General features: G+C 46.0%; 122 protein-coding genes, 4 pseudogenes, 2 riboswitches and 1 other annotated feature (2 of these 129 running past the window's edge). Of the genes and pseudogenes, 72 read left to right on the top strand and 54 right to left on the bottom strand.

Going from position 1 to position 112,107, the window contains the following annotated elements:
- From ACM6JA_RS27945 to ACM6JA_RS27990, 10 genes and pseudogenes are all read left to right on the top strand, one after another.
- Positions 1–362 (top strand): annotated as a pseudogene (locus ACM6JA_RS27945) (glucose-6-phosphate isomerase) (its annotated part extends 988 nt beyond the left edge of the window); the annotation flags it as partial.
- A 15-nt stretch (positions 363–377) separates the two neighbouring features.
- A complete protein-coding gene (locus tag ACM6JA_RS27950; RefSeq protein ID WP_328141112.1) occupies positions 378–602 on the top strand; it encodes an excisionase family DNA-binding protein in 225 nt (74 codons plus the stop codon).
- Between the two features lie 64 nt (positions 603–666).
- Positions 667–783, top strand: a riboswitch (TPP riboswitch).
- A 564-nt stretch (positions 784–1,347) separates the two neighbouring features.
- Positions 1,348–2,451: a glycine oxidase ThiO gene (thiO, locus tag ACM6JA_RS27955; protein WP_414855019.1), complete on the top strand. Its 1,104-nt coding sequence runs from the start codon at positions 1,348–1,350 to the stop codon at positions 2,449–2,451.
- Between the two features lie 88 nt (positions 2,452–2,539).
- Positions 2,540–3,349 carry a hypothetical protein gene (locus ACM6JA_RS27960; RefSeq protein ID WP_414855020.1) on the top strand — a complete coding sequence of 270 codons (810 nt, stop codon included), beginning with the start codon at positions 2,540–2,542 and terminating at the stop codon, positions 3,347–3,349.
- A 151-nt stretch (positions 3,350–3,500) separates the two neighbouring features.
- Entirely contained in the window at positions 3,501–3,899 is a 399-nt protein-coding gene (locus ACM6JA_RS27965) for a YugN-like family protein (RefSeq protein WP_414855021.1), read from the top strand.
- A gap of 96 nt (positions 3,900–3,995) precedes the next feature.
- Positions 3,996–4,445, top strand: coding sequence for an NUDIX domain-containing protein (locus ACM6JA_RS27970; protein ID WP_414855022.1), 450 nt, complete (start codon positions 3,996–3,998; stop codon positions 4,443–4,445).
- Positions 4,446–4,547: 102 nt separating this feature from the next.
- A complete protein-coding gene (locus ACM6JA_RS27975; protein ID WP_414855023.1) occupies positions 4,548–5,345 on the top strand; it encodes an NAD kinase in 798 nt (265 codons plus the stop codon).
- A gap of 26 nt (positions 5,346–5,371) precedes the next feature.
- Positions 5,372–6,109, top strand: a complete 738-nt coding sequence (locus tag ACM6JA_RS27980) for an MOSC domain-containing protein (RefSeq protein WP_414855024.1) — start codon at positions 5,372–5,374, stop codon at positions 6,107–6,109.
- The gene (locus ACM6JA_RS27985) at positions 6,106–6,594 is read left to right on the top strand and encodes a YbaK/EbsC family protein (protein WP_414855025.1); all 489 of its coding nucleotides are present in this window, start codon (positions 6,106–6,108) and stop codon (positions 6,592–6,594) included. The genes ACM6JA_RS27980 and ACM6JA_RS27985 overlap by 4 nt, the downstream gene beginning before the upstream one ends.
- Positions 6,591–7,148, top strand: coding sequence for a hypothetical protein (locus tag ACM6JA_RS27990; RefSeq protein WP_414855026.1), 558 nt, complete (start codon positions 6,591–6,593; stop codon positions 7,146–7,148). The genes ACM6JA_RS27985 and ACM6JA_RS27990 overlap by 4 nt, the downstream gene beginning before the upstream one ends.
- A 69-nt stretch (positions 7,149–7,217) precedes the next feature.
- Here ACM6JA_RS27990 and ACM6JA_RS27995 read toward each other — a convergent pair whose 3' ends face one another.
- Positions 7,218–8,471 carry an MDR family MFS transporter gene (locus tag ACM6JA_RS27995; protein WP_414855027.1) on the bottom strand — a complete coding sequence of 418 codons (1,254 nt, stop codon included), beginning with the start codon at positions 8,469–8,471 and terminating at the stop codon, positions 7,218–7,220.
- Positions 8,472–8,654: 183 nt separating this feature from the next.
- On the opposite strand from ACM6JA_RS27995, the gene ACM6JA_RS28000 reads away from it, so the two are divergent.
- The 4 genes from ACM6JA_RS28000 to ACM6JA_RS28015 all read left to right on the top strand — a co-directional run bounded on the left by ACM6JA_RS28000 (position 8,655) and on the right by ACM6JA_RS28015 (position 12,487).
- Entirely contained in the window at positions 8,655–8,870 is a 216-nt protein-coding gene (locus ACM6JA_RS28000; RefSeq protein WP_414855028.1) for a hypothetical protein, read from the top strand.
- Positions 8,871–8,882: 12 nt separating this feature from the next.
- Positions 8,883–9,305: a hypothetical protein gene (locus ACM6JA_RS28005; protein ID WP_414855029.1), complete on the top strand. Its 423-nt coding sequence runs from the start codon at positions 8,883–8,885 to the stop codon at positions 9,303–9,305.
- Between the two features lie 278 nt (positions 9,306–9,583).
- Complete coding sequence (locus ACM6JA_RS28010; RefSeq protein ID WP_414855030.1) at positions 9,584–9,736, top strand: hypothetical protein; 153 nt, start codon at positions 9,584–9,586, stop codon at positions 9,734–9,736.
- Positions 9,737–10,486: 750 nt separating this feature from the next.
- A complete protein-coding gene (locus tag ACM6JA_RS28015; RefSeq protein WP_414855031.1) occupies positions 10,487–12,487 on the top strand; it encodes a methyl-accepting chemotaxis protein in 2,001 nt (666 codons plus the stop codon).
- Between the two features lie 516 nt (positions 12,488–13,003).
- Here ACM6JA_RS28015 and ACM6JA_RS28020 read toward each other — a convergent pair.
- The 7 genes from ACM6JA_RS28020 to ACM6JA_RS28050 all read right to left on the bottom strand — a co-directional run bounded on the left by ACM6JA_RS28020 (position 13,004) and on the right by ACM6JA_RS28050 (position 18,836).
- Complete coding sequence (locus tag ACM6JA_RS28020) at positions 13,004–13,195, bottom strand: hypothetical protein (protein ID WP_414855033.1); 192 nt, start codon at positions 13,193–13,195, stop codon at positions 13,004–13,006.
- Between the two features lie 365 nt (positions 13,196–13,560).
- The gene (locus tag ACM6JA_RS28025; protein WP_012684636.1) at positions 13,561–14,052 is read right to left on the bottom strand and encodes a GNAT family N-acetyltransferase; all 492 of its coding nucleotides are present in this window, start codon (positions 14,050–14,052) and stop codon (positions 13,561–13,563) included.
- Positions 14,053–14,106: 54 nt separating this feature from the next.
- A complete protein-coding gene (locus tag ACM6JA_RS28030) occupies positions 14,107–14,814 on the bottom strand; it encodes a 3'-5' exonuclease (protein WP_414855034.1) in 708 nt (235 codons plus the stop codon).
- Between the two features lie 11 nt (positions 14,815–14,825).
- Positions 14,826–15,839 carry a DUF294 nucleotidyltransferase-like domain-containing protein gene (locus ACM6JA_RS28035; RefSeq protein ID WP_414855166.1) on the bottom strand — a complete coding sequence of 338 codons (1,014 nt, stop codon included), beginning with the start codon at positions 15,837–15,839 and terminating at the stop codon, positions 14,826–14,828.
- A gap of 49 nt (positions 15,840–15,888) precedes the next feature.
- Positions 15,889–17,223 carry an ammonium transporter gene (locus ACM6JA_RS28040; protein ID WP_414855035.1) on the bottom strand — a complete coding sequence of 445 codons (1,335 nt, stop codon included), beginning with the start codon at positions 17,221–17,223 and terminating at the stop codon, positions 15,889–15,891.
- 124 nt (positions 17,224–17,347) lie between these two features.
- A complete protein-coding gene (locus ACM6JA_RS28045; protein ID WP_414855036.1) occupies positions 17,348–18,586 on the bottom strand; it encodes an MFS transporter in 1,239 nt (412 codons plus the stop codon).
- 91 nt (positions 18,587–18,677) lie between these two features.
- Positions 18,678–18,836 carry a hypothetical protein gene (locus ACM6JA_RS28050; RefSeq protein ID WP_414855037.1) on the bottom strand — a complete coding sequence of 53 codons (159 nt, stop codon included), beginning with the start codon at positions 18,834–18,836 and terminating at the stop codon, positions 18,678–18,680.
- A 134-nt stretch (positions 18,837–18,970) separates the two neighbouring features.
- Between ACM6JA_RS28050 and ACM6JA_RS28055 the strand changes: the two genes are divergently transcribed.
- Together ACM6JA_RS28055 and ACM6JA_RS28060 are read left to right on the top strand one after the other, a co-directional pair.
- Positions 18,971–19,324 carry a toprim domain-containing protein gene (locus tag ACM6JA_RS28055; protein WP_414855038.1) on the top strand — a complete coding sequence of 118 codons (354 nt, stop codon included), beginning with the start codon at positions 18,971–18,973 and terminating at the stop codon, positions 19,322–19,324.
- 64 nt (positions 19,325–19,388) lie between these two features.
- A complete protein-coding gene (locus ACM6JA_RS28060; RefSeq protein ID WP_414855039.1) occupies positions 19,389–19,595 on the top strand; it encodes a hypothetical protein in 207 nt (68 codons plus the stop codon).
- 33 nt (positions 19,596–19,628) lie between these two features.
- On the opposite strand, the gene ACM6JA_RS28065 is transcribed toward ACM6JA_RS28060, so the two are convergent.
- Complete coding sequence (locus ACM6JA_RS28065; RefSeq protein WP_414855040.1) at positions 19,629–20,408, bottom strand: undecaprenyl-diphosphate phosphatase; 780 nt, start codon at positions 20,406–20,408, stop codon at positions 19,629–19,631.
- A 190-nt stretch (positions 20,409–20,598) separates the two neighbouring features.
- Between ACM6JA_RS28065 and ACM6JA_RS28070 the strand changes: the two genes are divergently transcribed.
- A complete protein-coding gene (locus ACM6JA_RS28070) occupies positions 20,599–21,519 on the top strand; it encodes a S1 RNA-binding domain-containing protein (RefSeq protein WP_414855041.1) in 921 nt (306 codons plus the stop codon).
- Between the two features lie 77 nt (positions 21,520–21,596).
- Here ACM6JA_RS28070 and ACM6JA_RS28075 read toward each other — a convergent pair whose 3' ends face one another.
- The 5 genes and pseudogenes from ACM6JA_RS28075 to ACM6JA_RS28095 form a co-directional block, all read right to left on the bottom strand.
- Positions 21,597–23,543, bottom strand: coding sequence for a TRAP transporter permease (locus tag ACM6JA_RS28075; protein ID WP_414855042.1), 1,947 nt, complete (start codon positions 23,541–23,543; stop codon positions 21,597–21,599).
- A gap of 162 nt (positions 23,544–23,705) precedes the next feature.
- The gene (locus ACM6JA_RS28080) at positions 23,706–24,818 is read right to left on the bottom strand and encodes an RNA-guided endonuclease InsQ/TnpB family protein (protein WP_414855043.1); all 1,113 of its coding nucleotides are present in this window, start codon (positions 24,816–24,818) and stop codon (positions 23,706–23,708) included.
- Positions 24,796–25,210: pseudogene (locus ACM6JA_RS28085) on the bottom strand (IS607 family transposase); the annotation flags it as partial. The gene ACM6JA_RS28080 and the pseudogene ACM6JA_RS28085, both read right to left, overlap by 23 nt.
- 6 nt (positions 25,211–25,216) lie before the next feature.
- Positions 25,217–25,750: a DUF1850 domain-containing protein gene (locus ACM6JA_RS28090; protein ID WP_414855044.1), complete on the bottom strand. Its 534-nt coding sequence runs from the start codon at positions 25,748–25,750 to the stop codon at positions 25,217–25,219.
- 6 nt (positions 25,751–25,756) lie between these two features.
- A complete protein-coding gene (locus ACM6JA_RS28095) occupies positions 25,757–26,761 on the bottom strand; it encodes a TAXI family TRAP transporter solute-binding subunit (protein WP_414855045.1) in 1,005 nt (334 codons plus the stop codon).
- Between the two features lie 166 nt (positions 26,762–26,927).
- On the opposite strand from ACM6JA_RS28095, the gene ACM6JA_RS28100 reads away from it, so the two are divergent.
- From ACM6JA_RS28100 to ACM6JA_RS28110, 3 genes are all read left to right on the top strand, one after another.
- The gene (locus tag ACM6JA_RS28100; RefSeq protein ID WP_414855046.1) at positions 26,928–28,211 is read left to right on the top strand and encodes an ATP-binding protein; all 1,284 of its coding nucleotides are present in this window, start codon (positions 26,928–26,930) and stop codon (positions 28,209–28,211) included.
- A 4-nt stretch (positions 28,212–28,215) separates the two neighbouring features.
- Positions 28,216–29,154, top strand: coding sequence for a response regulator (locus tag ACM6JA_RS28105; protein WP_414855047.1), 939 nt, complete (start codon positions 28,216–28,218; stop codon positions 29,152–29,154).
- Positions 29,155–29,277: 123 nt separating this feature from the next.
- Positions 29,278–30,333, top strand: a complete 1,056-nt coding sequence (locus ACM6JA_RS28110) for a tetraprenyl-beta-curcumene synthase family protein (RefSeq protein WP_414855048.1) — start codon at positions 29,278–29,280, stop codon at positions 30,331–30,333.
- An 11-nt stretch (positions 30,334–30,344) separates the two neighbouring features.
- Here ACM6JA_RS28110 and ACM6JA_RS28115 read toward each other — a convergent pair whose 3' ends face one another.
- A complete protein-coding gene (locus ACM6JA_RS28115; protein ID WP_007722723.1) occupies positions 30,345–30,518 on the bottom strand; it encodes a YlaF family protein in 174 nt (57 codons plus the stop codon).
- A gap of 119 nt (positions 30,519–30,637) precedes the next feature.
- Here ACM6JA_RS28115 and ACM6JA_RS28120 point away from each other — a divergent pair, with 119 nt between their 5' ends.
- The 3 genes from ACM6JA_RS28120 (at position 30,638) to ACM6JA_RS28130 (ending at position 32,788) form a co-directional block, all read left to right on the top strand.
- Positions 30,638–31,258, top strand: coding sequence for a PilZ domain-containing protein (locus ACM6JA_RS28120; RefSeq protein ID WP_007722725.1), 621 nt, complete (start codon positions 30,638–30,640; stop codon positions 31,256–31,258).
- Between the two features lie 142 nt (positions 31,259–31,400).
- Positions 31,401–31,577, top strand: coding sequence for a hypothetical protein (locus ACM6JA_RS28125; protein ID WP_414855049.1), 177 nt, complete (start codon positions 31,401–31,403; stop codon positions 31,575–31,577).
- Between the two features lie 92 nt (positions 31,578–31,669).
- The gene (locus ACM6JA_RS28130) at positions 31,670–32,788 is read left to right on the top strand and encodes a PQQ-dependent sugar dehydrogenase (RefSeq protein WP_414855050.1); all 1,119 of its coding nucleotides are present in this window, start codon (positions 31,670–31,672) and stop codon (positions 32,786–32,788) included.
- Here ACM6JA_RS28130 and ACM6JA_RS28135 read toward each other — a convergent pair.
- The 3 genes from ACM6JA_RS28135 to ACM6JA_RS28145 are packed head-to-tail and all read right to left on the bottom strand — an operon-like array spanning position 32,760 to position 36,937.
- On the bottom strand, positions 32,760–34,016 hold the full coding sequence (locus ACM6JA_RS28135) for an MFS transporter (RefSeq protein WP_414855051.1): 1,257 nt from the start codon (positions 34,014–34,016) through the stop codon (positions 32,760–32,762). The two genes, ACM6JA_RS28130 and ACM6JA_RS28135, sit on opposite strands and share 29 nt — an antisense overlap.
- Before the next feature lie 57 nt (positions 34,017–34,073).
- Positions 34,074–35,216 carry a winged helix-turn-helix domain-containing protein gene (locus tag ACM6JA_RS28140; RefSeq protein WP_414855052.1) on the bottom strand — a complete coding sequence of 381 codons (1,143 nt, stop codon included), beginning with the start codon at positions 35,214–35,216 and terminating at the stop codon, positions 34,074–34,076.
- Positions 35,207–36,937, bottom strand: coding sequence for a sigma-54 interaction domain-containing protein (locus ACM6JA_RS28145; protein WP_414855053.1), 1,731 nt, complete (start codon positions 36,935–36,937; stop codon positions 35,207–35,209). The genes ACM6JA_RS28140 and ACM6JA_RS28145 overlap by 10 nt, the downstream gene beginning before the upstream one ends.
- A 201-nt stretch (positions 36,938–37,138) precedes the next feature.
- Between ACM6JA_RS28145 and ACM6JA_RS28150 the strand changes: the two genes are divergently transcribed.
- The 7 genes from ACM6JA_RS28150 to ACM6JA_RS28180 all read left to right on the top strand — a co-directional run bounded on the left by ACM6JA_RS28150 (position 37,139) and on the right by ACM6JA_RS28180 (position 44,799).
- Positions 37,139–38,059 carry a proline dehydrogenase family protein gene (locus ACM6JA_RS28150; RefSeq protein WP_007722740.1) on the top strand — a complete coding sequence of 307 codons (921 nt, stop codon included), beginning with the start codon at positions 37,139–37,141 and terminating at the stop codon, positions 38,057–38,059.
- Positions 38,060–38,134: 75 nt separating this feature from the next.
- Complete coding sequence (locus ACM6JA_RS28155; protein ID WP_414855054.1) at positions 38,135–39,067, top strand: DNA-3-methyladenine glycosylase family protein; 933 nt, start codon at positions 38,135–38,137, stop codon at positions 39,065–39,067.
- A 119-nt stretch (positions 39,068–39,186) separates the two neighbouring features.
- Positions 39,187–40,521, top strand: a complete 1,335-nt coding sequence (brnQ, locus tag ACM6JA_RS28160; protein WP_414855055.1) for a branched-chain amino acid transport system II carrier protein — start codon at positions 39,187–39,189, stop codon at positions 40,519–40,521.
- Between the two features lie 194 nt (positions 40,522–40,715).
- Positions 40,716–41,414, top strand: a complete 699-nt coding sequence (locus ACM6JA_RS28165) for a response regulator transcription factor (protein WP_007722748.1) — start codon at positions 40,716–40,718, stop codon at positions 41,412–41,414.
- Positions 41,414–42,850 carry an ATP-binding protein gene (locus ACM6JA_RS28170; protein WP_414855056.1) on the top strand — a complete coding sequence of 479 codons (1,437 nt, stop codon included), beginning with the start codon at positions 41,414–41,416 and terminating at the stop codon, positions 42,848–42,850. Before ACM6JA_RS28165 ends, ACM6JA_RS28170 begins: the two co-directional genes overlap by 1 nt.
- A 155-nt stretch (positions 42,851–43,005) precedes the next feature.
- On the top strand, positions 43,006–43,377 hold the full coding sequence (locus tag ACM6JA_RS28175; protein WP_414855057.1) for a hypothetical protein: 372 nt from the start codon (positions 43,006–43,008) through the stop codon (positions 43,375–43,377).
- 402 nt (positions 43,378–43,779) lie between these two features.
- On the top strand, positions 43,780–44,799 hold the full coding sequence (locus ACM6JA_RS28180) for a S66 family peptidase (RefSeq protein ID WP_414855058.1): 1,020 nt from the start codon (positions 43,780–43,782) through the stop codon (positions 44,797–44,799).
- A gap of 65 nt (positions 44,800–44,864) precedes the next feature.
- Here the strand turns inward: ACM6JA_RS28180 and ACM6JA_RS28185 are convergent, their stop codons facing one another.
- The 3 genes from ACM6JA_RS28185 to ACM6JA_RS28195 form a co-directional block, all read right to left on the bottom strand.
- Positions 44,865–45,824, bottom strand: coding sequence for a DMT family transporter (locus ACM6JA_RS28185; RefSeq protein WP_414855059.1), 960 nt, complete (start codon positions 45,822–45,824; stop codon positions 44,865–44,867).
- 146 nt (positions 45,825–45,970) lie between these two features.
- A complete protein-coding gene (locus ACM6JA_RS28190) occupies positions 45,971–46,489 on the bottom strand; it encodes a GNAT family N-acetyltransferase (protein WP_414855060.1) in 519 nt (172 codons plus the stop codon).
- Complete coding sequence (locus tag ACM6JA_RS28195) at positions 46,486–46,941, bottom strand: DinB family protein (RefSeq protein WP_414855061.1); 456 nt, start codon at positions 46,939–46,941, stop codon at positions 46,486–46,488. The genes ACM6JA_RS28190 and ACM6JA_RS28195 overlap by 4 nt, the downstream gene beginning before the upstream one ends.
- Before the next feature lie 140 nt (positions 46,942–47,081).
- On the opposite strand from ACM6JA_RS28195, the gene ACM6JA_RS28200 reads away from it, so the two are divergent.
- On the top strand, positions 47,082–47,492 hold the full coding sequence (locus tag ACM6JA_RS28200) for an acyl-CoA thioesterase (protein WP_414855062.1): 411 nt from the start codon (positions 47,082–47,084) through the stop codon (positions 47,490–47,492).
- A gap of 5 nt (positions 47,493–47,497) precedes the next feature.
- Here the strand turns inward: ACM6JA_RS28200 and ACM6JA_RS28205 are convergent, their stop codons facing one another.
- Complete coding sequence (locus tag ACM6JA_RS28205; RefSeq protein ID WP_414855063.1) at positions 47,498–47,794, bottom strand: hypothetical protein; 297 nt, start codon at positions 47,792–47,794, stop codon at positions 47,498–47,500.
- Between the two features lie 100 nt (positions 47,795–47,894).
- On the opposite strand from ACM6JA_RS28205, the gene ACM6JA_RS28210 reads away from it, so the two are divergent.
- Positions 47,895–48,599 carry an HAD family hydrolase gene (locus ACM6JA_RS28210; protein WP_414855064.1) on the top strand — a complete coding sequence of 235 codons (705 nt, stop codon included), beginning with the start codon at positions 47,895–47,897 and terminating at the stop codon, positions 48,597–48,599.
- A gap of 79 nt (positions 48,600–48,678) precedes the next feature.
- Here ACM6JA_RS28210 and ACM6JA_RS28215 read toward each other — a convergent pair whose 3' ends face one another.
- Genes ACM6JA_RS28215 through ACM6JA_RS28230 form a run of 4 tightly spaced genes read right to left on the bottom strand, consistent with a single transcriptional unit; the run spans position 48,679 to position 50,715 of the window.
- Entirely contained in the window at positions 48,679–48,864 is a 186-nt protein-coding gene (locus ACM6JA_RS28215; RefSeq protein WP_414855065.1) for a hypothetical protein, read from the bottom strand.
- A 30-nt stretch (positions 48,865–48,894) separates the two neighbouring features.
- On the bottom strand, positions 48,895–49,092 hold the full coding sequence (locus ACM6JA_RS28220; protein WP_414855066.1) for a hypothetical protein: 198 nt from the start codon (positions 49,090–49,092) through the stop codon (positions 48,895–48,897).
- Complete coding sequence (locus ACM6JA_RS28225) at positions 49,082–50,002, bottom strand: ATP-binding cassette domain-containing protein (RefSeq protein ID WP_414855067.1); 921 nt, start codon at positions 50,000–50,002, stop codon at positions 49,082–49,084. The genes ACM6JA_RS28220 and ACM6JA_RS28225 overlap by 11 nt, the downstream gene beginning before the upstream one ends.
- On the bottom strand, positions 50,002–50,715 hold the full coding sequence (locus tag ACM6JA_RS28230; RefSeq protein WP_414855068.1) for an ABC transporter permease: 714 nt from the start codon (positions 50,713–50,715) through the stop codon (positions 50,002–50,004). Before ACM6JA_RS28230 ends, ACM6JA_RS28225 begins: the two co-directional genes overlap by 1 nt.
- 108 nt (positions 50,716–50,823) lie before the next feature.
- On the opposite strand from ACM6JA_RS28230, the gene ACM6JA_RS28235 reads away from it, so the two are divergent.
- Positions 50,824–51,540 (top strand): response regulator transcription factor, encoded by a 717-nt coding sequence (locus ACM6JA_RS28235; RefSeq protein WP_414855069.1) that lies wholly within the window; start codon positions 50,824–50,826, stop codon positions 51,538–51,540.
- Positions 51,537–53,276 (top strand): sensor histidine kinase, encoded by a 1,740-nt coding sequence (locus ACM6JA_RS28240; RefSeq protein WP_414855070.1) that lies wholly within the window; start codon positions 51,537–51,539, stop codon positions 53,274–53,276. Before ACM6JA_RS28235 ends, ACM6JA_RS28240 begins: the two co-directional genes overlap by 4 nt.
- A 54-nt stretch (positions 53,277–53,330) precedes the next feature.
- Here ACM6JA_RS28240 and ACM6JA_RS28245 read toward each other — a convergent pair whose 3' ends face one another.
- Positions 53,331–53,825 carry a GNAT family N-acetyltransferase gene (locus ACM6JA_RS28245; RefSeq protein WP_414855071.1) on the bottom strand — a complete coding sequence of 165 codons (495 nt, stop codon included), beginning with the start codon at positions 53,823–53,825 and terminating at the stop codon, positions 53,331–53,333.
- Positions 53,826–54,128: 303 nt separating this feature from the next.
- On the opposite strand from ACM6JA_RS28245, the gene ACM6JA_RS28250 reads away from it, so the two are divergent.
- The gene (locus ACM6JA_RS28250) at positions 54,129–54,527 is read left to right on the top strand and encodes a hypothetical protein (RefSeq protein WP_414855072.1); all 399 of its coding nucleotides are present in this window, start codon (positions 54,129–54,131) and stop codon (positions 54,525–54,527) included.
- A gap of 95 nt (positions 54,528–54,622) precedes the next feature.
- Complete coding sequence (locus tag ACM6JA_RS28255) at positions 54,623–55,102, top strand: hypothetical protein (protein ID WP_414855073.1); 480 nt, start codon at positions 54,623–54,625, stop codon at positions 55,100–55,102.
- A 61-nt stretch (positions 55,103–55,163) separates the two neighbouring features.
- Here the strand turns inward: ACM6JA_RS28255 and ACM6JA_RS28260 are convergent, their stop codons facing one another.
- Positions 55,164–56,045, bottom strand: coding sequence for a YitT family protein (locus tag ACM6JA_RS28260; protein ID WP_017250060.1), 882 nt, complete (start codon positions 56,043–56,045; stop codon positions 55,164–55,166).
- 241 nt (positions 56,046–56,286) lie between these two features.
- Between ACM6JA_RS28260 and ACM6JA_RS28265 the strand changes: the two genes are divergently transcribed.
- The 3 genes and pseudogenes from ACM6JA_RS28265 to ACM6JA_RS28275 all read left to right on the top strand — a co-directional run bounded on the left by ACM6JA_RS28265 (position 56,287) and on the right by ACM6JA_RS28275 (position 57,671).
- Positions 56,287–56,772 carry an SRPBCC family protein gene (locus tag ACM6JA_RS28265; protein WP_414855074.1) on the top strand — a complete coding sequence of 162 codons (486 nt, stop codon included), beginning with the start codon at positions 56,287–56,289 and terminating at the stop codon, positions 56,770–56,772.
- Between the two features lie 61 nt (positions 56,773–56,833).
- Positions 56,834–56,947, top strand: a pseudogene (locus ACM6JA_RS28270) (hypothetical protein); the annotation flags it as partial.
- 79 nt (positions 56,948–57,026) lie between these two features.
- Entirely contained in the window at positions 57,027–57,671 is a 645-nt protein-coding gene (locus ACM6JA_RS28275; protein WP_414855075.1) for a DUF2625 domain-containing protein, read from the top strand.
- A gap of 41 nt (positions 57,672–57,712) precedes the next feature.
- On the opposite strand, the gene eutH is transcribed toward ACM6JA_RS28275, so the two are convergent.
- From eutH to ACM6JA_RS28290, 3 genes are all read right to left on the bottom strand, one after another.
- Positions 57,713–58,984 carry an ethanolamine utilization protein EutH gene (eutH, locus tag ACM6JA_RS28280; protein ID WP_007725378.1) on the bottom strand — a complete coding sequence of 424 codons (1,272 nt, stop codon included), beginning with the start codon at positions 58,982–58,984 and terminating at the stop codon, positions 57,713–57,715.
- 375 nt (positions 58,985–59,359) lie between these two features.
- Positions 59,360–59,560 carry a cold-shock protein gene (locus ACM6JA_RS28285; protein ID WP_007725380.1) on the bottom strand — a complete coding sequence of 67 codons (201 nt, stop codon included), beginning with the start codon at positions 59,558–59,560 and terminating at the stop codon, positions 59,360–59,362.
- 248 nt (positions 59,561–59,808) lie between these two features.
- Complete coding sequence (locus ACM6JA_RS28290) at positions 59,809–60,408, bottom strand: nitroreductase family protein (protein WP_414855076.1); 600 nt, start codon at positions 60,406–60,408, stop codon at positions 59,809–59,811.
- 205 nt (positions 60,409–60,613) lie between these two features.
- Between ACM6JA_RS28290 and ACM6JA_RS28295 the strand changes: the two genes are divergently transcribed.
- Positions 60,614–60,976, top strand: coding sequence for a VOC family protein (locus ACM6JA_RS28295; RefSeq protein ID WP_088910840.1), 363 nt, complete (start codon positions 60,614–60,616; stop codon positions 60,974–60,976).
- A gap of 53 nt (positions 60,977–61,029) precedes the next feature.
- On the opposite strand, the gene ACM6JA_RS28300 is transcribed toward ACM6JA_RS28295, so the two are convergent.
- Positions 61,030–61,815 (bottom strand): class I SAM-dependent methyltransferase, encoded by a 786-nt coding sequence (locus ACM6JA_RS28300; protein WP_414855077.1) that lies wholly within the window; start codon positions 61,813–61,815, stop codon positions 61,030–61,032.
- A 149-nt stretch (positions 61,816–61,964) separates the two neighbouring features.
- Between ACM6JA_RS28300 and ACM6JA_RS28305 the strand changes: the two genes are divergently transcribed.
- Positions 61,965–62,627 carry a futalosine hydrolase gene (locus ACM6JA_RS28305; RefSeq protein WP_414855078.1) on the top strand — a complete coding sequence of 221 codons (663 nt, stop codon included), beginning with the start codon at positions 61,965–61,967 and terminating at the stop codon, positions 62,625–62,627.
- On the top strand, positions 62,624–63,469 hold the full coding sequence (locus ACM6JA_RS28310) for a 1,4-dihydroxy-6-naphthoate synthase (RefSeq protein ID WP_414855079.1): 846 nt from the start codon (positions 62,624–62,626) through the stop codon (positions 63,467–63,469). Before ACM6JA_RS28305 ends, ACM6JA_RS28310 begins: the two co-directional genes overlap by 4 nt.
- 63 nt (positions 63,470–63,532) lie before the next feature.
- On the opposite strand, the gene ACM6JA_RS28315 is transcribed toward ACM6JA_RS28310, so the two are convergent.
- On the bottom strand, positions 63,533–64,069 hold the full coding sequence (locus ACM6JA_RS28315) for a superoxide dismutase family protein (protein ID WP_414855080.1): 537 nt from the start codon (positions 64,067–64,069) through the stop codon (positions 63,533–63,535).
- Positions 64,070–64,224: 155 nt separating this feature from the next.
- Here ACM6JA_RS28315 and ACM6JA_RS28320 point away from each other — a divergent pair, with 155 nt between their 5' ends.
- From ACM6JA_RS28320 to ACM6JA_RS28345, 6 genes are all read left to right on the top strand, one after another.
- Positions 64,225–64,902, top strand: a complete 678-nt coding sequence (locus ACM6JA_RS28320) for a response regulator transcription factor (protein ID WP_414855081.1) — start codon at positions 64,225–64,227, stop codon at positions 64,900–64,902.
- Complete coding sequence (locus ACM6JA_RS28325; protein ID WP_414855082.1) at positions 64,899–66,302, top strand: sensor histidine kinase; 1,404 nt, start codon at positions 64,899–64,901, stop codon at positions 66,300–66,302. The genes ACM6JA_RS28320 and ACM6JA_RS28325 overlap by 4 nt, the downstream gene beginning before the upstream one ends.
- A gap of 150 nt (positions 66,303–66,452) precedes the next feature.
- Complete coding sequence (locus tag ACM6JA_RS28330) at positions 66,453–67,541, top strand: Fe(3+) ABC transporter substrate-binding protein (protein WP_007725396.1); 1,089 nt, start codon at positions 66,453–66,455, stop codon at positions 67,539–67,541.
- Positions 67,542–67,543: 2 nt separating this feature from the next.
- On the top strand, positions 67,544–69,199 hold the full coding sequence (locus ACM6JA_RS28335; protein ID WP_414855083.1) for an ABC transporter permease: 1,656 nt from the start codon (positions 67,544–67,546) through the stop codon (positions 69,197–69,199).
- On the top strand, positions 69,196–69,837 hold the full coding sequence (locus ACM6JA_RS28340) for an ABC transporter ATP-binding protein (protein ID WP_414855084.1): 642 nt from the start codon (positions 69,196–69,198) through the stop codon (positions 69,835–69,837). Before ACM6JA_RS28335 ends, ACM6JA_RS28340 begins: the two co-directional genes overlap by 4 nt.
- A 135-nt stretch (positions 69,838–69,972) precedes the next feature.
- The gene (locus ACM6JA_RS28345; RefSeq protein ID WP_414855085.1) at positions 69,973–70,698 is read left to right on the top strand and encodes a DsbA family oxidoreductase; all 726 of its coding nucleotides are present in this window, start codon (positions 69,973–69,975) and stop codon (positions 70,696–70,698) included.
- A gap of 118 nt (positions 70,699–70,816) precedes the next feature.
- Here ACM6JA_RS28345 and ACM6JA_RS28350 read toward each other — a convergent pair whose 3' ends face one another.
- Positions 70,817–71,755, bottom strand: a complete 939-nt coding sequence (locus ACM6JA_RS28350) for a Gfo/Idh/MocA family protein (protein WP_414855086.1) — start codon at positions 71,753–71,755, stop codon at positions 70,817–70,819.
- A 118-nt stretch (positions 71,756–71,873) separates the two neighbouring features.
- Here ACM6JA_RS28350 and ACM6JA_RS28355 point away from each other — a divergent pair, with 118 nt between their 5' ends.
- Entirely contained in the window at positions 71,874–72,830 is a 957-nt protein-coding gene (locus ACM6JA_RS28355) for a helix-turn-helix transcriptional regulator (protein ID WP_414855087.1), read from the top strand.
- 41 nt (positions 72,831–72,871) lie between these two features.
- Here ACM6JA_RS28355 and ACM6JA_RS28360 read toward each other — a convergent pair whose 3' ends face one another.
- The 4 genes from ACM6JA_RS28360 to ACM6JA_RS28375 form a co-directional block, all read right to left on the bottom strand.
- A complete protein-coding gene (locus tag ACM6JA_RS28360) occupies positions 72,872–73,444 on the bottom strand; it encodes a hypothetical protein (RefSeq protein ID WP_414855088.1) in 573 nt (190 codons plus the stop codon).
- 121 nt (positions 73,445–73,565) lie between these two features.
- Positions 73,566–74,534, bottom strand: coding sequence for a phosphotransferase family protein (locus ACM6JA_RS28365; RefSeq protein ID WP_414855089.1), 969 nt, complete (start codon positions 74,532–74,534; stop codon positions 73,566–73,568).
- 32 nt (positions 74,535–74,566) lie between these two features.
- Positions 74,567–75,358 carry an aminoglycoside adenylyltransferase domain-containing protein gene (locus tag ACM6JA_RS28370; protein WP_414855090.1) on the bottom strand — a complete coding sequence of 264 codons (792 nt, stop codon included), beginning with the start codon at positions 75,356–75,358 and terminating at the stop codon, positions 74,567–74,569.
- Positions 75,359–75,397: 39 nt separating this feature from the next.
- A complete protein-coding gene (locus tag ACM6JA_RS28375) occupies positions 75,398–75,769 on the bottom strand; it encodes a GNAT family N-acetyltransferase (RefSeq protein WP_414855091.1) in 372 nt (123 codons plus the stop codon).
- Between the two features lie 116 nt (positions 75,770–75,885).
- Here ACM6JA_RS28375 and ACM6JA_RS28380 point away from each other — a divergent pair, with 116 nt between their 5' ends.
- Both ACM6JA_RS28380 and ACM6JA_RS28385 read left to right on the top strand, forming a co-directional pair.
- Entirely contained in the window at positions 75,886–76,713 is an 828-nt protein-coding gene (locus ACM6JA_RS28380) for a MerR family transcriptional regulator (protein ID WP_414855167.1), read from the top strand.
- Positions 76,710–77,918, top strand: a complete 1,209-nt coding sequence (locus ACM6JA_RS28385) for an MFS transporter (protein ID WP_414855092.1) — start codon at positions 76,710–76,712, stop codon at positions 77,916–77,918. The genes ACM6JA_RS28380 and ACM6JA_RS28385 overlap by 4 nt, the downstream gene beginning before the upstream one ends.
- Before the next feature lie 62 nt (positions 77,919–77,980).
- Here the strand turns inward: ACM6JA_RS28385 and ACM6JA_RS28390 are convergent, their stop codons facing one another.
- Positions 77,981–78,424 (bottom strand): Lrp/AsnC family transcriptional regulator, encoded by a 444-nt coding sequence (locus ACM6JA_RS28390; protein WP_414855093.1) that lies wholly within the window; start codon positions 78,422–78,424, stop codon positions 77,981–77,983.
- Between the two features lie 164 nt (positions 78,425–78,588).
- Between ACM6JA_RS28390 and ACM6JA_RS28395 the strand changes: the two are divergent.
- From ACM6JA_RS28395 to ACM6JA_RS28405, 3 genes and pseudogenes are all read left to right on the top strand, one after another.
- Positions 78,589–79,635 (top strand): annotated as a pseudogene (locus tag ACM6JA_RS28395) (alkene reductase); the annotation flags it as partial.
- Positions 79,636–79,796: 161 nt separating this feature from the next.
- Positions 79,797–80,540, top strand: coding sequence for a suppressor of fused domain protein (locus tag ACM6JA_RS28400; RefSeq protein WP_414855094.1), 744 nt, complete (start codon positions 79,797–79,799; stop codon positions 80,538–80,540).
- Positions 80,541–80,631: 91 nt separating this feature from the next.
- Positions 80,632–81,093: a GNAT family N-acetyltransferase gene (locus ACM6JA_RS28405; protein WP_414855095.1), complete on the top strand. Its 462-nt coding sequence runs from the start codon at positions 80,632–80,634 to the stop codon at positions 81,091–81,093.
- A 99-nt stretch (positions 81,094–81,192) separates the two neighbouring features.
- On the opposite strand, the gene ACM6JA_RS28410 is transcribed toward ACM6JA_RS28405, so the two are convergent.
- The 10 genes from ACM6JA_RS28410 to ACM6JA_RS28455 form a co-directional block, all read right to left on the bottom strand.
- A complete protein-coding gene (locus ACM6JA_RS28410; RefSeq protein WP_414855096.1) occupies positions 81,193–82,269 on the bottom strand; it encodes a hypothetical protein in 1,077 nt (358 codons plus the stop codon).
- Positions 82,256–82,786 (bottom strand): RNA polymerase sigma factor, encoded by a 531-nt coding sequence (locus ACM6JA_RS28415; protein WP_414855097.1) that lies wholly within the window; start codon positions 82,784–82,786, stop codon positions 82,256–82,258. The genes ACM6JA_RS28410 and ACM6JA_RS28415 overlap by 14 nt, the downstream gene beginning before the upstream one ends.
- A 241-nt stretch (positions 82,787–83,027) precedes the next feature.
- Positions 83,028–83,441, bottom strand: a complete 414-nt coding sequence (locus ACM6JA_RS28420; RefSeq protein WP_414855098.1) for a hypothetical protein — start codon at positions 83,439–83,441, stop codon at positions 83,028–83,030.
- A gap of 386 nt (positions 83,442–83,827) precedes the next feature.
- Positions 83,828–84,229 carry a hypothetical protein gene (locus tag ACM6JA_RS28425; RefSeq protein WP_414855099.1) on the bottom strand — a complete coding sequence of 134 codons (402 nt, stop codon included), beginning with the start codon at positions 84,227–84,229 and terminating at the stop codon, positions 83,828–83,830.
- A gap of 213 nt (positions 84,230–84,442) precedes the next feature.
- A complete protein-coding gene (locus tag ACM6JA_RS28430; protein WP_414855100.1) occupies positions 84,443–85,243 on the bottom strand; it encodes a TatD family hydrolase in 801 nt (266 codons plus the stop codon).
- 148 nt (positions 85,244–85,391) lie between these two features.
- Positions 85,392–85,784 carry a DUF1259 domain-containing protein gene (locus tag ACM6JA_RS28435; RefSeq protein ID WP_414855101.1) on the bottom strand — a complete coding sequence of 131 codons (393 nt, stop codon included), beginning with the start codon at positions 85,782–85,784 and terminating at the stop codon, positions 85,392–85,394.
- A gap of 157 nt (positions 85,785–85,941) precedes the next feature.
- A complete protein-coding gene (locus tag ACM6JA_RS28440) occupies positions 85,942–86,133 on the bottom strand; it encodes a hypothetical protein (RefSeq protein WP_256973623.1) in 192 nt (63 codons plus the stop codon).
- Between the two features lie 246 nt (positions 86,134–86,379).
- Positions 86,380–88,704: an ABC transporter permease gene (locus tag ACM6JA_RS28445; protein ID WP_414855168.1), complete on the bottom strand. Its 2,325-nt coding sequence runs from the start codon at positions 88,702–88,704 to the stop codon at positions 86,380–86,382.
- Between the two features lie 2 nt (positions 88,705–88,706).
- On the bottom strand, positions 88,707–89,411 hold the full coding sequence (locus tag ACM6JA_RS28450) for an ABC transporter ATP-binding protein (RefSeq protein WP_414855102.1): 705 nt from the start codon (positions 89,409–89,411) through the stop codon (positions 88,707–88,709).
- A gap of 277 nt (positions 89,412–89,688) precedes the next feature.
- A complete protein-coding gene (locus ACM6JA_RS28455; protein WP_414855103.1) occupies positions 89,689–90,396 on the bottom strand; it encodes a DNA alkylation repair protein in 708 nt (235 codons plus the stop codon).
- 195 nt (positions 90,397–90,591) lie between these two features.
- On the opposite strand from ACM6JA_RS28455, the gene ACM6JA_RS28460 reads away from it, so the two are divergent.
- The 5 genes from ACM6JA_RS28460 (at position 90,592) to ACM6JA_RS28480 (ending at position 95,902) form a co-directional block, all read left to right on the top strand.
- On the top strand, positions 90,592–91,401 hold the full coding sequence (locus tag ACM6JA_RS28460; RefSeq protein ID WP_414855104.1) for a TrmB family transcriptional regulator: 810 nt from the start codon (positions 90,592–90,594) through the stop codon (positions 91,399–91,401).
- 82 nt (positions 91,402–91,483) lie between these two features.
- Complete coding sequence (locus ACM6JA_RS28465) at positions 91,484–92,218, top strand: AzlC family ABC transporter permease (protein ID WP_414855105.1); 735 nt, start codon at positions 91,484–91,486, stop codon at positions 92,216–92,218.
- Positions 92,209–92,541, top strand: a complete 333-nt coding sequence (locus ACM6JA_RS28470; protein WP_414855106.1) for an AzlD domain-containing protein — start codon at positions 92,209–92,211, stop codon at positions 92,539–92,541. The genes ACM6JA_RS28465 and ACM6JA_RS28470 overlap by 10 nt, the downstream gene beginning before the upstream one ends.
- 106 nt (positions 92,542–92,647) lie before the next feature.
- Entirely contained in the window at positions 92,648–93,229 is a 582-nt protein-coding gene (locus ACM6JA_RS28475) for a type 1 glutamine amidotransferase family protein (protein ID WP_414855107.1), read from the top strand.
- Between the two features lie 423 nt (positions 93,230–93,652).
- Complete coding sequence (locus ACM6JA_RS28480; RefSeq protein WP_414855108.1) at positions 93,653–95,902, top strand: ATP-binding protein; 2,250 nt, start codon at positions 93,653–93,655, stop codon at positions 95,900–95,902.
- Between the two features lie 414 nt (positions 95,903–96,316).
- Here ACM6JA_RS28480 and rlmD read toward each other — a convergent pair whose 3' ends face one another.
- On the bottom strand, positions 96,317–97,711 hold the full coding sequence (rlmD, locus tag ACM6JA_RS28485) for a 23S rRNA (uracil(1939)-C(5))-methyltransferase RlmD (RefSeq protein WP_414855109.1): 1,395 nt from the start codon (positions 97,709–97,711) through the stop codon (positions 96,317–96,319).
- A gap of 179 nt (positions 97,712–97,890) precedes the next feature.
- Here rlmD and ACM6JA_RS28490 point away from each other — a divergent pair, with 179 nt between their 5' ends.
- The 3 genes from ACM6JA_RS28490 to yhfH all read left to right on the top strand — a co-directional run bounded on the left by ACM6JA_RS28490 (position 97,891) and on the right by yhfH (position 100,334).
- Complete coding sequence (locus ACM6JA_RS28490; RefSeq protein ID WP_409177321.1) at positions 97,891–98,232, top strand: hypothetical protein; 342 nt, start codon at positions 97,891–97,893, stop codon at positions 98,230–98,232.
- A 152-nt stretch (positions 98,233–98,384) separates the two neighbouring features.
- Positions 98,385–98,644: a binding site (T-box leader), on the top strand.
- Positions 98,645–98,743: 99 nt separating this feature from the next.
- Entirely contained in the window at positions 98,744–99,991 is a 1,248-nt protein-coding gene (gene ilvA, locus ACM6JA_RS28495) for a threonine ammonia-lyase IlvA (RefSeq protein ID WP_414855110.1), read from the top strand.
- 181 nt (positions 99,992–100,172) lie between these two features.
- Positions 100,173–100,334, top strand: coding sequence for a protein YhfH (gene yhfH / locus ACM6JA_RS28500; RefSeq protein ID WP_082195876.1), 162 nt, complete (start codon positions 100,173–100,175; stop codon positions 100,332–100,334).
- 135 nt (positions 100,335–100,469) lie between these two features.
- Here the strand turns inward: yhfH and ACM6JA_RS28505 are convergent, their stop codons facing one another.
- On the bottom strand, positions 100,470–100,877 hold the full coding sequence (locus ACM6JA_RS28505; protein WP_414855111.1) for a hypothetical protein: 408 nt from the start codon (positions 100,875–100,877) through the stop codon (positions 100,470–100,472).
- Between the two features lie 54 nt (positions 100,878–100,931).
- On the opposite strand from ACM6JA_RS28505, the gene ACM6JA_RS28510 reads away from it, so the two are divergent.
- The 3 genes from ACM6JA_RS28510 (at position 100,932) to ACM6JA_RS28520 (ending at position 103,613) form a co-directional block, all read left to right on the top strand.
- Positions 100,932–101,504, top strand: a complete 573-nt coding sequence (locus tag ACM6JA_RS28510) for a hypothetical protein (protein WP_414855112.1) — start codon at positions 100,932–100,934, stop codon at positions 101,502–101,504.
- 94 nt (positions 101,505–101,598) lie between these two features.
- Positions 101,599–102,162: a biotin transporter BioY gene (locus ACM6JA_RS28515; protein ID WP_414855113.1), complete on the top strand. Its 564-nt coding sequence runs from the start codon at positions 101,599–101,601 to the stop codon at positions 102,160–102,162.
- 110 nt (positions 102,163–102,272) lie between these two features.
- A complete protein-coding gene (locus ACM6JA_RS28520) occupies positions 102,273–103,613 on the top strand; it encodes a cytochrome P450 (protein WP_414855114.1) in 1,341 nt (446 codons plus the stop codon).
- Between the two features lie 190 nt (positions 103,614–103,803).
- Here ACM6JA_RS28520 and ACM6JA_RS28525 read toward each other — a convergent pair whose 3' ends face one another.
- The 3 genes from ACM6JA_RS28525 to ACM6JA_RS28535 form a co-directional block, all read right to left on the bottom strand.
- Positions 103,804–105,189: a sensor histidine kinase gene (locus ACM6JA_RS28525; protein WP_414855115.1), complete on the bottom strand. Its 1,386-nt coding sequence runs from the start codon at positions 105,187–105,189 to the stop codon at positions 103,804–103,806.
- On the bottom strand, positions 105,190–105,909 hold the full coding sequence (locus tag ACM6JA_RS28530; protein ID WP_414855116.1) for a response regulator transcription factor: 720 nt from the start codon (positions 105,907–105,909) through the stop codon (positions 105,190–105,192). It abuts the gene before it with no gap.
- 214 nt (positions 105,910–106,123) lie between these two features.
- A complete protein-coding gene (locus tag ACM6JA_RS28535; protein WP_414855117.1) occupies positions 106,124–106,645 on the bottom strand; it encodes a C40 family peptidase in 522 nt (173 codons plus the stop codon).
- A gap of 4 nt (positions 106,646–106,649) precedes the next feature.
- Positions 106,650–106,789, bottom strand: a riboswitch (cyclic di-AMP (ydaO/yuaA leader).
- Positions 106,790–107,108: 319 nt separating this feature from the next.
- Between ACM6JA_RS28535 and ACM6JA_RS28540 the strand changes: the two genes are divergently transcribed.
- From ACM6JA_RS28540 to ACM6JA_RS28570, 7 genes are all read left to right on the top strand, one after another.
- Positions 107,109–107,510, top strand: a complete 402-nt coding sequence (locus ACM6JA_RS28540; RefSeq protein WP_007721562.1) for a LiaF transmembrane domain-containing protein — start codon at positions 107,109–107,111, stop codon at positions 107,508–107,510.
- 84 nt (positions 107,511–107,594) lie between these two features.
- The gene (locus tag ACM6JA_RS28545; RefSeq protein ID WP_414855118.1) at positions 107,595–108,290 is read left to right on the top strand and encodes a PspA/IM30 family protein; all 696 of its coding nucleotides are present in this window, start codon (positions 107,595–107,597) and stop codon (positions 108,288–108,290) included.
- 94 nt (positions 108,291–108,384) lie between these two features.
- Positions 108,385–108,963, top strand: coding sequence for a class I SAM-dependent methyltransferase (locus ACM6JA_RS28550; protein WP_414855119.1), 579 nt, complete (start codon positions 108,385–108,387; stop codon positions 108,961–108,963).
- Positions 108,964–108,977: 14 nt separating this feature from the next.
- Positions 108,978–109,868, top strand: coding sequence for a cell wall-active antibiotics response protein LiaF (gene liaF, locus ACM6JA_RS28555; protein ID WP_414855120.1), 891 nt, complete (start codon positions 108,978–108,980; stop codon positions 109,866–109,868).
- Between the two features lie 13 nt (positions 109,869–109,881).
- On the top strand, positions 109,882–111,030 hold the full coding sequence (locus ACM6JA_RS28560) for a HAMP domain-containing sensor histidine kinase (protein ID WP_414855121.1): 1,149 nt from the start codon (positions 109,882–109,884) through the stop codon (positions 111,028–111,030).
- Between the two features lie 7 nt (positions 111,031–111,037).
- Entirely contained in the window at positions 111,038–111,667 is a 630-nt protein-coding gene (locus ACM6JA_RS28565; protein ID WP_414855122.1) for a response regulator, read from the top strand.
- A 175-nt stretch (positions 111,668–111,842) separates the two neighbouring features.
- A protein-coding gene (locus tag ACM6JA_RS28570) for a metallophosphoesterase (protein ID WP_414855123.1) crosses the window boundary here: on the top strand, positions 111,843–112,107 show its 5' portion. The gene runs 560 nt beyond the window's last position; only the first 265 of its 825 coding nucleotides appear in the window; its start codon is at positions 111,843–111,845; its stop codon lies off the right edge, out of view.

Genomic DNA, 112,107 nt, shown 5'->3' on the forward strand with positions numbered 1-112,107 from the left:
TGTCTGTGACGAAGGCCGCTGTGGATTTGACTGTCCAGGAGGACCCCGCTGACGTCGATGGATTAAATTTTTTGACTGGCAAACGAATGGGGTATGTCAATAAAAAAGCTTTCGAGGGAACGGTGTTGGCCCATGTGGACGGCGGCGTACCGAATCTGCTTGTGGAAATACCGGAGGCAACAGCTTACTATCTCGGTGGACTGATTTACTTTTTTGAAAAGGCATGCGGAATCAGCGGCTATTTGCTAGGCGTCAATCCGTTTGATCAGCCAGGGGTGGAGGCGTACAAGACCAATATGTTTGCCTTGCTGGGCAAGCCGGGCTACGAGCGGCAGAAAGCGGAACTGGAGGCTAGATTGCGCGAGAATAAGACGTATTTGACCGTCGAGGAGACAGCTGCCTATTTGGAACTCCCCGAGACGTTTATTATGGAAAAAATCAAGCAGGGGCGCATCCGTGCTGTCCATGATGGCAATGAGTACATCATCAACAAAGAGCAATTCAATCATCATCTGGAGGAAATTCGCAAGCTCCGGGAGTTCGAGGATGCCGCGCGTCATGACCCGATTCCGGAGAGCTACGATGTGAAGGATGAGGATTAACCAGCGGACGTGCTTGTCAGATCGTTGCAAACAGGACTATACTTACAAAGGAATATCATAATGAACAAGCAACTTGGGGAGTCCTTCATGCGGGGCTGAGAGGATGGAAGCAATCGACCATCGACCCATTGCACCTGATCCGGATCATGCCGGCGCAGGGATACGGTTGCCGGCAGACAGCGCTTTTTCACTTGATTGTTACCTATGCGTATGTAGCCCACCTTTTCCTGCTATAGGAACGGGTGGGCTTTTTGTTATGAAGTGGACATGTGGCTGTAGGGGAGAGAAGAATATTTCCAGTCTAGGCTCCAGGCTCCGTCCTGCTGGGGGTCAAGACTGCCCGCGAATCCCTTCTCCGCTCGGTAGAATTCCACAAGTCGCTACGTCTGGAAATATTCTTCTCTGGCGTAACTGATGGCATTCTTCATAATTTTTAAAGCTTTAAAATATCGGATAACAAGGAAAGCTCGTAGAGGAAACAGGAGAAAAAAGCGAAGATCTTAGGGACACCGACCGAGACGCAATGCAAAAAGAGAAACACGTACTTAAGCGTCCACCTCTGAAACACATCCTGAAGAGACCACTTTGGACGCGGTTTCGCTTTTTGCATGGAGTCGTGCAGTCAATCCCACAGGGGGTGGCCCTAGAAGCTGAGCGTTTTCTCCTGTTTCCTCCACACCACAGCAGCAACGTTCAAGAAGTTTTTAATCTACATAAAGAACATCATGGTGAGGAGAGAAAAAAGATGAGTGATTGTCTGGTAGTGGGTGGAGGAATTATCGGATTGAGCTTGGCATATGAGCTGTCACGGCGCGGTGTGAGCGTTACTTTGGTCGAGCAGGGCGAATGGGGAGGTCAGGCATCTTCTGCTGCGGCCGGAATGCTTGCTCCTTTGAAGGAATTCACGGCACCTGGACCGATGCTCGATCTGGCCATGGAGTCACTTGCGCTATACCCGGAATGGGCAGCAGAGCTGGAGGAATTGACTGGGGGAGACGTACAGCTAAGCTTGGATGGTTTGCTGACCGTCGCGTTAAATGAGGAGGAAGTCCAACAGCTCGCGGACAAGTACCGTTGGCAAAAAGAAGCGGGACATGCTGTACACTGGCTCTCGAATACAGCGCAAGTGAAAGAGGTAGAGCCGCTTCTGACCGATCAAGTGCAAGCGGCCATCTATTCGCCGTACGAGGGACACATCAACAATCGAATGCTTCTTCGCGCCTTGGCTACTGCTTGCCAATTGCAAGGAGTCAAGATGTTATCTGGCTGCGTGGTGAGCGGTATTGCGGTAAAAGGCGGAAAAGTGATCGGGATCGAGACCTCTGCAGGGTCACTGCGTGCCGCACAGACGGTAATTTCCTCAGGAGCGTGGGTTGGGATGATGCTGGAGATGCTTGGTGTTACCGTGCCGATTCGCCCTGTACGCGGACAGATTGCGGCCGTCTCGTCCGTGGGCATTCCATTGCGAACAGTGATTTTCGGAACGACAGGCTACATCACTCCGAAAAAGGATGGAAAAATTGTCATTGGCGCGACTGAGGATGAGAGTGGCTTCCAGCGGGACGTCACAATGGCGGGGTTAGCCAGTATCCTGCAAGGGACCATGCCGTATGTTCCTGCGCTACACTCCGCTACCTTTCTGGAAGCTTGGGGTGGACTTCGACCTGCGACCCAAGATGGCAAGCCGCTCTTGGGCCCTGTTCCTGGCTGGGAAGGTCTGTCGATCGCAGGTGGACACTTTCGCAATGGTATCCTGCTTTCCCCCGTCACGGCTAAATCGATGGCGGACTTTGTGGAAAAAGGGGAGACGGAGCGCCTTTTGCCATTTTTACCTGCCCGCTTTCTATAAATTGGGCTAGTCTCGCCTAGATTCCGGTAACCTCCCCATGGGCACTTGTATATGGTAATAAAGAAACACCAGAAGGGGAGGAGTTTCCATGCAGTCTGATTCTGAAAAAAACCTGTATCAGGCTGACATTCAATTTGTCAGCCTGTTAAAGGATATGCGAGAAAATGTGCACAACATCTGCAAGGAGCACGTGGAGAAAAAAGTGCGCATCGAAGCGATTGACGGGCAAGTGTTTGAAGGTGTCATTGTCGATTATGATGACCAGAACGTATACGTAGAAGTCGTAGACCAGGATGCTGAGGAAGAAGAAGTTTTCGAAGAGTATGATTATGAGAACTATGAGAACTATGAGAACTATGAGGACTACAATCCTTATCAAGTAATGGAAGTGGCCAATCGGCAGCCATATGGAGGATGGGGGCAATATCCTGATTATTACTTTCAGTATGTGAGCTATAATCCGTATGCAGGTTATCCTCCCTATGGCGATCTTAGTCCTTATGGAGGTAATCCATACTATCCGCAGGTAAGTCCCTACGGCGATGAGTTCAATCCATACAGTCAGGTCAGTCCTTTCGGCAGTTCCAACAACTCACGGGTCAGCCCATTTAGCAGCAGCAATCGTCCTGCCCAAGTCAGCCCGTATAGCAGCAGTAACCGTCCCGCTCCCCAAGTCAGTCCGTATAGCGAGCAGAAGCAGCAGGTAAGTCCTTGGGAGCAAAATCTATCGCCATTTCCACCATTCCCGCCGTATCCACCATTTTTTTGTCCGCCGCCACCACCCCCACCGCCATATGTTTTGCCAAAAGTTCAAGGAAGAAGACGTAAAAGATGCCGGAACGGACGTAAAATCATTCCATTGGCGCTCTTTACGCTCCTGACAATTGTCTTGATTTAATGGTGGGGAATTTACAAGCCTCTCAAGGCCATCACGGCTTAGGAGGCTTGCTGCTTTTTGTAGATGTGAGAGTACAACCTCGCCTTTTGTCACACACTACGAACAAAACGGTGGACGTTTCTCATAGAATAAATAAAGGCAGGGATGGACGATGAAACAAATAAACAGCAGCTTGCCAGGCACGCGGGCGACATTTGGCTATTTTCGTGAGGCGCTTCAGCCGCATTTTACATTATCCAACTGGGATTATGAGCAAGGGTATTTCGACCGGGCGCTGGATGACAAAAACACGGTCTTTTTGCGCTTGCCTGTAAAAGTATTGCAAGGCGAGCTCGATAGCCCGGATGCATGGCTGGAACTCGGGCGGCCGTTTGTGATCCGGCATGTGTACCAGACTGGGGTAGAAGAAGATATCGGCTACACGGAGGCGCTCGCTTCGGGTTTGATGAATCAGTTTCAAGAGCCGATAGACAAGGACGCACAGATTGATTCGAGATGGATTCGAAAAGCAGAGGCGGTTGTCAAAGAGCTGGAGAATCGTCTCGCGTGAGACAGGCCGCCGATAGGCCTGTTTTTTTCTTGTTTATGGCAGGGAAAATATAGGTGACTAAAGAATGGTAGCACATGGAAAAAGTGAGGTGGAAATATGGCCTGGTACCATGCAGTGGCCAAATGGTATTGGAAAATCCGCAAGCCTCTCACCTTGGGTGTGCGTGTCATTGTAACGGATGAAGAAAAGGGAGTCTTGTTAATTCGGCATACGTATGTCCATGGCTGGTATTTGCCGGGAGGAGGGGTAGAGCGAGGAGAGTCGTTTGGGGATGCTGCTCGCAGGGAGTTGTGGGAGGAGTGCGGAATACGAACGGACGGACTTACCCTCTGCCATCTTTTTTACAGTGAGCGGGAAGGGAAACGAGACCACATTGCCTTGTATCATGTCGACCTCACACCTGGCCAAGAACTGCATAAGGATGACAAAGAAGTAGCGGAAATGCGCTTTTTCGCTTGGGATGAGCTTCCTCGGGAAATATCACCAGCTACAGAGAGGCGTTTATCTCAATTTCGCAAGCAGTCTTTTCAGAGTGACCGCTGGTGACAAGTGGGATTTTATGCAAGTCGATTTTTCCTATGGTATAGTGAAGACAAACAACAGAGCGTACATGACCGCTTGTAAGGATAAAAGTGAGGGCAGACCAGCATGAAGATTGCGACTGTACTGCGAAATGACGATTATACACGAGAAGTGGAACAAGCATTAAAAGAAAAGCTGCATGCAGCCAATAGCCCGTTTACCTTTGTGAAGGGACCAAGTGAGCAACCGGATATGGTGTTGTCCATCGGGGGAGACGGGACACTTTTGGAGGCCGTCCATCAATACGGGATTGAGCCGTCTTATGTGGGGATTCACACGGGACATCTTGGCTTCTATGCGGACTGGCGTCCCGAGGAGCTGGACGAATTCGTTGAGCGTCTGATGAACGATGAGCCTCTGATCGCGGAATACCCGACAGTCCAATGCAGGATTAGCACCAGAGATGGAAAGCAGTATGAAAAGTGGGCGTTGAATGAAATGGTTTTGCGTAACGCGAATCTGTCTACCTTGGTGACATGCGTCTATATAAATGGCGATGAGCTGGAGACGTTTCGCGGTGACGGCTTAATCGTTTCATCACCATCAGGAAGTACAGCCTACAACAAGGCGGTGGATGGAGCGATTGTTCATCCGTCCATTGAGGCGATCCAGTTGTCCGAGATTGCTTCGATCAATAACCAAGCGTATCGAACGATCAACAGCTCGCTCGTATTGCCGAAGCATCATGAAGTAGAGCTGATCGTCATGAATCCTGAGATTATGATCGGCTTGGACCGTGAGCAGGCAGTATGGAAAGATGTGTGTTCCATTCGTTGCCGAGTGGGACCTGACAAAGTGAAATTCGCTCGCTACAAGCGACTGACGTTTTGGGGGCGGGTTCGCAATTCGTTTATATCCGGATAGAGAAAGCTGTTGGGGAGGAGAACCAAATGAAAAAAGTAGGAACACTGCAGACCATTTTCCGTCATCCTGTCAAAGGAATGCGAGGGGAAGAGCTATCATCAAGTAGGGTCGATGAATTTGGCTTGTATGGAGACCGTGCCTATTATTTTTTGGATAATGCCCGTCAAGGTAAGTATCTTAGTGCGGATGTTGTGCCCGCTCTTATCGGGTATCATGCCAGCATGAGCGAAGGGACAGGAAAAGAAGCATACCCGCCGATTCGGATTGAAGCCCGAGATGGCAGTGTACATACGTGGGATGATGCTTTATTTGCTCATGTCGCAGAGACGGCGAAGCGCTCCATTACGCCTATGATTAGTAGGCCGCAAGAAGGCGGTGTGAACTGGGAAGACCACATACTGCTGGTCACGGATGCATCTCTTAGAGAGATCGCGCGGCAGATTGACGCAGAACAGGTAGATCCACGACGCTTTCGGGGGAATTTGGTCGTTGTCCTGGAGGATGATGAGCCGTTCGCGGAAGACAAATGGCTGGGCAAACAGATCAAAATCAATGATGTGACCTTGCAAGTCAACAAGCACTGCGAGCGCTGTGTATATGTCAATATCGATCCGGATACCCTGGCGATGACTCCTGCCGTATTGAAGGCATGCGTCAAGCGTCACAACAATCACTTCGGCGTTTATGCTTCGGTCGTCACGACAGGCAGTGTGTCGCAAGGCGATGACGTTTTTTTAGTGGAGATGGGGAGTGACGGGGAATGATCGCAAGCCCTTTGGAAAAGGTTCGCAGCTACGTACAACGCTATGACTCGAGCATCGAGCCGATTTTGTTTGAACAGCCGTTGCCTACGTCCGAAGTGGCTGCACAGGCATTGGGTGTCGAGATCGGCCAAATCGCAAAGTCGATCTTGTTTCGGGTAGATGAGCAGTTCGCCTTGTTTGTGGCAGCAGGCGATGTACGTGTCCATCCCAAGCAAGTGAAGGCAGCTTTTGGACAAGGAAAGCCGAAGATGGCTTCGCCGGAAGAGGTAGAAAAAATGACAGGCTTCCGCGTTGGAGCTGTTTGTCCATTTGCATTGCAGGAAGAGGTGCCTGTTTTTGTGGATCGCTCCTTGAAGCGATTCCCGGTGGTTTATACGGCTGCTGGTATAGCAGAATCGCTTTTACCCGTCTCTTATGAAGCCTTGTTGGAGATGACAGGGGCTAAAGAAATCAATGCGGCTTCGGCAGAAGGGAACCCATTATGAAAAAATACGTAGTCTCCGTCTTAGTACTAGCTTTAGTCGCGGGTCTTGCCATGCTCGGAATGTCTAACCAAACGACTGCAATTGAAAACAGCATCTCTCATTCTGCTTCCTCATTTAAACAGATGACAACAGACACGTACCTGAGTCATTACAACAAAATCAAAGAAGATTTAGCTGTGAAAGGAATTCATACCCTGCCTTTTCAGCTTGAGCTAGACAAGCAAACGAATTACTACCGCTTTTATTATCCAAAACAAGAAAATGCGGCAAACGAAAAAGCGATATGGGTAAGCGTTATGCTGAGCGGTGATCAAAAAACAATAGACGGAATCATGTATGAAGGGGTTCCTGACGTTCATACAGTGAAGGCGATGATCCAAGCTACTGGAATTACCTGGACTCCGGAGCTGGATCAGTTCATTGCGGTTACCAACGTTGCAAAAACGCCAAAAGAAATGGTTGTTTCCGATGTGAAAGTAACGATCGAAGGAACGTCAACACAAATAAAAGTAATGGTTGACCCCGTGAAATTAGAAGCTCCGAAAAAATTATAATGCTGAAAATGAAAAAGTGGTTGGCAGGAGGTTATCGCTGCGCAACCACTTTTCGTTTTCTGTTGTAGTTTAGCTGTAAGGAGAGGACTCGCGTTTCTGAACGATTTGGAATAGCTTCACATAAAGAACGGCACTCAACAGAGAGCAGAACAAGATAAAGCCAAAAACGCCAATCGGCATGACCCACTCCGAAAGAATGACGGTCACGGGAGCGAGGAAGCGGCCGAGCGAGTACTGCAGGTTAGCGGCACCCATGTACTGTCCTCGTGCATGTTGTGGTGCGTATTTGCTGACGAAGCTCTGCTCGACCGGAGTTCGCATCACTTCCCCTACTGTAAAAATGACCACGCATCCGAACAACAGCCATGCATTCGTCGTGAATCCCACTAAAAACATGCCCATGCCAAATAGCAAGGAGGACAAGAGGAAGATATTCCGGTCGCTCCAGTTCTCAAACCATTTGGTAACAGGCAGGGCGCACAGAACAAACAAAAGTCCGCTTATACCCAGCATCCATCCGAAAATCTCCGTACTGCTAAGCGAGAATGACCAGGCATTCCACGAGAGCAGCGTCTGCGCTGGGACGAATTCTTTTACATAGACCGCCAAAAATAAATCGAGCTGCACGATTGCGATTGTAATCAGCATGCCTGCGAAAATATAGATAGCAAAAGCTTTGTCGCGTAGAATGACGGTGTAGCTCTGCCATTGCTCCTTCATAACGGAAGGGAAATGGATAGAGGCGACAGAGCTTTTTACGGACTGTGGCAGTGTCTCTCGCACATTGATCCAGATCGCAATCGAATACAAAAAAGTGACAAGCGCACAAGTCCACAGCAGCACGCTGCGGTATTGAAAGAAAAAGATGGCCCCCAGAGCGGGTCCCAATACGGCGCCAATGTTCATGGCTGTAACGAAGGTAGCGAAGACTCTGCGTCTGTCTTTGTCTGAGGTGAGATCAGCGACCATCGCAGAACTCGCCGGGCTGTATACCGCTTTGCCAAGCCCGATTCCAATAAACGCAAGATAATCAATCCAAGAAGAGAGGGAGAAGGCAAACAGGACAAACATGCCTGCCTGTAAAAACGCTCCTGACACCATGACATATCGACGACCAAATCGATCAGCCAAATAGCCGCCAAAAAGATTGCCGATCATACTCATAATCGGTGGCACTGTCATGAGTAACCCGGCAACATTTTTGCCAAAGGTATCACTAAAGTGGAGGGTAAGAAAGGGGAAGTACATCCAAAATAATAAGTTGAAAAGCGTCTCGCCGATCAATCTGGTCTTTAGATTCAGATCCCATGACAGCCATTGCACAGCAGGGCTACCTCCTGTTTTTGATTCCCTGGCCAAGTATACCTACTTTAGTGCAAATTTTCAAAAAGATATAGAAAAGGTATAATTTCCTTATTATAGTTCTATAGTTCTCGTACTTTTTACACTTCAAATCTAACAGGCAACGGAGAATGTGATAATGAAAAAGTAGCAGGAATCACGCTTATGGTAGCGTTGCTAGGTTTCAATGCATACCTGTGGCCAACATTGATTAAGGAAGTAAAAGCCGATCAGAAAAACACGAATAGCGTCCCAAAAGCAACGCAAACGACTTCGGCTTCGCTTTTGTCAGTTTCGACTCCGGTTATGGATTTAGCCAATCAAGGGACGAGGCCAACCAATGTATCGGCCTATCCGGTTGAACAACCAGTAGTTCAGTAAACCCCATCAGAGTTGGTAGCAAGCAAGCCTGGCACAGAAGCGAAAAAGCAGTCATCGACAAAGGCCGTACAGACGGCATCAAAAAAGCAACCAAAGAAAACGGTCAAAAAGCCTTCCAAACCATCGAGACAATCGGATGGTCCAGACGTTCAGATGTCCTTTACAGTTGAGCCAACTAGGATACATTATGAAGAGACGACCTATACAACGACGAGCAGCTACGGCGGTGGGTCGTTCAATATGCCGCTCCAATATAATCCGTATAGGGGAAAAGTCGAAGAACCATTCAAAATTACTCTAGACAACATATATCCTGATACTCCGACGTTGGACGAACACAAACAGAGACTTGGTATTCCAGTGACTGTTGAACCGTATGTACCTCCTGTAAAAAAGGATCAACAACGACTCGCACCGCAGTCGTATCCAAGATGATAGGGTAATGCGGGATCAAATGAGTAGCCTATGATTGGATGGCGATTTATATGAGAGTTTTTGAAAGATGGGGAAGAACTCGGTGTTCAGTCTTTGGACTCCTTGCAAAAAACCATTTCACTATATCTCTAAACAAGAGGCATTGACAGAACTGGCTTTCCGAAATGATATACCTAGTAGGGTATGATAAGTAAGGTATTCATTATTTTTTTGTTTAGTAATATACCCATGCCGGTATTCGTAAAATTGATAATTAAAATCTATAGGAGGAACAAATCATGTTGAACATTATGACAGCTGAACAGCTTGCAGAAATTGTAATGCATAAAGAAAATAAATTTACTATGAGTCATGAAAAGATTAGCGAAGTCGACTCGATCTCCGATCCTGAGCGTATAGGTCAGCTTGATCTGGCGGTATTGAACGATTGAACACAGTTGTGCCACGGTATACAGATAATGCCTAGCATTACATTTTCCAGCCAGTTAGTTAAACCACATGCTATGTTTTTACTCTGAATACAATAGTTCGTGACTTTGATGGAATGGATGATGGTGATCCATCTGTTTCCCCTCAATTTGGTTGTGAATTTTGTGGAAATCCTATGTATCCTGAGTATTATTAATGGTTGCATAGCTATGAGTACAAAATCTTAGATATCCTCTAACGGAAAAGGGCCTGAATTTCGCTCCGGGTTTTCTTAAAAAATAGCTACCAGTCTAAGACTTTATTTTTAGGATACACTAGTCCAAATTGCATATGTTTGTTTAAAACAGATTATAAAAAAGTTAAAAACCTTTAGTTTCTCAGGCTATCGATTAAGTCGGCAGTCTATTTGCCAGCGCGCATCAAATCCGTCATAAACGGATACATGTCAAAGAACTGCTCAAGAAAATCTGGGACAATTCAATCGTTCAGAGAAAAGTGAGGCGATCTTACGAGTAAAGATTAAATGGAACGCCGTATGCCTCGAAAGTGGCACGTAAGGTGTGGAGTGAGGGAAAAGTAGAATTTAACGGGTCGTTCTGAGGGGCATCCTTACCTATCGCTATCTTTAACGAAAATAACAAATGTAACTAATGAAGTAATATTTGAATATAAATTGAAAACTAGAAGTTTGGAGAACCGAGGGAGCGGGAAAAGTATAAGCAAATTTACTTACTTTTCTGGGAGGATACAAAATGATTAACAATGCTAACACGCGATTTACCTCCATTAAGACTAAAATCATTTTGTTTTCCCTAGCGTTAGCTTTAATCCCTTTGCTGTGCGCAACCTTCATCCTTAGTTCCCAATCATTGTCCGGATTTGAAACAGAGGCAAAAGATAATCAGTTACAAAGTGCGCGTCTTAATGCTCAAACCATCAATGTCTGGTTTGGCAAAAAAATAGATGCACTCGAGAACGTTGTAAAACAACATTCGGAATTTTTGCAAGAAGATCCTAAAGTAATAATCCCAACACTACAATTGTTGGGACAAATTGATAAAGACGTTGAGCATTTCGCTTTTATCAATTCTGAAGGAAAAGCAGTTAGTACCAATGGTGGGAGCTTTGATGCCTCACAATTCACTAATTTCAAACGTGCGAAAGAGGAAAAAACTCTTGGTGTTTCAGAAATTTTAATAGGTGCCCAGACTGGAGAAAAAATTATTATTATCGATAAACCTCTAGTTAATGAACAAGGGGAATTTCGAGGAATTGTTCAAGCTGTACTCAAACCAGAGGAAATTCTGAATATTGTAGGAAAAATTAATTTTGCGTCTAGTGGATATGGGTATCTGGTAGGTCCATCCGGTAAAATCCTGGTACATAGAGACGAGCAGCTGGTCGGTAAAAAAGTGTCTGAAGCCATTCCAGAAATGGGAACTAACTTTCAAGATCCTAGCACACTGTCAGATCGGGGAACGCTTGAGTACACTCATGCAAATGAGGATACAATGGTAGCTTACAGTAAAATTGATCGAACCAATTGGTCACTCGTTGTAACCGCCCCTGCGTCAGAAGTGTTTGCTCAAGTTAATCAAATGCGAAATTCATCTATTTTGATCATAGCCATTTCTGTGATTGTTGTCGGAGCGATTGCTTATTTACTTGCTCATCAGATGATTAAGCCGATTTTGATGATCAGTATATTTATGCAAAAGGTCGCTACAGGAGACCTCACTGGACGATTAGACGAATCAAATAAAGATGAGATCGGAATGCTGAAACGGAGCATTAACCAGATGATGGAGAACGTCTCGGAGATCATTCAGCGACTATTTACTTCTATAGAACATTTGGCTTCTTCTGCCGAAGAATTAACTGCGATCTCTGGACAATCATCAGAAACTGCCGATCATATCGCTCAAGCTACCGGAGTGGTTGTGCAAAGCTCCAGAGCAACATTTGAAAGCTCAGAGCAAACGTCACTGGCGATGGAGGAGATGGCGGTCGGGGTTCAACGAATTGCACATTCATCGTCAATTGTATCTGAGTTTACACAAGTTGTAGTAGCTGATGTGAATCAGGGAAACAACAATACGAAAAAATCAATTCAACAAATGAATAATGCGAAGAATACAGTAGAAGAATCGGCGATCGTCGTACATTCCTTAGTAGAAAAGTCTCATGAAATCCAGAATATTGCTCAGTTAATTTCAGAAATTGCCAATCAAACCAACTTACTTGCATTGAATGCTTCTATAGAGGCTGCTAGGGCTGGTGAGCACGGAAGGGGATTCTCTGTTGTAGCTGATCAAGTGAAAAAGCTTGCAGATCAAACGAGCGTAGCCACAATCAATATTACCAAAATCATTAAAGAGATCTTGGGAGCCACACAGTCAGCTTCTCAAACGTTGAACAAAGGATTGGCGGAGGTTGGCATCGGTGTAGAGCAAGTACAACAAGTGGGTAGAATTTTTGATGCGATCTTAAAATCGATCCAGGATGTAAATGATCAGATCCAAGAGGTTTCGGCAGCTTCCGAGGAAATCTCAGCTGGCACCCAAGAGGTATCTGCATCAATGGGTGAAATCGTCTCTGTAGCCAATAGTTCACTTCAGCGCCTCCAGGGCGTGTCACAGGGTACTGAACAGCAACGACATTCCATACAGGAAATCAGTGCAGCAGCAGAAAGTTTATCTGTGATGTCTAATGAGTTATATGAGGTGTCAAGTGCTTTTCGAATTAAAAAGTAGCGGTTTAACTGAAAAATAATCACCAGTAATTCGCCTTTAAATGATTTACTAGGAACCTATAGCAGACTCGTATTGTAATTTCTGACGTTCTCCTTCACTTTGATGTAAGGAGAACGTTTGTTTTTTTTACAAAGGTTGTTGAGATAATGGTATGCTCCCCTTCATTAGTAGGTTTATTATTATGGCCTGTGTATTCAAGTACGGAGACTTTCACAAACAGTTTTACGTGCAATTGGGGTTGAGACAGACCTCCATTCGATATGACTTTTTTTGGAACGGATGAAGTTAAGGACAATACTCGTAGGTTTCTGTTCCCCTTCTTCGAGGATGTTCAGTTTCATATTGGTTTGCTTGGTGTTGTGGCGCATAGTGGATAGAATGATTCCTTCTTGAGGCGAAATCAAATCAATCATTTTGTCTTTTTTAAAATGGCTACGTGAGAGATCTTGATTTTATCTTCGACTTTCTCGAGATAAGGCATGATCGGATCAGCGACATCCTCCGTTAAACTGAACATTAGGTCATGAATGGTGGTAAATGGCAAGAATACGGAATCGCATCTGGGTGAAGCAAATTGTTCAAGTACTTATTGATCTCACTTTTTGGCTGAAACTTATCGGGTTGAAGCAAGTCTGATACTTTTCCTTTAACGGTTGCGACAAGAACGGTATCACCGACGGAAGGGTCGCGGTAGAGGATTTTGATCAAGGTAAATATTCCGGCTTTCCGGGCAAGCGTTTCACTGATCAGAACAACACGCAGTTAGGTGGTACTCAGTGTGCGGTCTGATTCAGTGGTCAGCTTTAAGATGGATTCATGTACAGAAGAAGTTGTTGTCTTAAAGTACTCGTTTTTCTGCTTGGCCGTGTTTTCGGGGCGAGGGGCTGTAGCGATTACCTTGAATTGGAGTATTCCCAGCGTTCCTTTATAATCATCCGTCGGTTACACTAATATCATAAGGGCTAAGGGATTAGACCCTAGCTTAAGATGTGCCACTTTTAGGGATTCGCTTCTTACAAAACAAATAAGCCGACACTTCCTTGTGGAAAGGGGTGTCGGCTTTTCGTATGTTGTTACTTGACCATCCATTGATAAAAATGAACATCGTGCCATTCTCCGAATTTAAACCCCACCTCTTGAAACCTCCCTGCCAATGTAAACCCGAACTTCTCGTGCAGCTTCACGCTGGCGTCATTGCCACCTACGATTCCGCTCACGATCGTGTGGTATTCGAGTTGTCTGGCACGCTCCAGAATCGCACTCATCAAGGTAGTCCCGACACCTTTCCCACTTTGATCAGGGGCGATATAAATAGACAGTTCCGTTGATTTTTGATAGGCGGGCTTCTCACGGAAAACAGACAGACTGCAATATCCGATCACATTCCCTTCGTATTCGGCGACGATAATCGGATGTCTGCCACCGTGCTTGTGAAACCACACTTCGCGCTGGGCTAAGGTCTGTGGCTCCAAGTCAAATGTCGCAACCAGATTTTCCACCGCGTAGTTGTAAATAGCGAGCATAGCGGGCAGGTCACTCAGAACTGCGTCTCTGATCTGTAGCATGATATTCTCTCCCCATATTGGTTGGTAGGACTTATTAAACGATTCGAACTAATTCTAGCGTACGGCCTCGTAAACCTGCCGCAGGTTTGTAAAGCCTTGGGATTGTGCTTTCACCAAATACTTCGCCCAGAGCGTACCAGCGGCAACAGCGTCACAGTAAGCGTGATGCCTGCGTGAGATCGGGATGTCGTGTGCCGCACAGAGGGCGTCCAGCGAGCCGTTGCCAATCGGATTACTCAACAATCGAATGAGCAGCATCGTATCCAGCATGCGATGGGTAAACGGACGCCGACTGGTTTTCCAAAGTCCAGATCGTAAAAATTCACGCTCATGGCGAGAGTGATGGGCAACGAGCGGACGATCTCCAACGAATTGAAAAAAACGGGACAAAGCCTCTAATAGCGGAGGGGCATCGGCAACCATAGCATCGGTAATCCCGGTGAGAGAGCGGATGTGTGGAGGAATCGCCCGGCCGGGATTGACCAGCGTATAAAAAGAATCGCCGAGGAGGAGGTGCTCTCCTCTCATGGCGACTGCTCCCATCGATATAATCGCGTCTCCGTGATCGGGATAAAAACCGGTCGTTTCCAGATCGACGACGACAACCTCCAGATCGTGTAGAGGAATATCGGCACTGGAATCGACTGGTTTATTCGTTTTGGAAATGGAGCGCAAATAAGCGATGTGTTGTTTGTCGTCTGCTATACCTGGTATAGCCCGGCTCATATGCCAAATGCGACCGAATAAGTCCCATTTTGCCACGTGATCTCCTCCTATCCCCCAAAAACGGACGGGAGCTTTTCTGTCATTTTTTGCAGGCGGATCGCCAGCTTCATCGACTGTCGTACCATCACTTGGGTGTCAGGAGAAAGCTCTCCTAGTTTGATATAGCTATTGCTCGTGTATTGCCCATCTTCCCAATGGAGGGGAGCGATCAGTCGCAGACCTTGAATTTGCCGGAAGTATGCGGCTACCTCGTCACAAAAGCTTTTGCTCCAGACTCCTTTTTCACCGAGTAGATCCAATCGTTCCAAGGTAGAGCTGGCAAAGATGCCATGTGCCAAGGCGAAATGCCGTACGCAATTCACCAGTGGCAAATAAATACCGTACTTCACATTGATGGCGCCGCAGAAGCGTCCATGGACCTCAGGTAAAACTCTACCGAAGATTCCGAGCGGCACCCGATAATGCAACGTATTGCTCACCAGTCGATTCAGCAAGAAGACATTCCCTGCAAGCAGTTGACGGAAGCGGTCATGGACGGGAGTAAAAATGGCCGATTCGCCCCATAAGACACGCACATCACTTGCGAGCAGTAAATAACGGGCGTTCTCCCAGATGGGGTGAGAGACCCATCTGTCTATTTGGTCCAGCCATTGTTCGGTGCTGCCTCGCCATTTTGGGGAGAGGCAAGTGACATTCCCTTGGCAGGGAGGATAGCCGGCTACCTCCAAACCAGCAACGATCGTCGCCCCCAACAACTGAAAGTAGCCATGTATCTTTTCTGTTTCCTGTTCACTCAGATGATTTGGCAGTTGATAGATGAGGCCGTTATCCTGATCGCTGATGAGTGCTTGCTCTGATCTGCCGCCACTGCCGAATTGCAAAAAGGCAAAGGGGACGGGAGGGGTGCCCCAGCCCCTTTTGGCAAGGTCATTCACTGCGAGGAGCACCCCTTGTCGGATAAGATTGTCGTGAATCAGATTGACGACGATGGAAAAGGGGGCCAATTCCCCTGCGCGATTCAATGGGCGCAACGGAGAAAGGTCCAACAATTCTCGACGCAATAAGGCCAGCTCACCAAAGGAGTCAACATTCCGTATTTTTTCCACTTGTTCAGGTGAGAGAGTGAGAGGTGCTGCTTTGGGTAGATGCAGCCGGTCGTACGCGTTCAGGCTGGAGTAGTTCGGGATAGCCGTATCCCCCGTGTTCGCTAAGGTCAAGACCAACCACCTCTTCCTCTTCAGTGACTCGCAGGCCAATGGTTACTTTTAACACATACAAAACGATGAAGGCTACTACGAAAACGTAGAGCGCGGAGCCAGCCAAGCCCAACGCCTGAACCCCTAACTGATGCAGGCCACCGCCATAAAACAGCCCAGGACCACCTACGCCGACCTTTTCGGCCAGCTCCGGGGTAGCGAATAAACCTGTGGACAATGTGCCCCAAATACCAGCCACCCCATGCACGGAAAAAGCGAAGACAGGATCATCAATCCCCATGCGGTCAAACCAGATGGATGTATAGAATGTGAGAATACCTGACACTGCGCCGATCACGACAGCTGCCCACGGATCGACGAAGGCACAGGATGCTGTAATTGCGACGAGAGCTGCGAGTACGCCGTTGAGCATGCTTGGGATATCTGCTTTTCCCATGACGATCCAGGAGATAGCAAGAGCGGCGACAGCGCCCGCGGCGGTAGCGAGATTGGTAGTAACGGCGATATAGCCGAAAAATCCAGATGTACTGCCGAGTGTGGAGCCAGCGTTAAAGCCGAACCAGCCGATCCAAAGAAACAGGACACCTAAGACAGAGTAGACCTGGTTGTGACCAGGAATCAGGTTGGAGCTGCCGTCGCGATTGTATTTTCCGATGCGAGGCTTCAAAAGGATAGTGGCGACCAGTGCGACGATGGCACCTTGGAGATGGACGACCGTAGAACCAGCGAAGTCTTGCATTCCGAGCTGTGCCAACCAACCGCCGCCCCATACCCAGTGACCGACGACAGGATAAATGAGGACAGTAAAGAGTACGCTGAAAATAAAATAAATGGATAGCTTGGCACGTTCAGCAAAACCGCCCCAAGCGATCGCGAGTGAAACGGCTGCAAAAGCGAGCTGAAAGAGGAAGAGAATCGAGATAGGAACAGTTGTAGCGGAAAAAGTGGAGAAAGTGTCTTTTTGCATGCCGTCAAAAAAGAATCCGGAAAGTCCGATGAAAGAGTTGCCGTTTCCAAACGTCAGACCAAAGCCAAACGCCCAAAAGGCAATCGAGCAGATGCCGAAGGTAAGGACAGTTTTGCCTGCGACGTGACCAGCGTTTTTCATGCGAGTAGAACCAGCTTCCAGTAGGGCAAATCCAACCTGCATGAGAATGACCAGAATGGCCGAGACCATGACCCATGTGGCGTCAATGGCAGACGAGAGACTTGCGACAGTAGGTTCCATCCATCCACCTCTTCTCTGTGTCATATAACCTGACACGAATTTATTTATGTCAGATTATATGACATGAAAATACCGGTTGCAATTGTTTTTTTGCAAATAATGAGAAAACACCAATCCGTCCGTCTTAAGCGGAGGAGGATTGGTGTTGTTCCGTTGATGCTCGTTTTTCAATTAGGAAGCCTGCGAAGCTCATTGCAGCGAGGAATAGTCCGCTGACGAGGAAAAGCTGCTCGATGGGCCATTTGCCCAGCCAGATTGCACCGAGGCTGCTGGACAACGTCGAAAAGAAGGTGAGCACAAGCAAATTGATTGCGAATATCTTGCCTGTACTGTTGCTGGATGCTTTCATTTGAATCGCAGTCACGGTAGGAATGCCGATGAGCGGTCCCCCTATTCCTGAGACGGCAGCTCCGAGGAAAGCAGTCCAGGAAGCACTTCCTCCCATCATGAGTAAAAAGGACCCGCATGCCTGAAAAGACCACCCGGTTAAAATAAGAAACAAATAGCGAGTAGAATTCGTCCGGGTCATGTACAGACTCCCCAGCAAATTTCCGATTCCATAAAAACCAAACAGGATGGCTAATATACTTCCGTTGCCTTGTTGAATGCGTTCGGCTAAAAAGGGGTAGCCCACCGTATACGTGACCTGCCAAATGAGAAAGCCCATGTTGCCAAAGAGTAGGACCAACAGCAATGTTCGATTTCGCTTCAATTCTTGTACCCCTGAGGTAATATCACGGATGTACTGGCGAGGTGTCATTTTGACAGGGAAATGATCGGTCATAGAGAGGCGAAGTGCTTGAAGAAAGAATACCGAGATGAGATAACTGCCTGCGTTGATAAAAAACAAGGTGGAAAGTGGCAAGAAAGAGGCGACAAGCCCGATTGTCATTGGCGCAATAATTCGAACTGTTCGCATGGTAGTATCCAAAATGGCGTTTGCCTGTCCTAGCTGATCCACGGGAACTACTGATTTGATCGCCACAGTCCGGGCTGGTTGGAACAGACTGGAGAACAATCCTAACCCAAATTGGGCTATAAGAAAATACGAAAACTGCTCGATTCCCATCACTGTAAGGAAGCCAACGACGATCACCACGGCAATTCGTGAGAGGACAGCCACAACCATAAGTAGGCGTGGACTGTATCGGTCCGCAAGTACGCCACTAATGAGGAAAAACAGCAGGCCAGCAACCATCTCCGGAATGGCGAGGAGACTGAGCACCGTCCCTGATTTCGTTGCTTGAAGCAAATACCAGAGTAAGGCAAAGCTGTAGCACTGATCTCCAATGTTGGCCATCAATTGTGCTAGCCATAGCTTGAGAAACGAGCCATTCTTCCATAAAGATGAAAGCGAATCCATCTAACCCTCTCCGTCCTGCTGACTGCGATAAAATGAATTTGACCATAGCGTAGCAAGGCGAAGAGGGAAAGTAAAGATGACAATCGGTTGCTTACTGTTGGTTGCGCATGTCCTGATTATTTTGTTGGTGCTGCTGGGATGATCCTTGGTTGTTTTCGGTATGCGTATCATCCGCAACTGTGCTGCTTGTAAGCCCTGTAACAGCCAAGCCTTTTTGATTCAGGTTTTTGGCGCTTTTGAATTTGGACATGGTATGACCCCCTGTTCGATAATGGATGCTTCCTTAAGATGTCTTGTTTCGAAGGGGAGTAGTCATCCTCATTTTCCTAGATGGCAGTTGAGGTATACTAAATAAAAATGGTGCGTCAAGAAGGTGGGGAGCGGATGGCAGGGTGTGTCATGATCGTGGAGGGAAAGACAGACAAAGAACGCTTGCTTCGGGTGCTGGCTGAGCCTGTCACCATTCTTTGTACATACGGTTCCTACAGCTTGGAAAAAGGGGAGAAGTTGCTTGTCCAAACGGAAGATGCAGATGAGGTATACCTATTTACCGATGAAGATGACAGCGGGAAAAAATTGCGAACGCATCTAAGTGAAGATTTTCCTGATGCGATCCATCTGTATACGCCGAAAATGTACAGAGAGGTTGCCGACACGCCTCTTTCAGTACTGGCAGAAATTTTGGAGCGAGCAGGCTTTGCGGTTATTGTGCCTCATCCTGATCTTGGAGAGCGGTAAGGGGATAAAACACCGTTTCATCGGCTATAACAGTAGTAAATGGAATGGTGGAGGTGCGAGGCAATTGCGTAGCTTGATGACGTTTTTTAATCGAATGAACATTATGGTGTGGCTGGTAGGTATCTTTGTAGCTCATGCCGCGCTCTATCTGGTGCTGGGGACGGTGACATGGCTAGCTACCTCGCTTTTGGCAACAGCGTTCTACGGCATTATTTTATTAGTAGGTAAATTAATTGCCAGCCGTTATCCAGACAAGGAAGAAAGCAGATGAAAGCCGGCGAGCAAGCAGCCGGCTTTTTTCGCATTACCAACCCAAGAGTTGCATGAGTAAAATTAACCCACCCAATACCCAGACGTAGATGGCGAAGCCCTTCATCGAGCCTGTACTGATGATTGTAAGCATCCAGCGAATGGCTACATATCCAGCTAGCCCGGCAAACATAGTGCCCACGAGCATCGGGATCAATAAAGCTGTTTCAAGCGGTGTTTCTACGAGCTTGGCTGTTTGCAAGACACAAGCACCAAGAATTGCGGGCAAGGATATTAAAAACGAAAAGCGCGCAGCATCAGCACGGTCTATTCCGCGCATGAGAGCGCCAGCAATCGTCAGTCCTGAGCGGGAAATAGCAGGCAGGATCGCAGCACCTTGCAGTGTCCCGATGATGAGGGCGTCCGTGTAGTTGATTTCTTCGAATCTCCGATTTCCACGGCGCATGGACTCCACGGCCCAGAGGATTGCGCCTGTCGCAAGAAATTCCCACCCGATTGTAATGCCTGTCTGCGAGATTTCTTCAAAATAATCTTCAAAGGCGAGTCCAATCACTGCTGTAGGGATCGTACCTACGACCAATAGTTTTGTCAGCTTGCTCATTGGATTCATGATGATATAACGAACCTGTGGCCAAAAGACGATAACGACAGCGATCAGCGTACCGAAATGAAGCATCGTGTCAAATAAAAGTCCGACCTCCTGCATACCAAACATTTTGCGAAACAGGACGAGATGACCCGTGCTTGATATCGGTAAAAATTCAGTCAAGCCTTGTACAATGCCGAGAAAAATATGTTCAAGCAACAACAGCATAGGCAAGAGTCACTCCAGTCTTGAAAAGGTAGGGCCAAGCCAGTCTTACTGTCATATGTATGTCGGTGAAAGGAAGACTTTCCTATTTCGTTGCGCATCGTTATTTTGTTAGAAAAAAGTTGTGGTATTTTCTTGCGGGGGATGGGTATAGTTAGTGTGCACAATGGTAGAGAGCGAGGAAAAAATACATATGTACAAAAAACAAATGCGTGAAAAGCGTGAGCCCCAAATCATTCAGAACGGCAATTTGGCGGCAGGTATGACGCTTACCATGACGGTAGCGCGAAAAACGGAAATCGGCTATTTTTTGAGCGATGGCAAAGATGAAGTGTTTCTTCATGCCAATGAAGCGCACGAACGTTTACATATCGATGATGAGGTCGAAGTGTTTTTGTACCATGATCACGAGAACCGACTGGCTGCGACCATGGACATGCCTCATGTCGGCATGGGTGAATACGGCTGGCTGGAAGTAGTGGACATTTCTCCGCGCATGGGTGTATTCCTGGACAACGGCATTAACAAGGATCTGCTCTTGTTCATCGATGACCTGCCTAAGCATAGCGATGAATGGCCGCGTCCCAAGGATCAAATGCTAGTAGCGCTGAAACAAGACAAGCTCGGTAGACTCTTGGCAAAGCCGGTCACTGAAAACGAAATCGTCAAGATCGCAGCAATGGCAGATCAGAGTATGAAAAACAAGTCTGTCGAGGGTACGGTCTACAACGTGATTCAAGCAGGTGCATTCTTGTTGACGGAGGACGAGCATATCCTTTTCATTCATCGTGATGAAATGGTAGGGCGTCTGCGCCTCGGACAAACTGTGCGCTGCCGCATCAGCTTTGTACGTGAGGATGGCCGTCTGAACGGTTCTATGAAAGAGCGCAAGGAAGTACAGTATGGCGAAGATGCGGACAAGCTGCTGCGCTATTTGATCAATCGTGACGGGGCGATGCCTTATACCGATTCGACAGAAGCGGATGTCATCCGAGAAAAATTCCAAATGAGTAAGTCCAGCTTCAAGCGGGCACTCGGCAAGCTGATGAAGGAACGCCGTGTGGAGCAAGTAGACGGCTGGACCAAAATCATTCGAGACGGACAAGAAGAATAAACGAAGATAACCCTCCTAGGCAAGAGAGCTTCCTGGTAACAGGAAACGAATGCTTGGGAGGGTTTTTGCTTGTTTTCTTACATCGTCGTTTGTACAGATTGTTTCTGCTTACGTGCTTTGTAATACGACAAGGAAAAAACGAGCCCCAGCAAAATAAAACCAGCGATATCCGTTTCGATTCCAGGGATGACCGCAAGAACACCACCTGCAACCGCGAGGATACGCTCCAAAACGTTTAGTTTGGACATCCAGAAGCCGATTAACCCTGCTCCCACTCCGATCATCCCAAGCGTTGAAGTAAGCATGACCCAAAACGATTCCAGCAAGGTGGTATTAATCAGCAGCAAGGCTGGTGAGATGACGAAAATATAGGGAGCCATAAAAGCCGCGATTGATAGCCGTGTTGATTCTATTCCTGTCCGGATTGGTTTTGATTTGGCAATGCCTGATGCGGCGAAGGCAGCAAGCGCAACCGGTGGCGTGATGTCTGCAACGATTCCGAAGTAGAACGTAAACATGTGCGCAGCGATATCTGGTACCCCCAATTGAATGAGTGCCGGGGCAGCGATGGTAGAAGTAATAATGTAGTTCGCCGTCGTAGGAGTTCCCATGCCCAAGATAAGCGATGCGATCATCGTGAAGAACAGCGTAAGGAAAAGCTGACCGCCAGCCAGGTCAATCAAACCGTTTGCCAGCTTCAATCCGATCCCAGTCAACGTAATCGTACCGACGATGATTCCGGCACACGCAGTTGCGGCCACGACACCGAGAGCCATTCTGGCACCTGAGGCAAGTGCTTCTAAAATATCAGCAATAGACATGCGGGTTTCTTTGCGGAAGGCGCCCACGATAATGGTGGAGACGATGCCGATAATCGCGGAGCGCTCGGCTGATATGTTCATCATCAAGGCTGTAATAATGATCACGATGGGGAGGAGCAAGTACATTTTTTTCAAAACTTCTTTTTTGTTCGGCAATTCTTCCTTCGAGAGTCCGCGCAACCCGAGTCGTTTTGCTTCGAAATGAGTCATAATCCAGATGCCCACGAAAAATAAAATCGCAGGAAGAATCGCAGATTTGGCGATTTCCAAGTAAGGAACGCCGATGAACTCCGCCATCAAAAAGGCAGCAGCCCCCATGACAGGCGGCATAATTTGTCCACCAGTAGAGGACGAGGCCTCCACCGCCGCGGCAAATTCGGAACGATAGCCGAGCCGTTTCATCATCGGAATGGTAAAAGCACCGGAGGTAACTACATTGGCAACAGAGCTGCCGCTAATCGTCCCTTGCAGGGCGCTGGAAAAAACGGCCACCTTCGCAGGACCACCGATTCGTCTACCTGCAATGACCAGCGACAAATCGTTAAAATAATCACCGACCCCTGTTTTTTCGAGAAAGGCGCCAAACAGCACAAACAAAAAGATAAAGGTAGAGGAAACAGCGAGCGGAGTACCGAGAATACCCTCAAGTGTGTAATAGCTGTGCCCGATAATCCGCTCGACATCACTGCCGCGATGCTCCAAAAAGCCCGGCATGTAAGGTCCGAAGTAGGTGTATAAAAGAAAAATAGTGGCGATTAGAGCGATTGGGATTCCGACGACTCGTCGTGCAGCCTCTAGGACGAGCACAGTGGCAATACCTCCGACTACCATATCCATCGTCGTATAGTTACCTGTTCGGGTCACGAGTCCTTCGTAGTCAATGACCCAATACAGTGATACGAAGACACCTAACAGGGCGAGAATCATGTTCACGATTCCGATTTTGTTATGGTTGCCTTTGGATGTCCCCGCATATAACAGATAGACAAGTGCTAGTCCGAAAGCCAAGTGGATCGGACGATGAATCTGGGGAGGCAACGTGAAGAAAAGCGTGCTGGATAACTGATACAGGGAGAAGAGGACAAGTAGACCAAAAGAGATCCACTTCATGGGACCCGCGAGCTGGCGTGTGGCTGATTCCTTGTCGTATTGCGCGATCAGCTTATCCATCTCTTGCTGGTTCATATTCGTTGTCGTACTCATCTAGTAACCGTTGCCAAAAGATTGTAAAAGTCTACACATCTTTTGTTTGCTTCCTGCTTCTCTGTGTCTGCTTTGGCCGAAGCTACTCGCATCTGATAGGACACTCCACAGGCGTAAATTCGGATACAACGAATCCTACAGATTAGCGGTAACTTATTGGGGTTAGCTCGCTAATTTTGCTAGGTTAATAGAAGCGTTTACATCTCTATCTACCACTAGCCCACAAACACATTTGAATATTCGATCTGAAAGCTTTAAGTCTTTCTTGACCTCACCGCAATCAGAGCAGGTTTTTGATGAAGGATACCACTTGTCGGCTTCCATGAAGCGAATCCCATATTTCTCGCACTTGTACTGTAACTGTCGCTTAAACTCGTAAAGTTTTTGCTGTGCGATAGCTTTTGATAGGTGGCGGTTCCTCATCATGCCTTTGATATTCAATGTCTCCATCACTACTGTGCTAGGCTTGGTTTTCACGATAGCGCTAGTAGCTTGGTGACTGTGATTGGTACGGATATTCGTTAATCTCCGATGAAGCAAACGAATGTGTTTCTCGACCTTTACAATGTTGCAAGTTTTGACGAAACGGCTTCCCTCCTTATTCATTTCGTATTTTCGAGAAACCTTACGTTGCAACCTACGCAAGCGTTTCTCTGCTTTCTTAATTACTTTAGTCTTGTTAATGTTCTTGAAAGTCATTCCGTTAGAGCATACCGCAAGGTCTTTTACGCCTACGTCAATTCCAAGGCTCTCGCCGGACAGCTCTTGCTGAATGAATTCTTGTTCAACACCTACAGATAAGTACCAATACTTCCCATCAAAAGAGATTCGAGCCATCGTATACTTCACTTCTGTAGGCAATTGTTCAGATGTCGTTACCCATCCAACCTTTTCAATGAGAGCGTGATTCTGCTTAACTTTCAGCTTCACGTTGTCGTTGTAGAAAGACGGCTTAGAGCGTCTTCTGCTCTTGAAGCTTGGCTTATCTGCTAACCTCTTGAAGAATTTCTTGTAAGCATCGCAAGCGTCTTTGACCGCCTGTTTTGTAATGTTATTCGATACTTCATACAACCAAGAATATTCTTCCGATTGCTTTAGCTGCGTCAGCTCCTTACGTAGATCACCGTCTAGCAAGAACTTTCCACCGTTACGATAGTTTTTTTCTTGCTTTGCAAGCGTCCAGTTGTAAGCCCAACGAGCAGCACCGACAGATTTCCAAAGTTGCCGCTCTTGTTCAGGAGTTGGCTTGAGCCTAACTTTCTTCGCTAGAATCATTTTTTGCCCAACTCCTTTATCATTTTCTTTGCTTTGTTTGCTCGCTTTCCTTGCAGTCTACAACTAAATGCCGTTACGATCTGGATAAGGTCTTCAACTAATTCCTGTTCTTCTGTTTTCTCGGAGTTGTCTATTATTTCAACAACAACGCTGAATTTATTGCATAGATTCTCAAAGAGTTCGAAGCCAAAGCTTGGTAAACTATCCTTGTAAAGAACAACAACGCGTTCAACCTTACCTTGAATGATGAAATCCATGAGTTGAAGCAACCCACGTTTTTCATAGTTAATACCATTGCCGATGTCTGTAATCACATCAAAAGAGTAACCTCTCGCAATCATGAAGGCTTTTACTTTCTCCACTTGACGTTCTAAGTCATCTTTCTGCTTATATTTCTGTTAGTTACATCCTAACTCGCTCAGAATGGATCGCTTTTCTGCCTGAATCGTGATGGCTTCTCCCGGCTTGTCGATCAAGCTCAACGGAATGTCCTGTCCAGCGAAAAGCAACGTATGATTAGCCCGTACTTGCCCGATAAATAGCCGTAGGGCAGGAAAAGAGCGCTGCATATTGCGAATGTGGAATTGTCCATCGGCCAGAATCAGCTCCTCGCCAGGAGCCAATTCATTTTCCATGCCGATACCGTAGTCGTGAAAGCTCATCTCTGACAAAATAATTTGACCGTCTACAATCCGGTATTGCTCCTCGATTGTGGAGAGATGAATGGAATGAGTCCAGCGGATGCCAAAGGCTGCTTCATCATGAATATTGGCACTCCAAACTACTTGATTCGACCGTGTATCCCGGATAACCAGTGCGGGAATCAGCGGAGTGGAGATACCCGCATAAATGACAATGACGAGAAGAGAGAAGGAGAAAAGGCGGAACAACGTCCGCCCTCTTCCCTTTGTTACTGCCTGGATAAAAACCATCTGGCTTTACTTCACGCCTTTTTCGTCAAAGTACTTTTGGGCACCCGGGTGAACAGGGATGCTGACGCCGTTCTTCACATTCTCCAGCTTGATTTCCTTGGCTTTGGCGTGACCGAGCTTGTCGCTGTTCTCAAAGATCGCCTTTGTTACTTTGTACACGAGGTCTTCACTGAGATCAGAGCGAATCAAAAGCATTGATTTTACGGAGACGGTTGTCACTTCTTCCGGAACGGTTTGGTACGTATTGGCAGGGACCGTTGTTTTCACGTAGTAAGGGTATTTGGAGATGATTGCATCGATTTTGTCCGCCTCAATTGGAATGATTTTTACGCCAGTTGTCGCTGCCAACTCCGTGATTGCTGCGGTAGGCGTACCTGCAGTTTGGAAGGCAGCATCCAAGTTACCGTCCTGAATGGCTTTGGCGGAGTCAGCAAACGAGAGGCGCTGGAGCTTGGTATCTTCAAAGGTCATCCCATATGCTTCTAAAATTTGCTGAGCGTTCACTTCAGTGCCGCTTCCCGGAGCACCTACGGATACGCGCTTATTTTTCAAATCGGCAACGCTTTTAATATTGCTGTCAGAAGAGACGACGATTTGGATGGTCTCATCGTAGAGAGCGCCCAATGCTTGGAAGGAATCAATTTTACCGTCTTGCTGGAACATGTTCGTTCCCTTTGACGCATACTCGGCAATGTCGTTTTGCGTGAAGGCGATGTCTGCCTTTTTATCGCGAATGAGGCGAATATTTTCTGCTGAAGCGCCTGTGGCTTGTGCTGTAGCAGTGATGCCGGCGTTTTTCGTGATATGGTCAGCCATTCCACCACCGAGTGGGAAATAAGTGCCGCCTGTACCGCCTGTTGCAATAATTAGTTGGGAGGGATCGGCGCTTCCTCCTGAACTGGAGCTGCCTGCACCTGCACCTCCTTGTGTAGAGTTACCGCCACCACATGCCGACATGAGAGACATGGATAGAAGCAGTGTGAGTGAGAGAAGAAAATGACGCTTACTCAATATAATTCCCCCTATTCTAAATGTTCTGTTTATACAACTTTCTTTGGCATTGTAAGGGGAGGTCTATAAAAAACTACAAAATTCTATAGAAAAATATAGTAAACTAAGAAATAAACGTTAACAATTTTTTGAACAATTTCATATGAGGAAGTGCGGGCAACATTTTATGAGAGAGACCATTTCGATCCTGCTGCTTATGCTCATTGCTGTCCCGATTGCCGGGGAGCTCAAATTTCACCCGTTTCAAGATGATTTTCGCATTAGCTTTGGTACAACAGCTTTTTTCTTTTTTTTATTGTGGCTACGTCCTTCTTTTTTGGCAGGGATAGTAACAGGATTAATTGTTGTTCTATTTCGAATAGTCTTGGATTTCTTGTATGAAGATGTCTTTTCGTTTCTTTCTTCTCTTCAGATGCACTTCCCCGCATTTTGTTATTACGCTACCTTTGCTTGTCTTTTCTCACTCTTTCGCGTTAATAGACTACATCATCGACCGCTTTTGGTGGGATTGTTGGGGACAGGCGCAGAAATAGCAGCCAATTTGGTAGAGCTGTCCTTTCGTGCTGTGTCCTGGGAGGGAGTCTTTCAGCTGGAGGTCGTAGGGCCGATTGCTGTCATTGCATTGATACGCAGTTTTTTTGTCCTTAGTTTTTTCAATATGATTCAGCTGCGTCAGGCGAAATGGATGGAAAAGCAACAGCGCAATCGAAACGAGCAGATGTTGATGCTCATCTCCAATTTGTACGAGGAATCTGTTCTTCTAAAAAAGACATTGCATCAGGTTGAGGATATCACGCGCAACTGCTATGAGCTGTATCGCGAGATGGACGAGGTGGAACACCAGGATGGGAAGGGCAAGCGATACGCGAAGCGGCTACTGTCCCTTGCCGGACAAGTGCATGAAGTGAAAAAGGACAATCAACGCATATATGCAGGCCTCTCCAAGCTGATTTCTGACGAGAAAGAACGAGACTATATGCCACTGGGCGAATTGATAGCGATCATTGTTCAGGGCCAACGAAAGTACGCGAGACTGTTGGAGAAGGACATTCAGTTTGAAACGAATGTGGAGGTGCCGTATCTCGCTTGCCACATTTACACGACCCTCTCACTCATCAACAATCTGGTCGGCAACAGTGTCGAAGCCATCCGCGACCGGGGGATGGTATCGATCGTTGCTTCGATTGACGAGAGTCAGGAGTGGATTCATTTTGTTGTAACCGATGATGGGCCAGGTATTGTGGTGAAGGACAAGGAGCTCTTGTTCATGCCTGGATTCACTACCAAATACGACGTATCAGGCAGGCCTTCCACGGGGATTGGGCTATCATACGTCAAGGAAGTGACAGACAGTCTCCAAGGAATGATTGATTTAGCTGAGGACTCATGCGGACAATCCACACAATTTTGCATTCGCCTGCCAATCGCAACTCTGATTCTGAAAGGGTGACCTAATGCGCTACTTCATCGTGGACGACGATCCTGGGATTCGATTCATGCTCGGTCAAATGATTGAGGATGCTGATTTGGGAGAGGTATGTGGGGAAGCAGAGGATGGCTCACAAATTGACCACGATTTTTTGAACTGGAAGCAAGTAGACATCTTGTTGATTGATCTTTTGATGCCGAAGCGAGATGGCATTGAAACAGTGCGCCAGTTGAGGCGTTTTACAGGCAAAATTGTCATGATCTCGCAAATCGAAACGAAGGAGATGATCGCTGAGGCGTATGCGACAGGGATCGAATACTACGTGACCAAACCGGTGAATCGACTGGAGGTCATCAGTGTTCTGCAAAAGGTACGGGAACGCATATTGCTGCAGCAATCCATCGAGGGTATTCAGCGGTCACTTTCCGTCTTGTCCGGCAGTATGAACGTGACGGCAGCTCTTACCAAAGAAGCATCGTATCCTGAAAAGGGCATCTTGTCTTCCGCACGGTTTCTCTTAACTGAACTGGGGATGATTAGCCAAAAAGGCAGCAAAGATTTACTCGACATGATGGAGTGGCTGTATCGCTGGGAGAAGGAAAGGGATGGGGAAGTGAATCTCCCACCTTTACGCGATATTTTTTGGGCGATTGCTGCCCGCAAGCTGGGAAAGGGAGTGACTGTCCTGATCCAAAAGGAAACAAAGGCCGCTGAGCAGCGAGTTCGCAGAGCCATCTATCAGGCATTAACCCATCTGGCTTCCCTGGGGCTGACCGATTACAGTAATCCCAAATTCGAGAGCTACGCGACAACGTTCTTCGATTTTACTGAGGTGCGAAAACGCATGCTGGAGCTGGAGAGTCAGATGGAAATGACGATCTCTTCTACTCGTATCAATACGAAAAAGTTTATTTTTGTACTCTATATGGAGTCAAAAAGGCGAATTGGTGTATTTCAGGGCTGACTTTTGGAGTGGGCATCCAAATGTGATAAGATATTTCTATTGGTCATGAGCGAGGGCTTCGATGTTAAGCTAGTAAAAGCTTGGGAACGCCTCCGTTTTACATTTGTTTTGGGAGGGAAATAAGTGAGCGAACTACGTAATCCATGGCAGCTACTTTACCGAGTCTATCGTCATGTGCAACCTGTTCTGGAGCGAGAGTTTGCGGCCTGGTACAAAAGAGCACAGGCGATTCCCAATCCCGAGCTGAGAAAACAGGCACAAGACAGCATGAATTCCAAAAAGTTTCACTGCCAAGGGGGATGTGTTTATGCAGCACAGGTCATCCCGTATGTGGAGACAATTGTTCCGCTGATTGTCGCCTACCAAACAATCAGTGACTACTTAGATAATCTGTGTGATCGCAGCACGTCACTAGACCCGCAAGACTTCCGTCAGCTTCACGTGTCGATGCAGGATGCACTGACACCAGGCGCGCCCTTGCGAGATTATTATTTGTACCGTGAGGATAAGGATGACGGCGGCTTTTTGGCTGGGCTGGTTCAGACCTGTCAACAGCATGTCGCACAATTGCCAGCCTATGAAAAAATCCAGACAAAGATACTCGAGTTTTCTTGTTTGTATAGTGATTTACAAGTATACAAGCACATTGCTCCCCATTTGCGCGAGGATCACTTGTTGACGTGGTGGGATCAGTACAAAGAACGCTATCACGAATTGCACTGGCAAGAATTTGCGGCTGTTACAGGCTCGACCATCGGGATATTCGCTCTTTTTTGCTTGGCGACTGATCCAGATGTAAGGGAAGAGCAAATTCAAACGGTAAGTGAAGCTTACTTTCCGTGGCTGTGCGGGTTACATATTTTATTAGACTATTTAATTGACCTGGAAGAAGATAAAATGGGTGGAGATTTAAACTTCGTGAGCTATTACGATTCGGAACGGATAGCGACTGAACGCTTGAAGCTTTTCATAGAACAAGCAAAGGCAAGCGTTAAACGCTTGCCAAATCCTGCATTTCACCGTATGATCGTGGACGGGCTAGTCGCGTTTTATCTCGCGGATCGCAAGGTAAATCGGAGCCAGCCACACATTTATACTATCGCTAGACAACTGCTGAAGCAGGCTAAGGGCTTGCCCTCTGTCCTATTTTATGTGAACAGTTTGCTTGTACGGCGATAACGGAGAAGAGGTTAGCGCATATGCTTGCGCTTGTACGAAAAGCCAAATCCCATCAACGAGAAGGCAACAACGATACAGCCAAGGATACCGAGGGGGCTTTTTTCCCCAATGGCAATGCCAACTCCGATGAGACAGGCGGTTACCAAAAATGCCAAAGCCAGTGTTACCAATTGATAACGATTCATCGGTCTGTAACCTCCTATCTGTCAATGTTCCCATTATACCTTATTTTCCGCGAAAAGCATCCAGGTAAAGATTTCGGAAATCCCGGTAATATATTTGTGCGAAGTGGTGGAGAACTCAGATGGAAAGCATAATACAAATTAGAAAAGGGAATCGAGTGATAGAAGGTCATGTTACCTATGAAGAAGGGGACTTGATCGAAGCCGTATTTCCCAGCCCATTTGATGTCACTGTAGGGGATCAGATCCCTTGTCTATTGACGGCTGATTATGAAACGATCAATACGTTTGAAGCCGTAGTCGTGGCTAAAGACAAAAATCGCTTGTTTTTGTTCCACTCTCCAACAGCTACTGAGTTTCGGGAACAGCGCAGACGCTATCCCCGTTTCGACATGGAGGTTAAGGGATGGATCCAGTATCCGACGCAGGAGCCAGACTCATTTTTTTCCGTTTATAGTCAAATGGTGTACTTGGTGAATTTGAGTCTGGGAGGTCTGGCATTCCGCTCAGACAAACAGATTCCTGCGGATCAGCAAATTGTCTTTTCCTTCGAATTGTATGGTCGCAATCGCCCGGATGGGGTAGTGAAAACAGACCTGGTTATCATTCATGAACGAATAGAGGGTCCGAACTGTTTTTACGGCTGTACGATCAAAGGAATCAATGCACGTCATTTTCACAATTTGCGCAAGTACATTTTGCATCGGCAAATCGAGGAACGAAGACAAGTGAATATCGAGTAGGTCTTTTCGTGAATTGGTTCAATGGGGACCAATTTTTTTTTGCCTTTTTTGGTTGCTATTGGAGGGGAAGAAGCGGCTACAGTCAGCATTTGAAAAGGCATAAAAGAGGATGAAATGGCAAAGAAAAAACGGAATAGACTTCATGGCTAACCAAGCAAACGATCTAAAAACTGGACGTCCACCTCAGCTGTGGGAGCACGGTGATATGTTTGGAAGGAGACCGCCCGAACGAAGAGAGGATACAGGCGACTGGAAAACATGTCACCGGGCTTCGGCCCCGGCAGAACTGCTGGAGGACATCCAGATAGTTTTTTTGTGAAGCGAAGAGGAACAGAAGTATACATTAGCGAAACTTTGTCTAAAATGCTTCCTGGTTCCTACTGGACAAATCGCACAGGGAGGAAACGTGAGATGTGGAAAAAATGGATGGTGTGTGTGCTTACCTTGATCTTGAGTATGCCGGTTGTGGCTTGTGAAGCGAATCCTGCAACAGAATCGCAGCCAACTCAACAGTCTCTTCCATATCGGATGGAGATATTCGCTGATCAATTGGATGTGCCTTGGGCTATGGATATAGCCGCGGATGGTCGGATCTTTTTCACAGAGCGACCAGGAAGAGTGCGAGTGATTCAGTCAGGCAAGCTGCTTCCGGAACCGCTCATCTCATTTCCTGCCCCATTCATAAGCGAGGGAGAAGGCGGGCTGTTGGGCCTTGTGCTCGATCCAGATTTTGTGAATAACCACTACTTGTACGTTTACCATACATACAAAGAGGGAGAGGTTACTTTCAATCGTGTCCTGCGACTACGAGAAGTAAACCATGCCGCACAGATTGATAAGGTACTCCTCGACAAAATCCCGGGAAGCTCAATCCACAACGGAGGACGGATCAAAATTGGTCCGGATCAGCGTCTCTATATTACGACAGGCGATGCGCATGAGCCGATGTTTGCGCAAGGTCGGGCAAGTCTCGCCGGAAAAATTTTGCGGATCAATCTGGATGGAACCATTCCTGCCGACAATCCTTTTTCCGGCTCACCTGTATACAGCTATGGACATCGCAACCCGCAAGGCATCGCATGGTATCCGGATACCGGGATACTCTACAGCTCGGAGCACGGCCAGATTGCACATGATGAGATCAATCGGATCGAGCCGGGCGCAAATTACGGCTGGCCGGTCATTTTTGGTGAACAGCAAAAAGAGGGGATGAAAACCCCCCTCCTGCAAAGCGGTGATACGACATGGGCTCCTTCTGGCATGACGTTTGTATCCAAAGGGCCGTGGAAAGGACAACTGCTCGTAGCGAACCTCAGGGGTAAGCAGCTTCAAAAAATTAGCTTAGACGCTACTCGACCTGATACGGTATTGGAGACTGCTACTTTGTTCCAAGACGAGTTCGGACGATTGCGCGATGTGGTCGAAGGAAAAGACGGCACACTCTATTTGTTGACCAACAACCGCGATGGTCGTGGAGATCCGAGAGAAGGGGACGATAAAATTATCCGACTCGTTCCGATCCAGCCGTAGCGACAGCCACAGCCACGTCTTTTGTTCGTTTCCCCCAAATCCAACGTTGCAAGAGGACAGCGCCTCCGCCAATTGCAGCGATTAACACTCCGACCCATAAAAAAGCAGTGTTTGGACCCAAGATGGTCATAATGACACCACCGAGCAACGGAGCAATAATGAAAGTGGCACTCGTCAATGAATCGATAATTCCCCTCACGCGGCCCAGTGCTTGCGGGGGGCTTTCTTTTTGTACCAGATAATTGGCGCCGACCGAAGTCAGACCTGTTCCGACTCCAGCCAATATAGCGGGAATCAGCAGCCAATACATGCCATCACCCGGCTGGAATAATCCAATCCACGAAAAACTAATTCCAATGAGCAAAACGCCACCGCCCAGCACCCACCCATAGGAACGAATCTCTTTTAAGCGATGTAGCAAGGTGACGGTGACAAGTGCGCCTAATCCAATGACACTGACTGTAAATCCGAGCATTTCCGGATTGTCGGGCAGCTTCTCGCGGAAGATTACGGGAAACTGTGTATCTGCCAACTGAATCGCCAACGAGGTAATAGTTGCGAAGATCGTGCTGAACAACAGGACACGGTTTTGCAAAAAGATCCGCCAGCCCTCTTGCCATGCTTGACGGTAAGGGAGAGGCTGTTCTTCTACGGATGTAGTAGGCAACGTATTCTCCACTTTACGAATCGTGAACAGAAATCCTGTAGAGAGAAGGAATGTCGAAGCATTAATCATCAGACAAATGGCGGGTGCAAAAACGGCAGCTACCAATCCTCCGGCAAGTGGACCGATCAATTTCCCCATCTGGTATACGGCTCCATTCAAAGCAGAGGCTTGTAACAACTGATTCTCAGGTACGATTTGACGCGTCAAGGTCTGCTGCGCTGGATCATTGAAGACAGAGGCACCTGAACGCAGGGCAATGACCAATAGGAACCAGAACGGAGTAGGCATGGCAAGCAGGAGTAGAGTAAGAGCAGCCTGAATGATATTCATCGTCATGATCATACGTACCTTGTTCACGCGGTCTGCAAGCACCCCGGCAAACTGCCCGAGCAAAATGCTTGGAGCTGCATAGGCAACGGGCAGGAGGGCCATCGTCATCGGATCAACCTTCCATACAAACCCCAACAGGATGGATACCGCAATAAAATCAAACCAATCGCCAAGCGTAGACAGTCCGTAAGAGATGAACAGCGTACGAAACGTTCTATTTTCTTTTAACAAAAAAATCCCTCCATCGATCTGTTAACTCGATGATAAAAGGGATTTGTCAGAGGAATATCAGATAGTCGATGAGATGATGGCACGAATCTTTTTCTGCAAGTAGTCGAACTTGTACTCTTCGGATAATTCCGTCCAGATTTTCTGGTATTTGCGCTCCCATTCTGCATCATAGCCGAAGTTCCTGAAGAAAAACAAAATACTTTGTATGGCATAAATCAGGTGAGGGACGAACTTGGTGGCACGGACGACTTCAATGCCTTCGTCGACCACGCGGCGCGCTTTGGTGATCTCCTGTCGATGGTACAAGCAAAGCCCGTGAGCAATGGTGAAGCTGCCGAGCTCACGCTGCATGGGGAGTGTCTGCAAGATGTCATTTGAGCGTTGAATCACTTCCTCCGCTTCATTCACCTGACCCATCAGTAGATACAGGAAGGCTTCTTGCGATTGAAGAAAGAGTTGGAAGCCGGGTGAATTGACTCGTTCGACAACCTCTCTTGCGGGTAACAGCTGTTTTTTGGCTCGCTCCCATTGCTTCGCATGAGCGTATACGCCGACTGCATTGATTTTCATCTCATCCTGAAAAGTAGCAGGCATGCTTTCCAGATTTCTCATTGCCCATTCAAAAACTTCTATTGTCTTTTGTGAGTCCAATTGTGTCATATGGTGCAAATGGAACCAATAAAACAGTTTCTCTGACTTAGGTGAAGCTTGATCCTCGATAAACCAGTTGAAGTTACCGACAACAAACCGCAAATAGGTAGCGTAAAAAGAGTCCATTTGGAAGCCAAGCACTTGTTGATTGGCATAGAGCGTCTGCAAGGCGGCCCCCATACCCATGCCGTGGTAAGTGGTTAGCATCTTCTGGATGTTCTCGGAGAAATTGCTGTTTAATGCTGATGGACTAGGCGATTGCTGCTCTTTTAGAGTAAGCCGATAGCCGATTCCTCGGACCGTATCAATCGTGAGCAGATGCGACCACTTTTGCAGTTTTTTCCGCAAGCGGTAAATGTGATCGTCGACAGTACGGTCTGTCGGTTCTTCCAGCGGCCAGACGCGATCCAGCAGATCACTTCTTGAAAAGGCCCGGTTTTTCCATGTGTACAGATATTGAAACAAGGCGTATTCCTTCGGCAAAAGGACAATCGTTTCCCCAGCATAATGGATTTGATACGTATCATCGGACCATGTTATCAATCCCATTTGAAAGACTCCTCGTTTATATTGAACTTCTTCATTTTATTGTAAAGGGTGCCGCGAGATACGCCGAGCAGCTCGGCTGCTGCCTTTTTGTTGCCGTAGGTGCGCTCCAACGCTGCCAGAATGCGCTCTTTTTCGTTCGCAGGTTGAGAAGGGTACGCAATCGACGGACGTATGATAGACGGCGGTGTCGGAGTCGGCGGCGCATACGTTCCCCCAATCGGCGTGTGCGCAGAGACGTGTGTGGGTTCTGCGTAACTGCGAATGACAGACGGCAGATGCTCAGGCAAAATAACGCCGTTTTCTTGCAGGATCGACAGACGTTCAATGACGTTGCGAAGCTGTCGGATGTTCCCCGGCCAATTGTACTCGAACAACGCTTGCATGACCTCGGGAGAGATGCGTGGTACGGAGTGGTCATGGGCGACCGAATACTCATGAATGAAAATTTGCACGAGCTCTGGCAAATCCTCGCGTCGTTCGCGAAGCGGTGGGATTTCCAGAGAAAAGACGTTCAGCCGATAATACAAGTCCTCGCGAAAACGACCGTCTGCAACCATTTGCTCCAGCTGTCTGTTTGTCGCCGCTACAATCCGTGTGTTGACGGTGATTGGCTCCGTTCCGCCTACGCGGTAAAACTGTCGTTCCTGTAAGGCGCGAAGCAGCTTGACCTGCAACTCTAGCGGCAGCTCCCCAATTTCATCGAGGAAAAGTGTCCCGCCATGCGCTAGCTCCAGCTTGCCAGGCTTGCCTTTTTTCTCGGCTCCAGTAAAAGCACCGCCCTGATAACCAAACAGCTCACTTTCGAACAGAGCGGCAGGAATGGCACCGCAGTTGATCGCGATAAAAGGCTTCTCATGTCGGCGACTTGCCTGATGAATTGCTTTGGCAAACAGCTCTTTCCCCACGCCGCTTTCTCCATAAATCAGCACAGTCGCATCCGTCTGCGCCACTTTTTTTGCGGAACCAATAGCGGATTGAATCGAGGCAGAATGCCCCTTGATCGCATAAAAAGGATCGTCTGCTGCCTGAAACCGACTCATCTCTTGCTGCAAATTGTGGAGATGGGCCGTCGTATGTGCTAATTCTTCATTGAGACGAACCAACTCGGTAATATCCTGTTCAATAGAAATCGCACCGATAATTTCACCCTCGCGGCGAATCGGTGCCGCATTAATGAGTACATGACTATCAGGACGAGGAATATGATAGACACGTTGAACGGATGTCCCTTGACGCAGCGCATCGAGCAGGCGGATCGATTCACTCGCGAAGTGCTCATCGAGAGAAGTTCCGACGACTTGGGCGCGATCGATTTCATAAATAGTTTCTGCTGCCCGATTCCAGTGTTGGACAACGTTGCGGGAGTCCACGATAGTGACGGCCTCACTCATCGTATCCATCAAGGTACTGAGCAGGGCAGACTGGTTTTGGGTCAACACGACAAGGGCAGTCATGAGCTGGTATGGCTCAACCATTCCTGTCGGAGTGCCTTGTTCATCCACGATGACGAGTGTCGGCAGATCGGAAACGCTTGGGCCAGCGAGAATGTGGCTGATAGATTGTTCGAGCGTGGTTGTAGAAGAGACGATGACGACTCTGCCCTTTCGTTCTTTATCAACCCATTCACCTACAGTTTCACCTGCACGTATTTTGACAAGATCAGGTGGAAGCGGAATCGCAAAGGAAGAGATCGTACTATCCAGCGAAAATAACGGTTTCAAATCGTCACCTCTTATCCAAACTAACAGGAAAACGGCTCGTCCCTGTTGTACATCTAATCAGAAGTGTACAAGAATAGACACGCAATGTACATATGTGTTGAAAACGTCGTATAGACATCACGATAGCGCTTACGAGAATAAGTTGGCACGATTCATGCTAGTAAAAGTGGACAGAGTACGTTGAGGAGGAGACAGTCAACGATGGAACAAGCTATGAAGGATTTCTTTCTATTTTTATCCAAAAACAAAACCTTAAATTCTGCCGCGAAAAAGTGGGGTCTACGCTTTGGAGCGAGTCGCTTTGTATCCGGTCAAACCATTGCGGAGGCAATCAGCGCTGTTCGCAAACTGAACCAGCAAGGTCTCGTTTGCACACTGGACCATCTGGGCGAATTCGTGTTCAGCGTAGAGGAAGCAAACGAGTCTGCTGACTATTGCATCAAAACGCTGGAAGCGATCCACCAATCCGGTGTTGATTGTAATCTTTCGTTGAAAATGACTTCGCTCGGTCTGGACATCAGCCGTGAGCTTTGCATGGACAACATGAGACGCATTTTGGATTCGGCTAAGAAAAACGGAAACATTTTCGTTCGTATCGACATGGAGGACTACGCACACAATCACGTGACCATGGAGATTCTGAACGAATTACTGCAAGAGTACGACAACGTCGGAACCGTTATTCAGGCTTATCTCTACAAAGCATCGGACGATATCGACAGCCTGAAGGACAAAAAAGTGAACTTCCGTCTCGTAAAAGGAGCTTACAAGGAGTCTCCTGAAGTCGCTTACCCGAACAAGCCAGATGTAGATGAGAACTACAAAAAAATCATCAAGCAGCATCTGTTGAACGGCGGGTACGCTGCTGTGGCAACTCATGATGACAACATCATTGATTTTGTGAAAAAGCTGGAAAAAGAACACAGCATCCCGCGCACACAGTTTGAATTCCAAATGTTGTTTGGTATTCGCACGCAGTCCCAAATTGACTTGGCTCGCGAAGGCTATAAAATGCGTGTTTATGTACCGTACGGAAACGACTGGTATGGATATTTCATGCGCCGTTTGGCAGAAAGTCCGGCAAACGTAAAATTTGTTCTCAAAGGAATGTTTACGAAATAAGTTTTGCGAAGTATACTTGACACCTTCGGAGGATTCTCCGGAGGTTTTTATTTTATCTGGAAAGGTGAGAGTCTTGTGAATTATTCGATTATTTCGCTTACTCCTCCATATTCTTTTGACCGGTTGCTTCGGCGTCTTGAGACACATCCAGATACGCAGATACGTGTGAATAAAGAAAAAAATAGCCTAGAGCGCGTCTTTCGTATTGGCTTACGGCCTGTTCTGGTCCATATGCAATTTGTGGGCAGCTTGGAAGAACCCACATTGCGCTACGAGACACAGGCGATCATTTTGTCCACGACAGACCGGCAGCTGCTAGAAAAAATGATTCGCCGTACTTTTAGTGCCGATTTGGATCTATCCGTTATTTACGAGCAGATGAGGGAGGAAAAGGAACTCGCCATCCTGACCGAGCGGTTTCGCGGTCTTCGTCTTATGCTGGATGCCGATTTGTTTCAATGCATGGTCAAGACGATTATCGGACAGCAGATCAATCTGACCTTTGCAGCCAATTTGACCGAGAGGCTGGTTACACTGGCAGGCGACCCAGTAGAAAACCCAAACGGCGAGGGCATTATCGCTTTTCCGACTCCTGATGCGGTAGCGAGATTGACTGTGGAGGATTTGCGTACTCTGCAATTTAGTCAGCGAAAAGCAGAGTATATTATCGATTTCGCCCGTGCCATTGTGAATGAAACGGTAGATTTGGAAAGACTATGGACAATGAAGGACGAGGAAATCATTACGTACCTCACTTCGCTGCGAGGAATTGGACGGTGGACAGTAGAGTGCCTGCTCATGTTTGGGATGGGGCGTCCAGACTTGTTGCCAGCTGCTGACATCGGTTTGCGAAATGGAATTGTTCACCTCTATGGAATGAAATCGAAGCCAAATGAAAACGATATTCGCAAGCTAGGAGAAAAGTGGGCTCCATGGCGCAGTATCTATTGTCTGTACGTATGGGAAGCAGTGGGGGCGATTAAGAGAAAAGAGGTATTTGACCTGTAAAAACTTTCATTTTTAACAAAAGTTCAATAATTTTAAAAAATTAAAGGTTGAATAGTAAGTAAATTTTAAGTTATACTAATGAAAATTTTATTTTATTAAATAATATTGAGAGGATTCATATGAAAGAACTTTCCACGAAAGAAACAATTACAATTGGTTTGATGCTGTTTGCCCTATTCTTTGGAGCAGGGAACATGATTTTTCCGCCAGCTCTAGGACAAGCTGCAGGAGATAATGTTTGGATCGCGATGCTCGGCTTTTTGATTACCGGTGTAGGTCTGCCTTTACTGGGAATTATTGCGGTAGGCTTGGCTGGTGGTAATTTGCAGACGATGGCGTCAAGAGTCCATCCGATGTTTGCAGTCGTGTTTACCTTTATTGTTTATCTGTCGATTGGTCCATTCATGGCGATTCCGCGGACAGGTACAGTAACCTTTGAGATGGGCGTGTTGCCGTATTTGCCTGAATCCATGAAAGGCAGTTGGGTACCGCTTTTTGTGACCACGATCGTCTATTTTGCCATCACCTTCTGGTTGAGTCTAAACCCGAGCAAGCTGGTGGATCGAATCGGTAAAATCTTGACACCTGCTCTTTTGATCATCATTGGTCTGATGTTTGTCAAATCACTCATTTCTCCTTTGGGTGAGGTGGGACAACCGACAGGCGCCTATCAGGATACAGCATTCTTCAAAGGATTTATCGAAGGCTATCTGACGCTAGATGCTTTGGCTGCGATGGTATTTGGTCTGGTAGTAACATCGGCTGTTCAGGATAGAGGCATCATCGATCGCAAAAAAGTGATGTGGTCCACGATCAAAGCCGGTATCCTCGCCGCTACGGGACTCGGACTCGTATACCTTGCCCTCAGCTATTTAGGAGCGACGAGTGTTTCGTTTGCGAAATCGGAAAACGGCGGTCAGATCCTAACCGGGGTTGTGCATCAACTGTTCGGTCCATTAGGCTCACTCCTGCTGGGAGCAGCTGTTACGCTTGCTTGCCTTACGACTTCTGTTGGGCTCGTCACAGCGTGCAGTCAATTTTTCTCGAGTCGTATTCCTAGCATCTCCTACAAGAAAATGGCTGTGATCCTGTGTGTGTTCAGTGCTGCGGTAGCAAACGTAGGCTTGACGCAGCTGATTACCTTCTCTGTGCCTGTCTTGATGGCGATTTATCCGCTGGCGATCGTGCTGATGCTACTGACGTTTTGTGATCGGATGTTCAAAGGACATCGTGCCGTATACGTAGGCGCGATTACGGCAACGGCTGTCATCAGTCTGTTGGATGGAGCTTCCCAGCTTGGATTGTCTATCGACTCACTGACACCAATTCTGGAACAATTGCCACTGTACAAAGTAGGAATTGGATGGCTGGTGCCAGCTTTTGCAGGCGCACTGTTAGGGTTGTTGTGGGCTAGCCTCACACGCAGTGTCCCGATTGTAAGAGAAACGAAGTAAAGAATAAGAGCGAGTGGGCTTTAGGTCCACTCGCTTTTTTATTTTCGTAAACAATTTCTGTCCTGCTTTTACCAGCTGGATAGGACTTCTATCCGTCCACAACACGGGTGATGTATGTTACCATGGAAAAACGTAAATTGTCTGAACGGCATGTTTCATTTTATGTCGTTTGGAAAGAAGGGAGGTTATTGGCTATGTCCACGATGAAAGTCTTGGTTGCCGATGACGATCCAAACGTACGCGAAATTATTCGCCTTTATTTTGAAAAACAACAAATCGAGCTCATCGCAGCAACAGATGGACGAGAAGCTCTTGAGATGATGGAAAAGGAACAGCCGGATGTGGTCATTCTCGATGTCATGATGCCGCAGTTGGACGGCTTTGAAGCATGCCGGGAAATCCGCAAGAAGTGGGATACGCCGATTATTATGCTGACGGCAAAGGATGAGGAGTTTGATCGTGTACTCGGCTTGGAGCTCGGAGCGGATGATTACGTAACGAAGCCGTTTAGTCCACGTGAGATCGTTGCTCGTATCCGCGCGATTATGCGCAGATTGCAGCCAAAGCCAAAAGTAGAAGATGAGGCGGTGCTTCGGACCTTTGCTTTTGATCAATTGACGATTGATCTGGATAAACGGGAAGTGATCGTTGCAGGGGAAAAGGTGAGCTTTCGCCCGAAGGAGTTTGATCTGCTTGTTCAACTCGTCAAATCTCCGGGAAGTGTATGGTCGCGGGAGCAATTGCTGGAACAAGTGTGGGGCTTTGATTATTTTGGCGATGTTCGAACGATCGATGTTCATATTAAAAAGATCAGACAGCGTTTAGATAAGCTCCCTTATGAATGCATTCAAACGGTTTGGGGGATCGGCTACAAGTTTGGGGTGGATAACTGATGCTAGGTATGGCGAAAAGTATCTACCGCAGACTGCTGGTCAGCTTTTTGGCTACCGTTTTGGTGGGGCTAGGGATTACAGGGATCGTTCTCTCCTTTTTTACGAAAGAGTATATTTACAACGCTAAAGAAGAAGAGCTTTTGCGGATGGCCAAAAAAGTGAATGCCGCTATCCATAACAGCAATGAAGTAAACAAACGGCTCTTGGACAAGCTGGCGATGCTGGACGAGTCATTTGATACCCGCATCTGGTTATTTGATACGGAAGGAAAAATTGTCGCGACTTCGATGAAGGATGAGATGCTTACAGGCAAGTCCGTGGCAGTTTCCATCGCGGGTAACGTGCTGAACGGAAAAAGTGCGGTAACCGAGCTGCAAATCGAAGGTATGGATGACCCGATGTTGTCAGTCTCCGTCCCGTGGGGCGAGGGCGAAAACGTCTATGGCGGAATTATTTTGCATGCGCCGATTGAAGGAATTGAGAAAACCTTTGGTCAAATGCGCGAGTCGATTCTGTGGGCGACATTGTTTGGGGTGCTTCTTTCTACGATCATGGTTTCGTATTTGTCATGGTCAATCTCCCGCCCATTGCGAACCATTGAGAGAACAGCGGCTGAAATTGGTCGAGGGAATTACGCAGAGCGCGTCCAGGTCGATACGTCTGACGAGATCAACGACTTGGCGCAAACGATCAATACGATGGCACAGAAGCTGGAGAAGGTAGAGCAGGAGCGTCATCATCTGGAGCAAGTGCGCAATGATTTTTTGGCGAATGTCTCCCATGAATTGCGTACGCCTCTCACCGCGATCCAAGGTTTTCTTGAGGCGTTGCAAGACGGCTTGGTAGAGGAAGAAGAGGCGCGACAGAAGTATTACGCTGTGATGTACACCGAAACGATGCAAGTGAACCGCTTGGTGGATGACCTGATGGACTTGATGAAGCTGGAGAACAACGAAGTAAATCTGGCCAAGTTCCCTGTCGATGTGGCAGATGTCATGAATCGGGTTGCTTTTTCCTTCCATCAAGAAGCAGAGGAAAAAGGGATTCGCATGGGAGTAGAGGTAGAGGACGAGCTGCCGAGAATTTATGCCGATAAGGACCGGATCGCGCAAATTCTGAAAAATCTGGTGAAGAATGCACTCAAGTTTACGGCTGCAGGTGAAATTCGCATGCGTGCTTCGCTGGAAGAGGAATACGTACAGATTCAAGTGATCGATACAGGGATGGGAATTGCAGCAGATGACCTGGATCGTATCTGGGAACGTTTTTTCAAAGTGGATCGGGGACGTTCCAAAAACAATAAAGGGACAGGGCTTGGACTCGCTATTGTAAAAGAGCTGGTAGAGCAGCATGATGGCAAATGCAGAGTAGAGAGCACGCCTGGGAAGGGCAGTACTTTTACGATATGGCTTCCGAGGATTAAGCCGGAGAACTAAATCATGATCCAATCAAAATGATCATGGTCATACTTTTTTCATATTTTGATCATCGTTTTTTCCCACTTTCCTTACAGAATGGTTATCTTTGTCCGTTACGATATAAGTGTGACAGCGAGAAGGTCACGAAGCCAAGGAATGAAAGGGGAATGAACATGAACAAAAAATGGTTCTCCATTGCCACTGTCGCATTACTCCTGTCTGGCAGCTTGGTTGCCTGCTCTGACACAACAGGAACTCCTGAACCGGCGACACAACCAGAGGGCACGACAAGCGAAACCGCTCCGGGGTCCTCCACTACTGATAGCGGACAATCGACCGATAGCTCGGTTTCGCAAGATCAGTCTACAACGGACGCTTCTACGGACAGCTCTAATGCATCGAAGGACACAGGTTCGTCTACGGAAGCACCTGCGACAGATGCCAATTCTGATGCAGGTACAAGCACTGGATCGCCTGGTGCTACGGGAACTGAAAGCAGCGGTTCCACTGGACAGTCTACAACGACTGACGCCAGCAAGAAGTAATCATTCACGAACTGGAAACACGTTTGTTTGAACTCCTCTACTTCCCTCCCGTTTTATATACCTTGATGACGGCTATAGGCCGTCTTTTTTTTGTCTAAGAAAAGTAGCCGTAGTGAGGAGAAGTGCATTTTCAGTCTACGCTTCGGCCTACGCCCTACTGAGGGTGTGGACTGTCCGCTCCGAAATAAATGGCGGGAGTGCTTCAAACGTAGAAGTTTCATGAAGGATTTCATAAGTGAAGCTGGCTCCAGAGGCGCTAGGACTGGAAATGCACTTCTCCATTCGCAGGTTTCTAAAACCAGTATGTTCTTAATCAATAGTGATACAGAAAGCCTGAAAAATGCCTTGGTGGTATGTGGTATGATTATCCAAAATCATACATAGCGAGCGGGAGGGAGAAGCATGATCACGTATCCATCGTTGAAAAAGGGCGCTACTATAGGGGTAACTGCGCCATCATCTGGTGTACCAGAGTATTTGCATGAACTAATCAGGCTGGCATGCAGTCGTATGGAGAGCAGGGGGTATTCCATCGTTTGCAAAAATACAGTCTGGACACAGGAAAAAGCCAAGTCAGCTCCTACCACAAACCGCGCAGCCGAATTCAACTCCCTGATGCAAGATGAAGACGTCGATATCATCATTCCTCCCTGGGGTGGCGAGCTGCTGATTGAGATTTTAGACAAGCTTGATTTTCAGTCCATGCAACCAAAATGGGTGTTAGGCTATTCAGATGTGAGTGTACTGTTGCTCGCGATTACATTAAAAACAGGGATGGCTACGGCCCATGGGACGAATCTGATAGATTTGCGTGGAGCAGATATGGATGCGACGACCGCCATGTGGGAAACGGTTCTGTCAACGCAAAAGGGAGAATCGGTCTTGCAGTACTCTTCCCCGATGTATCAAAAGGAATGGCAGCATACGAATCCTTCGCCGCATATCTTTCACCTAACGGAACCGACTCTATGGAAAACCACAGAGACTACTCCCCACGTAAACATGCAGGGGCGGCTACTTGGCGGCTGTATCGATATCATTCGGCATGTGATCGGCACACCGTATGGGGACGTACAAGCGTTTCAAAAAGAACAGATCGGGAATGAAGCGATCATCTGGTATTTGGAAAACTGTGAGCTTTCTACGACTGATCTACGCAGATCTTTGGTACAAATGAAGCTGGCCGGATGGTTCGATCATTGTGCGGGGATCATGTTTGGGCGCAGTCCAGCGAATCAGGCGGTCGAAGGTTATACGGTGGAAGACGTCTATCAGGAGCTGGCTGCTGAGCTGCAAGTCCCTGTTCTTTACGATGTAGATTGTGGGCATATGCCGCCGCAAATCACGTTTATTAATGGAGCATTTGCTGAAGTGGAGCTGACTTTCGAAAAAGGAAGCGTACGGCAATATTTTCGTCCATAAGCATAAGAAAACGAGGGCTTCCCAACGAATGGGAAGTCCTCGTAGCATGTTAGCATACATAATTCTTAGCCTTGCTTCTCGTTGTAATGAGGGAGAGGATGTTCCTCCGTTGTTTCACGTTTATTTTTGGCCGATTTACGTGTACGCAGAGTGGACAAGGCGACACCGAGGAAAATAAATGCGCCGCCAGCGAAAAAGCCGACGCCCAAATGCTCATGCAGCAACAGCCAGCCTAAAAATGCACCGACAATGGGCTGAACAAAAAAGAATCCGGCCCCACTCCCTGCGGGCATCAACTCGAAGCCTTTGTTCCACAAATAAAAAGCACCTGCGGTAGAAATCATCCCGATATAGAGGACGCCTGCCCAGATGTCCCAACCAAATTGCCAGGAGACAGGCGTGACAGACAGTTCCCAAAACATGAGCGGACTTGTAAAGATGATGCCAAACAATGCTACGTAGGTAGTGACTAGCAGGGACGAATAGCGCTGCGTTGCCTTTTTGCTGAGAACGGTATACAATCCCCAGCTAATCGCTGCTACGAACAAAATCAGGTTGCCAGTCAGGGAAGACTGGGCGTCAGCTTGATCTGGAACACCGATGACGATAATCACACCAATCATCGCTAACAAAATACCCGCTGCCTGCTTTAGATGGATGCGTTCCTTTAATAGCCAGACCGCAAAAATGGCAATAAAGGCAGGGGATGCGGAGGTAATCAATGCACCCATGTGAGCAGTAGACAGCTTGGTACCAAGAAATTGCGCGGCGATTGAGATCGTGACCCCGACGAAGGCGATGGTCATCAGAAGAGGATAATCCTTTTTCGCGACACGCTCCTTGCGAGCAACGGTAAATGCCCCCAACACGACTAAAGCAATGCAAAAGCGCAAAATCAATAGCGTGAACGGTGGAATCACTTCCAACACGACCTTGCTGACGACATAAACACCGCCCCAGATTGCTGCGGCGAGAGTTAGGCAGACAGCCCCCAAAAACATTTGCTTCCATTGTGATTGTGACATAACAAGTCCCTCCCGGAATAATGAATCAATCATTCGAGCGTTATTCCGTAGCCGGGAGGCAGTAAGAGAACCTCTTCCTCACCGACTAGGAGAGGAGGGTGGGCACATCATTTTCAAAAAGGCGACGGTTCATATAGTTCACCTCCTTAATTTGTAGGGGTTAGCCACTTGGCTACCAGCAGCACCGGTTGTGTCAGCCGACCGACTGGTGCCTCCACCTGACGATACTGCTCATAGCCAAGCCGCCCCCAGAAAAGAAGAGCGTGTTCATTATGTGCAATGACACCGTGATGAACATGCTGACTGCCATGCTGGATGCAGTAGGATTCCATGAGTATCACTGCTTCTTTTCCAAAGCCCTGCTGCTGATAATCGGCATGCAGAAGCAAGAGACTAATCCAGCTTTTTGGATCGTTTTCACTGGAGAGGACGATATGGATGACTCCGATGATCGTATTTTCACGAGTAATGGCGAGCCAATGCCCGGAAGGTATGCTTATCGTGGCGTCATATTCGGCTTGCAGTTCAGTAATACTTACTGTGCTCGTGCCGTTTCGAAGCTGATTGTACCTTGGATTACTGTTGTAGGTGGCGAGTAAGTCGGGTAAGTCCTCGCGCAGCAATTCGCGAATGATGAGCCGCTCACCTGTCAGAATGAGACTCATTGAGCTCCTCCGTACTTGCGGATAAGTCCAATCTGCCCGCCATGGTAGCCCATATGATAGATCAGACGACCAAGTGCCTGACGGGGAGTCAACGTGGCAATTGGTGCTTCAAAGGGGATGTCCCACGCGTCTTTTGGCAGGGCAGCCAGAGAATCCAGCAAGTAATGGTAGGCAGCATCTTTGAAAGCAAGCAAGGAAGACAAGTCGGTAAAGTTCCCTTCATCCTTTACAGGTCCAATTGTAGTGAGGGTGATTTCGGACGGGATTGCTCTTCCGAAAAACATCATACAAAATCGATATTCGACTTCCGCGATGTGATGAATCAAAAATCCGATGGAATTGGAGCCCGGAGCCAGCTTCCAGCCAAGCTCGGCTTCTTTCAAATGGACGAGTGCATCCTGATACCGGGAGCGAGCTGTTTGCAAGGTCGGCAATAGTTCTTGTTCGAACATCCAATCTTCCTTTCTGGTGTTTATTTTAATTATAGGAAAAAGTTCAGGAAAGAACAGCATGATCATTCGGAATATTTTGAATGAATGTTCACTCAGCTACCAGAATTCGTTATACTGAAGAAAAACAAGGAGTGAGAACGATGGCTCATCGCTATCATCTAACTGTTCGTTCTACTGATATTGACGTAATCGGACATGTGAACAATGCCAAGTATTTAGAGTACATGGAGTGGGCGCGTTTTGAGTGGATATGGGAGCAAGGATTTACGCTGGATGAATTAAGGAGACGGGCTATCATGCCGGTAGTGGTCAATATTAACATTAACTACCGCAAAGAGTTGAAGATGCGTGAAGAGGTAACGGCGATTACTACAGTGGTCAAAGTGGGTGAAAAAAGCTTCGTCATCCGCCAGGAGCTGTACAACGCTGCAGATGTATTAGTGGCGGACGCCGATGTGACAATGGTCATGATTGATGCGAATACACGCCATTCTATTTCTTTGCCAGTTGAGTTGAAAGAGACACTGCTTGTGGAATTGCCTAAAGGCTAAAGGTCTCAGGAAGATTTGCGAATGAAATCGAGGCGGAAATTATTCCATTCAAGAGCACGGAGCGTCAATGTCTCCAAGATGCGTTCATGACGATCCTGTCCTTCCTTTAACTCAGCAACATCTTGCTTCAACATGGCGACATCCTGTTTCAGTTCGGCAACATCTGCTTTTAACTGGTGAACGTCCATAGTCAAAGCTTCCATCTTGGCATCCAATTCGTCCTGCCGATCCATAAGAGCATGAGCAACCAAACGCAACTCATTCATACCCTCTATTAAAATATCCAGTTTTTCGATAGACATGTTTCCACCTCCTTTTTCCGTTACAATGATCATAACAAAAGACAGAGTCATATGCACAATGAAAACAGCAAGAAAAAAGGGAAGGGGACGCAACTCAGCCATGTCCAAATTTACAACAATCCTATTTGATCTCGACGACACTCTCTTCGATTTTTCAGCTTGCTGGGAGAAAGGGATGCAGCAGACGATTGCGACGCATACACTTACAGCAGAATTAGACCAAGAGAAATTTCTTGAGGCTCTGCGGCGCCACGGCGATGATTTGTGGGCCGATGTTATTGCCAAACGCTACGATTTTACGCAATACAGAAGGTTGCGTTTTCAGCGAGCCATGGCTGATTGTAACCGACAGATTGAAGCGGAGCAGGTCGACGATTTTCAACGCGCCTATCAGGCTGCATGTATGGATGCAGTTCAGCCAGATGCCACTGTTCAGTCTACGATTGCGAGGTTGGCAGAAGAGCATACACTAGGGATTGTCACCAATGGTCCAGTCGATATGGCATTTATCAAGCTGGAGCGGTTGGGATTGTCTGCGTATTTTCCTCGGGAGCGGGTGTTTCTCTCCGAAATCATCGGACATCATAAGCCTGATCTACGCATATATGAACATGTTCGTGAAAAGCTTCGTGTTGAGAGCAAGCAGGTGCTGTTCGTTGGAGATACGTGGGAGGCAGATGTAGCAGGCGCGATGGACGCAGGCTTCTCAGCAGTCTGGATCAATCCACGAGGGAAGAAGCCTACTTCCGAGCATCAACCACTCGCTGTCATTGAACGACTGGATCAGCTTCTCGCAATCTTGTAGAAAAAAGAAAAAAGCAGTTCATTGCCCCATAGCCGCATAACTTGCGAGCTGTTTTCGGTGGCAATCAAGCTGCTTTTTTCTAAGTATTTTCTTGCTTCTTTTGTTCCTCGCGTTTTGCGTACTGCTTTCTCATGAAAAGGATGAGAGTAACAATAATCAGCCCAATTAAAATCCCGATTGCTCCCGGTGTAAGATCTCCCCAAAAGATTTTATACAGCAAAATCCCTGTCAGGATAACGGCAAACTCCAGATACCTACTGGCCATGCGAATCTTCCCCCATTTACATGGGCCTGATTATCGTTCGTATCTACTAACCTGATCTTTCATTTTTTCATGCTGACTCTTCCTGTACTTTGTGATGAAAAAGATGAGATTGAGGACAATCAGGCTAATTGTGATTGCCATACTTCCGGTGGTCATGCTTTTTCCTATCGAGATGTTGAAAAGCAGCATCCCGGATAGGAGCAGGGCAAAAACGAGATTAAGCATCATAAGACTCTTCCCCCATAAAAATTCGTTCGAGAGAAGGTACTTCAACGTTCACGCCATATATATCCACGCGTGCCTGAACAAGAGCACGAACGAGGGTTGCTACTTTTTGATCATCATCGACCTGGATCGAGAGACGTCCGTCTTCCCAAATCGTATTGCGCCCGAGGGACTCAATAAAGGTGCGCAGGTTTCCAGAATCCTCCGTAGCAAAAGCCGAGTGACGCACATGCACAGATCGCCATGCCTGATGGGCAGCTTGCAGCTCATCGAGAGTGCCGAGTGAACTGATTTTTCCGCTTTTCATGATGGCGATGCGGGTACAGATTTTCTCGACTTCATTCAAATTGTGCGAGGTCATGAAGATCGTTTTTCCTTGTTGATGGAGCTTGCGCAGCAGATTTTGAATATGCAGGCCTGATTCGACGTCTACGCCAGAAGTAGGTTCATCAAGGAAGATGAGCTCCGGGTCTCCGACTAATGCTTGGGCAATACCCAGCTTCTTTTTCATCCCGAAGGAAAAGGTTTTGGCTTTGCGGGATGCATGCTCCTCAAGCTCAACGTCTGTCAGGATGCGCATGCATTCTTCCTTTGTCAGTGTGACGCCTTTTACCTGAGCGAAATAGTGCAGGTGCTCCGCAGGAGATAAATGGTCGTAGAAGGTGGAGTAATCCGGCAGTACGCCAATTCGTTTTTTCCATCCCTCTGTATGGGCATCTTCTCCAAACATGCGAATGGTGCCCGCAGTTGGAATCAGAATGCCTGTCAGCATATTGATAAAGGTCGATTTTCCTGCGCCGTTTCGACCAAGGAATCCGAAAATCTCCCCGCTGTGCACAGTAAGACTGACGTCATTCACGACCGTGCGATTGCCAAAGCGCTTGTTCAACTGTATGGTCTCGATCATTGCCATTAACAATCCCTCCGTCGGAATAGGTACATAGAAGCGATCAGGAAAGCTGCTGCATAGAGCCAAATGAAGCCGGTCCAGGCGCCGCCTTTTTCCATAAATGAAAAGGGTGTCAAATATTTAATCCATGGTGCTGCTGGGTGACTGGAGAAGGTGCTCCACAGTCCGAGACCTGGCATGATCAGTGCGATCACAATTCCCAAAAATATCGTGTAGCTGGGGCGAGGTATTACGAGCGAGAGCAGCAGTGCCAGCGAGATGCAATAGATAAGCAGGGATATGCAGAGGTAAAAGGTCTTCGCGTCAAACGTTTGCACGGTGGCGAAAACGACGCTAAACGTAATAATCATGCAGGTTAACCAGAAGAACGCCACTCCTAGAAATTTCCCCAAAATGATCTGATTGCGTGAAGTCCGGGTGACGAGAAAACGAATCGTCCTGCCCGCTAGCTCACGATTTATGACATCATGAGACAGGCTGAATACAAACAAGGGCCCGAATAGCATGATGAGCACAAAGATACCAAGCGCGTGTCCCTGCGCCAGCTCCTGTTGTGGGAGAAAGCTTGCTGCCTGATTGACGAGGTCAGAAACCAAGTACGAGATGCCGACGATAAAGGCAACGGTAATTAATGATTTGATACTTTTAAACAACCGAAAAAATTCGTGTTGGCAAATAGCCCACATAGGTGAATCCGCTCCTTTCTCCTTCATCATAATGGCCAGACCTTTCCCCTACTAAAACGCTACCTTACCATTTCCTTATCTTTTTTGTTGGGGTCGTTTCTCATGGTAGAATGAATGACAGCAAGGGAGGGAACGGATATGGAGAAAGAAGCAAGAATCTTGCTGGTAGATGATGAAGAAGCGATTTTGCAGATGCTCCAAACAGTGCTAAAAAAGGAAGGCTTTATCCAGATCGATACATGTACGACAGCAGCAGAGGCGATTCGTCTCGTGGAGGAGAAGACATACGACTTATTGATTCTGGATGTCATGCTGCCTGATAAAAATGGATTTGAGCTGTGCGTAGCCGTGCGCCAGCGAACGAAGGCACCGATCTTTTTTCTGACAGCAAAGGGCACGGATTTTGATAAATTAAGCGGATTTGCTTATGGAGCGGATGATTACATAACGAAGCCATTTCATCCACTAGAGGTTGTTGCCCGGATGAAGGCTCATCTGCGCAGAACCTTGGGGGGATCTGCTCCAGCGCAGGAAGAAAAGCGCTTTGATTTTGGACGTTTTCAAGTAAATGTGGAGGCAGCCGAGCTGTTCGTGAACGGAGAACGAGTGGACTGCCCGGCGCAAGTATTTTCATTGCTCGTCTTTTTCTGCCAGAATCCGAACCGGGTATTTACGAAAGAACAAATTTACGATCATGTATGGAAAGATGAGTACGGGATGTTTGATGAAAATACAGTCATGGTGCACATTCACAAGCTGCGCCAGCGCATAGAAGAAAATCCGGGACAGCCAAAGCTCCTGGTCACGGTGAGAGGGCTGGGCTACAAGCTGGTTAGTCCGGCAAGACAGTCATGAATTTGCGGAACAAGCTGATCTTTCAATATGTCCGACAACTGTTCGGGTTTCTCCTCGTCTTGCTGCTATTTCTGATTATCGCGATGCTGGGGTTAGGCTGGCGGATTATGAACGAGCAATTGTCCATCGATTTGTCCAGACTGAATGCATCTGATTTGACGTTGAAGATTGATTATGAGGCGGAGCGTATTCACGTCAATCCGGAAATCGAAAAGAGTGTGGCGAGACATCAAGGCTGGTTGCAGATCATCGACAAGCACGGCAAAATTCTGTACAACTATCGGACACCTGCTGATGTTCCCAGTCAATTTGGGCCAGGGGAGTGGATCGCTTATGTAGAAAATCGTGATGCTTCTCGTTACCACATCACACATTGGGTCATTAACCAATCTGACGAGAACATTATCATCCTTTATGGAACACCCGCTCCCGAAAAAGAAATGATAAAGCGCCTGATCGCAGCAAAAACGGGAACGAGCAAGGAGACATGGGATGAGTTGAACAAAAGCTTTTCCCGGGAAAAGGCATGGTACTTGGTATACGATCGTGAGGGGAAACTCATCCATCAGTGGAATCACCCGAACGCTTCCGCCCAGTTAGATATGACGGAAGTTCTTCAGAATGGTGAGGCAGCCAAAAATGTTCCTGTCCATATCACTAGCAGATATGAGAAAAATAGCGATTTGACATACGTAGTGGGCATTCCAAATCCAACCTATCAGTCTGGTGTCCAAGAGACGTCGGAGGATGTCATGGTCAAGGAAACGTTCCTCCAGATCGGTATTCTTTTGATCCTGGTCGTTCTATTCGCAGGCAGCTGGTATGCGTGGCGGGTAGGCAAGCCGCTTTTGCACATGGTGAATTGGCTGGAAAGACTGGCCCAAGGCCGCTATGAGGAGCCCATCGGGAAAAAAGGGAAACCAATAGGAAGGAATTGGCGAGGGAAAGAAAAGAAGTCATTTCGTGTGTTCAAGGATGTGTTTGACGCTCTCCGGCATCTGAGTGAAACCTTGCGTTCCAATGAAAAGCTTCAGCAAGAGATAGAGCAGACGCGAGAGGAATGGATTACCGGGCTCTCCCATGATCTCAAGACACCGCTGAGCTCGATTTACGGTTATGCTACCTTTTTGGAGTCCGAACAGTATGAATGGGACAGAAAAGAAGTCAGCGAATTTGGGAAAACGATACGGGAAAAGTCAGACTACATGAACGGGCTGATTGAAGATTTGAATTTGACCTATCGACTCAAGAATCAAGCTTTGCCGATGGTCAAACAACCTGTTGCGATCATAGAAACCATTCGCAGGATTGTGGTGGATATGGTGAACGATCCGAGCTCGTCCTTGCATGACATCGAATTTTCGGCGAATGTCCAATCGATAACGGCCGAGGTTGATCCAATCTGGTTTCGCCGCATCATCGTCAACATTTTGACAAACGCGATCAAATATACCCCGGCAGGTACACACGTGCTCGTAGAGGTACAGTCGATTGCAGCCGATCAGTTTGTGGTCAAAATTACGGACAATGGTCCGGGCATGGATGAGACGACACTGGCCAATCTGTTCGAAAGATACTATCGAGGTGGGCATACAGGAGAGAATACCAGTGGTACGGGGCTGGGCATGGCGATAGCTAAACAGCTCGTCTTGGCTCACGGGGGAGAGATTACGGTGGAGAGCAAGCTGGGTAGCGGAACTGTTGTCGTGATGACCTTTCCTGCGGTCACCAGCTAGTTAGTTTTCTTAATAAAAGCCAAGGGATTTGCGCTGTCCCTTGGCTTTTTTCTGCTATGGTCTCGAAAGGAACGTTTGTATGACTTTGCCATCCTCTTGACGCTCTTGAAAGTGATTGACTGTGTAATCACGGATGCTGGCACGCCAAAAGCCGATGGCAGGCATGTTGTTTTCCAATTGAAAGACTTCCCAGGCACCCGGGAACATTTTGAAGACTTGATGGGAGGCCGCTTTTCCGATCCCCAGTCGACGATAGCGCTTCATGATAAAAAATTCAGCAATGGAGTGGGTTGATGGCAAATCTGGATCAGGGCTTGTGAGCATGCGGACAAGGACAAATCCAGCCAGTTTACCATTTACCTTGATGAAAAAGGGATGGCGTTCTGGTTCGACCCAATACTTCTCAAAGTAGTCATAGCCAAACAAGCCGTCGTCATCTACTTCGAAAGGCTCAAACTCAGTGAAGTCGTACGTATACAGCTCCAACATTTGCTTGAGAGCGTGCTTCTGTTCAAAAGGAACCCGTTCTATCGAGAATGCTTGATTCACTGAGAAAACCTCCTTTTTCCACGAGATATACGAGTATCGTACTCTATTTTTTAGGTTGTGGAAACATATGGTAGACACTTCTTTATAGAACCTCACACGAGCGTTCATTTTGCTCGAGATGGTTCCAGTCGGTCTATACTAGAGTCAAACGAAAGAAATCAATACGAGCAAGACAGCAGCCATCCGGTGATCAGACGGGTGGCTGTTTGCGTTTGTCGGTTGGTTTCATCCGTTTGAAAAAATCAACAGAAAGGGGTACAGAAATCACATGAAAAGGAAGCATCTTATCTTTTTCCTGGTTTGTTGTCTCATGTTGCAACCCCATCGATTATTGCAAAAGAAAGAGACAATCCTTCCAAAAAGGCTTTGCCAATGGAGGCGGCAGATCGGTCTAGCCAGCAATTTGATCGTGAGTGGGTCCACTATCCAAATGAATGGGAGCTGCTCATGAAGCTTTCCGTCAAAAACAAGAACCTCGAACTGGCAAAAAAATTGACTAGGGAAAGAAACGATTCTTTAGCAAAACGAAAAGACGAGAGAACAGGAGATTTACTTGAGAAGTACCAAGCTGAAATGAAAGCGGCACGGGAGCAATTAACGAGTCGGTCTGTGAAATCCTTCGCTGCTGCGAAAGCAGTTTCTGTAGCTTCTTCCGTCGATCTATACGAGCCGAATGATGATGTTTCACAGGCTCTCCAGTAAGTGCTGGGAATTCAATCGAAAGTTACCTGTCGTACTCAGGAGATCAGGACTTTTATTCGTTCGAGGTCAAGAAAAATGCTCCGATAACGGTCAGCTTGCAAGTTCCTTCTGCCTTGGATTACGACGTCTATGTCCTTGATGAACTCGGGGAGGTAGTAGCAAGTAGTGCCAATGGTACGGGTGAAGAAGAAATGGCTACGTTCCAGGCAACAGCTGGAAGCAAATATTATCCAGTCGTCCATGGGTTTGGTTTTTCTACCGACGAACCGTATCAACTACGTTTGGCAGAAGATCAGTTGTATGTCTTTCAGCCATACGATGTCAGTCTTCCTGATGGAGTCGATCAGGTCTTTCAATTGACACCGACAACGGATGGAATCTATCGGATTTATACAGGACCAAAGCTTAGTCAACTATCAAGAGAAACATTATTAATAATTGCAGAGCAGTTACAGGGATATAATGATTTCTGGAAGGATGTGGAATGGTACGATAATCAGAAAATGCACGAGTTATTACCTAAGTTTAAAAAAATAATTATGCAAGAAATAGCTAATAGACATGATAGTAAATAAAAAAATACCCTATAGACAGACGTTCCCAAACGCCCACTCTATAGGGTACACTTTTTTCCCTTTAATGAATCGCTTTCTTCTTAAACTGCCCGCCGCGCACATCGTGAATATTGCCGACAGCCAGGAAGGCATTCTCGTCAACTTCTTCCACGATCAGCTTCAGCTTGGCTTCTTCTAATCGTGTAATGATGCAGAAAATTACTTTCTTGTCGTCTCCAGTATAGCCGCCCTCACCATTCAAATAGGTAACGCCACGGCCCAGACGAGCTACAATCGCATCTCCCAAATCCTTGTGATTGTCGCTAATGATCCATACCGCTTTAGACTCCTGGAAGCCTTCGATGGTCAGATCGATCATTTTGAATGCAATGTAATAGGCGATCAGCGAGTACATCGCCCGATCCCAACCGAATACAAATCCGGCACTGCTCAAAATGAATAAGTTCATGAACATAACGATCTCACCAACGGAGAACGGAGATTTCTTGTTAAGCAGTACAGCGACGATCTCTGTACCGTCCAGAGAGCCTCCATAACGAAGAACGAGTCCTACACCAATTCCGAGAAGTATGCCGCCAAAAACAGCTGCAAGCAGGGGATCATCCGTTAGCCCTGGAACAGGGTGAAGGAGTGTCGTTCCAATTGACATGATCGTAACCCCAAAGAGGGTCGAGAGTGCAAACGTTTTTCCGATTTGCTTGTACCCTATGATTAAGAAGGGCAAGTTAAGCACGAAAAGGAAAACGCCAAGAGGCAACCCAGATAGGTGCGAGGTAATAATCGAGATACCTACGATTCCACCGTCGATAATATTGTTCGGTACGAGAAAAATCTCGAGTGCTACCGAGAACAAGGAAGCACCAATCAGGATACCGAAGACCCTCTTGAGCAATTTTCCAATGGGTAATTTCTGATGAGTCGATTTAGCAAGTGGTTGTTCCATCGTTCCTCTCCCCATTGTGAAATTTTTTACTTACTTAGCTATTATAGCATTCATTCTTATGCGATTACTGCATAATTACACTTTTTAGTAAAAAATATTCCATTCAGACTTGTTCAGACTCATTTATACGCTTGAAATCTCATTCAGACGTGAAATTGGAGATAGCGAGTGTTCTGTATTGACTGATTATACAGAAATTGCTATTTTCAAACTGTTAGGAAAATAGTTGGGGGGACGCACAATGGGTTTCTTGAAAGCGGAGATAGAAGTATCATCGTCTATAGAGCTGGTTTGGTGGGCGTGGACACGAAAGGAACGGCTTGTTCAGTGGTTTGCGCCTGATGCAACGATTGAGCCGTATCTGGGCGGAGCGTACGAATTGTACTTCAATCCAGCCAATCGCGATCAGATGGGGACGAAAGGGTGCATCATTACCCATTTTGAACCGAAGGAGCGCTTGGGCTTTACATGGAAGGGACCGGATGAATTTGCAGATACCATGAATCACGAGGATGCCTTGACTTACGTGCTTGTCACCTTGTCTGAAGCAGAGGGGAAAACGCAAGTATTGGTCGAGCATTTCGGTTGGAAAGAGGGAGAGGAGTGGGAAAAGGCTCGGGGCTGGCACGAAATGGCTTGGTCTCATGTTTTGGAGAGCCTGAAATCTGCACTTGAATCGGGCAAAGGAGATCTATGCTGCTCCCCACAGGCTGTCCATCAAGGGTAGATTTTGAAGATTCGTCCGTCATGGCGAGCTAATGTGATGATTACATATACAAACTATGCTTCAAAGCTTCCCTTCCTTCGGGCGGGTATATGCCGCCTATGGAGGGGTTTTTATCATTCTTGCTGTCTTTTGGGGATGGAGGGTGGATTAAAATACACCCGATTTGTATGACTAGGTGGGTGCTATCATCTACCTGGTAGGAGTGAGCGTCATCTTGTGGGCGCCGCGCCAATAACTTTGGAGTGGGGGCTGAAATGAAAAGCTTCGAGGAATTGTACTGCGAAGAGGATTCAGCGATAGAAGAAATAAAAAAATGGCAGTCAGCGTCAGACCGAAAGATTACCCTTCTGCCGTCTGAACAGGAACAAGGGAAAAAACAGCTTGTTGATTTACAAGTAACGACGAGGTCAACTCTAGGTGCTATTGCTTTCGAAACAGGCGGGATTCTGATTCACCAAGGCTGGCTACGCATTCTAGGGTCCGGCCATCCTCATTTACCTCGTTCCATCACTTCTTGGAATCAGCAATGTGCTTTGAACGAGATGCTGTTGGTAGCAGACGATGTCATAGGGGGATTCTTTGCGATCAATGGTGGAATGTTTCCGGATTCGGTAGGCGGTATATGGTATTTCGCTCCGGACAGTCTTGCGTGGGAGGACCTTGAAATTGGCTATACCGACTTTTTGCACTGGGCAATGACGGGGGATATCCATACGTTTTATGCGACATTTTTCTGGAAGGATTGGGAGAAGGACGTTTCCCTGCTAAAAGGCGATGAAATGTTCGCGATCTATCCTTTTTTGTGGTCAAAAGAAGCGCGTGAATTAACGATGGAAGGGTGCTCAAAAAAGCCGGTACCTGCATTGGAAATTTGGGGGATGAACCAGAAAGCTGTGTAAAAGGAAAAAAGAGCGGCCCACGAAGGACCGCTCTTTTGCTTTTATTGTTTGGTTGCTGCAACTTCAGCTTGAGCGTTGTGATTATCCAAGTACTCATCTGGACCGATAATTCCCGCTGCACGATCCTGTTTTTCCAGTTCAAGTGCTTTCGGAACGGAGAGCCAGTAAGCAAAAGCAATCCCGATAATACCTGCACCCAATTTACCAATCATGACTGGCAAGATAATGTTTGGTTGGAAGTTAGCCGAGAAGGACAAGTGGTCACCCAGCAAGAAAGCTGAGCAAACCCCGAAGGAAATGTTGATAACTTTGTCTTTCGGCGGCATGGAACGAATGAGACGGAACATCGCCAGGATGTTCGCGCTAGTTGCGAGCAAGCCTGCACTACCAGAAGGGCTCATGCCCAGCTTATTACCCAATACTTCGAGCGGCTTCGCTGCATATTTACGCAGCATGTATACCATTGGGAACGCACCTGCGAGCATGATACCGATGTAACCAGCAGTTTCCAACGCACGGTATTGATCAGTTGGATCGGCGATGATCGGATCGAAGCCCCAAGCTCCGAAAATCTTTGTGAAGATGCCAGTAAAGTGTTGCACGATCGAGAATACGAGTACGAGCTTGATAGCTGCATCCATTGTCTTTCCGAAAATCATGAAGCCTTTAATCATCAAGTCTGGCAGGAAGCGCAGACCAGCAGCAATCGCTAATACGAAGAACAAAATTGGTGAAAGGTTCAACAGTACCTGACCGAAACCAATAGCAAAAGCATATGTGGATTCAGCGTTTGTCGAGATTTCATTGCGAACTTCTGCATTTGTCAAAACAAGAATGGCGCTGGAGATAAAAGCACCAATCGGAACTGTCAAAATACCGGACATTACGCCAAGCGCCATGTATTTATGGTCGCGCTTGTCCAACATAGCAAGACCCATTGGGATGGAGAACACGATTGTAGCACCGGCCATCAGACCGACGATCATCGCCATAATCCAACCTTCCGTGGAGGTCTTCAGGAGGTTTGCCAACTGATAGCCGCCCATGTCAGATGCGAGAATCGCAGTTGCCGCAATCGCAGGATCTGCTCCAATTTTGTTGAAGATGGGTGATACCGCTTTTTCTACGAACCAAGAGATATACGGGAGGGACGCCATAATACCGGCAGCAGGAACGAAGATGTAACCTGTTGAGTGAATCCCTTCCATGAACTCCTTACCGAGACCCTCATCGCTGTTGCGGATCGCGGCAATGGCACCAATTACTGCACATAACATGATGATGTAAATAATGACGCTTCCAATGTGCTCCATGGATATCCCACCTTTTTGCGGATGTAAACAATAAAAGCACTTAGGATCTCATGAATGAATGAGATATACCCTAAGCGCCTTTGCTTATTTCGTATGAACTTTTGTTTACAGGTAATGTCAATAACAACCAACTGGAACCGCTTTCATAGCTCGCTAAAAATAAACGAAAAAGGCAAGTCACGTTTATTTCGTTGTGTACATTTTAAAACTTATGCTAGAAAGCGCCGTTGCTTTACTCTGCATTATAAAGTGATTATATGGGGAGGCATAGCTAATGTCAACTGCTCTTTAGGAACAAAGAACGAATTTTGTGAGGAAAAATGACTGGAAAAAAAAGCCACCCTTGTTATTCGCAAGGGCAGCTTTATGTGTAATTTACAGTTTTGTTACGTTCTCAGCTTGTGGACCACGGTTGCCTTCAACCACGTTGAATTCAACGCGTTGGCCTTCTTCGAGGGTTTTGAAACCGTCGCCTTGGATTGCGCTGAAGTGAACGAATACATCGTTTCCGCCTTCAACTGCGATGAAGCCATAACCTTTTTCTGCGTTGAACCATTTAACTGTACCTGTTTGCATGGGTGTTACCTCCAACAAAATAAAATGAATATGTAACTTTTATTTATATAAAATAAAATTCACACATTGTAAAAGGTTCAAACATAAATGTAAACCCTTTACAATATGTGAACGCTTTAAATAAGAATCTTTTGTTTAAGCTAATACTATCACAGACGATAGAGGAAAGCAATCGCTCAATAAAGGAAAGAACGGCCCGAGTACGAAATCTCTGAGCCGTCCATTACGAACATGGAGCGAAATGTTACTTAGGAAAAGAACTTCACTCTCTCATCCAGCGATTGGAATTGTTTTTCACCTGGTTGAGCGGTTGGTTTGCCAAAAGGCATTTGTGCTCTCAGCTTCCATGTGCTAGGGACCTTCCATGTTTGTTGGACTTCTTCATCGATGAGTGGATTGTAATGCTGCAAGGAAGCACCGAAGCCCTCGATTTCCAATGCAGTCCACACAACATACTGAAGCATTCCGGAAGATTGCTCGGACCAAATCGGGAAATTATCTTTGTACGCTTCGAATTGCTGCATGAGGTTTTCGACGACACTTTGGTCTTCAAAGAAAAGAACTGTGCCGTAGCCGCTACCGAAGGCGTTCATTTTTTCTTCCGTGGCTCCGAAATTTTCAGCGGGAACGATTTTACGCAAGGTTTCTTTGGTGATGTTCCACAGCTTATCGTGCTCCGCACCCAAGAGGACAACAACGCGAGCGCTTTGGGAGTTGAATGCGGATGGTGAGTACTTTACTGCTTCCTGCACGATTTCTTTAATGCGCTCATCAGATACAACATTTTCCTTGCTGATCCCATAGTACGTTCTTCTGTCTTTTACGGCTGTAATAAAATCCTTACCCACTCTGCATTCCTCCTGCAACTTGTTTTTACACTATCATGATGCATTGAAAGGGAGAAGCTTATTCAATGTTTCGTTCCTTACATTTCGTAATTAAATATAAATACCTGTGCAACTATTGTCAACATTTGGGTATGCTGATAGCGATAAGTAAACTTTTTTTCGGTTACAATTGGATGATAAGGTTCGAGTTAGTAAGGAGGATATTATGATTACCAAAATGGCAACCGTAGCTGTCTACGTAGAAGATCAGCAACGTGCAAAAGTGTTCTGGACAGAAAAGGTTGGATTTGAAGTCAAGCAAGAGCACCCGATGGGACCAAACAGCAGTTGGCTGGAGGTAGGACCAGCAGGTGCCCAGACTGCTTTGGTACTCTATCCGAAAAGTATGATGAGCAACTGGCAGGAACAAAAAGCCTCGATCGTTTTTGAATGTACAGAAATTGAAAAGACGTACGAAACGATGCGCGCAAACGGTGTTGTTTTTCAAGGGGAACTGAACAAGATGCAGTGGGGGACCTATGCGACTTTTCAGGATGAAGATGGCAACAGCTATTTGCTAAAAGGATAAGCGTAGTGACAACCTCTGGCCAAATACGGCTAGAGGTTTTTTAACAGGAAGAATCAAACAATCGCGCGAACGAGGTAATACATATGCGTAGTTGGCAGACCGTCAGAAGTCGCATAGTGGTCAAAAATCGGCATAACACTCTCCATGTGTTGTTCGATGGTGGACGTGAGAATAGTGGGACTTTGCCCGAAGCAACGCATGCGAATGACATCGAGTGGGGTCTGAAGATACTCGGTGGCGATCACCGTCTGAATATCCACTCGCTGGAAAGCAGCTTGTCTGAGTCTCTCCTGTAGATTTTGCAGGATTGGAGTGTTTACTGGACGTGAACCAAATAAATGAGGAAACCATTCGAATAATTCGGAGGACATTTGATCGCCCGGATGTAATCCGATGAATGAGCCTCCTCTTTTGACCACGCGTGCTATATCTGGATAGGCGGAGGTAGGTCCCTTGCGATTGTAGGCGCAATCGAACGTATCGTCATGGAAAGGGAAGGTATATTTCGTATTGGTGATAACGAAGGAAACGTTTGCGGGTGTTTGCGTACGGGCGTTCTGCACAAAGTTTTCTGTCACATCCAAGCCGACAATATCTTTGGCAGAACGACTCCAGTGCAGTGTGAATGCTCCGTGCCCGCAGCCGATATCGAGAACGGATTGATTCGGAACCATGCGACTAATTTCTTCCATAAAAAGCGACTCGCCATTCGGTTCCGTAATGGTAGAGCGCCACGGGTATACGTATTCACCAGTCATTTCGCCCAGCTGAGTGTACCAGGCCAAAGAATGGGGGGCAAGCCAGTCGGGATGGGTGTTCGGATTCGGTGGATGAAGCATAATCGGTCACCTCTTATCTAACGAAAATGCACAGCAGGTTCCATTGTAATAATTTCCCTGTCTTTTGACAAACTCTTTAAACGCCTTTACACGAACGAAAAGTAGCGATAACGTGGAAGATGGAAAGCGGTTGAAAGGAGCTAGGGCAAATGATTTTGTCGCAACAATATAGAAGCATTCTGGTCGTGACCTCCGTTGACGCAGAACGGGATGCAGTGATGCGCGGCATTCAAGGGGATGAGCGTTTCACAGTCATCGCTGGGGGAGTAGGGCCTGCTGCAGCCGCAGCGAGTACAGCCAGAGCGCTTGCTTGCGCGGACTACGATCTGGTCATTTGTGCAGGAATATGCGGTGGATTCGTGGGACAAGCAGAGATTGGGTCGCTCGTTGTCGCGACAGAGATTATTTGTGCGGATTTGGGGGCAGAAACGCCTGAGGGCTTTTGCAGTGTAGACGAATTGGGATTTGGATCAGCTCGAGTAAGTGTCGATCAGGAGTTGGTCGAACGGGCAACGGAAGCAATGAGGGCAGCAGGCTTGGCTGCCAAAAAAGGCATCGTACTCACACTATCAACCGTAACGGGAACAGTGGAAACAGCGGCGGCTTTGGCACAGCGGATGCCAGACGCGCTGGCTGAAGCGATGGAGGGGTATGGCGTTGCGACTGCTGCCGAGGCTGCTGGACGACCTGTTCTGGAAATTCGCACGGTATCGAATGCAATTGGACCACGGGATAAATCCGCTTGGCGGATAAAAGATGCGTTGGAATCTCTGGAAAAGGGAAGCTCTGTACTACGGGAGGTACTATCATGAAAATTGCGTTTTCACCATGTCCGAATGACACATTTGTTTTTCATGCCTGGGCACATGATTTGATTCCGGGAGCGCCAAAGCTCGATATAATGTACGCAGATATCGATATTACGAATACGCTTGCTGCACAGGGGGAAGGCCCTGAAGTAATGAAAATCTCCTATGCGGCATTGCCATGGGTGATGGACAACTACTCGTTGCTCCCTTGCGGCGGTGCACTGGGCAGAGGATGCGGGCCACTCGTTTTGACCCAAGGAAATTCTGGCGAGAGTGCGAACGATCCAGCACGCCTGTCCAACAAACGTGTAGCAGTTCCGAGTGAGCGCTCCACAGCTTATTTACTGTTCCGGCTCTGGGCTGCACAAAATGTCCCAGGTGGTGTAGGGGAGATCGTCGTCATGCCGTTTCATGAGATTATGCCTGCTGTACGTGACGGCAAGATCGATGCGGGACTCGTGATCCACGAGGCACGTTTCACGTATCAAAACTACGGGCTGTCTCTCATGACGGACTTGGGCAACTGGTGGGAGTCTGATACCAATTTGCCGATTCCGTTGGGTGCCATCATCGCGAAAAAATCAATGGACATCGAGGCTCTGACCAATTGGACGCGCTCCTCTGTGGAATATGCATGGGCGAATCCAACCGCATCGCAAGAATATGTCATGTCCCATACCCAAGAGCTGTCTCTGGAGGTAGCGCAAGCGCATATTAACTTGTACGTGAATGAGTTTACGAGAAACTTGGGTAACGATGGTTATGCAGCTGTCGAGGCGTTGCTCGGTCGTGCAGCCGAGGAAGGGCTTGTACCAGCATTTGATTTGTCTACATTACGGCGATAGCTGATTCAATAATGGGAGGGGGCAGCTTACAGAGTTGCCCCCTTTTCCTGTTCGAGTGAAGCGTTATCCAGCGTAGATCAATCCGCATGCCAGTCGTTTTCCGCTATTTCCTGCCGGCTGCGAATGGAAGTCGTCGGGACTTTGGTGGATGATCACGCTTCTGCCGACCACATCTGCTGCACTGATATTGGTTGTGAAAAAAGTCATTCGTGCATAGCCGTCATTGGAAAACAGCACGGGGAAGTCGCCTACGTGGTTGCCATGTGGCTGATGTGTAGGGTTCCAGTGACTGCCTGCTGCGGTAAAGGGATCATTCGGATTTCCTACCGTACAGACGCCATGCTCATGCAAATGAAAACCAAATGGCCCGATTTGCGGTTGATTGCCAGCGGCTGGCTGGAAAGCGGGGAGACCGCTGACTTCCACGAACACTTCGGTACCGTAGGGGACATCGGTAAACACAACATATCCATTCAGATTCGGCGCCAGTGGACCGCCCTGAATTTCGGCAAAAGATTGTCCTGTTCTCCGCCCATGTTGTGAGGACACGGCTCGCAAGTCATATTCATATGGGTATTCATAAGGCTGATATCCGTACATGTTACACCACCTTCGTTCATGATCCAGTTTGACATATCTTATGTAAGTGGTGGGCGCATGGTTACTGGGCTGCGTAGGAGAACATTGACGCTGATAATTATTTTCATCTACAATCAGGTGGAATTCCCCGGCATGGGCAAAAGGGTGGGCAAAATGTGAAAAGAGTGCTGCTGATAGAAGATGAGATCAATATGGCCCGATTTATTGAGCTAGAGCTGCGCTACGAATCGTTTGCGATTACAGTCGCGCACGATGGACATAAAGGACTCGAGCTCGCTTTACAGGAAGAATGGGATGTCATACTATTGGACGTCATGCTTCCAGGGCTTGATGGTATAGCGGTTTGTCAAAAAATACGCAGCGTGAAAAAAACGCCGATTATTATGCTGACAGCCAGAGACAGTATTACGGACCGTGTCTCAGGCTTGGATAGTGGTGCCGATGATTATATTCCGAAGCCATTCGCGATCGAGGAGCTGTTGGCACGCATACGCGTTGTGTTTCGCCGTCAGGAAGAACAGGAGAATGTCCCCCGAACCATGCTCGCGCACCGAGGGCTGGTGGTCCAAATGGAGGGACGTATCGTCACCAAAAATAATCAACCTGTTGAGTTGACCAAAAGAGAGTATGATTTGCTCGTGACGTTCATGAAAAACATCAATCGAGTCCTGCCTCGCGAGGTGCTACTCGATACCGTATGGGGATTCGAGGCGGCTGTCGAGACCAATGTTGTCGATGTGTACGTTCGGTATTTGCGTAATAAAATCGATTCTCCCAATGAGGATAGCTATATCTCGACTGTACGCGGGATTGGCTACGTGATGCGAAAATGAGAGAGCCATCGAGATTCTTAAAGCTCCCTATCAAATGGAAGCTGACACTCTGGTCGTCACTTCTGCTTTTTCTCGTATTCATTGGCTATAATAGCTTCCAATATTTTTTTGTAGAGAAGTGGATGTTTAATCAGGAACAACAGGTTGTGCAACAGACGATGCGAGAGTTCCTCAACTACACGCTGGAAAAAGAGCAATCTTTTGAGGTGGAGGACCTCACAGAGCTACGCAGCTTCCTGGAGAAAATCAATCAACGAAACCAGATGATTCGCATTCTGGACGAAGAAGGTAAACCGATTGTTGTCGTATCGGAAAATTTTCAAGATATCACACTGCCACCGCTTCCGCCTGTTCAGTCGATTCGCACCCAGACCCAAGAAGTGCGTGGTGACCTGTTGATCATGAGCAGTCCTCTTACGATCTTTCAATTTAACGGGACAGTCATGATTCTGAAGAATATGAAAGAATTTGAGCAGTTGAGTGGTGCGCTTTTTCAGGTCATGGCAATTGGGTGCTTGACCGCTGTGATCATAAGCGGCCTGGGTGGCAGATTGCTCGCGCGGCAATTGCTTAGGCCTCTGCAATCGATGAATGAAACGATGAGCAATGTCCGGCAAAAAGGATTCCATGAACGCGTGCAGTTTCACGATAATCAAGATGAGATTGCGACCTTGATGAAAATGTTCAATAAAATGATGGATCAGGTGGAGCGGTCCTTTTTGCAGCAGAGACAATTCGTCGAAGATGCCTCACATGAGCTGCGGACGCCGATCGCGATTATCGAAGGGCATCTGGGAATGCTGCGGCGTTGGGGCAAAAATGATCCAGCTGTTTTGGAGGAATCCTTGCAGACATCGATTCAAGAGCTCGCCAGACTAAAAGGACTGGTGCAGGAGCTACTCGCTTTGACAAGAGCGGAGCATGTGGAGATCGAAGAGGATGTCGCGCTCCGTGATCCGGATCGGGCTGTCTGTCGCATGATCAAGAAATTCGCCACGATTCAGCCGACATTTACGATAGAGCAAGAACTAGGGCCTTTGTCTGGAGAAATCCTAGCCATTTCGGAAGAACATCTGGAGCAAGTGCTACTGATCCTTTTGGATAATGCGGTCAAGTATTCCGGGGAGAGCAGGAGAATCTGCGTGAGGGCCATGGTTCAAGAAAATGTAGCCAGTATGGCAATCATAGATGAAGGAATCGGCATACCTGAGCAGGATTTGCCGTATGTCTTGGACCGATTGTATCGGGTAGACAAAGCCAGAAACAGCGGGGAGAGCGGGTATGGACTTGGGCTTGCCATCGCCAAAAGATTGCTCGCGCGTTACAACGGAAGCATAACGATTCAGAGTGTGGAGCAGAAAGGGACGACTGTGACTGTTTTTGTACCGTTTCGTCAGTGAATTTCAACCGATCCACATCTCGCTAAAAATAATTGGGGATGTTTTTTTATTTTCACAGTATTTTCTCATTTTTGTTCGTTACAATAAGCCTTGTCAATTGGCAATGATATTCATTATCAATAATCACTGCGATAGAGAGGGAGAATCAAAATGAGAAAAAAATCGATGCTGGCGGTCATGCTGAGTACGATGCTGACGTTGCCAATACTTGCTGCATGCGGAAACGGCGCGAATACTGCCCAGCCGCAAACAGAAGCGCCAAAGGCACAGGAGCCGGCTGCCACAGAGCAAGTCGTTAACGTATTTACAGCGCGTCATTACGATATTGATAGCAAATTGTTCGCAGAATTCACGAAGCAAACAGGCATCAAGGTAAACGAAGTGAAGGGTACAGCAGAAGAGCTGGTTGAGCGCTTGAAACGTGAAGGAGAGAGCTCCGAAGCGGATTTGTTCATCACGGTAGACGGTGGTGTTCTGAACTACGCGAAGCAAAATGACGTTCTGCAACCGATTCAATCTGCTGAAGTAGAGAAGAACGTACCGAAAGAACTGCGTGATCCTGACAACCAATGGATCGGTATGGCTACCCGTGCGCGTGTGATCGTGTATGCGAAGGATCGTGTGAAGCCAGAGCAGCTGTCTACGTATGAAGATTTGGCTACGGATAAATGGAAAGGCAAAGTATTGGTACGCTCTTCTTCCAACTTGTACAACCAGTCACTCGTTGCTTCTTTTATTGGGCTGAATGGCGAGCAGGCTGCACTGGATTGGGCAAAGGGTCTGGTAAACAATTTCGCGCGCAAGCCTGAAGGTGGAGACCGTGATCAGGCAAAAGCAGTCGTTGCCAAAGTCGGTGACGTTGCGATCATGAACACCTACTATGTTGGACAAATGCTGAACTCCAAAGATGCAGAGGAAGTAAAAGTCGCGCAAAACATCGGCGTTTTCTTCCCTAACCAAGAAACGACAGGTACACACTTGAACATCAGCGGTATTGGTTTGACCAAGCACGCGAAAAACAAGGACAATGCCGTGAAATTGATTGAGTTCGTCACAGGTAAAGAGGCTCAAACGATGCTGACAAACGGAAGCTACGAGTTCCCTGTAAATGCAGAGGCTGACAAGCCTGCTCTTTTGAAAGAGTGGGGAGAATTCAAAACGCAAAAGCTCGACTTTGCTAAGCTCGGCGAGTATAACAAAAAAGCGGTAGAACTGCTGAATCAAGCAGGTTGGAAATAAGCATGACGGGAGCACTTTTGCGTAGAAGCCTGAGACGAAAACTGAACGGGTGGGTAACGCTGAGCGTGATAGGGGCCATTTTGGCCCTTCTCCCGTCTCTTTATATTTTTTTCGGACTCTTTCAAAAACAAAATGAAAACTGGCAGCATATCCAAGAGTACATGCTACTGGATTACGCGCTGCAATCGTTATGGCTCGTGCTCGGTACCGGAGCCTGTACGATCATCGTAGGTGTGACCTTGGCCTGGCTGGTCGCTGCCTACGATTTTCCATTGCGTCGCTTTTTTTCATTTGCTTTCGTGCTGCCGCTAGCGATTCCTCCGTATATCGCAGCATACACGTACGGCTCCATGCTCAGCTATACGGGGAGCATTCAGACGATTTTGCGTGATACATTCGGGCTGACGCTCGATCAACGCTACTTTGACATCATGTCGATGAAGGGCGCTATTTTTATTTTTACTCTGTTTTTGTTCCCGTACGTCTATTTGATTACGAAAACCTTTCTTGAAAAGCAGAGTGCTGTGTTCATTGAAAATGCCAGATTGCTCGGTAAAAACCAAACGCATATCTTTTTTCGCATCGTCCTGCCTATGTCACAGGCAGCCATTGTGGGTGGCGCGAGTCTGGTGGCATTTGAAGTGCTCAATGATTTTGGGGTGACGAAGCATTTTGGAATTCAGTCTTTTACAGCGGCGATTTTCAAGACGTGGTTTGGCATGTACGACGTAGAATCGGCTATCCGTTTGTCCGCCTGGCTCATGACGTTGATTATCGGGATCTTTATCGTCGAACGTCTCGTGCGTAAAAGAAAAAAATTCAGCTCGCCTACGAACAGGAGCACGCCGCTCACACGCAGAAAATTGCGCGGAATCCCGATGTACGCTGCCGTAATCTTCGGATTGGTTATTGTTTCGTTTTCGTTTGTGATCCCTGTTGGACAATTGATTGTCTGGGCAACGTGGACGTACGGGGAAGTATTGAACGAGACCTTCTGGAAGCTCTTGAGCAATACGCTGTTCATTTCCTGTATCTCAATCACCATCTTGATGCTGCTCGCGGTAATCGTAGCGAATGTCATCCGATTCTCCCAAGGTTCGATATTCGCTGTGGCACTGACGCGCTTGATTTCCATGGGCTATTCCATTCCGGGGGCAGTCTTGTCCATCGGTGTGATGGCGGTGGTGATGTCCGTAGATAAAGAGCTGAGTTCCTTCTATAGCTGGCTGGGCTTTGGCGCCAACAAGCTGGTACTCAGCATGTCCTTGTTCATGCTGACGTTTGCCTACATCATCCGCTTCCTTGCAGTCGGATTCAATGCAGTCGAGGCAGGGTTTGAGAAGACGGGAAACCGCTATTCAGAAGCGGCACGTATGCTCGGGATGAGCATGACACGAACCTTTTTCAAGGTGGATTTGCCATTAATCAAAGGGGCTGTGCTCACTGGTTTTATTCTGGTGTTCATGGAAATCGTGAAGGAATTGCCGCTTACCTTGCTCCTTCGTCCCTTTAACTTCGAGACGCTGGCAACAAAGGCGTATCAATATGCAAGCGATGAACAAATTCATCAGGCCGCGATTCCTTCGCTCTGTATTATTGCAGTGGGGATCGTCTCCGTTATTTTCTATCACTGGTTAGGAGAGAGACAGGCAAAATGACTTTTTTTGAAGTGAAAAACCTGACGTTTGGTTATGCAAGCGGGAACGGCAGCGTCATCCGGGATTTTTCCTTGCAGATGGAGCAGGGGGAAGTTGTCGGGCTGCTCGGGAATAGCGGTTGTGGAAAAAGTACATTGCTTCGCTTGATAGCCGGACTGGAGTCCCCGAAGAGCGGGCGCATCCAGATCGATGGGAAAGTGTTGGTCGATCAAGGGCAGTTTGTGGAGCCAGAGCAACGCGGGATCGGCATGATTTTTCAGGATTATGCGCTTTTTCCGCATTTGACTGTCGAGCAAAACATCTTGTTCGGTCTGCATCGCTTATCCAAAGCAGAGAGTCTGGTTCGTTTGAAAGAGATGTTGTCGCTCGTACAGCTCGAAGGTTACGGCAAGCGATATCCTCATGAGCTGAGCGGGGGACAGCAGCAGCGTGTCGCATTTGCGCGTGCACTGGCACCTAGACCGGCTATCTTGTTGATGGATGAGCCGTTCAGTAATCTGGATGCCGAGCTGAAAACAAAAATACGAGATGACTTGAAGCGAATGCTGCGAGCTGCCAAGATGACTTCGATCCTGGTCACGCATGACAAAGCAGATGCGGAAACGATTTGCGATCGCATCATTCGCATGACTCGCTAAGGGTAAAGTGCAGCTTTCAGCCTCCAAAGTGCATAGTCGTACCGTGCGTTGTTGTATAATGTGCATACGACGAATTTTGCAGTGTGCGGTTTGCTGTCTTTCGGTCAGCTCCGTTCAAATAGAGGAGGATGGAACATGAAAATTGAAATCTGGTCTGATTTTGCCTGCCCGTTTTGCTATATCGGAAAGCGCCGTCTGGAAGGAGCACTGTCTCAATTTCCGCATAAGGATCAAGTAGAGGTCGTATATCGCAGCTTCCAGCTCGACCCGCAGATGGAACGCGATACCGATATGGACATGCATGAAGTACTGGCAGCCAAGTATAGCATTCCGCTCGCACAGGCGAAGGGGATGAATGACCAAGTAACCCAAATGGCAAAAGGCGTTGGTCTCGACTATCATTTTGACACGATGATTCCGACCAATACATTCGATGCGCACCGCTTGACGCACTTTGCCCATGCTCATGGAAAAATGAAGGAAATGAAGGAGCGAATGCTGAAGGCGTACTTTACGGAATCGCTCCATCTCGGTGACCACGAGGTGCTGGCACAGCTTGCTTCTGAGGTAGGCTTGGACAAGGAAGCGACGCTCGTCATGCTGGCAGGCGACGAATACAGAGAGCAAGTACAAGAGGACAAACAAAGAGGCAACGATTTGGGTGTCACGGGTGTACCGTTCTTTGTCATTAATAACAAATATGCAGTCTCTGGCGCGCAGCCAGGAGAAGTCTTTTTAGGCGCATTGAACCAGGTATGGGAAGAAGAAAGCGCAGCTCCTGCTCTGAAATTCGTGCAGAACGACGAGAAAAAAGACGAGCAATCCGGCGACAATTGCGCAGATGGCTCCTGCAAAATATAAGGTTTAGCCAGGCTACAACCGATTCCTAATAAGGAGTCGGTTTTTTTTGTGGAAAAAAATTCAATTAACCTGAAACAAAAACCGTCCATGAGAAGACGCTTCATGGAGGTTTTGTTCTTTACTGACGTGCAAGCTGTTTCTGTAGTGCAAGCGCGAGCTCCAAAGACTCGACAGCATGATCAACATCGATGATCGATTGTGTATGGCCAGTAAAGCATTGGATGGCATGCCGTAAGCTCTCTTCATACGGATTGACGGGTTGGAGAACGAGCTCATTCTTGCCTGAGGACGTGTATTCCCATAAGAAAGATTCCGTCTGACCATGGCTGTCGGTTTCCTGAAAGACGAGCTTTGCCTTCTCAAAGTACGCTTCGTAACCGACAGTAAATGGGTACGAGGTCGGCATCTGCGAGGAGGCGACTATTTCAGCATGCGTATCAGGGTAATGAAAGTGCGAGCGGACGATAGACTGTTTTTTATCCGATGATTCTGCCCCCCATGCGCTCATACTGGCATTGCGACCGAACAGCCATGTTACGAAGTCCAGCTCGTGGATCATCAGATTGGTCGTAATGGAGGACAAGCCCAGCTCACCCCATAGGGGAGCTGTTTCTCTTTTGAGCGAGAGGGAGAGGAGCTGTCCGTACTTGTTTTCTGTCTGAGCACTGTGAAGGTAGGCGTACGCAGGGTCAAATTTAATAAACTGATTCACCGACAGCTTTTTCCCCGACCAGTCTCTTGCATGCTTCATGGCTTGTGCATCGTCTAGCGTATAACAAACCGGTGTTTCGCAGAATACATGCTTTCCGTTTTCGAGTGCTTCTACAGCGAATTGTCGATGCAGCTGCGAAGGCAAGCAAATGTCCACGACATCGATAGTAGGATCGCGCATGATCTCGTCAATATGCTCTGTAATCTCCACATGCAGCTCTTCCTGTAGCTTTTGCAGCTTCGATTCATTTCGACCGAAAACTACCACTCTATCCACACCATCCATTTTTTTCAGCAGATGTGCATGGTACGCACCAAAGCCAGTTCCTAATACCGCAATATTCATCCTGCATCCCTCCCATAATGATAGCTCTATGATATCTTTGTATTGTTGACAACATCGTGTCATCAATTTGGCCGCGTTGAAGAAAAATAGAGTGGTCGTTTTGTCGTGGAGGCTGGAGATGAGACTGCATCGATTGATTGCGATATTGCTGCTGATAGAGTCAAGAGGAAAAATGAAAGCAAAAGAACTCGCTATAGCACTGGAGACGTCTGTTCGCTCGATTTATCGGGATATTGACGTACTATCCCAGGCAGGGATTCCGATCGCGGCAACTTCGGGGCCTGGCGGTGGAATTTATTTGATGGAAGGATATACGGTCAATTTGAAACAGCTGTACATCGATGATGTCGTGCACTTGTATTTGACCGGGAGGGGGATTCATGTAGGGCAGGATACCGAGACTGGACACAAATTAACGTCTGCTTTGCTCAAATTGGAAAAGACGTTGCCGCAGACTTATCGGCCGGATATCGAGAAAGCGAAGAAGCGTTTCTATTTCGATGAGGCGCCGTGGTGGGAAGAGAGAGTAGTCATACCGAATCTGGAGGTTTTGCGGGCAGCGGTTTGGCGATTAAGCAAAGTCGTCATTGCCTACCGCAAAATGGATGGGAGTAGCTCGTCACGTACGGTATGTCCCTACGGTCTCGTCGTGAAAAAAACGGAGTGGTATCTCGTTGCTTACTGTGAAAACGCGCAGGAGGTTCGAACTTTTAAGTGCGAGCGGATTCCTTCTGTTCATGTACGGGAGGAGGCATTCGAGATTCCAGAGAGCTTTTCGTTGGCAGGTTATTGGACGAATCAGGAGGCGGCGTTCAAGCAGGCTTGTCGTGAAGTCGAGTATTTTCCTGTCGTGATCAGATTGCATGCTGAAAAGCTGGCCGTGCGAGAGAGGCTGGAGGTGATTTCCGCTGTGCAGCAGGGAGAGTATGAGCAATTGACGGTCAATTTGTACAGCTATGAAAGAGCATGTCGCGATATTTTGGATATGATCGGACATATGGAGGTAGTGGAGCCAGCGGAATTAAGAGCTTTTGCAAAAGAGAGACTGCGAGAATGGATGGCACTATATACGTAGCTTTACGCGAAAAGGCTTCGCATCAAGTCGATGCGAAGCCTTTAGCGGGAAAGCAGGGGATAACTCGCGTGCACATGCTGTTTGAAACTCTCATAGTCCGAGGCATGTATATGAGAGTCGTGGTCACTTATACATACATGCTTCATGCTAAGACGCTGAGCGAACCGATTGCCGGCTTCTGTGATATTATCCATGATGATCGATTGGATGCGGCAGCCACTCTGCTCAACATGAGCCAGCACATCGAGATAATGATGTAGCATCATGCGCAAGGCAGGACTTTTCCGATAAGATTGATCGACAACGACACAGGACAGAAAATAATAGACTTGCTCGGGAGAAGTAGTTAAATCTTCAATATCCGCAGTCGTCATCAGGCTGTCTTTAAACGTCCCCTGCGCAATTTGCAGATAGATATGCGGCTTGACGGGAAGCAGGTTCATAAAAGCGATGATGCGCCCATTCTCTTCGATCGCAACGACTGAATCGGGACGAAACAAATACCAATTGTAGCTCTCTTGGTACGGTGTAATAAATTCAGCATCATAGTATTGAAGCTCGAGTTGTGCCATTTGTCTAAAATGCTCAAGGTGCAAATGCTCCATGATCTTCATAAGTAAATCTCCTTCTTTACGCAAAGCGGCTTTTCCGTAGAGCTTCGGCTCGCTGTACGCTTTCTTTGGTCCAAGGTGGTGTCTTGGGATGATCCATTATCTCCTCCAGCGTCATCCAAGATTAAATAGCGAATAGCTCGTTTGCGAGTTCCTCGAGTGTGCGGATATCTTGCAAAGGCAAACGATCAGGAAGCATGTAGAAAACGTCCATGGCATAGTGCTGCGTAAGCCCATGTGCTTGACGATAGAGGGCTTGCGCCATCGCTTGGTGGGCAAAATCGGTGGTTAGCGGCCAATTGCTTGCCTCGAGAAATGCTTTCAGCAAGGTCTTGTCACAATCGAACAAATCCAAGTGCAGCTTGGCGAACTCATAGTGTCGATCTGTCACCATCATATCGCCCCAATCGATAATCCCGCTGAGACGGCCATTCTCCACAAATACATGACGGAACATCAAGTCACCGTGGACGACGACAGGATCAAGCGGCCCGAGTCTCGCAAGATAGTCATCAATTTGGGAGATCAAATGCGGCGGCAACGAGCTCTTTTTTGCAGCAGCAATCACATCCATGTCCGCCCAATCTGCGTGTGTAGCGATCCCGATTGGAGGTAGCGCATGGACTCTCGCTATTTGTTTTCCCAAGTCGGCAGCGACAGAGAGCTGTTGTTCGTAAGGTAGCTTGGCATTTTGCCAGGAGACGCCAGACATGCGTGTGGTAATCAAGTATGGCCATGGATGGTTGGCATCATCGAATAGGTACCCTTCGGCAAGCAGTCTGGGTGCAGCAATTTCCGGGTCGTTGGCGAGCAAGGTCTGTGCAGCGCGTTCAACAGAATGGCTCCTGCGCCATGGTTGCAAGTATCCGAACAGTTTGACTACGACATCGCCGTAAAGAAAGGTAGGATACGTCCCGCCAATCCCAGCCACCAGCTCTTGATCGGCTTCGAACAGGTCATGACGTTTCAGAATGTCAGCAAGGTAGGGCATCCAGAAGCTGGTGGCGTTACTGTACAATACGTATTCTTGCAAAGTTGTAAAAGTGGGAGGATGTACGGGTTTGTTCCTTGCTGAAAATACTGAACCATCCATAAAAATATCTCCTCGAATAGACGATTTTGTTGTTATTCCATCGTACTAGGCGACAGCTCGCAGATATAGCGTATAAATCTCTGAGTCTCCTTTGCCCGCTTGATTCTGTTCGAAAATAAAGATGGTTCGTTTGATTGGTATCGTATTCGCAAGGATTCTTTCAGTAAAAGATGCCATTCACTGGGAAGTTCTTGCAGGGCTTGTTCTACGGCTTTTCTCTTCGGAATAATGCTCTCATGGGTGAGCGCGTAATAGATTCGGCATAAGGTGAAAACGGCGAATTCTACCCACTCATCGAGCATGAATTTCACCATGCTTTTTCCTTTCGGCGACCAATAATCATGTACATTGTATTTCATCGTTTCCCCGACATCAAACCACTGGGTAGGGATGTGTAATTCTTCAACACTTTTCCCCTTAACGGCAATGCCCTGTTGCTTGAGGATCCACCACGTTACATGATTGATATCATAGTGACCGGATGATTTGAATGTCCCACTGTCAACGTAAGGATAAGGCTCCAAGGATGGATTGGTTTTTCCGATGTCATCCAGCTTGATATACATGCCGTCCATTCTTTTAGCGAGTGAGTTGGCGTTTTGGAGAGCATGATGAATGTTCTTGAGCGTTTCTCTTTCGGCATTCGTTAACCCTCTATGCAAGAGTGTAACAAAATCAATATCGCTCTTATCTTCCTCGAAGCCTGACAGAGCAATCGAACCATACAAATACACACCATAGATGACATCAGGCAGTTCTGCCATGAGTCGTTGCGTATAGTCGTGTAATAAAGGTCTAACGCTTTCCGGGATTCTGGTGTCCATAAGGAAACTCCTTTTTGGTTATCAATATTAGCTTGATGTTCATCCTGTAATCATGCAAATTGGCTGCCCAACTTTCTCGAATTCACCTTTGAAATTGATTTTTGTATAAAAGCTTGTTGCGTCTTGCGAGGATATAAGGAATACGAGAACGCCATCGCCTAAAAGCGCAGTAAGGTGGTTGAGTAATTGCTTTCCGATCCCAAGCTTCTGGTAATCTTTATGTACCGCCAAGTCGTTTATATAACAATCAAAGGTATAATCAGTCATGGCACGCAAAAAGCCGACGAGCTCCTCTAGATATTCAGAACTTGTTCTGCTGTAAGTGGCGGATTTTTTTGAAAAGTGTTTTCCATATTTTTCATACTCCCAGTAAATGAGATAAAGTTTACTTGGTTTTTGATTTTCTCGCAAGATGACGTCGATTTGCTAGAAAAGGCCTGTTCCTACGAGAAATAATACTCTTGACTTTACACTCAACTGGAGAGTGTAGAATCTAAACGACAAAATCAGAAGAGAAGGTGAAAACATTGTTTAAAATCAGCGAATTCTCCAAGCTGAGCCGTATTCCGCTGCAAACTCTACGTTACTACGATCAAATCGGACTCTTAAAACCGGCCAAGACCGACGAATCGAGCGGTTATCGGTACTACTCTGCGGAACAACTGCTGAAGATCAATCGAATTGTGATTTTTAAGGAACTGGGATTCACGTTGCAGCAAATCTCGAAGCTATTTCATGAAGATATATCAGCTGAACAGATTCGCGGTATGCTGACGTTCAAAGAGAGTGAGATCGAGCGCAATCTAAATATCGAACTCTCCAAGCTTTCCCGGATAAAAGAACGAATGCAGCTTGTGGAATGTGAGGGAAAGATGGATAAAGAACAAGAAATCGTTGTGAAGCGCGTTGAATTCATGCACATGGTTACTTACGCTTCCACGGGCACGGTTGACGATATCCCAAATCTTTTCGATATCTTCGATGGCTTGCTTGATAGCCGAATCCGATCTGCCTTATCCGGCCCGCGAACGGTGTTATGGAACGTATCCGGCAGCTCGGCCCATGAGTTTGAGCTTGAGGCCGGTTATGTCGTGAAATCGGAAGCCCTTAGGCTGCCCGAGCATCTTCATTTCCGTTCCCTGCCCTCGGTGACGATGGCCACGATGTTATTCCGTTCGGATTCGGGATTTTCAGAGACGGCATGCTTAAACCTTGCTGAATGGATTGAGCAGCAAGGCTTTCACATACGGGGCGACCAGCCCGGTAGAGAATTCTATGTTCCACTACCTGGAAATCCAGGTGTTAATCTCATCGAAATCCAAATTCCAATTGAAGATAATGAGGAACGTTCATGAACAATAAATGGGTCGTTTATTCGCTTGCACTGGCGGTGTTTCTAATTGGGACGATTGAATATATAATAAGCGGAATTCTTCACATAGTAGCAGCAGATCTTGGGATTACGACATCCGCAGCGGGGACGCTCGTCACAGCGTTCGCCCTTGCCGCAGCAATTGGCTCCCCCGTCGTGATCGCTACAACCATCCGGGTGGACCGAAGAAAAATACTGCTTATGATGCTCGGCATTTTTCTTTTAAGCAGCATCCTGGTCTATTTTAGTCCTTCGTTTGAGATGATGCTAATGACACGAATAATCCAGGGGCTCAGCGGAGGGGCTGCCACGGTGATTGCAATGGCTGTCGCAACGCGTTTGGTTGAAGAGCGTAATCGAGGTCGTGCAATCGGCACTATTCTGATAGGGTTAAGCAGTTCGCTTGTTCTAGGCGTACCTGTAGGCACGTTATTAAGCGAAACGCTTGGGTGGAGAACCTTATTCGTCATCGTTGGGTTGCTGACGGTAATTCCGCTGCTTGCGGTTTTCCTCAGAGTCCCTTCCATTACTGAGAAGAGAGCCATTACGCTCGGAATGCAGCTGTCAATTCTGAAGGATAAAAAGATTGTGCTGGCGGTTCTCATTACGCTTTTCTATATAGGAGGATACTCTGCACTGTTTACGTATATCTCACCCTTCTTGCAATCGAATGCCGAACTGTCTGCGGCGGCCCTTTCCGGCATTTTGCTGCTTTCAGGGATTTGCAGTTTTGCTGGCTCCAAAATCGGAGGCGTCGCAGCGGATACGAAAGGGTCCAAGTTCACAATCTATGCCGGACTGTCGCTCCAAGCTGGAACGCTACTGTTGCTGACCTGGTCAGACGGCTTGATCTATGTTGTCACCCCGTTGATCATGATGTGGATGGCCGCCACATGGATGACCTCCCCGGCACAGCAGTTATATTTGGTTACCTTGGTGCCCCAGTCGCCGGATATTGCTTTAAGCGTCAATACTTCGTTTCTCCAATTCGGCTTTGCTATTGGCTCAGGAATTGGGGGATTGATGATCAGCAGTTCCTCTATAGACAATCTAGGCTTGGCAGGATTTGCATTGGTCTTGCTAGCGCTTCTACTGGCAGCCTGGTTGTTTGCTTACGATAAAAAAACCGGACACGCAGCGAGAAACAATGACAATGAAAACAGAAGCGTCTATACAGAATTGAAATAAGAAAGGCGGAAGAGGGGAGCGCTAGAGAGACTTCCCTCTTTTGCTATTACAGGGAAGGATGTTTAGCACTCCTCGATCACACGAGGAACGATCTTTTTTTGTTCGATTGGTGAGGACATGACGATTAAAGTCGTGGAATCTCCGTGTTCCCCGCTGGCATTGATAAACGCCTCCAAGGACTGCATGGAAGCAGTGACGACCTTCAGCAGGTAATTGTATTGTCCGCTGATTCTGTGCAGCTCCAACACATCTGGATACTCCTTGCAAAACTCGATGAATTTTTCGCAGCGTTTTGTATGAAAAAGCAAATAAGCAGTGATATGTTTATTTGCTTTTTCCGGAGCGAGGATGGCACGATATTGCATGATGACGCCTTTGTCCTCCATTCTTCGAACTCTTTCTGTGGTAGCCGGTTGAGACAGGTTGACCATTTTCCCCAATTCCGTCATGGAAATGCGGGCATTCTCCTGCAAAATCATGAGTATTTCCTTATCCACTTGATCCATTCGCATGACCCCCCTTTACTTTTTAGGATTTATCCCCATAATACCGTTGATTTCAAGGGGAAAATAGCATAATTCCTTTCATGTCATCTGTAAAAGCAGCTGGTGATCTTATACGATGTAAGTAATTTACAGGTAAGGATGGAGAGGGGCAAATGAAAATGGGAGAACATTTATTGCTGCAACCAATTCACATGGGAGCTTGGAAGCTGCGTAATCGAATCGCAATGGCCCCAATGACGCGCACCTTCGCAGATGACCAGACTGGAGTAGTTGGTCAGGATGTCGTCGAATACTATCGGAAGCGAGCAGCAGACGGTGTAGGTCTGATCATTACAGAGGGAGTTGCCATTAGTCCTCGTGCAAAAGGAACGAAGGGTGTTCCAGGCTTGTTTACCACGGAACAAATAGAAGGCTGGAAAAAGGTCACTGACGCAGTTCATCAGGCGGGGGGAGTGATTATTGCACAAATTTGGCATGTCGGGCGGTTGTCACACCATGAGATCGCTGGAGGCTTACCCCCGCAGGCTCCTTCTGCACTGCGAGCAGAGGGTCATGTCCATCGCTTGGGCAAACCTTACGATATCCCGGAAGAGATGTCGCTCGCCGATATTCAAGAAGTGATTCAGCAGTATGCGCAGGCTGCTCGCTATGCAATGATGGCAGGCTTTGACGGCGTTGAGATTCATGGTGCGCACGGCTATTTGATAGATCAATTTAATTCAAATACATCCAATCAACGCCAAGACAAATACGGAGGAGATTTGCGCCAACGCTTGACCTTCATGAAAGAGGTGGCGAAAGCAGTTATTTCCGAAGTGGGCGCTGATAGAACGATCATGCGCTTCTCTGCGTTGAAGGATGATCAGCGTGAGTATATGTGGGAGGATCCGGATGCGGCTATTCAAACCTTTGTAGAGGCATTTAAGGAAGCAGGACTAACGATGCTTCATCCTTCCACAATGAATTTTGATCAAGTGATTGTAGAAGGCAAAACGCTGCACGAGCTCGTCCGCCAATACTGGGATGGCATCATCATAGGCGTGGGCAATTTATCTCCTGATCACGCCGAGCAGGCTGTACAGGATGGAATCATGGATGTAGCGGCATTCGGACGTCCATTCCTTGCCAATCCTGACTTGGTCAGTCGCGTTACTAAGGGAGAAGACTTGGTCGCTTTTAATGGACGGGAGCATTTGCAAGTGTTGGTGTAAGGAGAGTCATCAAGAGGGGGAATAACCCTCTCTTTTTTTATGCAAGTTGATTCGGAATTCTCTTGCAAGAAATACAAAGATGAGGTAAAAGTTGGATGTATCTCATGCCGATACAATAGAGAGGACCAAGCGTCTGAATGATAAGAAGGTGAGGATCTGCGATGAACTTTTTCAAAAAGCTATTCGGTGGCACGAACAACGGAGAAAAGGCAAAGGACGGCACTACGATTTACACATATGACCAGCAGGCAACTTATGAACCCCCAGCTCCCATGGAATATGTAGAAGAAATCGGGAACCACTTTGAAACAGTATTTGCGGGAAGAGAGAGCAGTGTTTTTCACGAAATTATTTCCGATACGATCCATATCGATGTGAACGTGATGAGCCCTACAGAAGAAGAACCATTTTGGGTTCTGTATACGAATGGGATGAGTGACTTACCGATGACGATCCCGGATGAAATACAGGAGCAGATGGAAGAGAATATCGAGCGAGCAGAACTGATGATATTCTTGCCGGCTTCCTGGGAGCTGACACAAGAGTCGCTACAGGATGAAAATAACTACTGGCCAATCAGACTAATGAAGCAGCTGGCGCGGTTTCCTCATCAGTACAATACATGGTTGGGATACGGACATACGATACCGAATTATCAGGAATATGAACCATATGCAGATGGCACGGGTTTAAATGGAGTCGTTCTGTTTCAGTTATCGGAAGAAATCAGTGTCATTCCCGCCAAGGACGGAAACAAGATCCATGCCTATTTCTTAATTCCTTTGTATAAAGAAGAGATGGAATATAAATTAGAGCATGGCATGGATGCGCTATTGGATAAATTGTTTGAGCTGGAAGATGACGCGCTGATTTTGAATCCGAATAGAAGAAACACCTGCAAGTAAAAATATATGAATTACCCACCCCTTTTAGCTAAAGGGGTTTTCTTGTAAGATGTTAGAATAATTGCACAACAAAGTCGATTGGAGGCAAACGATGATTCATTTTCGAGTCGCAACAGCAAAAGACCTGAATAGAATTGTGCAAATGCTTGCGGATGATGAATTAGGTAAGACGAGAGAGCGTTACGAAACTCCGCTACCAGAAAGCTACATAAAAGCGTTTGAATCCATTGATGCAGACCCCAATAATGAATTGATTGTGGCGTGCCGTGATGAGGAAATTATTGGTGTGCTTCAGATTACGTTTACTCCTTATCTGACACATCAAGGTAGCTGGAGAGCGACGGTTGAGGGGGTTCGGACTGCATCTACGGAAAGGGGGCAAGGAGTTGGGAGCAAGTTAATCGAATGGGCCATACAACGGGCGAAAGATCGAGGCTGCCATCTGTTTCAACTAACGACAGATAAACAACGCGAAGATGCGTTGCGCTTTTATGAACGATTAGGATTTAAAGCGACGCATGAGGGGCTGAAAATGAAGCTGTCGATCGACTAACAAAAGTGCGATGGAGAAGGAAAACGGGTTCCATATACGTAATATAGAACCCGTTTCTACTCGGCAATGACCGAACCAAGTCAGTCACGTTGTCTTTGCCTATTCGATTTCAATTCGATTAATATCACCAACATCCAAATTTCCAAGCTGTATGGAGAAGCTTGGTTTCCCCGGACTTCTCAAAATATAGCCGCCCCAGTCCCGGCCGCCGTATGCCGTATACCCAGAGATATCTATGCCAAAAATGTCTTGAATAAGTGGCTTGGTTACGGGAATGACTTCATTTAGTGCTTTGATTTTATAGTTATCTGTTACATGGCTCACTTCATACACTTGACCTGTATTTGCTCCGATCATTACCTCATATCTCTTTTGTTTATTAATGAGCAACCATTTATCTTCACTTTCGTCTGAACGTTTTTTGGCTTGGGTAAAGGAAAGATTTTTTTCATTGGATAAACGCATCAGGGCTGTTTGCGCGATGGAGATGATCTTTTGATCGACGTCTTCCAGGTTGTAATATAATGTGAACCCAGAGACTTTATTTGTTAGGAAATCGACTTTGACGTACTGTTTATCTTCTGTCCAAAAGGAAAAATATGCTTCTTTCTCACTTTTGAAAAAACTGGTTTTTTGGAAGGTAACCTGTTGTTTCGTATCCTTAAATGCTTCTTGTGCAGTCTGTACATATTTATAATAGGGCTTCGGTAATTCGTTGATCGCAAACCTCGCGAAGACGGTAAGAACCTCTGTGGTACCAGGCTTAAAAGTTACGAGGGCTTCTCTCGTTTCTTGATCCTTTGCCTGTACCATATAGGAGTCTGCGTCTTTCTCGATCTCTCCAAATGGGAAGGTCTTCTGAATGCCACTCGCATCTTGTACGGCTTTTTGAGCAGCTGCAAAATACGTTTGTTCTTCAGGAGTCAAGGCTGCACTGCTAGTTGATTCTGCTGGTGCAGAAAATGGTTTCATCCAGAAAAAACCGAGCAATAAGCCGCAGGTGATCAGCCCTTTTGCCAGCCATCCATAGTATATTTTTCGTTTGTTCACTTTTTGAAGTCTACCTCCTTCTTCTCGCACACCCTCTAATATTGCTTGGCTTCGTTCTCGGGAAAGGATTTGCTCCGGGAATTGATTCAATTCTTCCAGAATGACCTGCTCATCACATGATGGCATCGTTCATCACCTCCGCAATCGAAACATTTCGTTTGTTTTGAATCGACTTTATCGCTCTATGCATCGTGAGATTGACTTTGGCTTCGCTCCATCCCAAAACCTCCGCAGTCTCCTTGCTCGATAATCCCTTGATCCCTCTGAGTATCAACACGTCCCGGTAAGAAGACTTTAACTGATTGATCATTTCATAGAGCAGACGCTTGTTTTCACTTAATATCAGCGACTCTTCCGGTGTTTTGTCGTGCGAAACGAGATGCTGCAAGAAGATATCTGGTAACCAGCTAATCAGTTTTGTCTTGCGCCTTTCATCGATGGCTACGTTTCGTGCTATGGCAAACAGCCACGTTTTTGGATTCTCAACCTCTGTTCCCTGCATAGCTTTGAGGGCACGAATAAAGGTCTCTTGAACAAGATCGTCGATGTCTGTTCGTCCCGTATAATAGACGAGAAACCGATATACATCTTGGCCGTATGTGAGAAACCATTGCTCAATTCGTGCGCCAAAATGATCATCCACTGTGTTCCACCTCCTTATCACTGTATAGACGGAGTAGCTGCTGACAATCTTTCACTTTCATGAAAAAAAATGAGACACCCCGGATAATCAGTCAGGTGTCTTCGCTCTACCTCATATCCATCAACCTCTCGTAAAGCATAGCATGGGGATGAAATAGAGTTATAAAATAATAGATGAGTCAAAAAACAGCCGAAATGAAAAAGTGGGACGCAGATTAGTCGCGTCCCACTTTAATAGCGGTCTAGCCCATAAAAGTGATTTGAATTTTCGTGTTAAAGCGATCGGTAACAACCCAGCCTGCTGGAATCTGTTGATTATACCTGATCCATAGCTTCGCTCCCTTTGGTGCTCTTTGAATGCTCGTAATTTCAAATTTATCAGTCGTACTATCTGTTATGACCCATCCTTGCGGCATGATTTGATTGTTCCGCACCCACAGTTTATCTCCGTAACCAGCTCCTTCCGTATAAATGATTTGCAGGGAAGTTCCACTGCCATCTATAACAGCCCATCCATCCGGAATTCCTTGGTTGTACTTGATCCATAGTGTCGATCTGTAGGTAGCCCCAATCACACATGTAATTTCGAAATGGGTGCTGTTACTGTCTGTAATCACCCAGCCTTCTGGGACCAGTTGATTGTTCCTGATCCACATTTTTGCTCCATAAGAAGAGCTCGCTGATAGGGATTGTTTTTGTGATGCATGGGATGAAATATTTTGTTCGGACGATTTCGAAAGCGTTGGTTCTGCAGCCTGAGTAGGAAGTGTGAAAGACATCACAACGAATAAAAGACCTAGACTGGAAGCCATACTTTTTTTAAGCATAAACAAAACACCTTTCTTTTATTTTAATCCATTATTTGTAATTTATATCCGTTTTTGACAATTGTAAAGTGATAGTTCGGTTACATGATCTATTTTCAATACTCTGTCGCAAAGTTATGTTATCTGCTTTTCATGTGTGGAAGGCCCTTCTTAACAATCTCTTCTTGAGAAGAATTTATATATTAATCACTGAAATTAACTTAGATCTTCTTGTTTCATTTTTCCACTGAAGAAGTATTTATTTTATTTCCATTTCTATCCTTTGAACCAATAAGGTAAATTACTATTCCTAAACTTAAATAAACTAGCGAATCAGTAATAACTTTTAAAAAAGGAGTGTTCCATTTTATAGGGAAAAATGGAACTACTATTATGGTCATTATTGATAAAAAAAGAGTTGCTACTCTTAAATATGATAACGCGCTTCTAAATGCTTTTTTATCTGACTTTTCAACAAAATGACTAATAAGGTCAAACAGTACAAACAAAAAACCTGCTAACGAGAGGCTGAAAATATTTTTAAATTGGATGGTTATTAGCCCCCCGATTTTTAAAAATCCTAAAATTAGAAATCCTATACCAAAGAATTTTATGATTAATGAAAAAATATTCATCATGATGCACCTTCCCTCTTAAAATATTTGAGTAAAATAAGAAATCTCACTAATTTTTTTTAGGATGATCAAGAGATTCTATGATCTTCCAAATTAGGCAGAAGACTACCTTGTTAAATTTATTGCTAAGGGGATTGTGTAATTATACAAATATACCAATAAATTACATTAACATTCAAACGACAAGAGGGCACGAGTCCCTCTTGCGAAAACTACCTATACGCTAAAAAATTCTCTCGCAGTCTTGGTAGTAGCGCTGGCCACTTCCTCAGGGCTCAACCCCATACATTGTGCGACTGCGTGCAGTATATGTCTCAAATACATGGGCTCATTCCGACCATCCACAGGCTTTTCTTTCAAATCACGAGGGGTTAAAAATGGCGCGTCCGTTTCAATCATCAAACGATTCAAGGGAATCTTTTTGACAAGCTCCCGAAGATGTTTCCCACGTCGTTCATCACAAATCCATCCTGTAATCCCGATATGAAAGTCCATATCTAAATAGGTTTCTAATTCCTTGGAGGTTCCGGTAAAGCAGTGTACAACCGCACGAGTGATACTTTGACGATGTTCTTTAAGAATCGAGACAAAATCAAGGTGAGCATCGCGTTCATGTAAAAACAACGGCAGTTGAAGTTCTGTGGCCAGGGAAATTTGTTCGATGAACCACTTTCTTTGAATATCACGCGGGGAGAAGTCACGGTTATAATCCAACCCGCATTCTCCAATCGCTACCACATGGGGAAGAGATGCCAGTTCTCTTAATTTCTTGATCGTCGATTCATCACAGCTTTTTGCATCGTGAGGATGAATCCCTGCCGTAGTGTACAGCTTTCCTTTGGAGCGACTCGCATATCGTGAGGCATCCATACTGTTTCTCAAGCTTGTCCCTGTCAAAATTAATGGATAAATTCCTTGTTTCTCTGCTCTGGCAACGACCTCATCGCGATCTTGGTGAAAGGAGCGGTGCATCAGGTTTACGCCTATATCGATGATCTGTGTATTCAAGAGAATCAATCCTTCCTAGTAAGAGGTATGAGTACGTACTGATTTTCACTAAAATTCCTATTTTTGGTTGTGTTTCATTATAGCTGATCGAGTTGTGATGTTCTAGAGACGAAAAAACCTCCCTGCGGTGACAGAGAGGACTCGTTTCTTTCTATTCTCATGAAGGAATGGCATCTAATGCTCGCCTTACTTTCCTTGCGAAAGCAAGAGGTTTATCAACTGCTTCAATATTTACATATATCAAGCGGGGACGATCGAATAACCATTCATTACGGACAGACGAGACTTTGATGCCTTGATTCCGAATGGCTGTAATGAATGGATTGACTTCTTTCTGCAAGAATGCAGCTCTCCCTAAGCAGAGCGCTTTGCCCGTTTTTTGATTGAGGGATTCAAATGAAAAAGAAGACGTAACGCGAAATCTTTTCCCCAAAATGGTCGCTTTTATTTGATTTCGATTGATGGTCGAAACGCATTTTCCGCCAGCAAAGCCAGATTGCCCCCTGATAATTCTGGAGAACTGCTCACAAAGCGAGACTTTTTTGGGCATTCCTCGTTTCCTCCCTGTTTTTGTTTATCGTATGAAGACAGGTATAAGATGGAAACGGATGATGGCCTATTCTACGGTGGATGAAACGAGAAAGGACAGAGCGTCAGAGACGGCTCCATCCTTTTGCCTATCACCCAAAGTGAAGATTTTCTATTACTCAACCAAAAATCTGCTTATAAATCAGATCAGCATTCTCTTTCTTTACAAACTTTCGAACCTTGCCTTCTTTATCGATAAACGCCCAACGATAGCCCCATTGTGCATCTTCCTCTGGCGTTGGTTTGTACGCAAACACTCCTTTGTTTGAGCCTTTCCAATCAGAGTCGGGTCCATATTGATTGTATTGCATCAATGCATGTTCTTTATAAACGTACTTTCTAAGAGTCTGTTCTTTATCCAAAAAGGCCCATCGGTAACCCCATTGCGCTCTTCGAATAAATCACATAGCTCTTCTTTTAACATTGATCAGACATTCCCTATGAGGACGAAAAAAACTAAACTCCTGTTCGATCAAGGGAGTTTAGCTTTTTTTATCCAGATTTTCCATGAAAACATTACACGTAAGACAGGCACGTAAAGCAGTTGGTCGATAGTTTTAGTCTACTCCTTTTAATGATTCAATCATATTGATGTTGGTTACTTTTCTCCGTAGCAGCAGATTGGACAGAATCGTAAGCAAGTAGGCAAGAATAACAGAAACCAATAGGATAGGAATAGTTAATTGATCCGGGATCTGTTGATGGGTACTAGACAGTGCCTTGACAATCATGGAATAAACGTAACCGCTTATCGGTAGAGCTACAAGGATCGCAAATGTAGAGAGTATCATGTTTTCAAAAAAGATAAGTCTGTTTATTTTATGTTTTTGATAGCCTAATACCTTAAGTGTTGCAAGCTCGCGATTCCTTTCATAAATGTTGATGGAAGAGATCGAGTATATCGCGCCAAAAGAGAGGATGACGGCGCAAACAATAAACATGATAAATACAAAACTGTTTTGTTTCAAAATATATTCAGCGGTTTTCTTTAGATCATTTCTATCTGCAATGGTTTCTACATGAGGATCTTGTTCAAAGAAATTACGAACGCTATTCAGATCTACAGAGCTATTTGCTTGAACGAAAAGCGAGGTTGGGCTGTAGTCTATGCCAAAGCTCTTTAAATAGTCTGGTGTGATATAAAACGAAGGATTCGAATACTGCGTAGAAATATGTAAAACCTTCATTTCTACAGATTTATTTTTAAGCTCTGGTGCTTTGAACGTTATTTGGATGATATCTCCTGCTGAAATATGATATTTGTCGGCATAGGATTTTGGTACCAGCACACCATTATGATCTAAAGTGATCCGATTTTCATTTTCGTCCAAGAATTGGATGAGAGTGTTTTCTTTTTCAGTTACTACGAGTGTGGCATTATCTTTTTCATCACCGTTTATGAATTCAACAGAAAAGGTGGATAGATAATAATGATTTTTCATACCGGAGGGGAGCTTTACCGTATCAGTAGATGTCCCCATCGTATAATCTACTCGTAAATCATACGTATAGACATCTTCAATTTGGCTAGCTACTTTTTGCAAGGCAGATTGAGTGCCAAAAGCAGTGATCAATAAGACCGTGCTTACAACAACGCCAATTGAGCTCGCTAAAGCTTTTTGTTTATTAAGGAAAATATTTCTCAAAATGAGTTTATAACTATAGGAAATATGACTCCAAATACCCGGAATTCTTTCTATCAATAGCGTTTTCATCTTCTTTGGCGGTTTAGGACGCATAGCCTGAGCTGCACGTTCTTTTAATAGGGTTCTACCACTTAAGTAACACGCTAGGATTCCAAAAGCACTGGAGAAAATAATGGGAGGAATGAAAGAATAAAAAGAAAGGGAGTAGGTAATACCAGGCAGAGAGTAGGCTCTTGCACTCGATGCAGTTACGAATGGAACAAATACGAGAGCGGCAATAACACAACCGATGATTGAACCTATGATACCTGCCAGCACAGGGTATCCCATGTAATGAAGCATGATGTTTCTGTTTTTGACACCTAAAGCCTTCATAATACCTACTTGGTTTCTTTGAGAGTCAATCATTCTCGACATGGTAAGAAACAGGATAATGGCTACAATCAAAAAGAGAACGAAAGGGATAACCATAATCATCAATTTGTTATTCTGGATCGTTTCATTTATTTTCGAATAGCTGAAAGTCCGTTCTTTACTTACTTGGTTTACATAAGAAAGGTGTTTGGATTGTCCTTCAATGGATTGACTCAATTTATCAATATCGTATCCTTCTGTAGCATCGATCATGATTTCATTATAGGAAAGGCCACCTAAGATTTCAGAGATTGTTTCTTCGGCAATATAAGCGACTCCGTAGGTTTTATGATCTTGTATTTCGTTCTTTTTTGCATGTTCGACATTCTCACCCAAGCCGCTAATGGTAAACGTAAAATTCCTTTCATTCGTGTTAATACTGATTTCATCGCCGACTTGAAAAAGATGTTCTTTTGCATATCGAGAATCTAATAATATCTCATTCTTTTTTGACGGGATTCTGCCCTCAATCATAGTAATCGTGTTTATTTCGTTTTTGACAGGGATCGAATGAATTTTCAAAGAAGCTTTATCACCTTCAAAGGCTTGCGTGGCATCAAAGGTATAGCGTCCTTCCACTTTATTAATGCCTTCTATTTCACTTAAAACAGCGACATCATTTCTGGAAATTTGATTGTAAAATACATGCAGGTCGCTTAAGTTATGTTTTTTAAAATAACCTTCTGTATAAGCACTAAGATTATTGCTATAAGTGACTAGCCCCCCATAGAAAAAGGCTCCTACTGCGATAACCAAAACAAAGGCGATAAATTGCCCGATCGATTGTTTGATATCCCTTACTAATTTTAAAAATAATTTCATCTTCACCACTCAATCCCTTCCACACTTTGCTTTTCACGATTAATGGTAACGCTTTCAATTATTCCGCTTTTCACCTTAATAATTTTGTCAGCCATAGGAGCAATGGCGGAATTATGTGTGACCAATACGACGCACTTTTTCGTTTCTTTGTTCAAATCCTGGAGAAGCTTTAAGACGGACTTACCTGTCACATAATCCAATGCTCCGGTTGGTTCGTCACATAGTAAAAGCAAAGGATTTTTAGCAACAGCTCTCGCGATTGCAACTCTTTGTTGTTCGCCACCAGAGAGCTGAGAAGGGAAGTTTTTCATACGATTTTGTAATCCAACTTTATGTAAAATCTCTTTCGCATCCAGATGGTTTTTACATACTTCGGTGGCAAACTCAACATTTTCGAGAGCGTTTAAATTCGGAATTAAGTTATAGAATTGAAAGACGAAGCCAACTTTCTCACCGCGGTATTGCGTTAATTTTTTTTCGTTGAACCGAGAGATTTCTTGATCGCCAACAAATACTTGACCTGAGGTAGCCGTATCCATTCCGCCTAGCAAATTCAAAATCGTACTTTTACCAGCACCACTGGCACCCAAAATAACGACGAATTCTCCTTCTGCGATGGAAAAATCAACACCATTAAGCGCCTTGATTGGCACTTCTCCGATTTTGTATTCTTTCGATACTTTTTTGAATTCGATTAACGCCTTCACGGATTACATCTCCTCGGATCTTATTCTTGAAACTTAAGTACCATAATATACCAATGGGGAGTAGTTACATCCCGCAGTCGATGTATTTTGACATCGGTCTCCAGTAGGAGTTTGATCTCGCGTGTTCTATACACGACCAGTATCGCCTTTAAATTCGCCTACTATTACAAATAGCAGGGCGAAGCCGAATCTTACACCTTGGTTATGAAAAAACGGAGCAACCTCTAAAGGGTTACTCCGTGTCCATGCTATTTCCTCACGAGAAACCAACGGGGGATTAACACCTCACATGTTTCCGTTTGAAGCCAAGCTGATCTTTACTTACTGCCTTTTGAATATTATCGAAAGCGTTTAGGAACTTGCTTTTTGCTTTGTCTTTTTGGACTTCTACAGGACCTACTGCTTTTGCGATTTCGACTGCCTTATCGTGGAGTGGCAAATAGGAAGTCCCCACCGTGTAAATAAAATTATTCATAGCGTATTTCGTTCGTTCGGGAGAATCGTGAATCGTATTTTTCACAGTTTCAAGCATATTGGCAATTTTGCTTTCGGTAAATTCACGATCTGGGCGATTACCCAAAAGCCAGCAGTAACAGCTCCAGCCCGCAGACATTCTGAGCTCTTCGCCGCTTATGATCCAGTGATCAGCAACTTCTTGGGCAATATCTGCTTCAGATAAGGTTACTGCTACCACATAATCGGACAGCATATAAAAATAAGCTGAATCCATCCACCGATCAAAATCCGCCTTGGTCATTGCTTTTGGATCTGCGATCACACCGGCAAAGTACATAGCGTCGTAGTTCCCGGTAGCGTAAAGCTGCTCAGCCAAGGGTTGATTAATCTTGATTTTTCTCGCCATTGGCTTCATAGCGCCTGTAGCCACGCCAAAAAGTGGTTCGTGAGCGCCATTGGATAGATAAATTTTCTTGGTTCGTTCCTTGCCGAGAGCTTCAAGCTCTTGCATGACCATTTCTAAATCCATCGTATATCACTTCTTTCATTGACGGGTGTTCCCTTAAGATTATAACCATCAAATCCATGACTCATGAGTCTCGATATCAGGGGTACCCGTTTAAAATTATTGACTATATAATTAGTGATTATTATAATAACTACCATAGAATTAGAGGTTATTGCAATAATCACTAAAGATAAGTATTAAAGGTGGTGGTTTTCTTTGGATGAAATTTATAAAGAACTTCAGAAATTAGGATTTTCACAATATGAATGCAAAGCATATATAGGGCTTTTAAAGCAGTCTCCTATAACTGGATATGAGATTAGTAAAAGATCAGGTGTACCTCGTTCCATGATTTATGAAGTATTAGGGAAATTGTTAGATAAAGGAGCAGTTTATACGGTACCTTCTGAACCTCTGACCTACTCTCCTTTACCAGCTAAAGAATTAATCTCGCGAATGCGTAATTCCTTTGAGCAATCATTTGATTATCTTGAAAAAAATCTATCTGCATTAGAAAGTGAACAGCAAGTAGACGTGGTTCGACGCATTAGTAGTGATGAACTGGTTATCACTGAAATGGTTGACATGATAAACAAAGCCAGAGAAGAACTATGGTTATCGATTTGGCAACCACAGGTTTCTTTTATTAAACAGGATGCAGATAAGCGAGTAAAAGAAGGTATCCCTGTATTTTCCATTTTGTTTGGAGCACCCGATACCGAGATAGGTGCAACCACTCATCATGATTACATGTCTCCTAAAGTAGCAGAGGAACGTATGAGTGGTCGTTTAACCATTGTCTCCCGAGACAATGAAGAAGTATTAATAGCAAATTTCGCTCCAAATACCTCTGCATGGGCTATAAAAACACAAGACCCAGCACTTGTATTAGTAGCAATGGAGTACATCAGACACGACATTATGTTTGCACAATTAGTTAAGGAAATTGGCCCCGAGAAAGCCGAATCTGTCTGGATTAACCATCCTGACCTGTTCCATGTGGTTACAGGAAAACGGTTCAAGTAATTTGAACCGTATTTTCTTTCACTTTTTCATAGTAGTTATGACAATAACTCCCTGAATGTAAATCAGGCTAAGGAGGGATAAAATGGGTTTAGCGAATGACCAAATCGAAACGGTGGCAGATTCAAGAGATCAGGATACTTTTCGCCAAGGTGTAAAGGATTGTGTCCCTACGTTGCTGGGTTATTTAAGTATTGGATTCGCTGCTGGTGTTATCGAAAGGACAGCGGGTCTGAGTATAGCTGAGATAGCCCTGATGTGTTTAATTCTTTATGCTGGCTCAGCCCAATTTATCGCCGCCGGAATGATGGTAGCAAGCAGTTCGATTACCACCATTATTATTACGATTTTCTTTGTTAATCTTCGGCATCTTTTACTTAGTGCAGCCCTAGCACCATATTTTCGGCATCTTTCTCCGCTTAGAAACATGCTAGTAGGGTCTCTACTTACCGATGAGTCGTTTGGTGTGGCTATCAACGAAGCTGCAAAAAAGAATTACATTAGTGAAAAATGGATGCACGGTCTAAATATAACGGCTTATTTAAACTGGTGCGTAGCCAATATAGCCGGAGCATTCTTCGGACAATGGATTTCAAATCCTGAAAAATTTGGTTTGGATTTTGCTTTGACAGCGATGTTTATTGGACTTCTGGTACTTTCGATGTTAAGTCGGAGGAAAATGGCACGGGATGTGGTTGTTGCAATAATCGCAGTTATTATTGCTGTGGGAACCAGTTCAGTTTTTTCTGCCAGTATGGGAGTTATTGTTGCTACAATTTTTGCTTCAACGATAGGGATGGTGATGGAAAAATGGAAGTAAGATGGGATGTTTTTTTGATGATTGTAGGAACAGCTATTGTTACATTCATCCCTAGAGTCCTTCCTCTTATGGTACTGAGTCGTTTTCAATTACCAGAGTGGGCAACACGTTGGTTAAGCTATGTCCCCATATCTGTTATGGCTGCTCTAGTAGCTCAAGAGATATTTAAAAATGGTGATAAGATTTCTTTTTCTACGAATAACGTTGAACTTTTAGCAGCCATACCAACCTTTTTCATTGCGATAAAAACCCGTAGTTTATTGGTAACTGTACTCGTAGGCATTATTGTTGTGATGGTATTACGTTTTTTGTTTCCATCTTGATCGCTTCAAGATGTTCATTTGATTTCCGTTTTCTTTCCTGACCATAACTGTCAGTGAAGTTGTTTTACAATTCATTTGTACATGACGTTACAGGGAGGGAATCACTTTGAAGGAAGTGTTCATTTTTATTACGGATGGTTTTGCTGATTGGGAGGCAAGTTACGTCAGTTCCGAGCTAAACAAGCCAGGAACAGAATATCGTGTAAAGACAATTGCCATTGATCAGGAACCTAAAATTTCGATGGGTGGTTTAACGGTCCTTCCGGATTATACAGTAAACGAATTCAATCCGAATTTGGATATCGCCATGTTAATCATACCTGGCGGAACGGGATGGAGAGAAGAAAAGAATCAACAAGCAAAAGTAGTGGTTGAGTATTGTGTGAGCAAGGATATTCCTGTCGCTGCCATCTGTGATGCTACCACTTTTTTAGGGAATCATGGATTTTTGGACAATCATAGACATACTGGCAATACGTTAACTTATTTGAAGGAAGGAGCTCCGAACTACAGAGGAGATCAACATTATGTAGAGGGTCAGTCAATCCGTGACGAGAATCTCATCACTGCGAATGGAAGCGGTGCATTGGAGTTTTCAAGACATATTTTGGAAATGTTGGGTGTATTGGAAGGCGAGGAATTGAATCAATGGTACGAATTATTTAAAAAGGGCTACTTTCCCTCCTAACAGTCTGGTTTGATAGGAAAGCACGAAAGCGTACATGCTTGGGTGCTTTCCTATTTCTTTAGATACTCATTTAAGTTGAAGGAGTGTCACACTTTCCACATGTGACGAGATGACAGGGAGTACAGACAGTATTATTAATAGAATGACATTTGCTCTCTGACTTTGTAGTTCTTAATTCTGTTAACATTACCAAGACATTGAAGAAGCTTTTTACAGTTAGAACAGTAAACTATAGTTAGCTTTATGATTAAAATTAATAACTCTTATTGCCACCCTACTTGTGGATGGCTTTTTTTATTTTCAGACCTTGAATATTGTAGAAGATCTGTAAAATAGTTTCACTTAAAAAAATAAAGGCTTATAATTACCATAGTAGTCCAACATTTATTGTTAGTAAAATAATATAAATTATTGGAGATTCCCATGAACATAAAAATAGATTATAAAATAATATCTAGTTCTACGTTTAATAATAATATGGAATTATTCATTTATAGTGATCAAGAAATGATTTCACAATTTGAACAACAACTAATATATGGTAACCCCTCATGTTTCCTAGTAACAGGATATCGAGGATCTGGGAAAACGTCTTTGATACATCAAGTCGAGAAAAAACTAAAAAATCAAACTAATATTTTATTTATTCATATGAATTTTTCAAAATACGAAAAGTATACTCTAATACTTAGAAAATTAATTCGACAAATTTATTTAGCATTCTCTAATCACCAACAATATAAAGTACTTAAAAATTCCGATCCAGAGATAATAGGACAATTAGAGTTATTGTACAAAAGAACTTTTAATGATGTTAACCATGCCCATAATGATAAATCTATTAACGAATTCGAAACTAGCTTACAAATTGATTCAAACTTAAAAAAGCTTTTAATAAGCATTGCTTGTATTATTTTTACTGGATTTAATTTAACCTTTAATTTATTACCTACCCATCTAAATTCTTTACTTTTATTATTTACTGCTCTCTGGGCAGCAATTGAGGCTATAAAACTAACTTCTAAATTTACCAAAAAGACAACTAAAACCAACGAAATGAATATAAAATCACTGTACGACGATGAGATTGCTGAGTATCATCTAATAAATATTTTAAAAGTAATAAAGAAACACAAGATTAACATTGTTTTTGTATTTGATGAGTTGGATAAAATTGAGAATGAAGATGAAATTGAGCAATCCATATCTGAATTAAAACCTCTTCTATTATCAAATTTAGCGAATTTCATTATTGTTTCTGGCCAAAAACTTTATTATAAATTTACTGATTCTAATACTGTTGATGATTCTGTATTATCAAGTCTCTTTACAAAACAAATCCATGTTCGACTACTATCAGATAATGATTTCAGGACAATCTTTAAAAATATCGTTATTAATAAAGATGTTCTCTCACAAAAACTAGCAACTGTTTACCTTGACTCATTAATCTTAAATTCCAATAGAGTTTTAAGGAAATTTATTAATTTAATTTCACAAGATATTGTCTGGGAGAATTCTGAAGGTAAAATATTAATAAATGAAGAAGATGAAGAGATTTTAATAACTGATTCTAAATTATTAAATATTATTACTTCTATTATTGAAAAACATATTGAATCCCTTGAACTTAGTGAAGGAATTAAAGACTTTTTTGTTTCACAAATTTACAAATGGGTCCAAAAAATGAAATTATATAACAAAATATACTTTTCGAAGGAAGACATTTATAACATTGAAAAGGACTATATAGAGAAAAGTTATCCTTATTGGTGTATTACACAACTGGATCAAATATTTGCATTTTTAGTTGAAGAACTAAAGAAAAATAATTTATTGGATGAAATGGAAAAAGATATAGATGGTGAAAAAGTAATTCAATATAAATGGAGTGAGAATGCAAATATTAAAACTGATGTAAATGTTAAAGACTCAAATCAAATAAAATCAAAATTTGTTTTAGATATGATTGAGTTTGAAAAAGCTCTAAGAAATGCATACAATGATTTAACTTCAAATCATCACTCACAAAATAAGAAACCGAATAGTTTGAGATCATTAATTCAGGAGCTAATTCAAATAGGTATGTTAACTAATTGGCCTAGTAATCAGATTAACGAATTCATTAACCTCAATAATAAATTAAGACATGGTGAAGAGATTAGTGAGGAAGATACCAATAAAGTAGATAAATACACTTTTAAATTACCGAAATATTTGTATCAACTATATGAGGACTATACTTTTTATGTTACAAAAAAATATTTGGAACAGTACAACTTTGATGTTTCTAAACCTTTTGAATCAAAGATTAAAGTAAATAATTATGATTTTATTGCTAGGAATCGTATCGAAGGAAACGCAGATATATTGTTTGAGGTTATACATAGAAACTCAATTAGTAAAAAAGATATTACATTAGTCCATAAGAGTGTACAACTTTTAAAAGAATATAATATTGAAACAAACAAGAGGAATAAAATGGTTATTTTCTTTTATTCTAAAAATGGTCGGAAATCTTTTGAAAATTACCGTGAATTTTATAATGAGTTTCTTTCAAACGAATCATCCGACCTCAATGAAGACGTTACTTTATTTTACGCATCTGAATACCGTTCAAATTTTAGTACAGGAAGATTAGAAACATATTTAAAACAGGTAATCGAGAAATAGCGGAGGAAAAAGCGAACGCTTTACAGTCCTCTACTACGAAAGAACTAAAGCGAGTTGACAGAGAATTAGTCCAACTTGACAAACGCTTTGACAGGTTGTTAAGCCTTCACGTTGAGGGGGCAATCTCAACGGAGCAATTCAAGCAACAGAACGAGCGTATCACTCAACAACAGCAAGACCTAGCAAACAAGAAAGTTGAATTACAGTTAACTTTAGAAGCAAAGAAAGACCTAAATGAACAGCTACAAACATTTAGAAAAGAAGTAGAACACATCGTTAAACTAGACATTAACGATGAACTAGTAATGAAGCAGGTTCTACAAAGGCTCATCCACAAAATTGAAGTATTCGAGGGCGGAAAGATTAAGATTCACTACAATCTTTCCCACCCTCTCTCCTCAAATTAGGTACAGTTTACTTGACTGTATCTTTTCTATCAAGTCTTACTATCACCTCCACATGCGCCGTATGCGGGAACATATCCACCGGCTGCACGCTCTTTAACTCATACCGCTGCATCAGCTTCCCAACATCCTTCGCCAGCGTAGAAGGATTACAAGACACATACACAATCTTCTTCGGCTGCACATCCAACAAGGAACGAATCAGCGCATCATCCAGCCCAGTCCGTGGCGGGTCGACTACGACGACATCCGGTCGAGTCCCTTGTTTGGCCCATTTTGGCATCAAGACCTCGGCACGCCCCACGTGAAAGCTGGCATTCGCCGCTTGGTTACGCTCTGCATTGCGATTGGCATCCTCGACAGCCTCAGGAATCAGCTCGATCCCGCGAACCTCACGAGCATAAGGAGCGAGCCACAAACCGATCGTCCCTGTACCACAATACAAATCGAGCACGAGTTCTTTTCCGGTCAATCCAGCAGCCGTTTTCACCTGATTGTACAGCTTTTGCGTCTGCTCGGGGTTCAATTGGAAGAAGGCACGAGCCGACAAATCGAAGGACAGCTCACCTAGCTTTTCAGCAATGGAGGCCTTGCCCCACAACGATACTGTCTTGTCACCGAAAACAAGCGATGTTTTTTGCGTGTTTACGTTTTGTGCGATTCCTACCAGCTCTGGCAGTCTCGTACGGAGCTCCAAAAGTAGCTCTTTCACCCGTGGGATTGCTGGAGTAGCCGTTACAAGCGTTAATTGCGTTTCACCCGTAGCAAAAGCGACACGAGCTACGATCGTGCGGATGACGCCCGTCCGTTTTTTCTCGTCGTAGATCGGAATTCCGAGCTCCTCGATGATTTGCTTCGCTGCTTGGACGATTTTCGTTGTCGCTTCATGCTGTACCTGACAGCCTTCCAGGTTGACGAGCTTGTGGCTGCCTGTTTGATACAGTCCAGCGATGAGCTTGCCTTTTTCCTTGCCCACCTGAAACTGTGCTTTATTTCGATACGACCACGGATTATCCATACCAATCGTAGGGGAGACTGGTGGCTGATTCAGTCGAGCGTACTTGCGCAGTGACTCGATGACGATTTCCTGCTTGCTCGCGAGCTGTGCGGCATAATCCATGTGCTGCAAGCTGCATCCGCCACACTCCGCATAGACCGGACAGGGGGGCTTTGTGCGAGATGCTGATTTTTCAACGACTCGTAAAAGACGCGCGGTCGCGTATTTTTCTCTTGCCTCGGTTACCTCTGCATGGACAACCTCTCGAGGGAGGGCACCCTCTACAAAAACGATTTTTCTTTTAAAATAGCCGATCCCTTCGCCATTAATGCCCAAGCTCTTGATCGTGAGCGTCATTTGCTGGCCGACACGGATGCTGGCGTCTTGTTCTTTTTTATTCGTTGTCATCTGTTCCGTTCTCCTCAAGCAATTCAGTATTTCCCTATTATAGAGCATTACGAGAGAGGTTGCATGCTTGCGAGAGGGGCTCGAGTGTCTATGAAAGCTTCACAGATAATGGCAACTTCCTGTCCACCGTTGTTTTTGTTATAATAGTGCGGAGAATAATGAGGGAGTTGTGACGCTAGATGCAAGATCTATTTGAAAAAATGAAAGAATATCTCAACATGGATACTGAGATTTCTTTTGACGAGTTTGATGGCTACTACAAAAAGGTAACCGCGTTTCTAAACGATAGCTGGGAGACGTTGAACGAGGAAGATACCATGCACATGCTGTTCATCCTCGACAACCTCAAGTCCAACGGTGAAGAGCGCTCCAAGCGCAAAATCAAGGAAGCGAAAAAATACGCGAAAATGGCGCAGCGCACTGAGATTTGGGCAAATGCACTGATCGGCCGTCTGCGTGAAGCTGGTTTCACAGATGAAGAAATCGGCAAGCGTTACGAAGCGATTTACGAAGCAGTATAGGATGAAGCGAATAGAAAAACGGGTACCGTTTTGAGTGTAATAGCTCGAAAGGGAACCCGTTTTTTTGTCATTGCTTTCCTGCCAAATAACAAGAAGATTGACAACTTGTGGGTTTCGGCGTAGAATGTTTAACTAATTCGAATAGTTCGTATGTATGAGCGTTGAAAAGGAAGAGTAGAAACAGTAAGCAGCGTGCAGAGAGCCGTTCCCCGTGCTGAAAGAATGGCCGCCAGCCTGTTTTGAAAATCACCTTGGAGCATTGTCCTGGAAAATCAGCTTGCCTAGCCAGTGAGTATAGGACAACGAATTCGTCCTCGTTATCGGACGGGAGTTTCATAGTGAACTTCCTAAGTCTGTTTTTCGTGAGGAAGACAGAGAAGCTGAGTGGTACCGCGATGCCCTCGCCTCAGCCAGCCGTGCGCAAATTGTGCGTAGCTGGTTTGGGGCGGGGGCTTTTTGATTTGGTCTGGTCTCTATAACAACAGAGAAGTTACTTAGGAGGAACATATATATGCATACGGTCAGAGTGGAAGACATCGTAGTAGCCAATCACGCATTGAAAGACGTGGTGGAGAAGACGCCCTTACAAAAAAACAAAGTACTGTCCGAGCGTTACGGCTGCAATGTGTATTTGAAAAGAGAAGACTTGCAGGTCGTTCGTTCCTTCAAAATCCGCGGTGCTTATCATTTTATGCGGAATCTTTCCACAATGGAGCGGGAGCGTGGTGTCGTCTGTGCGAGTGCGGGCAATCATGCGCAGGGTGTAGCCTACTCATGTAACCATTTGCAAATCAAGGGCACGATCTTTATGCCAGCGACCACTCCACGTCAAAAAATATCGCAGGTCAAGCTGTTTGGCGGCTCCTACGTAGAAGTTGTATTGATCGGTGATACCTTCGATGATTCATTCGCAGAGGCGATGAAGTATTGCATTCAGGAAGATCGGACCTTTGTCCATCCGTTTGATGATCCATTGGTGGTAGCCGGGCAAGGAACAGTCGGTCTGGAGATTATGAATGACATGGAAGAACCAGCTGATTTCGTCTTTATGAGTATCGGCGGAGGTGGATTGGCAGCGGGTGTGGGAACGTACGTAAAAGGCATCAGCCCGAACACACAGATCATTGGTGTGGAGCCGGCAGGAGCAGCTTCGATGCAAGCCGCTCTGGAACAACACGACGTTGTCACTTTAGATGAAATTGACAAGTTTGTCGATGGTGCAGCCGTCAAGCAAGTGGGGCAGCTAACGATGAGTATTTGTCAGGAGTTACTGGATGACATCGTGCTGGTGCCAGAAGGCAAGGTGTGCACAACCATTTTGGAGTTGTATAACAGCAATGCCATCGTCGTAGAACCTGCAGGTGCCCTGTCGATTGCCGCTCTCGATTACTACCGGGATCAAATCGCAGGGAAAAACATAGTGTGTGTCATCAGTGGCGGAAACAACGACATTGACCGGATGCAAGAGATCAAGGAACGCTCCCTGCTGCATGAGGGCTTGAAGCACTATTTTGTTATCAATTTCCCACAACGTGCCGGTGCCTTGCGAGAGTTTATGGAAAAAGTACTGGGGCCGCACGATGATATCACACGCTTTGAGTATACGAAAAAGAACAACAAAGAAAATGGTCCAGCGCTGGTCGGTATTGAAATGAAATGCCAAGATGACTATCAGCCATTAGTCAGTCGGATGAAGCAGCATGGTATCCGCTATGTAGAGATTACGCATGATCCGTATTTGTTCAATCTGCTGATTTAAACCCTTGTGTTACAACAGATGCGGAATTTGCAAAAATGTATGAATACAGCGAAAAAAGAAGCAATGAAGAGAGATTGAGCGAGAGAGAAAGATAAATCGGCGTAATGTATTATAACAAACTTTTATAAAACAGATGCTGTTGTAATACAATACAGATAATAACACACGGGGGGTTTTAATCATGACGCCGATCACTACTTTCTTTCGCAATCTCGAAGCAAAATGCTGTGCTGCTTGCGGTCAGATGATCCATGAACAAGCTGAATCGTATGCAACAGAATGCGTACCTTGCCAAGAGCAAGCATCCTTTGACGCTTACAAGTACTATCATCAAAAACGCTAATTCGAACATGAATACTGGATAAAACAGGTGTACCACAGGGCATGAGCCATGGGAGGTATACCTGTTTTTTGATGTAAAGAAAAAGCCGCTGTTTCATAACAAGCCGCTGTTTCATAACAACGGCTTTTTCGCATGTCAGCGCGGTTTATCGGCGTGCTTCGCAGCTTCCTGCTTGACGTAATCAATCAGCCCCAATTGAAAGCCTTCCTGTGTAAGGAGACGTTTGGCTTCATACGTACTCGCATAATAGGCTTGGACATGCGGATCGTTGTCCAGAACGTAACGACACGCCTGATCACGAGACAACTCCTGGTACCAGTCTGTCTGTTTTATTTGGGCGACGAGATCCTCATAGGCTGGTTCCGGCTTTTTCCATGGATTCAAACGATGAATAATTTCACCAAGGATTGCAACAACGATTAGAATTCCGATTAAAAACATGGCTGTCACCTCAAAGGTTGGATCACTCTCATGGTACCACTCTCCTGGAGGCGCCGCCATGGGGAAGTCGGTCTGCTTGCAAAACAAGTAGAAAGCAGGCATGCTATATACTGTAAATAGAAAGGGCCCGATTGTCTGGGAAAAGGAGGGCGCGAGATGTTTCATCCGCTTGTTTTTGACAATATCAGAGTTGTGTTGGAAGGTGCGGTATACGATCGGGACTTCGAAGGGGCAATCACGATTACGAACCGTTCGGATGTCATGGATATGGCTACGTTCCATCGACAGTTTCAGATCGAGTTCAAGCTGGCTGATCAACAGGATCATACCGTAGCTGTCCGTGCTGAGATGCAGCTTCGTACCCAGTTAGCTGATATTGCAGCCGAGCAGCTAGAACAGCCGTTGACAGATCATATCGGATGTACGATTTGCATCCATTTTTTCATGCAGATGGAAAATTACAGAGATATGCCCGCAGAAGCGAGAGAAATCACATCGATTCTCAATGATATCTGGGGTCAGCGACCTTATATTACACAGAAAGTATCGGCTAAGTTAGAGGAGCATCGAATCGATTGGCCGCCGAAGCAAATAACCAATCAGGTGACGCTGGACTTTCATCGGAAAATTGATGAAGGCAACATCGATGACCTGAACGAATTAATCGATCATACGGTTCAGTCACTTCAAAAGCTGCAGCTATACATGGATCAACAAGCAAAAAGGTAAGCGGACAGAACGGGGATTTACAAAAGGGCAGATGCGTATTATTATTTTGTTAACCTTATAATATTTTTAGTTAACAAAACGGAGGCTAGTACGCATGAGAAACGAACGCTTGAGATGGCTATTACTCTCTGCCATCTTTGCTGCAATGACAGCGGTATTGTCGCAGGTGACGATTCCCTTGCCGTTGATTCCAATTACCGCACAGACGTTAGCAGTAGGGCTGACAGCGACCATTTTGGGAAGGCGATACGGGACACTGGCTTTGGTTATTTACGTTTTGCTCGGTGCAGTCGGATTGCCTGTGTTCAGCGAGGCAAAAGGCGGATTGCAAATATTGGTCGGCAAATCCGGCGGGTACATATTCGGGTTTATTGCAACCGCTTATGTGACCGGACTCTACTTGGAGAAAACAAGATTCAACCTGAAAAACGCCATCACCGCCAATATCATTGGCATGTTTGTCACACTCGCTTTTGGTACTGTACAGCTCAAATACGTCATGGACATTCCATGGGATAAAGCTGTCGCTTTTGGTGTAACGCCTTTCCTCGTTGTAGGGGTTGTCAAAGCAGTTCTGGCTTCTCTGATTGGTATCAAGGTACGCGAGCGACTGATTGCTTCTCGTCTGTTGCGCACAGATCAACCTGTTACACGATAATCAAATTGATTTCGTAAGCCATCCGAAGTTCGGGTGGCTTTTTTTCGCATAATCTCCTTATCGTGCCGGATACTATCGGTAGGATTTTGCATGTAAAAAGGAGGAGACGTATGAATATCACGGTCACTGGCCCAAAAGGTCTTCCGATCTCAGGGAACTTGATGGCATTTCGCAGATCGCCGCTTCAGTTCATCCGCGACGCTGCAGAAGAGCATGGAGAAGTCGTCCATTTTCGCTTCGGTCCTTCCCGCCATGTTTACCTGTTAACGAATCCGGATCACATCAAAGAGATTTTGGTCAGCAAGCAGGCGCATTTTCGAAAAGGGAAAGCATTGCAGGCGGCACGACCTGTCGTAGGGGATGGAATTCTCACCAGTGAAGGAAAAAAGCATCTGCGACAACGGCGGCTTATGCAGCCAGCTTTTCATCGAGAACGTATCGCCAGCTACGGAGATGTGATGGTCCGGCAAGCAGTTGATCTCATGGCAGATTGGAAAACCGGGGAGCTGCGTGATATTCACTCGGACATGATGAAAGTAACCCTTGCGATCATTACGGAGACTATGTTTGGCAAAACCGTCAAGGAAGGCGCCGATCAGATTGGACATGCCATCGATGTCGGTTTGAAATACGTGGCAAACAAAGGCTCCTCTTTTATCGACATTCCTTTGTCCGTACCTACAAAAAGCAATCGGGAGTTCCTGGAGTCGAGTGAGTTGCTGGACAAAACGATCTACTCTTTGATCGAAGCTCGGCGTAATAGCGAAGGAGAAGAGCACAAGGACTTGTTGGGAATGCTTTTGGCAGCGCGTGATGAAGATGATGGAGAAGGAATGACAGACGAGCAGGTGCGCGACGAGGTCATGACCATTTTTGTAGCTGGCCATGAAACGACTGCGAATACTATGTCGTGGATTTTCTATTTGCTGGCTACTCATCCCGAGGTGGAGAAAAAGCTGCATGACGAGCTGTCGACGGTGCTGTGTGAAAAGCTGCCGACAGTCGAGGATCTTCCGCAGCTGAAGTATACGAATCTCATTGTACAGGAAACGCTGAGGCTCTATCCTGCGGCCTGGACGATTAATCGGGAAGTGGTAGAAGAGGTTGAGATCGGCGGTCACACGTACAAGCCTGGCGAAACACTGATGATGAGCCAATATGTCATGCACCGTAACCCACGCTATTATGAGCAGCCTGAACAATTTATTCCAGAGCGTTTTGACAGCGACCTCTTAAAAAGAAATCCAGCTTATGCTTATTTTCCGTTTGGCGGTGGGCCGCGTGTTTGTATTGGGAACAACTTTGCTTTGATGGAGGCGGGTTTGCTATTGGCGACGATCGCACAGCGATATCGACTACGCCTGGCTGAACCGAATCAGGCAGTGGAGCCCGAGCCGTTGGTCACCTTGCGTCCCAAAAACGGACTGCCGATGCGTTTGGAGAAGAGATAGAAAAAAATGGAAATAGAGGGCAAAAAAAGAGGCATCTTATCACTACGGTTTCGCCGATTGTGTCAGATACCGAACTGGGGGTTATTTATCACTGAAAGCAACATGCTTACAAAAATTATTTTACTAGTAAAATATAAAGAAATAATTAACTGGCAATAAATCTATATAAAGTAAGGGTAGCTTGTGAAAGCTACCCATGGAAGAAGGGGATGGTGAAGGAGAAACTGCTTCCCATTCCCAATTCACTGTTTACCATCAGATCTCCGCCGTGAAGCCGGACGATGCTCTTGCAAATCGTTAAGCCTAAGCCTGTACCGCCATTGTTGCGATTTCGTGATTTTTCCGCCCGATAAAACTTGGTGAAAATCTTCGGCAAGTCTTCAGAGGCGATTCCTTCTCCTTTGTCGATCACAGTAAAAAGGACATGTCCTTCTCGCTGATCACAAGTAAGGTAAATGGAGCCATCCGGTTTATTGTAGTGAATGGCGTTGTTCAACAAGTTTTCCATGACACGTCGCAGCTTGGTCTCATCCGCTTCGATGTGTAGTTCATTGGAGATACGCAGCTTCCATTGAAAGGTGAGGCCTGCCTCTTTGATTCTTGGCAAATAGTCCTCAATAATTCCTCTCAAGAAGCTTTTGACATGAATGCGGTTAATGTTGAGTCGGACTTCGGAGCTTTGGGTGGTGAAGTCCTGCAACTCATCCAGCAGCTTTTCCAAGTCCGTCGTTTTTAGCTCGATTTTGCTCATCTGTTTCTGTATTTTGGTCATATCCGTCACACGACCGGAGCCGATATATGACGCATACCCTTTGATCGTGGTGAGTGGTGTGCGGAAGTCGTGGGCGATCGAAGCAATCATTTCAGCCTGTCTTTCTTCCGCTAAGCGAAGCTCATCAACCATATCCCCGAAATATCGAAAGAGTTGTCCAAACTCATCATGCGATCGATACGTAAATGTCACTAACCGTTTCCCTTCCTGGATTTCTTGGGTGACGCGCGATAATTCGTTCACGGGCCGTAGTATCCAGCGAACGAACAAAGCGAGTAGAACCAATCCCACCAGACTAATGCTTCCGTAAATAAACCAAAGCATCATGGAAACCCCTGTCGTAGCCATCATGTCGTAATCATCTGTGTAGAAATAAACAACGATCTCCCCTGTACGCGGTGGCTCCTGCTGAAAATGGTACTCAGCTACCACTTTGAGGTCATTTTGCTTGGCAGAATCGCCACGGTTTGATGAGGAGGGAGAAGGCATTTTCAAATTATAGGCGCGTGATGTTTTGCTGTAGATGGTGTTTCCATTGGCATCCTTCACGAGCATGCGGTACATCACGTCGTCTGGCAACTGCTTTTCAAGCTCCAAACGTTCGATTGGGTCCTTGAAATTACTGACGAGAAGCAATTGATTGAGCATGACCTTCTCTGCGGCTTCCTTCTCAGCCTGGTACTGATTATGCCGATCATTTTTGAGTTGAGCGACAATAATGTCTTGAAAAACAAATTTAAACAACAAGATGTTGAGTGTGATCAAGGCAATGAAGGAGAGAAAAATTTTATTACGTAAGCTCATTTAAAGCTTCTCCCCGATGAATACGTAGCCTGTCCCCCATTGTGTTTTAATGAACTGACGCTCTGTTTCCAACTTTTCACGGAGGTTTTTGATATGGACGGTCACTGTATTGAGCGAGCCATAACCATATCCCCAGACACGGTCGTAGATTTGCTCTCTTGTAAAGACGATGCCCGCATTTTCTGCGAGGAATGTGAGCAGTTGAAATTCTTTGGTAGAGAGCTCAATTTTTTGATTACATACATAAACGGAATACGTTTCTTTATGAATTTCTAGGTCCTTGAATTTCAAAACGGTAATCGGAGAAGAAGCTGTTTCCTTCTCTGGCTGCTCCTCAGTATGCTTGCGAATGCGCTCATAACGACGCAGGTGGGCACGAATGCGAGCGAGCAGTTCTTCTGTATCAAATGGCTTTGTAATGTAATCGTCTGCGCCAATTTCAAAGCCGACTACCTTATCTACCGCTTTTCCTTTTGCACTGAGAAACAGTATAGGCAAATCCCACTCACGGCGAATTTGAGAACAGAGCTCGTAGCCACTCATGTTGGGCATCATAATACCCAAAAGGATCAGGTTGGGTCGCTCTCCTTGGCTGAGCAGGGAGAGTGCATCTTCTCCACTCTCTGCGGAGGAAACGCTGAAGCCCTCGTTCTCCAAAATGTCTTCTAGCAGTTCAATAATCTCCAGATTGTCATCGACAATTAAAATGTGATCTTTCACCGGAACAACCCCCAGTTACTTCTATTAATAAGGAATACCATTCAAAGAATGGGTCTTGTCTATCATAACATGCTTTGACCTGATCAGGGGAAGAAACCCCGTAAGTTATTAAGTTGTTCTAATATATGAGGGTACCTCTTTAGACCAGGTACTAAGTTTCGTCAGAAAAAGCCAGAGACGTAGTGTCCCTGGCTTTTATTATTTTGCCGAACGACTATTTTTTAGCTGGTTTTTCCGGCAACGATGCAGCTTGCACCGCTTTTTCCTTTTTCGGAGTTTCTGCTTTCGCTAGAACAGGAGCGCTGAGACGCTTGGCGCCTACATAACGCTTGCTCCAGTAGTATGGATCGCTCAACTTAGTGTTGACGACTCCACGACCAGATTCCGAGTGTACAAATGTGCCGTCTCCAATGTAGATACCCACGTGAGAAATGCTGCGACCGTTCGTATTGAAGAACACGAGATCGCCTGGCTGCAAATCTTTTCTGGCTACCTCTGTACCTAATTCGTACTGAGAAGCAGAATTGTGAGGCAGGTCTACACCTAACGCATCAAATACGTAGCGCGTGAAACCGGAGCAGTCAAAGCCCTTTTTGGACGAGCCGGAAGATTTGTAAGGGGTACCGTACAAGTCGCTGACTACTTCATTGAGAGTATTCTCCTCAGCAGCATGTGCAGCGCCTGCCCCCATAGCAAGCATTCCAGCCATAAATAAAGATAAAACTACCTTGCGCAAAAGAAACTGCTCCCTTCGTGAGCCTACGAGGTTAGCTGAAGGGTTCGGTCGAAAGGACGCCCTAGGCTGCTAGGAGTAGCAACCATTCACCCCAAAAACGTGGTTCCCCCGTTTCCGCCAAGCGGAATTCGGCTATTTTTCGATGTTTTTTTACACGCACTCTTACGAAGATTCTACGCCAGTCCTTCTTTTCCTTCTTTTTCATCCACTAGTTCACATATTCGTCACAAAAATACCGTCAAATGCTGTAACGTTTTCGTTCAACAGTGCAAGACGCCTTTCGACGCGCGCTTGTTCTGCCTTGCGGGACAGCTCGTCCGATTAGGGCAGGAAATTGTCTCCGTCCAAGGACGGAGGGAAAAACCAACCGCACGCCCGTTATGGGAAGCCTATACCGGGGGCTACAATAAGGGCATAACGTTCCACAAGCACCACATGCAAAACGAATGGAGGTAAGCGAGTAATGAGCGAACGGTCTGGCAAAGTTCTACTCGGGCTGGTTCTGCTGCTAGTCGGTGGGTTGGTTCTTCTAGATCTGGTGGGTATCGATATCGGAGACTTGCTCGGGTTCATCATTCCCGGTGTGATCATGATATACGGTGCCAAAAAGATTATGGGACAAACCGGTTCACGCTTTTGGGGAATCCTAGTCTTCCTATTCGGGTTCCTGATGTTGATTGGCAAGCTTGACCTACTATTTCACGCACTTCTGGCCATTGGGGTGATTTATCTGGGATATCGCTTACTGCGTCCCAGTCAAGAACCTAAACAAGCTCCACCTGCTTGGGAGCGTGAATGGGCCCAAAAAGTATTAAAAGAAGATACGCTAGACGCTTGGGAGAGAAACGTAACCAAACGGCCATAACCGTTTTGGTAACCGCAATAACACTGTGTCGCAAGAGTCTTTTGGATGAACAATATGATGTGATATGATGAGGAGGAAAAAATAATGAGTATCTTTAAACGTTTGCGTGACCTGACAGTAGCTTCGGTAAATGATGCATTGGATTCGATGGAAGATCCGGTAGTAATGCTGAATCAATATATGCGTGACATGGAAGTAGAAATCGGACAAGTTGAAGTAGCGGTTGCCCGTCAGGTTGCACTGGAAAAGAAATTCCGCCAGCAATTGGACGAAGCCAATGCTCTGATCGAAAAACGCGATCGTCAAGTCAAGCTCGCCTTGACTGAGGGAGAAGACGAGTTGGCTCGTCGAGCACTCGCTGACAAGAAGCAGTACGAAGGCCGTGCAGCGGAATATGAAGGTCTCTACCTGTCAGCATCCGAGGCAGCTACGCAAATGCGCGAGAAGCTGGCTGAGTTGAAGGAAGAGTTCTATAAAATGCGTGCGAAAAGGTTCACACTGATGGCACGTGCACAAGTAGCTCGTACACAAAAGCAAGTCAATCAAGCAGTTGTCGGTATCGGCAATCCGTCCGCAGGCCGTGGCTTCGCCCGCATGGAAGAAAAAGTCATGCGCATGGAAGCAGAAGCGCAAATGAGTGGACAATGGCGCCAAACAGACCGCGCTTGGGAGAACGCTTTGTCTGAACTGGAAAAGGATGATCTCGATGCAGAACTTGCTAGTATCAAAGCATCCATTAATGAAGTGAAAACACCGGTAGCCAAACCAGTACAATCCTAATTCGACAGGAACTGGGGGACTGGGTGTAGAATAGCTTGTGTCAATTCGGCAGCCTGTGTACATCAGGCTGCTTTTCCCCTAGGAGGTACGATTCTTGCAGGACTTCTTGGTCTTTTTGCGGCGGTTTATCGCTGAGCCTGGACGCGTCGGTAGTATAATCCCCAGCTCTCGTTTTTTATGTGAGCAAATGTTGAAAAGCGTCGATTGGGCTTCAACCGATGTGATCCTGGAGCTGGGACCTGGTACAGGGGCATTTACCCAAACGATCTATCAGCGCTTGCGTCCCGGCACACAGTATGTGCTTGTGGAACGAGATTCCCATTTTCGCTCTATGCTTCAATCACGTTTTCCCGATCTTCCTATCAGGGAGGAAGCGACTCAACTTAGGTCTTACTTGGAGGAGCAGAGCCTTGCAGGTGCAGATGTCATTATCTCAGGTCTGCCATTCGCCAATTTTCCACAAGAGCTGAGGGCAGCAATTCTGGACGAAGTTCAATCTGTACTGAAGCCAGGGGGCCTATTTATTACATTCCAATATTCGCTACAACTCCAAGCTGAGTTGCAGGATCGTTTTTCCTGGGTCAAGATCGACTTTACCCTGTTGAACATTCCGCCTGCATTCATCTATACATGTCGTAATGGTCAAAGTGAAAACGATCAGCATGGGGCGTGAGAGAGGAGACTTTTGTGAAACTGTCCCGTTTGCACAAAATGTTGGCTGGTGTCCTGATTATTTTTACGGGAATCGGTCTTTTGTTAGACAGTTTGGGTATCATTTCATTCGGTCTGTTTGATTTGTGGCCGATGGTGCTTATTTATTTTGGCCTTCGTTTGTGGGGGCAGAAAAATCGGATTGGCGGAGGGATTCTATTCTCCCTGGGGACCATTATCGCGATGGATATGTGGTTTGGTGTCGGGGTCGATGATTTGTTCCAAATTGCAGTGCCAATCGTGTTTATTTATTTCGGGTTTCAGTTGATTCGGGGCAAGAACAGCAGAAGAGATCACCGTGTGAATCAACCTTTGGGCGATACGGGGACCCCATCTGCTGCGGAGACGATTATGACAAGTGATGCGAGTGTTCCGAGTGACATGAAGGTTTCAACAGAGGAACGTCCTTGGCTAGACAGCTGGAACAAATGGAAGCAAGTTGGTGGCAAAATTCCTCATCACGAAGGAATGTCTTCATCATCTGACGACACGTTGCCAAAAGATTCCCGCAGTTCTCTGATTGGAGATTATCACCTGACCTCGGGGCGTTTTGAACTGAATCACTTGCATGTCTGGCATGGAATCGGGGATGTCGTGATTGATCTTTCCCGGGCAGTGTTGATGCGAGATGAGGCAGTTCTTGTCGTAGAGGGCTGGGTAGGCGATGTGACGATTTATGTGCCTGTCGATCTTCCTGTATCGGTAACGGCAGGGTTGAGTATTGGTGACCTGGAGGTGCTAAGCCACCGTCAGGGAGGTATCAATCGCAGTGTTAAGATTCGTTCTGATCAGTATGATGAAGCATTGCAAAAAGTAAACTTGCATATCTCGCTGCTTGTCGGCGATATAAAAGTCAAGTACATCTAGGAGGTACTGGCGGATGCGTCGACAGCGATTGGCAAGTATTCAGTGGCAATACGTGCGCTATGGCATGTTACTGGCCGTCAGTGCAATTACTGCCGCGTTTATTTGTTTCTTTTGGCTATACTTTTTATGGAAAGATCACCCCGGGATTCATCGGTGGTACAACGAAATGATCAGCGACCGCAACCTCGTGTGGTGGCTTGAAGAATATATAGGCATCAATCTGCCTGCCGATCCAGAGGGCTTGATTCAGCTTGCTGCTTTTGTTGTCTCTTTGCCTGCAGGTGTCTTAGTGGCATTGATCATTTCCTATATCATTGGCAATTTGTTGAAAAAGAGACTTAGTGTACTGTGGGAAGCTGCCATGAAGCTTGGGCGCGGAATGCTGTCGTATCGTGTTCCCGAATTGGGCGTCGATGAAGTCGGCGAATTAGGATGGCAGATCAATCGCTTGGCTTCACAATGGGAAGAGCAAGTGGCATCTTTGCAGCGGCTGTCGAACCACAATGCGGCTCTCGCAGAACAATTGAAGCATGCAGCGGTAACAGAGGAGCGACAGAGATTGGCGAGAGAACTGCATGATGCAGTCAGCCAGCAGCTGTTCGCCATCGCCATGACGACTGCGGCGATGAAGCGGCTAGTAGAAAAAAATCCACAACGTGCAGCACAACAGATTGAATTGGTCGAAGAGATGGCAGCAGCTGCACAAGCGGAGATGAGGGCATTACTCTTGCATCTTCGTCCGGCTACGTTACAAAACAAGTCATTGAAGGAAGCCATTCTGGAACTTTTAGATGAGCTGACGCGTAAAAATACTATGCAGCTGACTTGGGAGATTGAAGACGTCGAAGGCTTGCCGAGTGGAATTGAGGATCATTTGTTCCGCATTTTGCAGGAGTCCTTGTCCAATACATTACGGCATGCCAAAGCTACCCAGATTACAGTAAAGCTGTTTACGCTGCAAGAGCAGGTTCGCCTGCGAGTATCGGATGACGGTGTTGGTTTTGATCCGGATGGGGAGAAAATGACGTCCTACGGTCTGCGCAGCATGCAAGAGCGCGTAGCAGAGGTCGGAGGCTCCATGGAGATTTACTCGGCAATTGGGAAGGGGACGCAAATTGAGGTGCGTATTCCTCTAATGTCACAGACGGAACGGGAAGGGTGAAGGCTCGGTGATTCGGGTACTACTGGTAGATGATCACGAAATGGTTCGGATGGGTCTGGCTGCTTATTTGTCTACGGAGGACGATATTGAAGTCGTAGCAGAGGCAAGCAGTGGAGAAGAAGGGGTGCGGATGACACAAGAGCTGCGCCCAGATGTCGTTCTGATGGATTTGGTCATGGAAGGCATCGGCGGTGTGGAAGCGACTCGGCGTATTCGTGAAAGCTGTCCATCCAGTAAGGTTATTGTCTTGACCAGCTTTATTGATGACGAAAAGGTATATCCGGTCATTGAAGCGGGGGCATTCAGCTACTTGCTGAAGACTTCGCGTGCAGCTGAGATTGCAAAGGCAATCCGCTCTGCTGCGGCGGGTGAGCCAGTTTTGGAATCGAGGGTAGCAGGAAAAATCATGGCCCGTTTCCGTCACGGTCAAGAGTCCCATCCCCATGAGCAACTGACGCCGCGTGAGTTGGAGGTTTTGAAGCTGATCGGTCAGGGCAAGTCCAACCAGGAGATTGCAGATGAGCTGATTATCGGGATCAAAACGGTCAAGACTCATGTGAGCAACATTCTTGCCAAGCTGAACGTGGAGGATCGCACGCAAGCGGCCATTTACGTGCATACGCATAGTTTAGGCTAATCACATAGCATCATGTATAGGTAAACGCGCCAAAAAGCTCCTCGGGTAAACAGGGGCTCTTTCGCGCGTTTACTTTTTTAAACGGTTTTCTTGTACACAACCCGTGAGTTTTTTTCGCAGATGTGGTAAAGATAGTAAGTAACGAATGAGAGATAACGGAAAGGAGGGACGCGCTATGAGGCACAAACCTCAAACGCGCTCCAAGGTGCTTTCGGCTGACAATGGTGTGGATATCGTCGGCGATGTTCACGGCTGTTACGACGAATTTATAGAATTGCTCAAACGCTTGGGATATGAACAAACCCGAGACGGTACATATCGCCATCCCCACGGCCGAAAGCTCCTTTCCCTCGGTGATATCACGAGTCGTGGACCTTACTCAATCAAAATGCTGCAATTTTTTCACCATCATGTCACGGCAGGCCTGGCTGAGATGGTGG

The organism is Brevibacillus sp. IT-7CA2, assembly GCF_949767855.1.
Taxonomy (GTDB): Bacteria; Bacillota; Bacilli; order Brevibacillales; family Brevibacillaceae; genus Brevibacillus.

What these genes read in the sequence shown, in the direction of transcription:
- thiO (WP_414855019.1), top strand. Translation starts at nt 1,348, where the DNA reads ATGAGTGATTGTCTGGTAGTGGGTGGAGGAATTATCGGATTGAGCTTG.
- ACM6JA_RS27960 (WP_414855020.1), top strand. Translation starts at nt 2,540, where the DNA reads ATGCAGTCTGATTCTGAAAAAAACCTGTATCAGGCTGACATTCAATTT.
- ACM6JA_RS27965 (WP_414855021.1), top strand. Translation starts at nt 3,501, where the DNA reads ATGAAACAAATAAACAGCAGCTTGCCAGGCACGCGGGCGACATTTGGC.
- ACM6JA_RS27970 (WP_414855022.1), top strand. Translation starts at nt 3,996, where the DNA reads ATGGCCTGGTACCATGCAGTGGCCAAATGGTATTGGAAAATCCGCAAG.
- ACM6JA_RS27975 (WP_414855023.1), top strand. Translation starts at nt 4,548, where the DNA reads ATGAAGATTGCGACTGTACTGCGAAATGACGATTATACACGAGAAGTG.
- ACM6JA_RS27980 (WP_414855024.1), top strand. Translation starts at nt 5,372, where the DNA reads ATGAAAAAAGTAGGAACACTGCAGACCATTTTCCGTCATCCTGTCAAA.
- ACM6JA_RS27985 (WP_414855025.1), top strand. Translation starts at nt 6,106, where the DNA reads ATGATCGCAAGCCCTTTGGAAAAGGTTCGCAGCTACGTACAACGCTAT.
- ACM6JA_RS27990 (WP_414855026.1), top strand. Translation starts at nt 6,591, where the DNA reads ATGAAAAAATACGTAGTCTCCGTCTTAGTACTAGCTTTAGTCGCGGGT.
- ACM6JA_RS28000 (WP_414855028.1), top strand. Translation starts at nt 8,655, where the DNA reads ATGGTAGCGTTGCTAGGTTTCAATGCATACCTGTGGCCAACATTGATT.
- ACM6JA_RS28010 (WP_414855030.1), top strand. Translation starts at nt 9,584, where the DNA reads ATGTTGAACATTATGACAGCTGAACAGCTTGCAGAAATTGTAATGCAT.
- ACM6JA_RS28015 (WP_414855031.1), top strand. Translation starts at nt 10,487, where the DNA reads ATGATTAACAATGCTAACACGCGATTTACCTCCATTAAGACTAAAATC.
- ACM6JA_RS28025 (WP_012684636.1), bottom strand. Translation starts at nt 14,052, where the DNA reads ATGCTACAGATCAGAGACGCAGTTCTGAGTGACCTGCCCGCTATGCTC.
- ACM6JA_RS28040 (WP_414855035.1), bottom strand. Translation starts at nt 17,223, where the DNA reads ATGGAACCTACTGTCGCAAGTCTCTCGTCTGCCATTGACGCCACATGG.
- ACM6JA_RS28045 (WP_414855036.1), bottom strand. Translation starts at nt 18,586, where the DNA reads ATGGATTCGCTTTCATCTTTATGGAAGAATGGCTCGTTTCTCAAGCTA.
- ACM6JA_RS28050 (WP_414855037.1), bottom strand. Translation starts at nt 18,836, where the DNA reads ATGTCCAAATTCAAAAGCGCCAAAAACCTGAATCAAAAAGGCTTGGCT.
- ACM6JA_RS28055 (WP_414855038.1), top strand. Translation starts at nt 18,971, where the DNA reads ATGGCAGGGTGTGTCATGATCGTGGAGGGAAAGACAGACAAAGAACGC.
- ACM6JA_RS28065 (WP_414855040.1), bottom strand. Translation starts at nt 20,408, where the DNA reads ATGCTGTTGTTGCTTGAACATATTTTTCTCGGCATTGTACAAGGCTTG.
- ACM6JA_RS28070 (WP_414855041.1), top strand. Translation starts at nt 20,599, where the DNA reads ATGTACAAAAAACAAATGCGTGAAAAGCGTGAGCCCCAAATCATTCAG.
- ACM6JA_RS28075 (WP_414855042.1), bottom strand. Translation starts at nt 23,543, where the DNA reads ATGAGTACGACAACGAATATGAACCAGCAAGAGATGGATAAGCTGATC.
- ACM6JA_RS28080 (WP_414855043.1), bottom strand. Translation starts at nt 24,818, where the DNA reads ATGATTCTAGCGAAGAAAGTTAGGCTCAAGCCAACTCCTGAACAAGAG.
- ACM6JA_RS28090 (WP_414855044.1), bottom strand. Translation starts at nt 25,750, where the DNA reads ATGGTTTTTATCCAGGCAGTAACAAAGGGAAGAGGGCGGACGTTGTTC.
- ACM6JA_RS28100 (WP_414855046.1), top strand. Translation starts at nt 26,928, where the DNA reads ATGAGAGAGACCATTTCGATCCTGCTGCTTATGCTCATTGCTGTCCCG.
- ACM6JA_RS28105 (WP_414855047.1), top strand. Translation starts at nt 28,216, where the DNA reads ATGCGCTACTTCATCGTGGACGACGATCCTGGGATTCGATTCATGCTC.
- ACM6JA_RS28115 (WP_007722723.1), bottom strand. Translation starts at nt 30,518, where the DNA reads ATGAATCGTTATCAATTGGTAACACTGGCTTTGGCATTTTTGGTAACC.
- ACM6JA_RS28120 (WP_007722725.1), top strand. Translation starts at nt 30,638, where the DNA reads ATGGAAAGCATAATACAAATTAGAAAAGGGAATCGAGTGATAGAAGGT.
- ACM6JA_RS28125 (WP_414855049.1), top strand. Translation starts at nt 31,401, where the DNA reads ATGGCTAACCAAGCAAACGATCTAAAAACTGGACGTCCACCTCAGCTG.
- ACM6JA_RS28130 (WP_414855050.1), top strand. Translation starts at nt 31,670, where the DNA reads ATGTGGAAAAAATGGATGGTGTGTGTGCTTACCTTGATCTTGAGTATG.
- ACM6JA_RS28140 (WP_414855052.1), bottom strand. Translation starts at nt 35,216, where the DNA reads ATGGGATTGATAACATGGTCCGATGATACGTATCAAATCCATTATGCT.
- ACM6JA_RS28150 (WP_007722740.1), top strand. Translation starts at nt 37,139, where the DNA reads ATGGAACAAGCTATGAAGGATTTCTTTCTATTTTTATCCAAAAACAAA.
- brnQ (WP_414855055.1), top strand. Translation starts at nt 39,187, where the DNA reads ATGAAAGAACTTTCCACGAAAGAAACAATTACAATTGGTTTGATGCTG.
- ACM6JA_RS28165 (WP_007722748.1), top strand. Translation starts at nt 40,716, where the DNA reads ATGTCCACGATGAAAGTCTTGGTTGCCGATGACGATCCAAACGTACGC.
- ACM6JA_RS28170 (WP_414855056.1), top strand. Translation starts at nt 41,414, where the DNA reads ATGCTAGGTATGGCGAAAAGTATCTACCGCAGACTGCTGGTCAGCTTT.
- ACM6JA_RS28175 (WP_414855057.1), top strand. Translation starts at nt 43,006, where the DNA reads ATGAACAAAAAATGGTTCTCCATTGCCACTGTCGCATTACTCCTGTCT.
- ACM6JA_RS28180 (WP_414855058.1), top strand. Translation starts at nt 43,780, where the DNA reads ATGATCACGTATCCATCGTTGAAAAAGGGCGCTACTATAGGGGTAACT.
- ACM6JA_RS28185 (WP_414855059.1), bottom strand. Translation starts at nt 45,824, where the DNA reads ATGTCACAATCACAATGGAAGCAAATGTTTTTGGGGGCTGTCTGCCTA.
- ACM6JA_RS28190 (WP_414855060.1), bottom strand. Translation starts at nt 46,489, where the DNA reads ATGAGTCTCATTCTGACAGGTGAGCGGCTCATCATTCGCGAATTGCTG.
- ACM6JA_RS28195 (WP_414855061.1), bottom strand. Translation starts at nt 46,941, where the DNA reads ATGTTCGAACAAGAACTATTGCCGACCTTGCAAACAGCTCGCTCCCGG.
- ACM6JA_RS28200 (WP_414855062.1), top strand. Translation starts at nt 47,082, where the DNA reads ATGGCTCATCGCTATCATCTAACTGTTCGTTCTACTGATATTGACGTA.
- ACM6JA_RS28205 (WP_414855063.1), bottom strand. Translation starts at nt 47,794, where the DNA reads ATGTCTATCGAAAAACTGGATATTTTAATAGAGGGTATGAATGAGTTG.
- ACM6JA_RS28210 (WP_414855064.1), top strand. Translation starts at nt 47,895, where the DNA reads ATGTCCAAATTTACAACAATCCTATTTGATCTCGACGACACTCTCTTC.
- ACM6JA_RS28215 (WP_414855065.1), bottom strand. Translation starts at nt 48,864, where the DNA reads ATGGCCAGTAGGTATCTGGAGTTTGCCGTTATCCTGACAGGGATTTTG.
- ACM6JA_RS28220 (WP_414855066.1), bottom strand. Translation starts at nt 49,092, where the DNA reads ATGATGCTTAATCTCGTTTTTGCCCTGCTCCTATCCGGGATGCTGCTT.
- ACM6JA_RS28225 (WP_414855067.1), bottom strand. Translation starts at nt 50,002, where the DNA reads ATGGCAATGATCGAGACCATACAGTTGAACAAGCGCTTTGGCAATCGC.
- ACM6JA_RS28230 (WP_414855068.1), bottom strand. Translation starts at nt 50,715, where the DNA reads ATGATGAAGGAGAAAGGAGCGGATTCACCTATGTGGGCTATTTGCCAA.
- ACM6JA_RS28235 (WP_414855069.1), top strand. Translation starts at nt 50,824, where the DNA reads ATGGAGAAAGAAGCAAGAATCTTGCTGGTAGATGATGAAGAAGCGATT.
- ACM6JA_RS28240 (WP_414855070.1), top strand. Translation starts at nt 51,537, where the DNA reads ATGAATTTGCGGAACAAGCTGATCTTTCAATATGTCCGACAACTGTTC.
- ACM6JA_RS28260 (WP_017250060.1), bottom strand. Translation starts at nt 56,045, where the DNA reads ATGGAACAACCACTTGCTAAATCGACTCATCAGAAATTACCCATTGGA.
- ACM6JA_RS28265 (WP_414855074.1), top strand. Translation starts at nt 56,287, where the DNA reads ATGGGTTTCTTGAAAGCGGAGATAGAAGTATCATCGTCTATAGAGCTG.
- ACM6JA_RS28275 (WP_414855075.1), top strand. Translation starts at nt 57,027, where the DNA reads ATGAAAAGCTTCGAGGAATTGTACTGCGAAGAGGATTCAGCGATAGAA.
- eutH (WP_007725378.1), bottom strand. Translation starts at nt 58,984, where the DNA reads ATGGAGCACATTGGAAGCGTCATTATTTACATCATCATGTTATGTGCA.
- ACM6JA_RS28285 (WP_007725380.1), bottom strand. Translation starts at nt 59,560, where the DNA reads ATGCAAACAGGTACAGTTAAATGGTTCAACGCAGAAAAAGGTTATGGC.
- ACM6JA_RS28295 (WP_088910840.1), top strand. Translation starts at nt 60,614, where the DNA reads ATGATTACCAAAATGGCAACCGTAGCTGTCTACGTAGAAGATCAGCAA.
- ACM6JA_RS28300 (WP_414855077.1), bottom strand. Translation starts at nt 61,815, where the DNA reads ATGCTTCATCCACCGAATCCGAACACCCATCCCGACTGGCTTGCCCCC.
- ACM6JA_RS28305 (WP_414855078.1), top strand. Translation starts at nt 61,965, where the DNA reads ATGATTTTGTCGCAACAATATAGAAGCATTCTGGTCGTGACCTCCGTT.
- ACM6JA_RS28310 (WP_414855079.1), top strand. Translation starts at nt 62,624, where the DNA reads ATGAAAATTGCGTTTTCACCATGTCCGAATGACACATTTGTTTTTCAT.
- ACM6JA_RS28315 (WP_414855080.1), bottom strand. Translation starts at nt 64,069, where the DNA reads ATGTACGGATATCAGCCTTATGAATACCCATATGAATATGACTTGCGA.
- ACM6JA_RS28325 (WP_414855082.1), top strand. Translation starts at nt 64,899, where the DNA reads ATGAGAGAGCCATCGAGATTCTTAAAGCTCCCTATCAAATGGAAGCTG.
- ACM6JA_RS28330 (WP_007725396.1), top strand. Translation starts at nt 66,453, where the DNA reads ATGAGAAAAAAATCGATGCTGGCGGTCATGCTGAGTACGATGCTGACG.
- ACM6JA_RS28335 (WP_414855083.1), top strand. Translation starts at nt 67,544, where the DNA reads ATGACGGGAGCACTTTTGCGTAGAAGCCTGAGACGAAAACTGAACGGG.
- ACM6JA_RS28340 (WP_414855084.1), top strand. Translation starts at nt 69,196, where the DNA reads ATGACTTTTTTTGAAGTGAAAAACCTGACGTTTGGTTATGCAAGCGGG.
- ACM6JA_RS28345 (WP_414855085.1), top strand. Translation starts at nt 69,973, where the DNA reads ATGAAAATTGAAATCTGGTCTGATTTTGCCTGCCCGTTTTGCTATATC.
- ACM6JA_RS28350 (WP_414855086.1), bottom strand. Translation starts at nt 71,755, where the DNA reads ATGAATATTGCGGTATTAGGAACTGGCTTTGGTGCGTACCATGCACAT.
- ACM6JA_RS28355 (WP_414855087.1), top strand. Translation starts at nt 71,874, where the DNA reads ATGAGACTGCATCGATTGATTGCGATATTGCTGCTGATAGAGTCAAGA.
- ACM6JA_RS28360 (WP_414855088.1), bottom strand. Translation starts at nt 73,444, where the DNA reads ATGAAGATCATGGAGCATTTGCACCTTGAGCATTTTAGACAAATGGCA.
- ACM6JA_RS28365 (WP_414855089.1), bottom strand. Translation starts at nt 74,534, where the DNA reads ATGGATGGTTCAGTATTTTCAGCAAGGAACAAACCCGTACATCCTCCC.
- ACM6JA_RS28370 (WP_414855090.1), bottom strand. Translation starts at nt 75,358, where the DNA reads ATGGACACCAGAATCCCGGAAAGCGTTAGACCTTTATTACACGACTAT.
- ACM6JA_RS28385 (WP_414855092.1), top strand. Translation starts at nt 76,710, where the DNA reads ATGAACAATAAATGGGTCGTTTATTCGCTTGCACTGGCGGTGTTTCTA.
- ACM6JA_RS28390 (WP_414855093.1), bottom strand. Translation starts at nt 78,424, where the DNA reads ATGGATCAAGTGGATAAGGAAATACTCATGATTTTGCAGGAGAATGCC.
- ACM6JA_RS28400 (WP_414855094.1), top strand. Translation starts at nt 79,797, where the DNA reads ATGAACTTTTTCAAAAAGCTATTCGGTGGCACGAACAACGGAGAAAAG.
- ACM6JA_RS28405 (WP_414855095.1), top strand. Translation starts at nt 80,632, where the DNA reads ATGATTCATTTTCGAGTCGCAACAGCAAAAGACCTGAATAGAATTGTG.
- ACM6JA_RS28410 (WP_414855096.1), bottom strand. Translation starts at nt 82,269, where the DNA reads ATGCCATCATGTGATGAGCAGGTCATTCTGGAAGAATTGAATCAATTC.
- ACM6JA_RS28420 (WP_414855098.1), bottom strand. Translation starts at nt 83,441, where the DNA reads ATGTGGATCAGGAACAATCAACTGGTCCCAGAAGGCTGGGTGATTACA.
- ACM6JA_RS28425 (WP_414855099.1), bottom strand. Translation starts at nt 84,229, where the DNA reads ATGATGAATATTTTTTCATTAATCATAAAATTCTTTGGTATAGGATTT.
- ACM6JA_RS28435 (WP_414855101.1), bottom strand. Translation starts at nt 85,784, where the DNA reads ATGCCCAAAAAAGTCTCGCTTTGTGAGCAGTTCTCCAGAATTATCAGG.
- ACM6JA_RS28440 (WP_256973623.1), bottom strand. Translation starts at nt 86,133, where the DNA reads ATGCAATACAATCAATATGGACCCGACTCTGATTGGAAAGGCTCAAAC.
- ACM6JA_RS28445 (WP_414855168.1), bottom strand. Translation starts at nt 88,704, where the DNA reads ATGAAATTATTTTTAAAATTAGTAAGGGATATCAAACAATCGATCGGG.
- ACM6JA_RS28455 (WP_414855103.1), bottom strand. Translation starts at nt 90,396, where the DNA reads ATGGATTTAGAAATGGTCATGCAAGAGCTTGAAGCTCTCGGCAAGGAA.
- ACM6JA_RS28465 (WP_414855105.1), top strand. Translation starts at nt 91,484, where the DNA reads ATGGGTTTAGCGAATGACCAAATCGAAACGGTGGCAGATTCAAGAGAT.
- ACM6JA_RS28470 (WP_414855106.1), top strand. Translation starts at nt 92,209, where the DNA reads ATGGAAGTAAGATGGGATGTTTTTTTGATGATTGTAGGAACAGCTATT.
- ACM6JA_RS28480 (WP_414855108.1), top strand. Translation starts at nt 93,653, where the DNA reads ATGAACATAAAAATAGATTATAAAATAATATCTAGTTCTACGTTTAAT.
- rlmD (WP_414855109.1), bottom strand. Translation starts at nt 97,711, where the DNA reads ATGACAACGAATAAAAAAGAACAAGACGCCAGCATCCGTGTCGGCCAG.
- ACM6JA_RS28490 (WP_409177321.1), top strand. Translation starts at nt 97,891, where the DNA reads ATGCAAGATCTATTTGAAAAAATGAAAGAATATCTCAACATGGATACT.
- ilvA (WP_414855110.1), top strand. Translation starts at nt 98,744, where the DNA reads ATGCATACGGTCAGAGTGGAAGACATCGTAGTAGCCAATCACGCATTG.
- yhfH (WP_082195876.1), top strand. Translation starts at nt 100,173, where the DNA reads ATGACGCCGATCACTACTTTCTTTCGCAATCTCGAAGCAAAATGCTGT.
- ACM6JA_RS28505 (WP_414855111.1), bottom strand. Translation starts at nt 100,877, where the DNA reads ATGCCTGCTTTCTACTTGTTTTGCAAGCAGACCGACTTCCCCATGGCG.
- ACM6JA_RS28510 (WP_414855112.1), top strand. Translation starts at nt 100,932, where the DNA reads ATGTTTCATCCGCTTGTTTTTGACAATATCAGAGTTGTGTTGGAAGGT.
- ACM6JA_RS28515 (WP_414855113.1), top strand. Translation starts at nt 101,599, where the DNA reads ATGAGAAACGAACGCTTGAGATGGCTATTACTCTCTGCCATCTTTGCT.
- ACM6JA_RS28520 (WP_414855114.1), top strand. Translation starts at nt 102,273, where the DNA reads ATGAATATCACGGTCACTGGCCCAAAAGGTCTTCCGATCTCAGGGAAC.
- ACM6JA_RS28525 (WP_414855115.1), bottom strand. Translation starts at nt 105,189, where the DNA reads ATGAGCTTACGTAATAAAATTTTTCTCTCCTTCATTGCCTTGATCACA.
- ACM6JA_RS28540 (WP_007721562.1), top strand. Translation starts at nt 107,109, where the DNA reads ATGAGCGAACGGTCTGGCAAAGTTCTACTCGGGCTGGTTCTGCTGCTA.
- ACM6JA_RS28545 (WP_414855118.1), top strand. Translation starts at nt 107,595, where the DNA reads ATGAGTATCTTTAAACGTTTGCGTGACCTGACAGTAGCTTCGGTAAAT.
- ACM6JA_RS28560 (WP_414855121.1), top strand. Translation starts at nt 109,882, where the DNA reads ATGCGTCGACAGCGATTGGCAAGTATTCAGTGGCAATACGTGCGCTAT.